Annotated in this window: 100 protein-coding genes, 2 tRNA genes, 3 rRNA genes and 2 riboswitches; of the genes, 7 read left to right on the top strand and 98 right to left on the bottom strand. The window is 45.1% G+C overall.

Annotation, left to right across the window (positions count from 1 at the left end; genetic code table 11):
- Positions 1 to 192: 192 nt before the first annotated feature.
- From NYR53_RS34320 to NYR53_RS00285, 49 genes are all read right to left on the bottom strand, one after another.
- Positions 193 to 1,947, bottom strand: coding sequence for a flagellin N-terminal helical domain-containing protein (locus tag NYR53_RS34320; protein ID WP_290428980.1), 1,755 nt, complete (start codon positions 1,945 to 1,947; stop codon positions 193 to 195).
- A 231-nt stretch (positions 1,948 to 2,178) separates the two neighbouring features.
- Entirely contained in the window at positions 2,179 to 2,406 is a 228-nt protein-coding gene (gene csrA / locus NYR53_RS00520; RefSeq protein ID WP_261303478.1) for a carbon storage regulator CsrA, read from the bottom strand.
- A gap of 4 nt (positions 2,407 to 2,410) precedes the next feature.
- Positions 2,411 to 2,866, bottom strand: a complete 456-nt coding sequence (fliW, locus tag NYR53_RS00515; protein ID WP_261303477.1) for a flagellar assembly protein FliW — start codon at positions 2,864 to 2,866, stop codon at positions 2,411 to 2,413.
- A gap of 85 nt (positions 2,867 to 2,951) precedes the next feature.
- Positions 2,952 to 3,521, bottom strand: coding sequence for a DUF6470 family protein (locus NYR53_RS00510; RefSeq protein ID WP_261303476.1), 570 nt, complete (start codon positions 3,519 to 3,521; stop codon positions 2,952 to 2,954).
- Positions 3,522 to 3,542: 21 nt separating this feature from the next.
- Positions 3,543 to 4,439 carry a flagellar hook-associated protein FlgL gene (flgL, locus tag NYR53_RS00505; RefSeq protein WP_261303475.1) on the bottom strand — a complete coding sequence of 299 codons (897 nt, stop codon included), beginning with the start codon at positions 4,437 to 4,439 and terminating at the stop codon, positions 3,543 to 3,545.
- A gap of 46 nt (positions 4,440 to 4,485) precedes the next feature.
- Positions 4,486 to 5,940 carry a flagellar hook-associated protein FlgK gene (gene flgK / locus NYR53_RS00500; RefSeq protein WP_261303474.1) on the bottom strand — a complete coding sequence of 485 codons (1,455 nt, stop codon included), beginning with the start codon at positions 5,938 to 5,940 and terminating at the stop codon, positions 4,486 to 4,488.
- 24 nt (positions 5,941 to 5,964) lie between these two features.
- Positions 5,965 to 6,465, bottom strand: coding sequence for a flagellar protein FlgN (locus NYR53_RS00495; RefSeq protein ID WP_261303473.1), 501 nt, complete (start codon positions 6,463 to 6,465; stop codon positions 5,965 to 5,967).
- 36 nt (positions 6,466 to 6,501) lie between these two features.
- Positions 6,502 to 6,774, bottom strand: a complete 273-nt coding sequence (gene flgM / locus NYR53_RS00490) for a flagellar biosynthesis anti-sigma factor FlgM (RefSeq protein ID WP_173189769.1) — start codon at positions 6,772 to 6,774, stop codon at positions 6,502 to 6,504.
- A gap of 112 nt (positions 6,775 to 6,886) precedes the next feature.
- Positions 6,887 to 7,309: a TIGR03826 family flagellar region protein gene (locus NYR53_RS00485; RefSeq protein WP_261303472.1), complete on the bottom strand. Its 423-nt coding sequence runs from the start codon at positions 7,307 to 7,309 to the stop codon at positions 6,887 to 6,889.
- 108 nt (positions 7,310 to 7,417) lie between these two features.
- Positions 7,418 to 7,918 (bottom strand): ComF family protein, encoded by a 501-nt coding sequence (locus NYR53_RS00480; RefSeq protein WP_261303471.1) that lies wholly within the window; start codon positions 7,916 to 7,918, stop codon positions 7,418 to 7,420.
- A gap of 282 nt (positions 7,919 to 8,200) precedes the next feature.
- Positions 8,201 to 10,150, bottom strand: a complete 1,950-nt coding sequence (locus tag NYR53_RS00475) for an ATP-dependent helicase ComFA (RefSeq protein WP_261303470.1) — start codon at positions 10,148 to 10,150, stop codon at positions 8,201 to 8,203.
- A 47-nt stretch (positions 10,151 to 10,197) separates the two neighbouring features.
- Positions 10,198 to 10,593 (bottom strand): hypothetical protein, encoded by a 396-nt coding sequence (locus NYR53_RS00470; protein ID WP_261303469.1) that lies wholly within the window; start codon positions 10,591 to 10,593, stop codon positions 10,198 to 10,200.
- Positions 10,594 to 10,661: 68 nt separating this feature from the next.
- Positions 10,662 to 11,387, bottom strand: coding sequence for a response regulator (locus NYR53_RS00465; protein ID WP_029194926.1), 726 nt, complete (start codon positions 11,385 to 11,387; stop codon positions 10,662 to 10,664).
- A complete protein-coding gene (locus NYR53_RS00460) occupies positions 11,365 to 12,552 on the bottom strand; it encodes a sensor histidine kinase (protein ID WP_261303468.1) in 1,188 nt (395 codons plus the stop codon). The genes NYR53_RS00465 and NYR53_RS00460 overlap by 23 nt, the downstream gene beginning before the upstream one ends.
- A 95-nt stretch (positions 12,553 to 12,647) precedes the next feature.
- The gene (locus NYR53_RS00455; RefSeq protein WP_261303467.1) at positions 12,648 to 15,251 is read right to left on the bottom strand and encodes a stalk domain-containing protein; all 2,604 of its coding nucleotides are present in this window, start codon (positions 15,249 to 15,251) and stop codon (positions 12,648 to 12,650) included.
- A 196-nt stretch (positions 15,252 to 15,447) separates the two neighbouring features.
- The gene (locus tag NYR53_RS00450; RefSeq protein WP_261303466.1) at positions 15,448 to 15,687 is read right to left on the bottom strand and encodes a hypothetical protein; all 240 of its coding nucleotides are present in this window, start codon (positions 15,685 to 15,687) and stop codon (positions 15,448 to 15,450) included.
- Between the two features lie 190 nt (positions 15,688 to 15,877).
- Positions 15,878 to 17,083, bottom strand: coding sequence for a methionine adenosyltransferase (gene metK, locus NYR53_RS00445; protein ID WP_261303465.1), 1,206 nt, complete (start codon positions 17,081 to 17,083; stop codon positions 15,878 to 15,880).
- Positions 17,084 to 17,423: 340 nt separating this feature from the next.
- Positions 17,424 to 17,696: an alpha/beta-type small acid-soluble spore protein gene (locus NYR53_RS00440; protein WP_261303464.1), complete on the bottom strand. Its 273-nt coding sequence runs from the start codon at positions 17,694 to 17,696 to the stop codon at positions 17,424 to 17,426.
- A gap of 206 nt (positions 17,697 to 17,902) precedes the next feature.
- Positions 17,903 to 18,448 carry a hypothetical protein gene (locus NYR53_RS00435; protein ID WP_261306226.1) on the bottom strand — a complete coding sequence of 182 codons (546 nt, stop codon included), beginning with the start codon at positions 18,446 to 18,448 and terminating at the stop codon, positions 17,903 to 17,905.
- Between the two features lie 72 nt (positions 18,449 to 18,520).
- Positions 18,521 to 21,670 (bottom strand): S-layer homology domain-containing protein, encoded by a 3,150-nt coding sequence (locus tag NYR53_RS00430; RefSeq protein ID WP_261303463.1) that lies wholly within the window; start codon positions 21,668 to 21,670, stop codon positions 18,521 to 18,523.
- 342 nt (positions 21,671 to 22,012) lie between these two features.
- A complete protein-coding gene (locus tag NYR53_RS00425; protein WP_261303462.1) occupies positions 22,013 to 24,982 on the bottom strand; it encodes an S-layer homology domain-containing protein in 2,970 nt (989 codons plus the stop codon).
- A 282-nt stretch (positions 24,983 to 25,264) separates the two neighbouring features.
- On the bottom strand, positions 25,265 to 28,234 hold the full coding sequence (locus NYR53_RS00420; protein ID WP_261303461.1) for an S-layer homology domain-containing protein: 2,970 nt from the start codon (positions 28,232 to 28,234) through the stop codon (positions 25,265 to 25,267).
- A gap of 394 nt (positions 28,235 to 28,628) precedes the next feature.
- On the bottom strand, positions 28,629 to 32,522 hold the full coding sequence (locus tag NYR53_RS00415; RefSeq protein ID WP_261303460.1) for an S-layer homology domain-containing protein: 3,894 nt from the start codon (positions 32,520 to 32,522) through the stop codon (positions 28,629 to 28,631).
- A 277-nt stretch (positions 32,523 to 32,799) separates the two neighbouring features.
- On the bottom strand, positions 32,800 to 33,909 hold the full coding sequence (locus NYR53_RS00410) for a glycosyltransferase family 4 protein (protein WP_261303459.1): 1,110 nt from the start codon (positions 33,907 to 33,909) through the stop codon (positions 32,800 to 32,802).
- A gap of 132 nt (positions 33,910 to 34,041) precedes the next feature.
- Entirely contained in the window at positions 34,042 to 34,830 is a 789-nt protein-coding gene (locus NYR53_RS00405) for a WecB/TagA/CpsF family glycosyltransferase (RefSeq protein WP_261303458.1), read from the bottom strand.
- Positions 34,831 to 34,883: 53 nt separating this feature from the next.
- On the bottom strand, positions 34,884 to 36,014 hold the full coding sequence (gene csaB / locus NYR53_RS00400) for a polysaccharide pyruvyl transferase CsaB (protein WP_261303457.1): 1,131 nt from the start codon (positions 36,012 to 36,014) through the stop codon (positions 34,884 to 34,886).
- Positions 35,990 to 38,050, bottom strand: coding sequence for a DUF5693 family protein (locus NYR53_RS00395; protein ID WP_437180117.1), 2,061 nt, complete (start codon positions 38,048 to 38,050; stop codon positions 35,990 to 35,992). Before NYR53_RS00395 ends, csaB begins: the two co-directional genes overlap by 25 nt.
- 174 nt (positions 38,051 to 38,224) lie before the next feature.
- The gene (locus NYR53_RS00390; RefSeq protein ID WP_437180155.1) at positions 38,225 to 39,928 is read right to left on the bottom strand and encodes a phospho-sugar mutase; all 1,704 of its coding nucleotides are present in this window, start codon (positions 39,926 to 39,928) and stop codon (positions 38,225 to 38,227) included.
- A gap of 24 nt (positions 39,929 to 39,952) precedes the next feature.
- On the bottom strand, positions 39,953 to 40,381 hold the full coding sequence (gene fabZ, locus NYR53_RS00385; protein ID WP_029195635.1) for a 3-hydroxyacyl-ACP dehydratase FabZ: 429 nt from the start codon (positions 40,379 to 40,381) through the stop codon (positions 39,953 to 39,955).
- A 164-nt stretch (positions 40,382 to 40,545) separates the two neighbouring features.
- Positions 40,546 to 41,064 carry a CDP-alcohol phosphatidyltransferase family protein gene (locus NYR53_RS00380; protein WP_047682276.1) on the bottom strand — a complete coding sequence of 173 codons (519 nt, stop codon included), beginning with the start codon at positions 41,062 to 41,064 and terminating at the stop codon, positions 40,546 to 40,548.
- A 102-nt stretch (positions 41,065 to 41,166) separates the two neighbouring features.
- Positions 41,167 to 41,385 carry a DNA-directed RNA polymerase subunit beta gene (locus NYR53_RS00375; protein ID WP_261303454.1) on the bottom strand — a complete coding sequence of 73 codons (219 nt, stop codon included), beginning with the start codon at positions 41,383 to 41,385 and terminating at the stop codon, positions 41,167 to 41,169.
- A gap of 26 nt (positions 41,386 to 41,411) precedes the next feature.
- Positions 41,412 to 42,278: a flagellar hook-basal body protein gene (locus NYR53_RS00370; RefSeq protein ID WP_261303453.1), complete on the bottom strand. Its 867-nt coding sequence runs from the start codon at positions 42,276 to 42,278 to the stop codon at positions 41,412 to 41,414.
- Positions 42,279 to 42,302: 24 nt separating this feature from the next.
- Positions 42,303 to 43,196 carry a flagellar hook-basal body protein gene (locus NYR53_RS00365; RefSeq protein ID WP_261303452.1) on the bottom strand — a complete coding sequence of 298 codons (894 nt, stop codon included), beginning with the start codon at positions 43,194 to 43,196 and terminating at the stop codon, positions 42,303 to 42,305.
- A gap of 28 nt (positions 43,197 to 43,224) precedes the next feature.
- Positions 43,225 to 44,223, bottom strand: coding sequence for a rod shape-determining protein (locus NYR53_RS00360; protein ID WP_261303451.1), 999 nt, complete (start codon positions 44,221 to 44,223; stop codon positions 43,225 to 43,227).
- 167 nt (positions 44,224 to 44,390) lie between these two features.
- Positions 44,391 to 44,681 carry a sporulation transcriptional regulator SpoIIID gene (gene spoIIID, locus NYR53_RS00355; protein ID WP_047682268.1) on the bottom strand — a complete coding sequence of 97 codons (291 nt, stop codon included), beginning with the start codon at positions 44,679 to 44,681 and terminating at the stop codon, positions 44,391 to 44,393.
- Between the two features lie 270 nt (positions 44,682 to 44,951).
- Entirely contained in the window at positions 44,952 to 45,689 is a 738-nt protein-coding gene (locus NYR53_RS00350; RefSeq protein WP_261303450.1) for a M23 family metallopeptidase, read from the bottom strand.
- Between the two features lie 82 nt (positions 45,690 to 45,771).
- A complete protein-coding gene (spoIID, locus tag NYR53_RS00345) occupies positions 45,772 to 46,824 on the bottom strand; it encodes a stage II sporulation protein D (RefSeq protein WP_261303449.1) in 1,053 nt (350 codons plus the stop codon).
- Between the two features lie 299 nt (positions 46,825 to 47,123).
- The gene (gene murA, locus NYR53_RS00340) at positions 47,124 to 48,443 is read right to left on the bottom strand and encodes a UDP-N-acetylglucosamine 1-carboxyvinyltransferase (RefSeq protein WP_261306225.1); all 1,320 of its coding nucleotides are present in this window, start codon (positions 48,441 to 48,443) and stop codon (positions 47,124 to 47,126) included.
- 198 nt (positions 48,444 to 48,641) lie between these two features.
- On the bottom strand, positions 48,642 to 48,902 hold the full coding sequence (locus NYR53_RS00335; RefSeq protein WP_244280137.1) for a DUF1146 family protein: 261 nt from the start codon (positions 48,900 to 48,902) through the stop codon (positions 48,642 to 48,644).
- Between the two features lie 20 nt (positions 48,903 to 48,922).
- Positions 48,923 to 51,448, bottom strand: a complete 2,526-nt coding sequence (locus NYR53_RS00330; protein ID WP_261303448.1) for a S8 family peptidase — start codon at positions 51,446 to 51,448, stop codon at positions 48,923 to 48,925.
- Between the two features lie 670 nt (positions 51,449 to 52,118).
- Complete coding sequence (locus tag NYR53_RS00325) at positions 52,119 to 53,630, bottom strand: NADH-quinone oxidoreductase subunit N (protein ID WP_261303447.1); 1,512 nt, start codon at positions 53,628 to 53,630, stop codon at positions 52,119 to 52,121.
- A 4-nt stretch (positions 53,631 to 53,634) separates the two neighbouring features.
- Positions 53,635 to 55,257: a complex I subunit 4 family protein gene (locus NYR53_RS00320; RefSeq protein ID WP_261303446.1), complete on the bottom strand. Its 1,623-nt coding sequence runs from the start codon at positions 55,255 to 55,257 to the stop codon at positions 53,635 to 53,637.
- Positions 55,247 to 57,166, bottom strand: a complete 1,920-nt coding sequence (gene nuoL, locus NYR53_RS00315; RefSeq protein ID WP_261303445.1) for an NADH-quinone oxidoreductase subunit L — start codon at positions 57,164 to 57,166, stop codon at positions 55,247 to 55,249. Before nuoL ends, NYR53_RS00320 begins: the two co-directional genes overlap by 11 nt.
- Before the next feature lie 15 nt (positions 57,167 to 57,181).
- Positions 57,182 to 57,493 (bottom strand): NADH-quinone oxidoreductase subunit NuoK, encoded by a 312-nt coding sequence (nuoK, locus tag NYR53_RS00310; protein ID WP_029195649.1) that lies wholly within the window; start codon positions 57,491 to 57,493, stop codon positions 57,182 to 57,184.
- 2 nt (positions 57,494 to 57,495) lie between these two features.
- Positions 57,496 to 58,026 carry an NADH-quinone oxidoreductase subunit J gene (locus tag NYR53_RS00305; protein WP_261303444.1) on the bottom strand — a complete coding sequence of 177 codons (531 nt, stop codon included), beginning with the start codon at positions 58,024 to 58,026 and terminating at the stop codon, positions 57,496 to 57,498.
- Positions 58,019 to 58,471 (bottom strand): NADH-quinone oxidoreductase subunit NuoI, encoded by a 453-nt coding sequence (gene nuoI, locus NYR53_RS00300; RefSeq protein WP_261303443.1) that lies wholly within the window; start codon positions 58,469 to 58,471, stop codon positions 58,019 to 58,021. Before nuoI ends, NYR53_RS00305 begins: the two co-directional genes overlap by 8 nt.
- Positions 58,472 to 58,981: 510 nt before the next feature.
- Entirely contained in the window at positions 58,982 to 59,986 is a 1,005-nt protein-coding gene (gene nuoH, locus NYR53_RS00295) for an NADH-quinone oxidoreductase subunit NuoH (RefSeq protein WP_261303442.1), read from the bottom strand.
- The gene (locus NYR53_RS00290; protein ID WP_056832145.1) at positions 59,986 to 61,086 is read right to left on the bottom strand and encodes an NADH-quinone oxidoreductase subunit D; all 1,101 of its coding nucleotides are present in this window, start codon (positions 61,084 to 61,086) and stop codon (positions 59,986 to 59,988) included. The genes nuoH and NYR53_RS00290 overlap by 1 nt, the downstream gene beginning before the upstream one ends.
- 3 nt (positions 61,087 to 61,089) lie before the next feature.
- Positions 61,090 to 61,452 carry an NADH-quinone oxidoreductase subunit C gene (locus NYR53_RS00285; RefSeq protein ID WP_261306224.1) on the bottom strand — a complete coding sequence of 121 codons (363 nt, stop codon included), beginning with the start codon at positions 61,450 to 61,452 and terminating at the stop codon, positions 61,090 to 61,092.
- Between the two features lie 208 nt (positions 61,453 to 61,660).
- On the opposite strand from NYR53_RS00285, the gene NYR53_RS00280 reads away from it, so the two are divergent.
- Positions 61,661 to 62,170 carry a hypothetical protein gene (locus tag NYR53_RS00280; RefSeq protein WP_261306623.1) on the top strand — a complete coding sequence of 170 codons (510 nt, stop codon included), beginning with the start codon at positions 61,661 to 61,663 and terminating at the stop codon, positions 62,168 to 62,170.
- On the opposite strand, the gene NYR53_RS00275 is transcribed toward NYR53_RS00280, so the two are convergent.
- From NYR53_RS00275 to NYR53_RS00150, 26 genes are all read right to left on the bottom strand, one after another.
- A complete protein-coding gene (locus tag NYR53_RS00275) occupies positions 62,094 to 62,612 on the bottom strand; it encodes a NuoB/complex I 20 kDa subunit family protein (RefSeq protein WP_029195655.1) in 519 nt (172 codons plus the stop codon). The two genes, NYR53_RS00280 and NYR53_RS00275, sit on opposite strands and share 77 nt — an antisense overlap.
- Positions 62,597 to 62,962 carry an NADH-quinone oxidoreductase subunit A gene (locus tag NYR53_RS00270; protein ID WP_056832327.1) on the bottom strand — a complete coding sequence of 122 codons (366 nt, stop codon included), beginning with the start codon at positions 62,960 to 62,962 and terminating at the stop codon, positions 62,597 to 62,599. Before NYR53_RS00270 ends, NYR53_RS00275 begins: the two co-directional genes overlap by 16 nt.
- A 232-nt stretch (positions 62,963 to 63,194) precedes the next feature.
- Complete coding sequence (locus NYR53_RS00265; RefSeq protein WP_261303441.1) at positions 63,195 to 63,599, bottom strand: F0F1 ATP synthase subunit epsilon; 405 nt, start codon at positions 63,597 to 63,599, stop codon at positions 63,195 to 63,197.
- Positions 63,600 to 63,714: 115 nt separating this feature from the next.
- Positions 63,715 to 65,112, bottom strand: coding sequence for a F0F1 ATP synthase subunit beta (gene atpD / locus NYR53_RS00260; RefSeq protein ID WP_261303440.1), 1,398 nt, complete (start codon positions 65,110 to 65,112; stop codon positions 63,715 to 63,717).
- A 164-nt stretch (positions 65,113 to 65,276) separates the two neighbouring features.
- A complete protein-coding gene (gene atpG, locus NYR53_RS00255) occupies positions 65,277 to 66,134 on the bottom strand; it encodes an ATP synthase F1 subunit gamma (protein WP_261303439.1) in 858 nt (285 codons plus the stop codon).
- Between the two features lie 129 nt (positions 66,135 to 66,263).
- A complete protein-coding gene (gene atpA / locus NYR53_RS00250; protein WP_261303438.1) occupies positions 66,264 to 67,778 on the bottom strand; it encodes a F0F1 ATP synthase subunit alpha in 1,515 nt (504 codons plus the stop codon).
- Between the two features lie 32 nt (positions 67,779 to 67,810).
- Positions 67,811 to 68,344: a F0F1 ATP synthase subunit delta gene (locus NYR53_RS00245; protein ID WP_261303437.1), complete on the bottom strand. Its 534-nt coding sequence runs from the start codon at positions 68,342 to 68,344 to the stop codon at positions 67,811 to 67,813.
- Entirely contained in the window at positions 68,341 to 68,826 is a 486-nt protein-coding gene (atpF, locus tag NYR53_RS00240) for a F0F1 ATP synthase subunit B (protein WP_261303436.1), read from the bottom strand. The genes NYR53_RS00245 and atpF overlap by 4 nt, the downstream gene beginning before the upstream one ends.
- Positions 68,827 to 68,904: 78 nt before the next feature.
- A complete protein-coding gene (gene atpE / locus NYR53_RS00235; protein WP_028556930.1) occupies positions 68,905 to 69,129 on the bottom strand; it encodes a F0F1 ATP synthase subunit C in 225 nt (74 codons plus the stop codon).
- 79 nt (positions 69,130 to 69,208) lie between these two features.
- A complete protein-coding gene (gene atpB / locus NYR53_RS00230) occupies positions 69,209 to 69,907 on the bottom strand; it encodes a F0F1 ATP synthase subunit A (protein ID WP_057303758.1) in 699 nt (232 codons plus the stop codon).
- 33 nt (positions 69,908 to 69,940) lie between these two features.
- A complete protein-coding gene (locus NYR53_RS00225; protein ID WP_261303435.1) occupies positions 69,941 to 70,321 on the bottom strand; it encodes an ATP synthase subunit I in 381 nt (126 codons plus the stop codon).
- Entirely contained in the window at positions 70,321 to 70,542 is a 222-nt protein-coding gene (locus NYR53_RS00220; protein WP_261303434.1) for an AtpZ/AtpI family protein, read from the bottom strand. Before NYR53_RS00220 ends, NYR53_RS00225 begins: the two co-directional genes overlap by 1 nt.
- Before the next feature lie 222 nt (positions 70,543 to 70,764).
- Complete coding sequence (gene wecB / locus NYR53_RS00215; RefSeq protein ID WP_261303433.1) at positions 70,765 to 71,901, bottom strand: non-hydrolyzing UDP-N-acetylglucosamine 2-epimerase; 1,137 nt, start codon at positions 71,899 to 71,901, stop codon at positions 70,765 to 70,767.
- Between the two features lie 25 nt (positions 71,902 to 71,926).
- Positions 71,927 to 72,556: a uracil phosphoribosyltransferase gene (gene upp, locus NYR53_RS00210; protein ID WP_029195667.1), complete on the bottom strand. Its 630-nt coding sequence runs from the start codon at positions 72,554 to 72,556 to the stop codon at positions 71,927 to 71,929.
- Between the two features lie 197 nt (positions 72,557 to 72,753).
- Positions 72,754 to 74,577, bottom strand: coding sequence for an ABC transporter substrate-binding protein (locus NYR53_RS00205; RefSeq protein ID WP_261303432.1), 1,824 nt, complete (start codon positions 74,575 to 74,577; stop codon positions 72,754 to 72,756).
- A gap of 139 nt (positions 74,578 to 74,716) precedes the next feature.
- Positions 74,717 to 75,967 carry a serine hydroxymethyltransferase gene (glyA, locus tag NYR53_RS00200; RefSeq protein ID WP_261303431.1) on the bottom strand — a complete coding sequence of 417 codons (1,251 nt, stop codon included), beginning with the start codon at positions 75,965 to 75,967 and terminating at the stop codon, positions 74,717 to 74,719.
- A gap of 59 nt (positions 75,968 to 76,026) precedes the next feature.
- Complete coding sequence (locus NYR53_RS00195) at positions 76,027 to 76,632, bottom strand: TIGR01440 family protein (protein ID WP_261306223.1); 606 nt, start codon at positions 76,630 to 76,632, stop codon at positions 76,027 to 76,029.
- A 15-nt stretch (positions 76,633 to 76,647) separates the two neighbouring features.
- Positions 76,648 to 77,106 carry a ribose 5-phosphate isomerase B gene (gene rpiB, locus NYR53_RS00190; protein ID WP_261303430.1) on the bottom strand — a complete coding sequence of 153 codons (459 nt, stop codon included), beginning with the start codon at positions 77,104 to 77,106 and terminating at the stop codon, positions 76,648 to 76,650.
- A 103-nt stretch (positions 77,107 to 77,209) separates the two neighbouring features.
- Positions 77,210 to 77,290: riboswitch (ZMP/ZTP riboswitch) on the bottom strand.
- 76 nt (positions 77,291 to 77,366) lie between these two features.
- Positions 77,367 to 77,960 (bottom strand): low molecular weight protein arginine phosphatase, encoded by a 594-nt coding sequence (locus NYR53_RS00185; RefSeq protein WP_261303429.1) that lies wholly within the window; start codon positions 77,958 to 77,960, stop codon positions 77,367 to 77,369.
- A 61-nt stretch (positions 77,961 to 78,021) separates the two neighbouring features.
- Positions 78,022 to 78,582 (bottom strand): manganese efflux pump MntP, encoded by a 561-nt coding sequence (locus NYR53_RS00180; RefSeq protein ID WP_261303428.1) that lies wholly within the window; start codon positions 78,580 to 78,582, stop codon positions 78,022 to 78,024.
- A 64-nt stretch (positions 78,583 to 78,646) separates the two neighbouring features.
- Positions 78,647 to 79,720 carry an L-threonylcarbamoyladenylate synthase gene (locus NYR53_RS00175; RefSeq protein ID WP_261306222.1) on the bottom strand — a complete coding sequence of 358 codons (1,074 nt, stop codon included), beginning with the start codon at positions 79,718 to 79,720 and terminating at the stop codon, positions 78,647 to 78,649.
- 56 nt (positions 79,721 to 79,776) lie between these two features.
- Positions 79,777 to 80,535 (bottom strand): stage II sporulation protein R, encoded by a 759-nt coding sequence (gene spoIIR / locus NYR53_RS00170; RefSeq protein WP_261303427.1) that lies wholly within the window; start codon positions 80,533 to 80,535, stop codon positions 79,777 to 79,779.
- Between the two features lie 501 nt (positions 80,536 to 81,036).
- Positions 81,037 to 81,921, bottom strand: coding sequence for a peptide chain release factor N(5)-glutamine methyltransferase (gene prmC / locus NYR53_RS00165; RefSeq protein ID WP_261303426.1), 885 nt, complete (start codon positions 81,919 to 81,921; stop codon positions 81,037 to 81,039).
- Complete coding sequence (prfA, locus tag NYR53_RS00160) at positions 81,921 to 82,997, bottom strand: peptide chain release factor 1 (protein ID WP_261303425.1); 1,077 nt, start codon at positions 82,995 to 82,997, stop codon at positions 81,921 to 81,923. Before prfA ends, prmC begins: the two co-directional genes overlap by 1 nt.
- 34 nt (positions 82,998 to 83,031) lie before the next feature.
- A complete protein-coding gene (ychF, locus tag NYR53_RS00155) occupies positions 83,032 to 84,132 on the bottom strand; it encodes a redox-regulated ATPase YchF (protein WP_261303424.1) in 1,101 nt (366 codons plus the stop codon).
- 78 nt (positions 84,133 to 84,210) lie between these two features.
- Positions 84,211 to 84,945, bottom strand: a complete 735-nt coding sequence (locus NYR53_RS00150) for a PilZ domain-containing protein (protein WP_261303423.1) — start codon at positions 84,943 to 84,945, stop codon at positions 84,211 to 84,213.
- 102 nt (positions 84,946 to 85,047) lie between these two features.
- A riboswitch (cyclic di-GMP riboswitch) is annotated at positions 85,048 to 85,135 on the bottom strand.
- 279 nt (positions 85,136 to 85,414) lie between these two features.
- Between NYR53_RS00150 and tadA the strand changes: the two genes are divergently transcribed.
- A complete protein-coding gene (gene tadA, locus NYR53_RS00145) occupies positions 85,415 to 85,852 on the top strand; it encodes a tRNA adenosine(34) deaminase TadA (protein WP_376769427.1) in 438 nt (145 codons plus the stop codon).
- 12 nt (positions 85,853 to 85,864) lie between these two features.
- Here tadA and NYR53_RS00140 read toward each other — a convergent pair whose 3' ends face one another.
- A complete protein-coding gene (locus NYR53_RS00140; RefSeq protein ID WP_261303421.1) occupies positions 85,865 to 86,410 on the bottom strand; it encodes a DUF1697 domain-containing protein in 546 nt (181 codons plus the stop codon).
- Between the two features lie 136 nt (positions 86,411 to 86,546).
- Between NYR53_RS00140 and NYR53_RS00135 the strand changes: the two genes are divergently transcribed.
- Positions 86,547 to 86,620, top strand: a tRNA-Arg gene (locus NYR53_RS00135).
- A 59-nt stretch (positions 86,621 to 86,679) separates the two neighbouring features.
- Here NYR53_RS00135 and NYR53_RS00130 read toward each other — a convergent pair.
- Positions 86,680 to 87,522, bottom strand: coding sequence for a stalk domain-containing protein (locus NYR53_RS00130; protein WP_261303420.1), 843 nt, complete (start codon positions 87,520 to 87,522; stop codon positions 86,680 to 86,682).
- Positions 87,523 to 87,729: 207 nt separating this feature from the next.
- Here NYR53_RS00130 and NYR53_RS00125 point away from each other — a divergent pair, with 207 nt between their 5' ends.
- The 4 genes from NYR53_RS00125 (at position 87,730) to NYR53_RS00110 (ending at position 91,272) form a co-directional block, all read left to right on the top strand.
- Entirely contained in the window at positions 87,730 to 88,938 is a 1,209-nt protein-coding gene (locus tag NYR53_RS00125) for an MFS transporter (protein ID WP_261303419.1), read from the top strand.
- A gap of 63 nt (positions 88,939 to 89,001) precedes the next feature.
- Positions 89,002 to 89,601, top strand: a complete 600-nt coding sequence (locus tag NYR53_RS00120; RefSeq protein ID WP_261303418.1) for an RNA polymerase sigma factor — start codon at positions 89,002 to 89,004, stop codon at positions 89,599 to 89,601.
- The gene (locus tag NYR53_RS00115; RefSeq protein WP_261303417.1) at positions 89,598 to 90,044 is read left to right on the top strand and encodes a hypothetical protein; all 447 of its coding nucleotides are present in this window, start codon (positions 89,598 to 89,600) and stop codon (positions 90,042 to 90,044) included. The genes NYR53_RS00120 and NYR53_RS00115 overlap by 4 nt, the downstream gene beginning before the upstream one ends.
- Positions 90,045 to 90,066: 22 nt before the next feature.
- Positions 90,067 to 91,272, top strand: a complete 1,206-nt coding sequence (locus NYR53_RS00110) for a hypothetical protein (protein ID WP_261303416.1) — start codon at positions 90,067 to 90,069, stop codon at positions 91,270 to 91,272.
- A gap of 266 nt (positions 91,273 to 91,538) precedes the next feature.
- Here NYR53_RS00110 and NYR53_RS00105 read toward each other — a convergent pair whose 3' ends face one another.
- The 21 genes from NYR53_RS00105 to dnaA form a co-directional block, all read right to left on the bottom strand.
- Positions 91,539 to 91,706 (bottom strand): small acid-soluble spore protein P, encoded by a 168-nt coding sequence (locus tag NYR53_RS00105; protein ID WP_261303415.1) that lies wholly within the window; start codon positions 91,704 to 91,706, stop codon positions 91,539 to 91,541.
- Entirely contained in the window at positions 91,707 to 91,868 is a 162-nt protein-coding gene (locus tag NYR53_RS00100; protein WP_261303414.1) for a hypothetical protein, read from the bottom strand. It lies immediately after the preceding gene.
- 22 nt (positions 91,869 to 91,890) lie between these two features.
- A complete protein-coding gene (locus tag NYR53_RS00095; protein WP_261303413.1) occupies positions 91,891 to 92,238 on the bottom strand; it encodes a hypothetical protein in 348 nt (115 codons plus the stop codon).
- A gap of 128 nt (positions 92,239 to 92,366) precedes the next feature.
- A tRNA-Ser gene (locus NYR53_RS00090) sits at positions 92,367 to 92,451 on the bottom strand.
- An 83-nt stretch (positions 92,452 to 92,534) separates the two neighbouring features.
- Entirely contained in the window at positions 92,535 to 93,815 is a 1,281-nt protein-coding gene (serS, locus tag NYR53_RS00085; protein WP_261303412.1) for a serine--tRNA ligase, read from the bottom strand.
- A gap of 94 nt (positions 93,816 to 93,909) precedes the next feature.
- On the bottom strand, positions 93,910 to 94,488 hold the full coding sequence (pdxT, locus tag NYR53_RS00080; RefSeq protein ID WP_261303411.1) for a pyridoxal 5'-phosphate synthase glutaminase subunit PdxT: 579 nt from the start codon (positions 94,486 to 94,488) through the stop codon (positions 93,910 to 93,912).
- A complete protein-coding gene (pdxS, locus tag NYR53_RS00075; protein WP_261303410.1) occupies positions 94,488 to 95,369 on the bottom strand; it encodes a pyridoxal 5'-phosphate synthase lyase subunit PdxS in 882 nt (293 codons plus the stop codon). The genes pdxT and pdxS overlap by 1 nt, the downstream gene beginning before the upstream one ends.
- A 121-nt stretch (positions 95,370 to 95,490) precedes the next feature.
- Positions 95,491 to 96,846: a D-alanyl-D-alanine carboxypeptidase family protein gene (locus tag NYR53_RS00070; RefSeq protein WP_261303409.1), complete on the bottom strand. Its 1,356-nt coding sequence runs from the start codon at positions 96,844 to 96,846 to the stop codon at positions 95,491 to 95,493.
- A gap of 155 nt (positions 96,847 to 97,001) precedes the next feature.
- Positions 97,002 to 98,459 (bottom strand): IMP dehydrogenase, encoded by a 1,458-nt coding sequence (guaB, locus tag NYR53_RS00065; protein ID WP_261303408.1) that lies wholly within the window; start codon positions 98,457 to 98,459, stop codon positions 97,002 to 97,004.
- Positions 98,460 to 98,623: 164 nt separating this feature from the next.
- The gene (locus tag NYR53_RS00060; protein ID WP_261303407.1) at positions 98,624 to 99,826 is read right to left on the bottom strand and encodes a putative glycoside hydrolase; all 1,203 of its coding nucleotides are present in this window, start codon (positions 99,824 to 99,826) and stop codon (positions 98,624 to 98,626) included.
- A gap of 104 nt (positions 99,827 to 99,930) precedes the next feature.
- Positions 99,931 to 100,047, bottom strand: a 5S ribosomal RNA gene (rrf, locus tag NYR53_RS00055).
- A gap of 72 nt (positions 100,048 to 100,119) precedes the next feature.
- A 23S ribosomal RNA gene (locus NYR53_RS00050) occupies positions 100,120 to 103,037 on the bottom strand.
- A 196-nt stretch (positions 103,038 to 103,233) separates the two neighbouring features.
- A 16S ribosomal RNA gene (locus NYR53_RS00045) occupies positions 103,234 to 104,775 on the bottom strand.
- Together the 16S, 23S and 5S rRNA genes form the textbook arrangement of a ribosomal RNA operon.
- Positions 104,776 to 105,273: 498 nt before the next feature.
- A complete protein-coding gene (locus NYR53_RS00040) occupies positions 105,274 to 106,341 on the bottom strand; it encodes an HD-GYP domain-containing protein (RefSeq protein ID WP_261306618.1) in 1,068 nt (355 codons plus the stop codon).
- An 81-nt stretch (positions 106,342 to 106,422) separates the two neighbouring features.
- Entirely contained in the window at positions 106,423 to 108,912 is a 2,490-nt protein-coding gene (gene gyrA, locus NYR53_RS00035) for a DNA gyrase subunit A (RefSeq protein WP_261303406.1), read from the bottom strand.
- Between the two features lie 46 nt (positions 108,913 to 108,958).
- On the bottom strand, positions 108,959 to 110,875 hold the full coding sequence (gene gyrB / locus NYR53_RS00030) for a DNA topoisomerase (ATP-hydrolyzing) subunit B (RefSeq protein ID WP_261303405.1): 1,917 nt from the start codon (positions 110,873 to 110,875) through the stop codon (positions 108,959 to 108,961).
- Between the two features lie 152 nt (positions 110,876 to 111,027).
- Positions 111,028 to 111,276, bottom strand: coding sequence for an extracellular matrix regulator RemB (remB, locus tag NYR53_RS00025; RefSeq protein ID WP_047683999.1), 249 nt, complete (start codon positions 111,274 to 111,276; stop codon positions 111,028 to 111,030).
- Positions 111,277 to 111,281: 5 nt separating this feature from the next.
- Entirely contained in the window at positions 111,282 to 112,400 is a 1,119-nt protein-coding gene (gene recF / locus NYR53_RS00020; protein WP_261303404.1) for a DNA replication/repair protein RecF, read from the bottom strand.
- 28 nt (positions 112,401 to 112,428) lie between these two features.
- On the bottom strand, positions 112,429 to 112,644 hold the full coding sequence (yaaA, locus tag NYR53_RS00015; RefSeq protein WP_029196165.1) for a S4 domain-containing protein YaaA: 216 nt from the start codon (positions 112,642 to 112,644) through the stop codon (positions 112,429 to 112,431).
- A gap of 12 nt (positions 112,645 to 112,656) precedes the next feature.
- Positions 112,657 to 113,799, bottom strand: a complete 1,143-nt coding sequence (gene dnaN, locus NYR53_RS00010; protein WP_261303403.1) for a DNA polymerase III subunit beta — start codon at positions 113,797 to 113,799, stop codon at positions 112,657 to 112,659.
- A 179-nt stretch (positions 113,800 to 113,978) separates the two neighbouring features.
- Positions 113,979 to 115,343, bottom strand: coding sequence for a chromosomal replication initiator protein DnaA (gene dnaA, locus NYR53_RS00005; RefSeq protein WP_261303402.1), 1,365 nt, complete (start codon positions 115,341 to 115,343; stop codon positions 113,979 to 113,981).

Raw genomic sequence — 115,343 nt, 5'->3', positions numbered from 1 at the left:
TTTGGGTCCTCCATCTTTTAGTTACACTTAATACTAATGTTATCGGCAGATTAACATCACATTATTAGCAAATGCAGTAATATATCATTGGAAATTACTACATATTAATACCTTGTCTGCAGTAATACGACTTATTTCAACAAAAAAAGGTCTGGCCTATGGCCAAACCCTTTTCGAGAAAACTTATTGATATTAACGTAGCAATTGAAGTACGCCTTGTGGTTGTTGGTTAGCTTGAGCAAGCATGGATTGTGCTGCTTGGGAAAGGATGTTGTTTTTAGTGAAGGTCATCATTTCTTTCGCCATATCAACATCACGAATACGGGACTCAGCACCAGTTAGGTTCTCAGAAGCAGTATTCAAGTTGTTGATTGTGTGCTCCAAACGATTTTGTACAGCACCAAGGTTTGCACGTTGTGTTGAAACGGCTGAGAGTGCAGTATCAAGATTAGTTATAGCTGCAGATGCTCCTGCTTGAGTGGATACATCAATACCAGCAATACCTAGAGCTGCAGTACGCATATCTTTAATTCCGAAAGTAAGGTTTTGACCTCTGTTAGCACCGATTTGGAAAGTCAAGCCGCCAGCGCCGCCTGCTTCTGTTTGTGCTTGTGTTAAACCAAGCCCATTAATTGTGTTATGACCAGTAATTTCAGAGAAATTAATAGGACCCGACTGTGATGAAATCACAATTCTACCGTCAGAAGTAGTAGAAGAAGTAACCGCTTGGATATATCGTGGGTCTGCTGCATTAAGACCAGCCCCCGAATTGTATCCGGAAATTGCTGCGTTAATCGCATTAGCAAGTATGGTAGCTCCAGAAGCCAAGGAAGTCGTTCCACCAGAAATTACTCCAGAAAGAACACCAGCATTAAACGTAGTATTCATTGTAACGCCATTAATTGCGAATGTGATTTGATCTGTTGTAGCAACTTGAGGACCACTATATGTAGCAGTACCAATCGAAGTTGCCCCTGACATAAATCCAGATGCACCACCAACTTGGAAGACAGTACCCGTCGCGCCACTACCACCAAAGAATACTTCACCTACAGATGTTGCATTACCGAACTGCATGGAGATATTGGAGGAAGTTCCTTTTGTAGCACTTGCAATATCCAGGTTACCATTAGTTGTATCTGTATAAATATTAACATGACCAACATTTGCTCCATTTGAACCCGCAGAAGCGTTATACGCATCGATTGCTGCATTCAAACCTTTAGTTAAAATTGAAGTTACACTTGCCACTTGCGATGCCCCAACAGTAGAACCAGTAGTGATTCCTTGGAGAGCTGCAATATCAGTTTGCGATAGTACACTACCCCAATCAACTGAAATGTTGTGGCCATCGATATTGAATACATCGGCTTTAGCGCCAGAAGCTTGAGTGTAAGTAGCTTTGTCACCAGAAATAGTAGTGGTACCTGATAGTTGCACAAGGCCACTGAAAATTGCACCAGACAAAGTAGCTACAACTGCACTTGTTGTCGAGTTTGCAGCAACGGTACCAGTTGCACTAGATTGCAAGCTACCATTCAACAATTTCTTCGTATTGAACTCTGTTGTGTTACCAATACGATCGATCTCTGATTTCAACTGACTAACTTCGCTTTGGATCGCTTTACGATCATCATCTGTGTTCGTACCATTCGCAGATTGGTCAGCCAATTCGCGCATACGTTGTAGAATGTCGTGAGTTTCGTTAAGTGCACCCTCTGCTGTTTGAATCAAGGAGATACCATCTTGCGCATTTTTGGAAGCCATGTCAAGACCGCGGATTTGCGCTCTCATTTTTTCGGAGATTGCAAGACCTGCTGCATCATCACCAGCACGGTTAATACGGAAACCGGAAGATAATTTCTCTAAGGATTTGCCTGTTGCTGCGCTGTTGCGCGCAAGGGAGTTGTCTGTGTTCAATGCTGCAATGTTATGCTGAATTCTCATGTGTTTCTTCCTCCTTGAATTGGGTAGTGCCACATCCATGTGGCTCTGCTATAGAAACTAGGTCGGCCGCCCTATATCTCTTAGCTTCTAGTATATATATCGACATATATGTTAGAAAGTTTATAGCAATTTGATATTTTTTATTATACAAATAAAAAGCCCCCTTAAAGACCCGTCAAATGTTCCAGCAAGGAGCATTTGACAGGTCTTTAAGGGGTAATTGAGTGTCCATTATTTCTTCTTAAACCATTGTCCCAAATCATCTAAGTTAATAGAGCTCTGGAGTGCTTCTTTATTTGACTGCTGAATAGCTAAGTATATTTCTTTTCTGTACACTTCAACACTCTTCGGGGCATTTATTCCGATCCGAATGGACTCACCTTCAATGCTTAATATCGTAAGCTCCACTTGATCTCCAATCATAATGGACTCACCTTTTTTGCGAGACAAGACAAGCATATGCTTACACCTCCGTTGGTGCTAATTGTGGCATTGAATCGTCGATTAGCTTATGTTTAGTTTGATATGGGCTCTTATGTAAAATAATTTGCTTAGCTAGTTTCTCTGTAGCATTAAGAACAATAGGAGCAAGTAAATTGACCGTTGCATCAGTAACGGATTCACGAATGGAGACCATACACCAAACAGAGACGTCTTCTTCCTTCTGTATCCTCATCTCTTCCTTGGTAACTTCGGTTAAATCAATCCCATAATCAGAATAAAATAAGAACGGATTCGCTATAATGAAGGAAATATCCGGAGCTTCTAATGATTGCAGGAATGAAAATGGAATCTCCAGGTTGGGTTGAAGTAAAGCATAGGTTGTGAGTTCTTCAAATCCAGGAAGCCCCTGAATGAAGGTTATTTTCTTCTCATCATCTATTTCAATTTCTCCAAATTGTCTTGTATTTATAAGCATTTAAATCCCTCCGTTATGATTCATATTTTAAAAAAGCGTACCATACACCTTCGATCCTCAGGGTGCGGGTACGCTAATTTTTATTTCAAACTTTCATATCTATTTGAGGTGGAATAATCTCTACTTTAGGCCACTGCAGCATAGAAATATTAACTTTCCCAGGATGATAAGTAACTTCAGGCTTATTAGGATGCGTATTAATGTTAACATGCCCGTCAGTAACGTTAATTTCTACTTTATGAGGTATATAATCAATCTTCACATTAAGACTTGATGCTTCACCATAATAATCAAACTCATGGAACGCGTATGCTTCTTCTTGACCGATATCAGCGATCGGATTACCACCTAGATGAATAGCGGCAAGGCGATTACCTTCTTCAACCTTTTTTCCAATACCTTGCAAGGCAACCTGCGATGATTGCGTATAAATACGCGTCATTGCCTCCAAGATCCCACCACTTCCAAGCGCATCCCAGGCTTTGCTTTGATCAATAATTAACTCACCTCGTGGAGAATGTATATCCACCTGAGGAGGAGTCGTATTGACTTCATACGTCGCATTTGGTTGTACCATCTCCTGAGAAGCATTGATGGTTTCAATACCGATTTGACCATATTGCTGCCGAATTTGTATTTGCGGAATTGATGGCATTAGTACAATTCCTCCAAAAGCTTATTTTAGAAAATCCAACAGACTTGGTCGAATTATTTTGGAGCCAGTAGAAAGAGAGGCTTCATATACATTCTCATCTGTCTTAAGTTGAGTAATAACTTTCGCCATGTCCGCATCTTCTGTCTTAGAGAGAAGACTGGTGATATTCACTCCGGTATCCTTCAAGCGATTCGTTGTAAGATCTATTCGATTCTGTTTAGCTCCAATATCAGCCCGCTTTTCTAGGAATATGTCAGTTCGGGAGTCTAATAGGCCAATTGAATCAGAGACACCTTGATAGTTTCCTGAACTAAGGTTATCCATGATTTTCTTTATTACTGCAAAAGCATTGTCAGGTGAAGCAGGGGACCCGAATACCGCATCACCAGTAATGTTCACTGCTAGCTTTGATCCTACACCTACTTCGAATTGAATATCTCCAGTATCGGTAAAGTCTTTATCTGCAGTTGCATCTGTATATGGTCTAGCATCTGTAGTTTGACCATTAAACACATATTTACCATTAAATTGACTATTTCCAATTTGAACAAGTTGCCCGTACAATTGCTTCATTTCACTATTGATAGCATCAAGTGCCTCTGGAGGATTCGTACCATTGGCTCCTTGTACCGCGAGTTCCCTCACACGGTGAATGACGTCCCCTGCTTGGTTCAGAATGGTATCCGAGTAATCTAACCAAGAGGAAGCCGAATCAGCATTCTTTTGATACTGTTCATTACTTGAGATTTCGCTTCGATACCTCATGGAGAAGCTTATACCCACTGGATCATCGGATGGTTTATTAATTTGTCGACCGGTTGCCAACTGATTTTGAAGATTATCAAGTCGTTTTAGATTACTATTTAGATTGGTGAGTAACTGTGTGTTCATCATTCCTTGCGTAACTCTTTGAGGCAATACAATAACCACCTTTCATCCTAGTTTCGTTAGAATTCAACTACTTTTATCTACCCACGAGTCCCATACTATTAATAACTTTATCTAATGTTTCATCAAATGTCGTTAACACACGGGCAGCAGCATTATAGGATTGTTGAAACTTTATCATATTCGCCATCTCTTCATCCATGGAGACTCCACTTACCGATTGGCGCCGCGAATCAACTTGATCAACCAATGCTTTCTGATTATCCGCTTGTCTTGTAGCTTCCTGCGTTTGAACACCCAACTGTCCGACAACGGCTCGGAAGAAGTCATCGAAAGTTCCTGTAGCAAGAACCGTTTTCCCCGTGTTGGCAGGATCAAAATTAATGGTTGAATTCCGAACACCCGCTAACTGTAAAGCGATGTCATTATTGCCTTGAACCACTCTTACATTGCCACTTGCATCTGTATACGTTCGACCCGACGCCGCAATTTTTTGCACATCATTCACAATATTCTGATTCACGGTAATTGAGGAACTATCCAACGCCGTTGCACCCGATTTCATAACGAAGAAATCTTGTCCATTCTTAACTGGGTATTCCATCGTATAACCCGATTTATGAATGGTATTCACTTGTGTAGCTAAAGCTTGCACCATGGAATCCATTTGATCTTGATATCCTGAAATTCTTTTGTCTCTTGAAATTAACAGTCCGTAAATTTCTCCGCTAGTTAGGTCACCAGAAGTTAAAGAAGCAGCGACAGAAGCAGGATCAAGTGTCGAAGTGACATTTTTACCCTCTACTAAATTCGTACTTCCCATGCTGATCGTATAGCCACTGGAGTCTTCTTTCACCGAAATATTCACTGTCTTTGAGATATTATCAACTAAGAGATCACGCTGATCTCTCAGGTCATTAGCATTGTTACCCAATCCTTCAATCCTGAAAATCTCATCATTTAAATTTGCGATTTGGGCAAGTGACGAGTTGGTTTGCGTTAATTTAACCCTAATGCTATCAGTGATATCACCTGATAAATCTTTCAGCTTTTGAGAAGTTTGATTAAAGGCCTCTGTTAATCCTAAGGCTCTCTCTTTCACCACTGCGCGTGCTGTGAGGTTATCGGGCTCCTTGCTAAGGTCTTGCCAGGAATCCCAAAAGTTCTGAATTACTTGACGGATACCGTTATCTGAAGGCTCATTAATAATTTTTTCTAGTTTTTCTAATGTATCTTGTTGTACGCTCCACTCGCCTAAAGATTTATTCTCGTTATGATACTGATCATCTAGGAAACCTTCTCTTAAGCGCTTAACTTGGTCAAACTCAACCCCTTGACCCATCTGACCGGGAATTGTTGATCGCGTTAAACTGAGGGCCTCTAAAGGAGCAGCAGCAACCATATTTATGGTTTGGCGGGAATATCCCGCAGTATTTGAGTTTGCTACGTTATGTCCTGTCACTTGCAATGCAGCTTGTTGAGTGAATAAGCTTCTCTTAGCAATTTCTATCCCCGTAAAAGTTGATCTCATGTCTGTCTTCCTCTCCTCTGTTAATCAGGCTTTTGTATCGAATAATCCTGTTCTTGCTGTTGACCGCGCTGATTGCACAGGGTGTGAGTACGTATAGTCATCATCAGGACTTCCTAAGTACAAGTCTAATGAATAATCAATAAAGGCAAGTGATTGTTCTATCAATTGCTGGTTCCTTACATTCAGCTTTTTCAATTGCACTACAGTTGTAAGCAGTTTATGTTGAGCTTCCATAAGAGCTTGCTTATCCTCGACTTTGAAAATAATCTTAACCAAATCTCCGATGGTTATTTTAGGATTTGGGTTATAGCCTCTGGAGATCAAATACCCTCCGATGAACTGAATTCGCTGTTGTTCTGTTTCCGAAATAGCTCTCACAAGCTTCTTTTCTTTATTCACAATGATATTCAACCGATCAATTTCATTATCAACCAGAATCTGCGTCTTCACTTCAGCAAGCTCGAGCAATGCTTCGTGCGTTTCCTGAAGTTTATCCATCAATTCCAACAAAGGCTGAATAGTCATTCTCGTCACCTGCTTCTATGTGTTATCGCAATACATTTACTTCAAGTAAGGAAGTATCTTCTCTGCTAATTTACCGGCATCCACACGATAAGTTCCAGAGGCAACCGATGACTTCAATTCTTCGATACGAAGAGTCTGCTCTTCCGTACGAGCACTTCCTAGTGAACCTAGCAGTTCTTTGGCTTCAGCCGAAATCTCAACTTGATCTTTAGGCTTATTTTTCTTACTTGTAGCCTGAGCGAAATTAGCGTCTCCGGTTTTCTTGTAAGAATTAACAGCGCTGATTCGCTGATTCTCATTTATTTTCATGAAATAACACTCCTATTTCTTTGACCTATAAAATAAAATGCCGATAATCGTTAGTACTATTATCGGCATGAAACATATGAAACTTTATACTTACATCGATCTATTTCTAAAATTACCGTTTATCTTTTAGACGATCCTGAATATTAAAAGTAACTTTATTCTCCTGCCTCACACGTTCTTGACTTCGACGCTCATCCTCAGCATTGTTCCTTACATCCTTAACAAGCTTCAATCGGCACGATTCACAAATCGTATTCTCACGAATTAAAGTTCCGCATACTTCACAAGGATAGGACATATTTGGCGCATGTATAATAGAGATTCGGCCATCACGGATAAATTTGGTGATTTGTTTAACCGCTACCCCTGTTGCTTCACTTAAATCAGTTATGGTGGTACCTCTGTTTTCACGCAGGTATTTCAAGCATTTCTCATACTGCTGCTCCAGATCCTTCACACAATTCGGGCAAACCTCGTTAAAGCCCTTTACGAATATTTTCCCACAGCGCGGACAATTAGCTACATTCATGCCCATTGTATAGCCCCTCCTATAATTCCCAATTACCCAATTATTAATTCCAGTTTACAGCAATTCGACAGCGTTTGCACAATAATATTTTTGACAGATGTGGTACAATTCCTGCTACCGCGCCCATGTTAGTCCGAATACTTCAGCAGATATGTAATCCCTGAGAACCTTGGCACACTGATTCATAGTGCTTCCAGTCGTATAAACATCATCCACGATATAGATAATGTACGAAGCATTCGGGGATTTCCCTAAATAATCCTGAATTGAATCATTTACCTCAAAAACATGCTCCAAATCGTCCAGCCGTTCACTCCTTTTCTTGAAGCTTTGTTTATCAGTATGCTTGGAACGCTTAAGAAGGGGTATGACGGGAATCCCTATTTTTTGACCTAGTTCAACAGCCATCTGCCCCGCTTGATTAAAACCACGTTCCAGCATTCTGCGCTCGCTCACAGGTACGAAAGTGATAAGCTCCTTTACAGAATCGGATTCTGCAGATAAAGTGTCTCTATCCTTATATAATAGTTGATACGAATGGACAAGCATTTGTCCCAAGACCGTCTTCAAACGCTCATCTCCACGATACTTATAACGCGCCAATAATTCCTTCATTGTTTCATCATATCTAACTGCGCTGCGACTTCTTATAAAATAAGAGTGCGGCCTCCGTTGACAGTCCGGGCAAAATTCCCCTCGTCCACAAGTTGGACAAATCGCTTCTCGAATCCACGGAATTCGTATGTAACACGAATGACAAAGTCCTAATTCATCAACATGGAGAGTGCTATTCTGTTTGCAAAGTAAACACTCTCTTTTCAGCGGGCTAAGCAGCGAAGACACCGAACCCATCACTTTTCTAATCAAAATCCTCATATCCAATTGCATATAACTCATTCATTTCCCCCTTAATAAATAGCCCTGTTTGCGAGCGATGCGATTCATCTGTTTAATTTGTCGAATAGCCTCCTTTTGAGATTGCGTGATTTCTTTTGCTGCAAAATAGACCTTTCCTGCCGGATCGTCCTTAGACCTCCCTGCACGACCAGCCATCTGAACAAGTGCCGCTTCATCGAACAACTGCGAATCGGCATCCATGATGAACACATCAGACTTTGGCACCGTGACTCCTCGCTCCAAAATCGTTGTTGTGACCAGCACACGGATCTCTCTGTTTCGAAAAAGCTGGACCTTTTCGGTTCGATTAAGGTCCTTTGATGAAGTTCCCTCTACGCACACAATGGCTCCATTCATGCCAGAGCTTAGTTTAGCCCTTAGAAAATTAACCATTGGCTCAACGAACTGAATGTTGGGAACAAAAACAAACACCTGCGCACCTCGTTCCACCGAGGTCACCAATTTAGCAAATACTGACCTTGGCATTGTTTGTGACTGGACCAATTTCCTCAGAGGTGGGACCGAAACCAACTGAGGGACCGGCAATGGGTGCCTATGAAAGCGTACTGGCACTCTAACATGCGGTAATCGCCCCCTCTTTGCAGCGAGCCTTACAGCTCTCGGCGGTGTGGCTGAAAGCAAAATATTCGTTCCACTCGGCTTACAGACTTTAGCTGCCGCAAAAGTAAGCATGGGATTGTTATGATAGGGAAAAGCATCAATCTCATCGATAATGACAAGGTCAAAGGCCTCATGAAAGCGCAGCAGCTGATGCGTTGTCGCGACTGTGATCTGTCCCTGCTCCCAGCGCTGCTCACTTCCACCATACAGCGTAACCACGCTGTAATCGGCAAATGCGCGACCTATCCGCGGTTGCAGCTCCAGCACGACGTCTTTGCGTGGTGTTGCGATAAGTACACGCCCTCCTCTCGCAACAGTGTGATGGATAAACGGAAAGATCATCTCCGTCTTTCCCGCGCCAGTGACCGCCCAGATTAGAAGCCTCCGAGGCATCCGATCGTTCCTTTCTGCTCGTGCTTTTACTCTTGCTCGTGCTCCCGGCCAGACCTCTGCCATCTCCCCGCACATATAGCGTAGTCCCTCCAGAGACGCCCTCTCTTGTGCATCACTCAACCCCCACGGCTCCAAATAGATACGAAAATGCTCAAATGGAGCACTTCCCTCATGGTCACTCTGTCCCCAATGAGACTCCGCCACGCCCTTCCCAACCGACTCTATCTCCTCCGACCGCCCAAGAACAAGCAAAGAACAAAACCGCGACCTCCCCATGGTCAAGCATTCTTCACAATAAGGACATACTTGTCCGCAATGTAGGCAATCCGACCAAAACATGCGCTCCTCACCACTGCCGCAACGCTTGCAGCGATAAGTCAGCATTTTCCGAAATCCTCTGCGCCAATCTCTGCGTTCCGTGATCCCCAGCCCATTCCCCACTTCTAAGTCACCGTTGAGATGACCCAATTGCAAGTAAGATAACCAAGCATCCTCAGAGTGGAGATCTATCCCAGCAGCCTCCAACAGCTGTTGAAATTCCTCAATAAGCAGCGACCTCCCGCTGCAAACTTCAACAATCTTGGCGTATACCGTGGCATTCAACGGTATTCTCGGAAACATTCCTTGCCTCCACATTTCATAGCGAATCATTTTCATATCCAAATCTTTACCGTTCGGTATCTCACATTCTTTTGCTATAATACGAAAACGTTGCAGCATTCTCCCGTCATCCGTCCCGAACTCGAATGAACGCTCCCCCCGAAGCCTCTCAAGCATCCGCACACCCTGCCCTAACGAAATAAAAGGTTCGAACATTACGAGGCCGGCGTCGGCTGCGTATTGCTCGAACCAATATTGGATGTCCGTTTGCGAGTGAATCGTTAATCGCCACTCCCATTCTTTCCCCAAACTTACTGCGTAAAGTTGAACCTTCATTCCCCACCGTACTCTCTTTGTAATCTAAGTACTTGAAACCGTTGCCTTCAACCGACATGGATCTTCACAAGATCCTCCCTGCTGCTTAGATGAACGACCGTCACGGGTTCATTATCGTGTTGACGTAAATAGTGGTCAACCGCATCATAATCCGTCTGATATCGCAGCTCTAATGCATGGCTATGGGATAAGCGCTCAATGATTTTCCTCGTATCGTCGGACGACCCTTCATCGAAAACCGTTGCCTTCACTTCATTGCCCTTAAAACGCGAGAAAAAAAACAAAGAGCGAATATACCATTCAATTTGGTTTTGATTATTTTTGGTGACGAGCAGCACATTAGCTGTTTTCTTGCTTCTACCTCTGCGGGTTCCAAGCAATAAATGGAGCACAGCAATGCTGATTCCGTAGCAACCTAAGATCCAAAGCAATCCAATCCACATAGCGGGTCCCTCCCTTACCTGCAGTGTATGCTGCGAAGTTAAGGGGGGTTCCTCTCGTAAAATGGAGATTACAACGTTACCCAACCATTTTTGATTGCTATAATAACCGCTTGTGTACGATCATCAACTTCCATTTTCTGGAGAATGCTGCTGACGTGATTTTTTACTGTTTTTTCACTGATATAGAGGAACTCTCCGATCAGCTTATTGCTCTTACCTTCCGCCATAAGACGAAGAACTTCTGCTTCACGCTTAGTTAGCGGACTATTTGCATTATGTATGTATTTTAGACCTGAGTCTTTGACGCCTTGACCGGAACCAACTACACCCACATCATCCAAATAGGTCATACGTCTGAGCTGATTGATCAGCTTGCCAGTAACCTTCGGGTGAATATAAGCATGACCAGCCACAACAGAACGAATCGCATTAATAAGCGACTCCGCTTCCATATCCTTCAGCAAATAACCTGAAGCCCCTTTGCGAAGAGTTTCGAACACATAGCTCTCATCATCATGAATGGATAAAATGATTACTTTGATGTCCGGAAAAATAAGTTTAAGGCGTTCAGTCGCCACAACGCCATTCTCGAGCGGCATATTAATATCCATGAGAACAATATCCGGCGTGATTTGATTGCACAGCTCAATAACCTGGATACCATCACCGCATTCACCGATGACTTCCATATCATCTTCCATATTAATAATTCGTTTAACACCTTCGCGAAACAGCTGATGATCGTCCGCAATGACAATATGCACATTGCGTTTATGACTCGCCGTGTTGTCCATTCTGTTTTTCCTCCTTGTTCTCTCCAACGCCGCCGATAGGGATTAGCATCGTAATTTTTGTACCTGAATCTTTTTCGGACTCTAGAACCATCGTGCCTTCCAGCAGCTCAACACGCTCTCGCATGCCCAGCAAGCCGAAATTATTCCCCTTGGCTATTTTTTGCTCTGTCTGCGGCACATCAAAACCGATCCCGTTATCTACCACGTAGATTTGCACTTGATCCGGCTCCAGTGTGAGCTCAACAGAAAGGAAAGTAGCTTTTGCATGCTTGTTTACATTAGATAAAGCTTCCTGCACAAGTCGGAAAATAGCAATTTCAAGCCCAGACGGAATGCGAGTCTCTTTGCCCACGAGATTAAACTGTGTGCGAATTTTATACTTTTCTTCGAAATCCTGTACATATTTACGCAGTGTCGGGACGATTCCTAGATCATCAAGCGCCATCGGACGAAGGTTGAAGATGATCTTACGAACTTCTTCAAGCCCTCCTCTGACTTGGCCCTTCAAATCTACTAATTCTTCCTTCACCGCGGGAATATCCTCTTTCACAAGCATACGCTGAGCAATTTCAGTTCGAAGCACAACATTCGCCAAGGTTTGAGCCATACCATCGTGAATTTCACGCGCAATTCGCTTCCGCTCTTCCTCTTGGGCCAAAATGATTTTCAAACCGAGTAATTGCCTGTTCTTAGCGGATTCGAGTATACGAGTCACCTGATTGAGGTCGCCCGATAAATATTCCAGTACCACATTCATTTGCGATACGATTGTTTCTGCTCGCTCCACCTGCTTGTCCACATTCTTCGTGCGTACCTGTAAATCATTGCGGCGAGTCTTTAGATTATTTTCTTTTTCCCTAGCAATTGTCAGCTGTAATTGAAAAGCAATCGCGGCTTCATAAGCAATCTTGATATCTTCCTCACGGTACTTATTGAAATCACGACTGACCTCTGTGAGTCGAATACGAGAACGCTTGTAATCTTTCTCCAAATTGTCAACCAGCTCGATGGTAACACTCGTTTCGTATTTAATCTCTTCGAGCTCGCGAGTAAGTGACTCTTTTTCTAATCGAGAAGCTTCAGCGATTTCAAACATTTGATACTTGCTGCTCTCCATGACGTTAATTGCGTTTTTAATGACACGATCTATAGCGTCTGGCTGCAAATGAAACGAGCTCCTTTTATAAAACAATATTAGAAATTAGTCTACCCCATATTGTATCATAGTTCTACCCATTTGCCGTGTACTTCTAGCACTATTTATTCGATCGTTATCCCATAATTTTTGGGTTCCCAGCCTACTTTAAAGCCTAATTTCTCTGAAATGAGCCGCAAAGGCACCATCGTCACATTATTCATAATTTTAGGAGACACTTCAGCCGTCACACGATCCCCGTTTACAAGCAAATCAGCGTTATCAATCCATAGGTCTATGAGCTTATCGCCTCGTACGACAGTTACCTTCCGCTCCTTGTCATCCCACTTCACATTGCCGCCTAATGCTTCTGTTACGAAACGAATCGGAACCAACGTATTATCATTCACAATCGTCGGAGCCTGCTCCAACGTATAGGATTTATCATTCAATGTCGCTTGTTTTTTATACACATTCAGTTTCACCGTGTTTTTCGGCAGAGCGGCTAGCTGTCCTTCGTAAATGAAAGAGATATCATCGATATTAATTTTCCCTTTGAGTGCTCTTTCATCCTGCCCATTTGCGGGATTAGCGACATATACACTCTTGATCTTGATCGGGAATTTGAGGTCGGACACATCAGCCGTTACTTTGCGCCAGCCTGTCCAGTTCATATTTTCAGTGAAACTCACGTAATTCAGCTTACCATCTGCATCAATGATTTCTGCACGCACCCAGTTAAAGCTTCCGTCACCAAGTACTTTGGCTGTAATAAATTCCGGTTCTCCTTCAATCGGAGCACCATTCATCCCATTGAATCTAGCATAAGCTGCTTTCGTACCTGTTCCTTTTGTAAAATCATACGAAATTTCCAGACTCTTATTGCCGCTAATTGGCACAATATTAACAGCTGAAACAACCTCAGCCGGGTACTTATCGCCTGTTGTCATAACGGCAAATTTATCTAGATCATACCAACCCTTTTCCTGGCCAACAGGCAGGGTAACCATCGTGCTGTAACCATCATATCTCGCGATAACCTGAGCAGCCTGAGAGCCTGAAGCGCTATCTACATGAAGAATACCGTCTTTCAGAGTCCCTTTAACCCCACTTAGCTCCCAAGTCGCTGATGCCGCAGGCAATTCACGTGTTGCGCCACTCCTAGTTGTTACGGATATAGGCAGCTTGAAATCCCCACCTTCTGTAACTGAAAAGGATCCTGAGTTAAATTTCATAGAAGTAATCTGATCTCTTCCGACGACTTCGACGTCCATGGATGCTGAACCTTTGCCTGATTTGGCAATGATTTGCGTCTTACCTGGCAATGTCGGTGTAAACACATTATCTTTGAACGCTCCATTCGTCGTGGAACTACTCCACTGTGGAACAATACCATCTACGGAAATCGGATTATAATAGTCATCATAAGCTTTAAATTGATAAGTGCTGGATTCATTCATGAATAAAATATTTTGACCTTTTAAAATAAGTCCCTTTAACTCACCCTTCGGTGCCGTCGAATACACACCCACACCATTTACAACGGAGCGTTGATTGCCATTCTCTGTTTTGTTAACTAGCTTCGGATCAAAATCTCCGAGTGGTCTTGAAACCATCTGCGTCGATCCCCCGCCATCCAGGACCATCCCTCTCCAAACGCCTGCACTAATCATAAACTGCTGAAGCTCAGGAAGTGTCATCCCTGCACTGCCTGCACTACGATCCGAAGTAATGATATAAGCAGTCTTCATATCTTTGGAATAGCCTATTGCCGTTCGGGAACGTGGGCTGTAGCCACTGAAATCTCCAATATTACGTGTAAAATAACTCGGCTTCGCCTCATCCACAAGCAGTGTGCTGCCGCCAATGAGCATTTTGAAATTCTTCCAATCATACGTCTTAGACGCATCATGCGGGACCATATCATATTTGGTAGTGATCTTATCTCCGACTTTGAGGTGATTTACGATAAACTCCCTAGCTAGGCCTGAGCCTCTGAGGATATAGCCATCTGCTGGAGCTACCATTTTAATATTCGTATCTACCGCAATTTCCTTGACTACATCATTCTGTATGAGTGCTTCTGTCGGAACATGCGTTCCATCAACAGCACGCTGCGTTAATGCCCAAGCATTCGTATAGAGGAAAAGACCGTCTGCGATCATCGCGACATCGTTATCGTCCCAATAATACGTTTTGTTCACACCGCCGAGGTCAAAAGAAGTCCCGTCCTTCGCCGTCACCTTGCCTTGAAAATCAAAAATATCAATAATCGGTTGATTACTCTTCGTAATCGCAAAAGAATAAAGTCCAGATATTTTCGCCGGGGTCGCCATCACCTGACCATTCGTAATTTGCGCGCCTTCCGGAACACCTTCCGCTTGTGTATTGAAGAAATCCCCATTCACACCTGCCACTGCACCAGTATCCTTCACCATCCCCAGAACACTCTGGTTCTTTGTGAACTGATTCTTCGTTCCAGCCATTGCGTCTATCTTCACGTTCGGATTCGTCAAATCAACCTCTACCACATTGGCGTTCACCGAAACGTCCTTATTGCTTCTAGTTGTCGTCCAAATGTAATTCTTCATAATTGCACCAGATGTAATCGTCTCCTGCGAACTAAGTGTCAACGTCGGCCCTGCCGCGTTTACTGTAGTCCCCGCAACCAATTGCCATACCAATGCGCAAGCCAGCGCACCCATTCCTACTTGCTTCTGTACCGTCATGTTGCTTTTCCACACTCCTCTTTCAGTCTAAGACTAGTATCTATCTTTTCGGATATCTATTAGACTCTTAAACTATGGAAAAAGTTACGATCTGAGAGAAGTTGTATTTATACGTCAAAAATATGACGAAGAACATCAATAAAAAAGAGAGCACGACCCTACTCGGATCTGCTCTCTGCTTGAGATGCATAATATTTTATTTAGACCATTTAAGCTTAGCTTCTTGCTCAATCGACCTAGCGGATAATAGTTCAATAATCGTATGCTGCTGCTCTTGAATAAGCTCCATCCTTTTCACCGTTTCATTGGTTTCCAATACAGCTTGCTTAATTTGAGCTTGTTCCAATTCTAATCTGTCTAATCTCTCGATCACCGGTGATAATTCAGCCCTAAGTAACTCGGATAGTGCCTCTTTCAAATCATTATCCAACATCATCACTTCCGATCCATTTACTTAATTCTGTCTCACGATTATACCATAATAATTGACCCTCATACATCTTCCGGCTACATATATATTATACCATAAAGTAGAAATAAGAACAAACATATGTTCTTATTTCATTGCGATTTCTAGTTATCACAAAATGCAAAAAAGTCGCCCAATAAGGACGACTTCATTAATTTTAAACCAATGCTTGTGTTTTCAAAGACTCAGCCTTATCCGTGCGCTCCCAAGGAACATCCAGATCATTACGGCCAAAGTGACCATAAGCAGCTGTTTGACGGTAGATTGGACGACGCAGATCAAGCTCTTTAATGATGCCCGCAGGACGTAGGTCAAAGTTATTGTGGATCAACTCAACGAGCTTCTCTTCACTAACTTTACCTGTACCAAAAGTATCCACAGCAATGGACACTGGACGAGCTACACCAATTGCGTATGCTAGTTGAACTTCACATTTTTCAGCAAGTCCAGCTGCTACGATGTTTTTCGCAACATAACGCGCTGCATATGCACCGGAACGGTCAACTTTCGTTGGATCCTTACCAGAGAATGCGCCGCCGCCGTGACGAGCGTAACCACCATACGTATCAACGATGATTTTACGACCAGTCAACCCAGCATCCCCTTGAGGTCCACCAATAACGAAACGTCCAGTAGGGTTAATGAAATAGTTTGTATTCTCATCCAACAAGTGTGCTGGAACGATTGGGTTAATGACATGTTCTTTAATATCTTTTTGAATTTGCTCCAAAGTTACTTCTTCACCATGCTGTGTGGATACAACAATCGCATCAACACGAACTGGTTTATCATCTACGTACTCAACCGTTACTTGTGTTTTACCGTCAGGACGCAGGTATGGAAGAGTTCCATTTTTGCGAACTTCTGTTAAACGACGAGCCAATTGGTGAGAAATCGAGATTGGAAGAGGCATAAGCTCAGGCGTCTCGTTAACCGCGAATCCGAACATCAGACCTTGGTCACCAGCACCGATTGCTTCAATTTCCTCATCAGACATCGAACCTTCTCTTGCTTCAAGGGCTCTGTTAACACCTTGTGCAATATCAGGGGATTGTTCATTCAAAGAAACGAGAACCGCACAAGTTTGGGAATCAAAACCATACTTAGCACGCGTGTAACCAATTTCCTTAATTGTTTGTCTAGCGATCGCTTGAATATCCACATATTCAGAGCTTGAAGTAATCTCACCGATTACCAAAACTAAACCAGTTGCTACAGATACCTCACATGCTACACGAGCATTCGGATCATTGGCAAGAAATGCATCCAATACCGAGTCAGAAATTTGGTCACAAATTTTATCCGGATGACCTTCTGTTACGGATTCGGATGTAAATAAACGACGTCCACGTACTTGCGCCATATCATTCATCCTCCTAATATCATTTAGTATGTTTGAAAAGCTTCTACACGATGCCTCTATATGAAAAAAAAGTGGGCCCGGCTTTAGCGGCAGCTTTTCACGCCAAACGGAATCCCTCTTTTGCGCTCAAGCGCTAACAAGATCCTTGAATTCCGCAATGGTAAAAATAAGAATCAAACAGTAAACCATGAATAAAGACAACAAAAAAATGAACCTTTCCCGATTGGAAAAGGTTAAATTAATATTGACCTTCAATTAGTTATCTTACGTCATTTGTCGTCTAGTGTCAATGCAGAATACCGTGAAGAAATTATGAATAATTACCCAAAATCCAAGCTATCTACAAAGAAAATAGTGCTTCTTCTGCTCTCTGAATCAGTCTTTTAGTAATCGTTCCTCCTACTGCTCCAGCATCTCTAGACGAGATATGTCCCCAGTAGTCTTCTTTCATTGAAGAGGAAGGAATCGAACCCAATTCCGTCGCAAACTCCGTATCCGCATGAAGCGATATTTGTTTACCGACAGGTAGACCTAATTCGGCAGCAATCTCATATTTTAAAATATCCAATGCCTTCTTCGATTCAGGAACTACTTTATTATTGTTTCTAGCCATAACAAACGCCTCCTTAGAGAGTTTTTGTTGTGATAACGACACTTCATAAGCAATCGCCGATGATGTGAGTACACCACTAGTATGGCTAGATTCCCGAAGTCGAACCGCATAAGAACTTGTCAGTTTGGGTAAAATTATGGAGAAGACTTTTATTGAGTGATGACCAAATGAACCATCATTTTAGCTTTAAAATTCGTAAAATAACTTTATTGAGCAGCCTTACTTCCGTCAGCATTTAACAATAAATAGCTTCCTCGTACCATGACAAAGATGTCCGCCGTATTCTTCGGCGATGGCTTAATACCGCGGCCTTCGGCCGGGAAGATCAAAAGATGATTCAGCGCGACTTCTGTCCCCGCTGCTAGATCTTTGCCTCCCGTTACATCCGGGATGCCATTTTCATCGTTGCTCACGGCGAGTACCCTGCCTGTTCGCACGATAAACTCAGCGCCAGCACCTGCGTAAAGCGTTTGTCCATTTTGCAATTGGACAACCTTCATTGTCGCTGGCGTGGAAGTGCCCGTGCCTCCGTTGCTCCCGCTAGGCTGGCCTGCGCCAGCATTGGCCGCGATCGCGGAGGCGACAATCTCCTTCACCTTTGCTTCGCTTAAGGTGTTCTGGTCGAAGTAGCTCTTTGTGATCACTGGGTCGGTGGACGAGCCGGGGGTTGGGGCTTCGGCTTGTGATGTTGGATAAATAACTATCATTAATAAAATGACAGAAATACCCATTTTATAAATACTTATTTTCATCACCAATATCTACTCCTAACAAAATAAGATAAAAAAAGAAGGCCCCTCGGGCCTCCCTTTACTAAGACTTAATTAAGGAGTTACTTTTACTAGCGTGGAAGTAGATACACCTGATGGTGCGATTGCCTTGATTACAAATTCAGTTACTCCAGCATCAATTGAAACTGTACCAGCACTAATATTAACTTTCGCACCAGTTGTTCCATGAACATCAGAGATTACATATTGAACACCAAGTAATGATTTGTATCTTTCGATGTAATCAACAACATCGAATGTGTACTCTACACCGTAGTTATCAACAACTTTAATTCCGTTCATAAGTGTTGTTGTAGCGTACGTAGTTGAAGTAGCAAGTGAAACTGTTTTATTTGCATCGGCTGTGATTTTAGATACTGTAACTGCATCTGCTTTAACATTGATTGGCAAAGTAACATCTTGCTGCTCGCCATTAGCTTTGTTAAATACAACAGTTACGTTTGTTGTACCAGCTTTATTACCAATAATCCATGCATCTCCAGCATCGTACACAGCTTTTGCAACAGATCCGTTTGCTGTTGAAGCACTAACAATGCGAGATCCTGGAATAACAACTGTATCTCCTGATTTATCTTTAGCAGTTACAGAGATTTTTTGAGCAAGTTTGCTGTGTTTTGCCCAAACACCAGAAAGTGTTGTAGTAGCAGCAGTGTCTGCAGCAGCTGTTAACTCTTTATCATCAGCTGGAACCAGTGCACTATCAAGTGATGCATAAGTATCTTTCAAGGCATTAGCACTGTAAGTCAGATCAGTAGCAGCAATAACTTCCAATGTAGTTTCAACTGATTTAATTACCGGGCTACCAGTTTTTGTGTTGTCGATCAATTCAGCAACTAATTTACCTTTACCACCAATAGAAGCTCCAGTTAAGTAAAGCTCTTTTTTGTTGATATCGCCAAAAGTCGTAGCATTGAAAGTGTAAGTTACTCCACCATCAGCAGTATGAGTAGCAATCGTAGTAGTATTGTTGTTTGTAAATGTTGCATAAGTAGCACCAGATACTGTCAATTTCAATGTGAAATTAGCAGCAGTATATTTAGCACCAGTTACAGTAGAAATGGAATCCAATGCTTCACCGTGTTGGTCTTTAACATACCACTTAATTGTTGATTTACCACCAATGATACCTTTTGCTGCAGGAGCAGAACCATCAATTACGATTGTTTCTGGTTTACGAGCATCTTGTACTGTAAAGCTTTGTTGTACATTTTGTTGAATGTTAGCATTGAAGATACCGAAGTTTACAAATACTACACCTTTGCTGCCAGAAGTGATAGAATTCAACTGAATTTGACCTTTATGTTCTCCAGATTGAACAATAGCATCATTGCCATTGTTTCCTGTTGCATAAGATGCACCAGAAATGGAAACTGAGAACCTACCAGCTTTTGCATTGTCAGCAATGTCTTGGGCGGACAATTTGTTGCCTTGTGCATCGTAAGCTACGATAGGGATATATTTGTTAGTGTCACCTTCAGCAAGAACACCTGAGAAAGATCCGAATTCAACTTTAGTTGCAACAGTTGAAGATTGTGTTTTGATAGCAACAGTTGCGCTAGCAGAACCAACGTAAACAGTAGCAGTATAATCTGCATCTTTATCAACGTTTTTAGCAAGTTTGAATTTCAGCTTGTCATAAGTAGAAGCTGTTTTATCAAGTACTAATGAATCAAATGTGTAAGGAGTAATTACAGCATCTGCTTTCAAACGGTTAGCAAAGTCTGTAGTGTAAAGAGTGTTGTCTGAAATTACATCGCCGTATTGGTCATAACGAGTAAGCGCTACTTCGGCAACGTCGCCATCTTTAGTAAGGGCTGTTTTAGTAGCAGGGTATTTTGCTGTACCTAGCTCAATTTTTGTTACATAAGGCTCAGTTCCAATTTTAAACGTTTTTTGAACAGATACAGAAGAGTTAGTTAAGAAGATATTTACCGGGATAACGTCAATTTCTGATTGATAATCAGCAGCTGGTGTAGTTCCTGGTTTGTTTTTAGTGTCAAGAGTTAACTCAAGAAGACCTGTATCGTCATTTCTCTTAACGTTTGCATTTGCACCTGCAACATATGCAGTGTAGTTGCTACCAGTCAAAGAAGCATTCTCACCATATTGGTTTTCTGCTTTAACTTTAACAGTAACGCTGATGGATTTTGCAATTTTGTCACTTGCGTTAACGAAGCTAAGTTTAGTCACTTTTTCGTTTTCAGCTGTGAAAGTTGCAGTTGTTTTGTCAACGCCTGCTGCATCAAGACCAGAAAGAGTTGCCGTGTAAGTACCTTCGCTGATTTTAACGTCAGTCAAAGTCAATACTGCGGATTTCTTGTCATCGGACCACTTTGCAGTAGTTGCGATGGATTGTGTACCTTTTGTCAAAGCTACAACTGCTTTAGTTGTATCAACTGGTTTGTTGAAGGAAACTGTTACTGTTTGAACGCCAGTTGCTTTAGCTTCGGAAAGGGATACTTTACCTGGGGATACGTATTGAGCTTTCGCTTCATAAGCACCTGTCAGAAGAAGATCACGAGTTGCGTTAGCTTGACCGCCAAATTTGCCGTCAGCGCCAGCAGGAAGAAGTTTCAATTCAAGAGCCAATGCTACATAGCCTTGTGCCCAACCAGAAACTGTTGTATCAGTACCTGTTTTTGCTTTTGCATCAGCATCTTTACCCAGTACGCGAACCAAGAAAGTAGCAAGTTGTTCTTTAGTCACTTTACCAGCTGGGTTGTAAGTACCTTCGCCGTAACCATCAGTGATTCCAGCTGCTTTAAGAGCTTCAATGTAAGGAAGCGCGTAACCGTTAGCTGCATCATCGGATTTCACATCAGAGAAACTTGAAGTTTTCAAATCTTTCTTAACTTCAATACCAGTGATCAAAGCTGCAACTTTTGCGAATTGAGCACGGTTCATTTCGTCTTTAAGACCAAATGTAGTGTCGCTCACTCCATCAAAAATACCTGCGCTGATCAATGCATCGAATTTTGCTTTAGTAGCTGCGTCAAGATCTTTAAGATCTGTGAAATCAGCGGATGTTTTACCGAATGCTACGGAAGAAAACATGGATAATGCCATTGCTGTAGAAAGAATTACGGATAAACTTTTTTTCATAACCTTTTTTTCTCCTCCTTGAATATCTTTGGTTTTATTTTTTAGGTTGAATCTAACAATATTTGAGCTCGATTTACTCATTGTTTGGTTCACCCCCTTTCCAGAGTTAGAGCATAATATAACTAAGTTCGCGTGCAGCTCTAGTGGCTGCATTGGAAACTAGTAAACTTAAAGTAGGAAAATAGACACCCACACCAATTTACATTATACAATGGTCGATTAGCGTCGTAAAGAATTATTTTAGAAACTTTAGCATTTACTTGTAGCTGAAGTAAAAACTTCTTATTCATTTGTTTTCAAAGTATTAAACGCATAGAAAATAAAAAAGTTGCGCTATTCAATGAAAAAGTTTTAATTTTAAAAAATAGCATTATTAAAAGACAAAAAAGACCCCGGAGGGTCTCTTTCACATTCATTAGCTTATTAAGGTTGAACTACAACCAATGTTGTTGCTGTTTTACCACCGGAGATTGTTTTCAGTACAAATTCAGTTACATTAGCGCCAACTGTAAGTGTACCATCAGCGTTTACCACCACTGTGTTTGCTGCTCCGCTTGCTTGGATATCAGATACAATATATTGTGCACCCAAGAATCCATTGTATTTGTTGATCTCTGCTGCTGTTTCGTACTCTACGCCATAGTTGTCTGTAATTACTACATTAGCAAGGTCAATTACATCAGCAGTTGGGGTAGAAAGATCATACGTTGCGTTTGCATCAGCTACTATTTTAGCAGTTGCTACAAGATCTGCTTTTGAATTTACTTCTAGTGTTGCATATTTGTTCATACCATCAAATGTGTTGTAAACAACAGTTACTGTTGCTTTACCTGCTTTGTTACCGATCACTTTGGCTGCGTTGCCTTCTTGAATAACGTTTACGATGTTGTTATCAGAAGAGCTAACGCTTGAGATACGGTTGCCAGGGATGGCAACTATTTCACCGGATTTGTTTGTCGCTGTGATTTTGATCTCTTTTGCAAGTTTGCTGTCAAAAGCATTGTTAGTTGTGCCTGTCAATACTTTGTCTGCACCTGGAGTCAGATCATTGTCACGTGCTGCAAATACACTATCAATCGCTGTTACTGAGTAAGTTAGATCTGTATCTGCTGTCACTTCAAGCTCATTCTCAACCTTTTTAAGTGTTGCTGTTCCTTTTACTAGTTCAGCTGTTACTTTTGCTTTACCAGCAGCTGTCGCTACAAATTTCAATTCTTTTTCGTTAAAGCCAGTTAGGTCGTTACCATCATACGTTGTTACTTCACCAACTGTTGTTCCGCCTGTTAAGCCGGAGAATGTTGCGTATGCGGATCCTGTCACAGTTACTTTCAATTTGTAATCCGCTGCATTTGCTGCTGCGGAATCATCTAACTTAGCGCCGTATTGGTCTTGTACATACCATTTCACGGTTGTTTCGCCACCAACTAATGCTTTGTTTGCAGATACTGCACTCTTCACGGCGATAGTTTCAGGTACGCGTACATCTTGTACTGTGAAGCTTTTTTGTACGCTATTTTGAACATTTGCACTGAAAATTCCTAGATTTACGAACACAACACCTTTAGAAGTAGCTGTTACGTTGTCAATTTTAATTTGGCCTTTGTGCTCGCCGCTTGTTACGATAGCTGCATTACCGTTTCTAGCTGTGTCGTAATCTGCTCCTGAAATGGAAATCGAGAATCTGTCTGCTTTTGCATTGTCGACGATGTCTTGTGCAGTCAATTGTTTGCCATCTGCATCATAAGCCACGATTGGAAGGTAAGTCGCGCCGTCACCTTGTGCAATAACGCCATTAAATGTACCAAATTCAACTTTGTTTGCAACTTTTGCTGATTTAACGGATACTGTTGCTGTTGCTGAAGAGGATCCAACGTATACAGTTACTGTATAGTCTCCACCTTTATCAGTGTTTTTAGCCAGTTCAAGTTTCACTGTGTCGTAAGACTGCACAGTTTCAGCTTTCAATTTCAATGTATCATTGCTAAATGGCGTAATAATAGCATCAAACTTCGTACGATCTGTTGTAAGAGCTCCCTCAGCGATTACGTCACCGTATTGGTCATAACGCGTAATTCCAAACTCAGCAACATCACCTTGTTCAGTAAGAGATGTTTTGTTGGCTGGGTATTTAACTGTTCCCAGTTCAATTTTACTTACATAAGATTCAACACCAATTTTGAACGTTTTTTGAACAGATACAGATGTGTTCGTTAGGAAGATGTTCACCGGAAGAACGTCGATCTCGGATTGCGTTTGATCGCCACTTACACCATTTTTGTAAATTGTGTTCAATGTTAATTCAAGCAGGCCAGTATCTTCGTTTCTTTTCAACGATTCATTTCTTCCACTTACGTATGCTGTATATTCGCTACCGTTTAGGCTAGCATTTTCACCGTATTGGTTTTCTGCTTTAACTTTCACAGTTACCTTAGCAGATTTCGCAATTTTATCACTTGCATTTACAAAGCTAAGTTTGGTTACTTTTTCATTTTCAGCTGTAAATGTTGCTGTTGTTTTATCAACGCCAGCTGCATCTAAACCAGAAAGTGTTGCTGTGTAGCTACCTTCGCTTACTTTCACATCAGTCAATGTCAGTACAGCGGATTTTTTATCATCAGCAAATTTGACAGTAGTTGCGATATCAGCAGTACCTTTTGTCAAAGCAACGGTTGCTTTTGCTGTATCTACGGGTTTGTTGAAGCTTACTGTTACTTGTTGTACGCCAGTTGCTTTCGCGCCTGTTACAGATACTTTACCAGCTGGTACGTATTGTTGTTTCGCTTCGTATGCGCCAGTCACTAGAAGATCACGAGTTGCGTTAGCCATACCGCCGAATGTACCGTCTGTTCCGTTGGATAGAAGTTTCAATTCAAGTGCCAAAGCAACATAACCTTGTGCCCAACCGGAAACCGTTGTGTCTGTACCCGTTTTACCTTTTGCAGCTGCATCTTGTCCAAGAACACGAACCAAGAAAGTAGCCAGTTGTTCTTTGGTTACTTTACCAGCCGGGTTGTATTGACCATCAGCATAACCATCAGTGACGCCAGCTGTTTTCAAAGCTTCGATGTAAGGAAGTGCATAACCATTTGCTGCATCGGTTACACTAACGTCAGTGAATGTCGATGTTTTCAAGTCTTTGTTTACTTCAAGACCCATGATCAATGCCGCTACTTTCGCGAATTGTGCACGGTTCATTTCGTCTTTAAGACCGAAAGTTGTTTCTGTCACGCCGTCAAAAATACCAGCAGTGATCATCGCATCGAATTTCACTTTTGTTGCTGCATCCAGGTCTTTCAGGTCTGTGAAGTCTGCAGATGTTTTACCAAATGCGACGGACGAGAACATGGAAAGAGCCATAGCGGATGTAAGAACTACGGATAGTGTTTTCTTCATAAAGGTTTGTTTCCTCCTAATATTATGAAAGTTTTTTTGTTATAAAAACTTATAACCAACGGGACGACTGTTGAATCTCGGCATGATTCTATGTAGCTTCGCGTCTATCACCTTGGCTACATGGATTAGTATACGTGAGTATATGCATAATTTCATTGATAAGTATTTTCCAGTAACGATAGATAGTTGTTTCTATTTATATTTACGAACTCTCCAAATTTACAAAAATAAAACTTCACACAATAGCCTAAGCAATTGTGTGAAGTCAATTATTGAAGCTTATTAAGGTTGAACTACAACCAATGTTGTTGCTGTTTTACCACCGGAGATTGTTTTCAGTACAAATTCAGTTACATTAGCGCCAACTGTAAGTGTACCATCAGCGTTTACCACCACTGTGTTTGCTGCTCCGCTTGCTTGGATATCAGATACAATATATTGTGCACCCAAGAATCCATTGTATTTGTTGATCTCTGCTGCTGTTTCGTACTCTACGCCATAGTTGTCTGTAATTACTACATTAGCAAGGTCAATTACATCAGCAGTTGGGGTAGAAAGATCATACGTTGCGTTTGCATCAGCTACTATTTTAGCAGTTGCTACAAGATCTGCTTTTGAATTTACTTCTAGTGTTGCATATTTGTTCATACCATCAAATGTGTTGTAAACAACAGTTACTGTTGCTTTACCTGCTTTGTTACCGATCACTTTGGCTGCGTTGCCTTCTTGAATAACGTTTACGATGTTGTTATCAGAAGAGCTAACGCTTGAGATACGGTTGCCAGGGATGGCAACTATTTCACCGGATTTGTTTGTCGCTGTGATTTTGATCTCTTTTGCAAGTTTGCTGTCAAAAGCATTGTTAGTTGTGCCTGTCAATACTTTGTCTGCACCTGGAGTCAGATCATTGTCACGTGCTGCAAATACACTATCAATCGCTGTTACTGAGTAAGTTAGATCTGTATCTGCTGTCACTTCAAGCTCATTCTCAACCTTTTTAAGTGTTGCTGTTCCTTTTACTAGTTCAGCTGTTACTTTTGCTTTACCAGCAGCTGTCGCTACAAATTTCAATTCTTTTTCGTTAAAGCCAGTTAGGTCGTTACCATCATACGTTGTTACTTCACCAACTGTTGTTCCGCCTGTTAAGCCGGAGAATGTTGCGTATGCGGATCCTGTCACAGTTACTTTCAATTTGTAATCCGCTGCATTTGCTGCTGCGGAATCATCTAACTTAGCGCCGTATTGGTCTTGTACATACCATTTCACGGTTGTTTCGCCACCAACTAATGCTTTGTTTGCAGATACTGCACTCTTCACGGCGATAGTTTCAGGTACGCGTACATCTTGTACTGTGAAGCTTTTTTGTACGCTATTTTGAACATTTGCACTGAAAATTCCTAGATTTACGAACACAACACCTTTAGAAGTAGCTGTTACGTTGTCAATTTTAATTTGGCCTTTGTGCTCGCCGCTTGTTACGATAGCTGCATTACCGTTTCTAGCTGTGTCGTAATCTGCTCCTGAAATGGAAATCGAGAATCTGTCTGCTTTTGCATTGTCGACGATGTCTTGTGCAGTCAATTGTTTGCCATCTGCATCATAAGCCACGATTGGAAGGTAAGTCGCGCCGTCACCTTGTGCAATAACGCCATTAAATGTACCAAATTCAACTTTGTTTGCAACTTTTGCTGATTTAACGGATACTGTTGCTGTTGCTGAAGAGGATCCAACGTATACAGTTACTGTATAGTCTCCACCTTTATCAGTGTTTTTAGCCAGTTCAAGTTTCACTGTGTCGTAAGACTGCACAGTTTCAGCTTTCAATTTCAATGTATCATTGCTAAATGGCGTAATAATAGCATCAAACTTCGTACGATCTGTTGTAAGAGCTCCCTCAGCGATTACGTCACCGTATTGGTCATAACGCGTAATTCCAAACTCAGCAACATCACCTTGTTCAGTAAGAGATGTTTTGTTGGCTGGGTATTTAACTGTTCCCAGTTCAATTTTACTTACATAAGATTCAACACCAATTTTGAACGTTTTTTGAACAGATACAGATGTGTTCGTTAGGAAGATGTTCACCGGAAGAACGTCGATCTCGGATTGCGTTTGATCGCCACTTACACCATTTTTGTAAATTGTGTTCAATGTTAATTCAAGCAGGCCAGTATCTTCGTTTCTTTTCAACGATTCATTTCTTCCACTTACGTATGCTGTATATTCGCTACCGTTTAGGCTAGCATTTTCACCGTATTGGTTTTCTGCTTTAACTTTCACAGTTACCTTAGCAGATTTCGCAATTTTATCACTTGCATTTACAAAGCTAAGTTTGGTTACTTTTTCATTTTCAGCTGTAAATGTTGCTGTTGTTTTATCAACGCCAGCTGCATCTAAACCAGAAAGTGTTGCTGTGTAGCTACCTTCGCTTACTTTCACATCAGTCAATGTCAGTACAGCGGATTTTTTATCATCAGCAAATTTAACAGTAGTTGCGATGTTAGCAGTACCTTTTGTTAAAGCAACGGTTGCTTTTGCTGTATCCACGGGCTTGTTAAAGCTCACTGTTACTTGTTGAACGCCAGTTGCTTTTGCTTCTGTTACAGACACTTTACCAGCTGGTACGTATTGTTGTTTCGCTTCGTATGCGCCAGTCACTAGAAGATCACGAGTTGCGTTAGCCATACCGCCGAATGTACCGTCTGTTCCGTTGGATAGAAGTTTCAATTCAAGTGCCAAAGCAACATAACCTTGTGCCCAACCGGAAACCGTTGTGTCTGTACCCGTTTTACCTTTTGCAGCTGCATCTTGTCCAAGAACACGAACCAAGAAAGTAGCCAGTTGTTCTTTGGTTACTTTACCAGCCGGGTTGTATTGACCATCAGCATAACCATCAGTGACGCCAGCTGTTTTCAAAGCTTCGATGTAAGGAAGTGCATAACCATTTGCTGCATCGGTTACACTAACGTCAGTGAATGTCGATGTTTTCAAGTCTTTGTTTACTTCAAGACCCATGATCAATGCCGCTACTTTCGCGAATTGTGCACGGTTCATTTCGTCTTTAAGACCGAAAGTTGTTTCTGTCACGCCGTCAAAAATACCAGCAGTGATCATTGCATCGAACTTTGCTTTTGTAGCTGCATCCAGGTCTTTCAAGTCCGTAAAGTCAGCAGACGTTTTAGCGAATGCTAGGGATGAGAACATGGAAAGAGCCATAGCGGATGTAAGAACTACGGATAGTGTTTTCTTCATAAAGGTTTGTTTCCTCCTAATATTATGAAAGTTTTTTTGTTATAAAAACTTATAACCAACGGGGCGACTTATGAATCATGACATGACTCTATGTAGCTTCGCGTCTATCACCTTGGCTACATGGATTAGTATACGTGAGTGTATGCATAATTTCATTGATAAGTATTTTCCAATTATATCGATCGACTTCGTGAAGACCCCATCACCTCTAACACTCATTTTGCCTACTTGATAAACTTACATTTTAATTGTGAAGTAAATAAGTAGAGAAGCTGAATGCTAGCTAAAAATTAGCTTAAAAGGACCTGAACTGTTTGTCCTTAATTGCCATTGCCACAGCAAAACAAAAAGACTGCATCCGATAAATCGGACACAGTCTTTCTTTCATTACTATTTATTTAGGAATCTTCTTTTGTTGTTTAAGCACTCGAATCACAATTGCCGCAGCTTGTGCTCTAGTTAAATTACCTTTTGGATCGAAGCTAAATGTAGGTTTCTTTTGCCCTTCTACAAGGGCGTTCTCGATACCATCGATAAAACCAGCTTTCATGACAGCCTCTACAGAAGGTTGTGCATAAACGCCAATATTACCCGCATCTGTAAATTCTTTTTTCAATGTCAGCAAACTTTTTGCAGGGTCTGAATTAACTTTCATATTGGCCGCTCGTTCGATCATGACAGCAGCGTCTTCGCGACTAATAGAGTTACCTGGAGCGAACAGTCCTGCCGAGTTACCTCTGACGATACCCGCTCTGGCACCTGCCTCGATATGCATAAAGTCATACAAGCTGCTGCTGTTGGATAATCCTAATCCCCTTCTAACATCCGCGAATGTACCTTGGAAGTTAGGATCGGTTGGATCATTCGTGTGGTAAGAGGTATCTTCATTAATCAATGGGATATCAAAGATTTTTACTAATAGGGTAACGAATTCACCACGAGTAATTGCATCATTGGGCAAAAATTGTCCAGCAGACTTATTGTTCATAATACCTTTGGAATAAAGGATATCTAAGTAGTCTCGCGCCCAATCATGTAGGGTAACATCGTTAAAGCTGTTATCCATGTACATGACTTGGAAGTATCCGAAGGTATCTACAGGAACTTCAATTGTGTGAGCTTTAGGATCTACAACGCCTCCGATGTTTTTCCAACCAACAAACTGGTTACCAGTTCCACTAGGATCAAGGAAAGTTCCGAATTGATAAACAGATAAGTATTTCCATGAGTCATTGCGAATTTCATCATCATATTTCATCGTTAGTGTCCCACGTTGAGTAGGAACAACCAAACTTTTAATGTTACGTGTATAGAATGCCGTTTCGCCTGGTCCTAGCAAGGTTGGAGATGGCAGGTTACCACTTCCTTGTAGTGCAGCTTTTAGAGAGTCTGGTGTACTCGCCGCGCTCATGTCTATCGTTCCTGCATCTACCCAGAAACGTTTACTTGCTGGTCTGAAGCGTCCAGTAGGCTCAATTAGGAATCTAGTTCCTGCAGGAGTTTCAGACGCCTTCTCTACACGGCCATCATCTTGGTTCGCGATGCCAAATACGATTTTACGATCGACTGTTATGAATTGTTCCGTCTGTGTTCGGTCGTTTCTCATCAGTTTCGTATCTTTAGGGAAGTTGAGTAGGAAGTCTCCATTAAAAATACTCATTTTCGAAGCAAGCGTAGTTTTATACTGCGCACCCTCAATTGGGGTATTAACATTGAAAAGAACAAGGGATCCAGTCGCTTTAGCTTTTCCACGATTAACCGTGAACGTTATTGCGTTCTTTCCAGCCTTAAGATTCGTAGCTTCATAACGGAAAATACCAGGAGCTGTTTGTGTAGCTTCACTTTTACCGAATAAAACGCTATCTGCACCATCAGCTTGAATGACAATTGTCTCCGAGTTGGTATTCACGTTTGCTTGGTCTACTTTATCAATATTCTTCACAAAGTTTGTCGGTTGAAGCAATACATAAGCAACCGGTTGTTTCGTGATGGTAATCATTTTGCTAGTGGTACGACCAGATGCATTGGTAGCGACCAATTCGAAAATATAATCACCGTACGCATCCATATTAAGCACGCTGCTTAAATTGAAAGTCGTTGTTGAGCGTTTATTATCTAGAGGATCAATTACTGCACTTATTGGATTCAAAGAAAGTGGGCCAGCCGGAAGGGTTGAACCTACAGGAGGCTTTCTTAAGTAAAGTATAGCCTGCGTGTTTAAAGTCGCATTTAGCACCGTACCTGTAAGTTGTATCTTATTAGATGTTGTCTGATAAACTCCCGGCAAAGTACCTACCGTATAAGGCGTTACAGCAACATCTGGTATCATACTCTCAACTAAAGGCGCATAATCACTGAGAACGAATACTTCATAGTTCGTTTGTGTGACAAGCACTTTCGGTTGAGCAGGGTTGGGCTTTAAATATAAAGAGAAGCGGATTGCTTTTTTACCGTCAGAGTCGAATAGCCCACTGAATGTGGTACCGGAACCCCCGGTCACAGCATTTAAGTTAGCTTCATTAATGATGAACTCTCCAGTGGTCGAATCAATTACGGAAGCAGCACCATTCGTTAACGGTACATTGTTATCATTTATCGATAATTCTACTAGCGGATAGTTGGCTGCCGGCAAATTAACGATTTTACCAGCAATACAAGGCGCGCCAACTGCTCCGCAAGTAAACTGAGCTTTGCTTGTTGCCACTTTGCCGTTGTACAAGTTAGTTACGATGACATATGGTGCACTTGAAATATTCAAGTTATAGACTTTTTTACCGGCAGGGTTTGAAGTTACAGGAGCACCACCCGATGGTGTAACCGTTAAGGTTGTTGGTCCATCTGGGATGTCATGTAAGGAAACCGTTGCTTTTCTTAATGCACCCGCTACCACAGTAGGGTATGAACCATTCCCTGCAAATCCAGGAATGGATACATCCACTGAAGTAGTCAAAGCATTCGTATAAATATCAATTGCAGCAGGGAAATCATTGATTTGATTAGACCCCTGCTCGGTCAAGACAATTTGAGATCCCGATAAATCTTGCGCAACATGATCTAAATAAGGCAAGGTTGGGTTGGTAAAATTAAACGTATATCTGGTAGGCTGTGTAGCAGCCCCAAGTGAACTTGAAAGTGTGACATCAATTTCTTGAGCAGTCGTTGTAGCACTTAAAGGTAAAGTAGCGCTAATATGATGCGTTTCGTATTTCGTTCCCACTGTAGATGAGGTAGCCGGGCTTGTTATAAGTGCAGGTGAACCCCCACCCCACAGTGTTCCCGTCACATTACTGATAGTTTTAGAAGCAAAATTATAACGAAAGCCTGCTCCGCTGCCTACTACTGTTATGTCTGCATATACGTAGTCTGTAACACCTGGTGTGATGTTCCCGATACTATTTTTAATGTCAGTGGTAAAAATAACGTCTTTGGAGGTGCTACTGGATAAAGTCGGTACATCAACGAGTGGATAAAAAGGCTGCGCTGTGGCTTCCTTCATGGAGATGCTACCATTATAACCAAAGCCTAAGCCATTATCGTACTTGAACGTTCTAGTTGTTGTGTAATAGTTAGTCGGATTCTTCGCAATGAACTGGATTTTGTTGTCCCCAGGATTAAGAACGATATCGGAGACCCGACCAGTGTTCGTAAGAAAAGTAAATATGCCGCCAGCGAAGTTTGACGCTTCGAACGTAGTCCCATTCACAATAGCATCCACTTTCAGTGCATTATTGGCAGAACCCGTGATCGTCGCATTTGAAAATGGACCTTGGGATGGCAGCATCGCGCCGTCAGCAAAGGCATCATCATTAAACATTAAACCCGTAATATTTGAAACAGGCGTAAAATAAGCCCAACCTGGTATGGAATCTACATTGGATGTACTGTTGAACTTAACAGTAAACCGATTAAGTCCTTCGGTTAATTGGACATTTTCAAAAGTAATCTGGTTCGTGCTATTTGCTACTCTTGTTGGACGATTTGTTTTATTTGTAGAGGACAGTCCCGTATTAACATTATAAATTTCATAGTAAATATCCGATATTTGTTCTTCAGCAATACCACCGATATCTACGCTAACTGTAATCGGGTTTGCAGTAAACCGTTGAACAGAAGAATCCTTAAAAGCATTAGCAGGCAAATCAGATGGGTTAGGTGGTGTATGTACATATAAATTAGTGATATTCAAAACCGGCGCAGCTGAAGCTGTCATTGGGGGCAGCAGAGCGAGTAGCATAGTGATTAATAAGCTTATGCTAATCCACTTATTTCTTAATTGCTTGGTTTTCAAAACTAGTTCCTCCTTATGTAATTTAATCTAAATGTTGTTAGTTTCTCCATGGTAAAGTATTATCTTCAATTTACTTGCTGAATTTCGACAATCCCTCCCATATTCTTCTATCATTCTACATGATTAGACGCGGCAAATAGCCAAAAGTTCTTGTACTCTACTTATCGGTCAAAACAAAGGAAATGTTTAGAGAAAGAAAAAAAATCATAAAATGCAAAAAAAATCCAACCGCTTGGTTGGATTCTGAAGTATTGATAATTTGATTACAAATTTTTGCTTATTTGCCCATTCGATCGCTCTGAACCTGCTTACCTACAAGCCTTTGAAGGAAGTTCAGTACCGGTTTCCGGCTCTTACTGATGATACCAATAGCTTCTGCTCCGACTAGCATTACTAGGAAGAGAGCCACGATGATCATGATAAGACCCCAAGTGGAATCTTGGGAGATGAAGACTGAGCATACCACCGCGCTGCCGCCGAAGATGGAGGCAATTCCGTAGATGATCAGTACGCTTGTACGATGACTGAACCCAAGCTGCAGCAAACAGTGGTGCAGATGGCTTTTATCTGGTGCAGAGATTGGTAATTTATTAACGTAGCGACGCATGATCGCAAAGAAGGTATCGGATAATGGCACGCCTAGAATCATAATAGGAATTAAAAGTGAAACAACAGCTGCTTGCTTAAAGCCGAGAATCGATAGCGTTGCTAGGGCAAAGCCTAGGAACAAGGCACCGGAGTCGCCCATGAAGATTTTGGCTGGATGGAAGTTGTAAAACATGAAGCCTATGATACTACCTAGTAGAATCACACACAGTAAAATTACAGTCACATTGCCCATCATAAGAGCTAGTATAAGAATCGTAGTCGTAGCAATACCCGATACGCCTGCTGACAAGCCGTCTAAGCCGTCAATCAAGTTAATCGCATTGGAAACACCGACGATCCATAATATCGTAATCGGAATACTTAACCAGCCAATTGGCAGGTTGGTCGTTCCGAAAGGAATGTTAACGAGGTCGATCTTAAGACCAAAGGCGACAACGATGCAAGCGGCAATCAGTTGCCCGAGCAGCTTCCATTTGGGAGAAAGTTGAAAACGATCATCCAAGGCACCCGTGACGACAATCACAAAGCCTCCGATTAGCAACCCAAATGCGGCATTGGAGTTAACGGCATCAAGTGCTGGAGAGACGACAAAATAAGCTCCGACGAATGCAAGGAATATCGCTAATCCTCCGAGACGCGGCATTATTCGGGTATGTACCTTGCGATGGTTAGGGGCGTCAACGGCTCCAACCAAGAAGGCAAATTTTTTGACTAGGGGTGTCAGCAGCAGCGCCATTAAGCAAGCAGCGATAAACCCAATCGCATATAATCCATACATGTCTTCTTCACAGCTCCTCTTGTCTTGGGTGGCAAGTAATCCGCCGAAATGAATTATACTCCCATTTGCCCACAAATACTACTGCTAAATTCATCTGAAATGACCGTTTTCAGCCAATTTTCATAAATATTTTCATGGTTTGGTGACTTTCTCTTTGTCCCGCATCACTTTCAATGCGAATTTCGGGAGTAGAAGCATTCGTTTGTAGCGCCAAGGCTCCTGCACCAGACGGTAAAACCACTCAAGACGTAGTTTTTGAAATAAAACGGGTGCTCTTTTTAGCTTGCCCGAAAGAACATCAAAACTTCCCCCAACACCCATCATGACGGGAACACTGATTTGTTGTTTGTATTTTCCAATCCACGGTTCTTGATTAGCAGCAGATCTTCCTACGAGAAGAATATCCGGCGCGGCATCCACGATATCTTGAATCACTTCAGCATCCTGCTCGTCTTTAAAGTAGCCATCACGAACGCCAACCAGCTTTATCCTTGGATAGGTAGTACGAAGCTTCTCAGCTGCCGCTTGAATAACCTCATTCGAAGCTCCAAGTAAGTAAACTTTCCAGCTTTTCGATTCTCCGACTTTCATCAGCTCGTGGATCAAATCATAGCCTGGAACCCGCTCTACAACAGGCTCGCCTACATAATTAGCCGCCCAGACGACACCCGTTCCATCAGGAACGATGAGTTCAGCGCGCTGCATCATGCTCAGATAAGCAGGATCCTCTTGCGCGGCCATGACCATAATGGGATTGGCGGTAATGACCTGATGGGGTTGTCTCTGTTCAATAACGTTCGTAAGGTAAGCTACGGTTTGGTCCATGCTCATTTTGGAGATGGGCACTCCGTAGATGCGAACTTTGGGTACAGCATTCGCAGATGCGGCCTTAGATTGGATCGTTGTTGATGTTGAACTCATAGATATCTCTTCCTTTAATTGACGTTGGAAATCGGTTTTTGGTTGCTTTTATATTATTTCTTATTTTTATAAAAAGAAATGATGCGCTGCGCAGGAAGCTGAGCCTGCGCTTTGAGCTCTTCAATGGCGGCGCGGCTGGACGCCGCCCAAGCCTCTCGGCCGGCCAGCAGGCGCTGCGCCTCGGCCGCGAAGGCATCCGCATCGAAGCGAGCTGTCGATGCGGCGGCTTTCATGCCAAGCCTATGGAGGAACTGGTCGATCTTCGGATCGTACGAGATGCCTACCATAGGCACGAACTGCGAGGCTGCATAAATCAAAGAATGCAGCCTCATCCCGATCAGCAGGTCGCATGCCGCGACCTGCGCGAGCATATCCTGCGGATGGGTGACGCCTCGCACCATCTCCACCCGGGACCCGTGATCGCCGAGCCGGTCGATCACGAACTGCGACGCCACCTCGTCCGAGGGGAGGTGGAAGGGCAAGAACCGCAGCCGCACATCCGGATTAGCGGCTAGCAACAAGCCCAGGGACCGCGAGAGAGCTTCCAGCTCCGAGCGGTCCTCGTTCCAGAAGCGGACGGACACGCCGATCGTCCGCACAGCACCATCCGCCGCGAGATCCGCCGCGCCGCCACCAGCCCCGGTCCCGCGCAGCGGCAAGCCCATGACCGGGTCAGGCACTACCGTGATGCGCTCCCGCGGGAGCCGCATCTTCCCTAATAAGTCCGCGGACTCCGTATCGCGGACCGACACATACGCGCAGCGCTGGAACACGCTGCGAATCCAGCCATAAAACATCGGGCGGCTAACCGGACCGATGCCTTGCGAGTAAATAAAGGTGGGCTTGCCCAGCCACTGAGCTATTTTCAAGACAGCCAAGTAATAGGGGATTGTCTTCGAGCTTGTAGCATCCTGCAATAAACTGCCACCGCCGCTAATCAAACCATCGGCTTCTCGCAAAGCACGAATTAGCGAACCAGGCTTCATTCGATGATAGGCCTTCACCCCATACATCGCTGACGTTTTCTCAGGATTAGCAGAAAGAACGATAGGCTCTATCTGTACGCCTTGCTCTCGACCTTGCTCCTCTAAAGCGAACAAAATCGATTGCAGCACAGCTTCATCGCCGCTATTATCGAAGCCATAGTAGCCGGATAGCGCTATTTTGACAACTGTGGCACCCATCGCTTCCAACTCCTTGTGATTATTTCCCAAGCTGCAATCAGAACGAGGCCAATCAATGCGCCAAACACAAGTCCGTACGTTATACGGATCAGGGATATATGAAGTGGCGTATGCAAGTGCGCGAAAGTATCTACAATAGAAAGCTGCCCAATTACACCGATGAAGATCAAATAGACAGCATGTCTATAACGAACGGACAAATATGCGCCTAGCAAGAATAACGGATGTGCGAACAAAAATTCTTTGGTACGAGGGCGCACGCCCAATGTATTTTCCAAGAAGGAGCGGAATAATTTCTCCAAGGTAGAAGCCTGTCCTTCATTTCCTGTACGTGATAAGTAATAATAAACCGCGGCTAAAGCTACGCCAGCGACTACAATCCATAGCACACTAATAAAGGAAGAAAGGATACTGCGAACATTCGCAATTTTATCGCTGTACGTGTTATTTTCGCTAAAAAATAGTAAATATACGCCTGCGATCGCAATAGGAAGCAAATGCAGTACGCCAACGCCGCGGAACTGCTGCAGCACAAGTGAGTACGTAACATGATTGAGAAGTGCCACTTCGTAAACGACACCAATCAGCGAAATCGCAGATGTTTTGATCAGTGTCCATACGGCGTAAGCAAGACCTGACTTCCATTTCGCCGCGGCTCCTGAACGAACGGAACGAATGGCCAGCATGATCGCTATGCTCGGTGCACTAATAGCTGTACTTAAGGCAAGACCTTGCGCGTATAAATTAGCCGAAAGTGTATGCAGAACAATAAGTCCAAGAATACCTAAGACAAAGAGGAGCAGCATGGCTTCCGGTACGAAGAAGGATACCATCAGAACGATTAAACTAACACCGCCAAGCAGCATGAAGATGCGGGCGATTTTCTGCCATCCTGTCGTTTTTACGTCAAAGGGCTCTGCTGGTCCAAGCTTAAACCCGACTTCTTGGATGCGAGGGATAGCGCCGTCTTTTCCTTGCAAACTTTCGTAGTAAGCTGCTAACGGATCGACTAATTTTCCTTTATCCAAGCTTTTTACTGGCCTTGCATTCAAGAAAACCATGCGGATATTGCGATCTTTCACTGCCAGGACGAAACGATCCGCAACGCCTTGAATACGATCCTGCAGTTCTGCTTTTTTGAGCGGCTCTGTTAACTTTTCTCCGTCTTTCTCTGTGAACGAATGCAGGCGAACGACGTTATAATTCGTTTGCTTCGATAACGTGCTAAACCCTTTTTGCGGCTCTTTTAATAACTCAATAGCAGCAAGTCCAATGCCGTTCTTATTCAGAAGATCTGCCATTTTATTCAGGTTAACTTCCGTATTTTCTTCTGTGTAGCCCGGAACTTCATTGCCATCGACAATAATGCGCTTCACGCCGATATCATGGAGCTGTTTCAATAGACGATCCATTTCATTGGTTACAAAAGGTCTGCGATTCGATAGACGAACCACGATTTGGAACCCTTGATCCTTCAGCATTTGTAAGGTCATCGGGTCTGGGTCCATACCCTTGATCGATGCATCGTCCATGCTCATTTGGATCATGAGTCCGTTTCTATTTTTGAAACTCCACGGCTTCGTGCCAACCTTCAGATCCGCGAATGTTTTCTGTATTAAAGGCTCCAGCTTCTGCTGTGTGGCACTGTCTGCGAACAGCACGTAGGTGAAATTTTCGTTAGGATCACCCAAGGTCTGGGTAAGTGCGGCAGCGTCGCGAGAATTAAATACTTCGATGCGGCGGCTCTCTTCAAGCTCCGCTAGTGTACTCTCATACACCGCCATTGAGCCAATGCCCGCTGCTTTCATATTCTTCAGCTGCTCAGCGACAAAAGTCTGCGGATTCGTCTGAATATCCGAAATATCCAGCAAATCACGATAATCGAAAACAAACTCGACTTGATTGGCCGAAGTTTCCGTTTGATGACGCGTATAGGCTAGCGGCAGGGAGACTACCAAGCCAATGATGACGAGCCACCATAGGATTTTTTTAAGAGGTTTATTCCATGTTTGATACCGTTGTGCCAAGTTGTCCACTCCTTAGATCTTTCCGATAGAAAGCTTTCTTCATAAAAATGTACTTACATTGGAAAACCTCTTCAGGTCCTATCTCGGGTAATAGGCCAAATGAATGCGGATTTAATTTCCATCTATTCATTAGACGACCTATCCCTGACTTAGGTTCTGAAGAGGTTCAGTTTTCCTATTTCATTATCCGTCTACACGGTTAAGCACATATTGAATGATGCCATCCAGCTGTTTTGCGGCTGCTGGACCTGTAGATCCTTGTACCGCAAAATAAAATTTAATTTTCGGTTCCGTTCCTGAAGGACGCAAACAGAACCAAGAACCATCATCCAGAATAAATTTAAGCACATTTTCACGAGGAAGGCCATTTATGCCCTCTGCGTAATCTTCCACTTGGCTTACCAGAGTGCCGCTGATTTCCGTTGGCGGATTCGTTCTCCAAGCTTCCATGATGCGCCCGATTTGTTCCACGCCGTCTTTCCCTTTCAGCGTCCTTGATTCAAGCTTTTCCAAAAAGTAGCCAAAGGATTCGTACAGTTCCTGAAGGACTTCATATAAAGTCTTGCCTTGCTTCTTATAATAAGCTGCAGCTTCAGCTATCAGCATCGCTGCGATAACGGCATCCTTATCTCGGGCGTAGTCCCCGGCCAAGTAGCCATAGCTTTCCTCGTATCCGAATAAGAACGTATGCTCACCATTTTGTTCGAACTGGGACATTTTCTCCCCAATATATTTAAAGCCGGTTAACGTATTTAATGTAGGAATACCATAATGATTCGCGATAACTGCGCCCATTTCACTTGTAACGATCGTTTTGACGACAACGCCGTTCGCTGGTAATGTTCCACGCTCTTTCAAGCTTGATAATAAATAATTTACAATGATAGCACCAGACTGATTTCCAGACAAAACGACATACTCGCCGTTCGGATCCTTCACGACTGCACCCATGCGATCGGCATCCGGGTCAGTTCCGATGATGATATCGGCATCCCAATCTTTCGCTTGTGCAATTGCGAGTGTGAAAGCTTCCCGCTCCTCCGGATTCGGAGACTTAACGGTCGAGAACTGTGCATCCGGCAGCTCTTGCTCGGCTACAACACGTACTTGTCCAAAGCCAACTGCTTTCAGTACTTCGCGCACCGGCACATTGCCCGCTCCATGCAAAGGAGTGAAGATGATGCGGAAATCGCCTTCGATCTGCTTAATCACATCCGGATTTTGGCTAATCGCCGTTACTGCCTTGATGTACGCTTGATCGACCTCTTCACCTAACCAAGAAAGCAGCCCTTGCGCTTCCGCTTCTTGCTGGGATATTTTCTTGACCTTATCGAAGGAATTGATGCTCTGTACTTGCGCAATGACTTGCTCCGCAAACTCAGGAACGAGCTGTCCCCCGTCTGCTCCATATACTTTATACCCATTATATTCAGGTGGGTTGTGACTAGCTGTAACGACAACCCCTGCGGACGCGCCTAAGTATCTCACAGCAAACGATAGCTGTGGTGTTGCGTGCAGTGTTTTAAAAAGATAAGCCTTAATGCCATTCCCTGCGAACACGAGAGCAGATTCTAAAGCGAACTCCGGCGACATATGACGTGAATCATAAGCTAGAACAATGGAAGGACTTGCAGCGCCTGTCCCATTCACATATTGTGCCAAGCCTTGGCTTGCGCGTCCAACGGTATACACGTTGATTCGATTCGTTCCAGCGCCAATCACGCCGCGAAGTCCTCCTGTGCCAAATTCAAGATCTTTATAAAAGCGATCCTCAATTTCTCTCTCATCTTCCCGAATAGCACGCAGTTCTTTCTTCGTTTCGGCATCCACTGCTGGATCCTCTAACCATAATTGATACTCTGTTTGTACACGCGTCATAGTAGTCAGGTTCATCTCCTTTTTATCTATGGGTTATTTATTAGCAAGGGCGAACATAAGCTCGCCTTCGACTACCACTTTGTCGCCTACCTTAGCCACAGCTTGGCCTTTGACAATGGTTCCTTTTACACGTGTAATCGTCATTTCTAAAGTTAGTGTATCACCAGGTACGACCTGTTGTCGCCAGCGAATACCATCTGCACCCGCAAATAAACCAATTTTACCTTTATATTCAGGCATCGACAGAACAGCCACGGCACCTACTTGTGCCAAAGCTTCAACAATCAGCACACCGGGCATAACCGGATAGCCAGGAAAATGTCCTGCGAAGAACGGTTCATTGATCGTAACATTCTTTATACCTACAGCCCTAACACCTTCTTCAACCTCCAAAATACGGTCAACAAGCAGGAAGGGTGGGCGATGAGGAATGATCTCTTGAATCTGGTTGATATCTAGCATAACGGCTTTAAAACTCCTCTCAAAATACTTGTATAAAATACAAGGTAATCACTTACAATAGGGATGTCCCTTCATTAACTGCAGAAGTGAAGGTTCATATAGGGGAGCTTATGTACAGGTCTGTGTTACAGACTTATACATAGGCTCTTTTCACGTAATATACATTATTTCAATTTGGCCCCTCGATTTAATACAAGGAACTGAATAATATAAATGAAGGAAGTTAAGAATGAGACCCCGATTACAAACCATAAATAGGTAATGGCGAAGGTTAAATGAAAAACGATGAAGAGGATCGCAAAGTAGTACAGAACCGTCGTTAACTTTCCCATCACATTGGCGGGAACTGTTAATTTGCCCCTGAAATGAAAGAAGGCAGAGCCCATAATCATACCCAAATCACGAATGAACATCGCCGCAGCTGCCTGCCAAGGAATCAATCCCGAGATGAGCAGGGATAAGATCACTGCAATCATCATGCTCTTATCAGCGAGTGGGTCCAGCATAACACCAACGGGTGTGATAAGCCCGCGAGTTCTTGCAATATAGCCATCGAGGATATCCGTAAGTCCAGCTGCCAGTAAAATAAAAAAGGCAACTTGGATGTGGCCATTAAAAAAAATCACGAGGTACACAGGGATTAGAACAAACCTGCTGATGGTGAGCATGTTCGGTATATTCAAAGTACCCCTCCTGCGCGTTAGTATCCCATATCTGGTACATTTAGCCTTCATTCATTATACCGCTGCTTACACAAAAATAAAACTCCCATGCGGGAGTTAGAGTTAATTCGCAAATACCAGATCGTATAAATGCCGCCAAGTACTCATATGAAAGATTTCCCCCGCTGGCTGATGACCCAGCTTGGTGTAACCTACCCAAAGGCCGATGAAAACAGCCAACACGCATAGTACAGGAATACGAATGATTTTGAAAATAAGCCATACGATATGCAGCCATTTCGGCCTTGGTTTCTTCTTTGGTGGAGCAGGCTTGTCTGACATCGAGCCTTATCCCTCCCTTTCTAAGATCAGACGCGCAAATTATTAGCGATATTCATCATCTGATCCGAAGATGTAATAGCTCGGGAATTGAGTTGAAGCGCTCTTTGCACGATAACCAGATCTGTCATTTCATCCGAAAGCGTAACGTTAGATTGCTCCAGAAATCCCTGCATAAGACTAACGCGGTTAGCCGGATTATCAGCCAAGGGGTTCACATCTTGTAAGATATTCGCCTTCTCAGCAGCCGTTAATCCATTAGGAATCGCATAAAGGTTATCTCCAACGTCTTGGAGAAGCTGTGGACGTACAACGCGAACTAGCTTGATCTGTCCCAAATTAATGGGTGCTGCACTTGGATCCTGCTCACTGTATCCTTTGATCGTTCCGTTCGGTTCAACGACAGGTCGCAAACCTGCTGGCACACGAATCGGGTTGCCATCCACCCCAGTGACGAAGTGACCTTCTTTAGTTGCAAGCACAGTACCACCTGTCGCATCAGGACTTAAACTGAAAGCACCATTACGCGTCCAAGCAGGCTGGAACACCGGGTTGCCGTTCTCATCCGTCTTACTAACGGACACTTCAAACAATCCTTCACCTTGAATAGCAAAATCCGTCACATTCCCCGTAGACTGAATAGGTCCTTGGGACAAATTGGTCTGAATTTGTACCAGCTTCGAACCCCACCCTTGGTTAAAACCAAGCGGTGAGAACCGGCCTAGCTGACGGAATCCTTCTGGCTGCGACTTGACGTTAGTCAGGACGTCCTCGAAGGAAGCTTCCTTCTTCTTGAAACCGTTCGTATTCACATTCGCGATGTTATTGGAGAGAATATCCAGCTTTTGCTGTAAGCTATGCATGGATACCGATGAGTTAATCATAGAATTGTTCATGGTCCTGCCCCTTCGCCAGCTAGATTAGACGCGCCCAACTTCATTCGCGGCTTTTTCCATACTTTTATCATAAGATTGAATCACTTTTTGGTTTGCTTCATATGCGCGAAGCGCTGACATCATATCGACCATCGATTGCGCGGAATCAACATTAGAACGTTCTATGAAGCCTTGACGAACCTGTACTTGATCACCTGCAGCAACCTGCGTTACAGTCGCTTCGTCGCCTGGGTTAATGCGAAGCAGCCCGTTACCTTCACGCAGCAATAGATTCGGATTCTCTGCACGCGAGAGCATCAATCCTACGGGTTGGCCAGTCGGCCCCAGCAGTGGAAGACCATTCCCATCAAGGAACTCGCCCTTGTCTGTCACTTTGAAGGAGTGAATCGGTTGACCCGCTCCATCAATCAACAACAGAGGTTGTCCATCTCGGCCTAGCACTTGGTTCCCGTTGGCATTAACCAGCTGGCCTGCAGTATCAACGGTGAACTTCCCGTTCAAGGAGTACCGCTGCTCCCCCGCGGCGTTCAGCACTGTAAACAGGGCCTGCGGCTGAAACGTTCGTTCTCCATCCGCACTCACAAACTTACCTGATGCATCAAAGTTCATACCGGGTACTTGTATTTTCGAAACAAGGGCAAAATCAAAGGGGTTTTGCGTTTCCTGCAAATCACCCTGTGCATGAATGGAGATGCTCTCCTCGGAGAATACACCTAAACTCATCTTCCCAATGGGAGCTGTCGAGGCACCTTGTCCACCGCGAATCGTCGATATCAGCATCTCCGGGAACGATCGAGACAAAGCATTGCCTTGCTTAAAACCCGGGGAATTAATGTTGGCAATATTATTCGTAATGGTATCGTGTCTGCGCTGCTCGGAGATCATGCCTGCCGCCGCGGTATACAGTCCTCTTAACATCTCTTCACCTCATGGGTAGTATGTCTACTTAAAATTTACGTTTGGATACCTTATCTAAGTTATCGAGCATAATGCCTGTTCCTTTAACGACACAGGACATCGGATCTTCCGCAATTAATACAGGTACTTTCAGCTCGTCTGCTAACAGTTGATCGAGCCCGTGCAGCAAAGCTCCGCCACCTGTCAAAATAACACCGCGGTCAATAATGTCTGCCGAAAGCTCTGGAGGTGTTCGCTCCAATACACTTTTGGCCGCCGTCACGATGGAGGAAACCGGATCCCACAGCGCTTCTTGTACTTCACTGGAGTGAATCGTGATCGTTAGTGGCAAACCGGATACCATATCTCTACCGCGAATATCCATCTCTTGATCTCTACCGTGTGGATATACCGTTCCGATTTTCAGCTTGATATCTTCGCTCGTCCGTTCACCAATCAGCAGCTTGTACTTATTTTTGATATATTTCGTGATCGCAATATCGAACTTGTCGCCTGCAATCTTAATGGAGGAGGAGGTGACGATGTCACCCATGGATAACACGGCCACATCCGTCGTTCCTCCGCCGATATCTACGACCATATTGCCGCTAGGCTGGAAGATGTCCATACCGGCACCAATGGCTGCTGCCTTCGGTTCTTCTTCCATGAATACCTCTCGGGCACCGCTGCGCTCAGCTGCTTCGCGGATCGCCTTCTGCTCAACCGAGGTGATGTTGGTAGGGGCGCAGATCAGTATTCTCGGATGAGAATACCAGTTCTTGCCCCCTACTTTCGCGATAAAATGCTTCAACATCATTTCCGTAATATCAAAGTCCGCAATAACGCCATCTTTCAATGGGCGAATCGCGATAATGTTGCCTGGCGTTCTACCCACCATGCGGAAAGCTTCTTCTCCTACAGCCAGCACGCGTTTCGTATCGCTTTCAATCGCAACAACGGAAGGCTCATCGAGCACGACGCCGCGTCCTTTTACATGAATAAGCACATTCGCCGTGCCGAGATCTATTCCAATATCCTTGCTTAACATTTCTAGTTAATCCTCCCTAAACCTACCGTCCATCCCGTGAAGAATCGGCGCTCATGTATATCGTTCTAATTATAAGCTAAATTCGCTAGAAATGCATTAATTCCTCTTTTTGTGTGAAAATTCGACACGGGAAGTATAAAGGAAACCTATCGGGATGAAGGGTACTTTTAGGACTTAACCGTGACCAGGTTTTCGGAAAGCTTCGGATTTCGAGTTTTTCGATACTTAATTTTCGTCGCTTCTCCTCCTCTTAGGTGCCTGATGGATTTGTGATACTCCAGAATGTGCTTCACCTGATTGGCCAGGTCCGGGTTGATTTCCGGTAGTCTTTCCGTCAAATCCTTGTGCACCGTGCTTTTGGAAACGCCGAATTCCTTCGCAATGGTGCGAACCGTATTCTTGGTCTCGACGATACAGGTACCAATCTTAATGGTTCGCTCTTTGATGTAATCGTGCACTCCCCTCGCCTCCCTACTCGAGATAGTTTGGTAAAGTATATGAGGGGCATGACTAGATATTCTACGTAGCCAAGCCTGACAAGCCCATTTCCCATATTTATTTTCAAAATAATCAAGAATAATCCATTCTGATGTCCTTCGGACAAGCATTTTTGGCAAAGTTGATGTGAAGCAAAGTAAAAAACGAATCCATATATCCATGCAAAAAAGCAGCAGGATATACCCGCTGCCTTTATTTTATGTAGGCTGCCGCCTATGCATCGAAACGAATTACTGCTTAGCGTTCAAAAGCGTTTCTGGATTAACCGCTGCATTATCACTAACTTGGCGGACTTCAAAGTGCAGATGCACGCCATCCTCTTTCTCGAACTCGTTGCGTCCTGCTTTGGCGATGATGTCGCCTTTTTTCACTTCAGCGCCTTTGGCTACTTTCACCTCGGACAAACTTTGGTAAATACTGATTAAACCGTTGCTGTGTGTGATTTCAACGAGATTGCCAACCACCGGATTCTGCTCAACCGCAGTCACCTTGCCACTCAGAGCAGCTAATACATCGAATGCAGCGCCATCTTTGGCTTTCAAGTCAATAGCAGTATGCGGCGTCAATTGATCGTTATATTGAATCATTGCCGTCTGCTTCACTTCTTTTGTTGCATTCGTGTCATAGAAGGGGATGGAGACTTCGACCATTGTTCTGTCTTTAACAGGCCACTGAATCGTTTCGGTTTGTGCGTTGACCGCGACCGCCCCGTCCGGTGCTTTGGTCGTGTCTGTCGCTTTGTCGCTGCTGCTAACCTTAATGCCCAGATCTGCTTCGCTGACTGTCTTCTTCCCGGCGTCCTGGTACACCCACATTAAGGTTAAGATAATTGCTGCTGCTGCCATATACGTTGCTGGGAATACCCACTTCTTAGCAAGCAACCTCTTCCATGTGGATGTCGTACTTTGTGCTCCTTGTGCAGTTTTAGGAGCTTCTTCTTTTTGAAAACCTTTGTTTTGATCATTCATGGTTATCACCTCATCAACCATTCTTGACACATTTAAAGGTTTTATACTTGAAGAAAGATATTTTTATAGAAACGTTAATGGATTACGATTTTTGGATAAAAGGTGTCGCTTTTTCGATAGAAATGCCTGTGTAATAGTAGGTTACGATTTGCTCCGCGGTTTTACCTTCCTTCGCCATACCATTAGCGCCCCATTGACTTAGGCCAACACCATGGCCATATCCGTAGGTGGTTATCGTAATTTTGGAGCCTGACCATGTCCATGTGAATTGAGAGGATGCTAGTCCTAGCTTCTCTCGTACTTCACGACCTGAGAATATTTTACCGCCAATAGATATGGTTTTAATCCGATGACCAGCCGACCATGCTAGTACTTTCATGTTTTTGGTGCTTGTACCTGTTGTTGCTATACTCGTAACGCCTAGCTTCTGAAGCATACTCTTGTAACTGAGATCTACGGTTTCTTGATAGCGAGAAGATAGCTTAATATCCCAAGGGCTTGGCACACTGCGCAGATAAGGACTCTTGAACGGCCAGTAATCTTCCGAGTTCTCTGTATATCCATTACTTGTCGAGAAAAAGGTGGCGTTGATAGGTTTGTGCTCATAAGTGAGGATAAGATCTTTGGTTTCATTCACGGCTCTATCGATTTTGGCCATATTCGTCTCATAACGCTTGTCCCATCTGTCTCTGAGCTCTTGTTCCGTGATATAAGCTTGATGCGCAGTTGTGTCTGTCACAAGTGCATCGTTAACTGGCATATTGCTGTAATCCTTCTCTAGCACTCTACGCACGACATAAGTCCTAGCCGCCATAGCCTGCGCTTTGAGCGCCTCCAGTTCGAATTCAACCGGCATTTCGGCGGCGAGCACACCTTTCACATACTGTTCCAGCGGTACCGTCTCAATTGTCGCTTTCTTGGTCAAATAAACGGGAATCATTAGGCCTTGTTCAGTGATCGTTTCCGCGAACTGTCCGTCTTTCGCAATTTGGATGGGAGGTGCCGCGCTGCCATGCGGAATCTTCTTAACTAGCAATCCTGGAACGAAAATAGTCACACACAACATGGAAGATAAGCAAACAGCCATCCAAAGGATGACCCTGTGGTTAATCACGCGTTTCTTCTTGAACATCATCTAAGCAGCCTCCATAAGCGCGTTTACTAGCAGGTAGTTGATATGACTTAGCTTATGAGAGGGATTGCTAGAATAGAACAATGGGCTATCTTGCAAAATGCATGAGATTGTGGATGCTAGAGCATACAGGTAATCTCACTTGTTTCTTGTAACTGTTCAGTCCTTGGTTTTCGAAAACTTATAGAATGCTATTTATGTTAATGTTGATGGGCATCCGTTAAATGGGCAAACTCTCTCGCCTATTCTCTGCCTGCTCAAAAAAAAGAGCCATTGGAGTTACCCCCAATGGCTCTTCAATCCTATGCAAGCGTCGGCTGGATGTTGAAAAAACCCAACTCCGCAGCTTCCTGCTCCACTTCTTGCGGCACCGATCTTTGAATATCGGCACCTAGCTCACGCAGTACGTCCGTAATATCGACATACCCGCGATCAATATGGTGAACGCCTGTAATCTCGGTTTCACCTTCTGCAGCTAGCGCCGCTAAAATAAGGGCCGCCCCTGCCCGCAGGTCTGTTGCGCATACCTTCGCACCCTGCAGTTTGGCATTGCCGCTCACGATAGCTGTACGGCCATCGACTTTGATATGAGCATTCATGTTCGAGAACTCCTCCACATGCATGAAGCGATTCTCGAACACAGTCTCGGTCACGAGGCTCGTGCCGTCCGCCACCATGAGCAGCGCCATCATTTGCGACTGCATATCGGTTGGGAAGCCCGGATACGGCAGCGTCTTCACATCAACTGCACGAAGCGGCCCCGAAGCGCAGACACGAATACCGTTCTCATCTTCTTCGATGATAACGCCCATTTCTTGCATTTTAGAAATAACAGGTCGGAGATGGTCCCCAATAGCACCCTCCATATACAGTTCACTACCCGTAATAGCTGCGGCAATCATATATGTACCCGCTTCTACGCGATCCGGAATAACCGTATGTACAACCCCACGCAGTTTCTCTACGCCTTCTATACGAATAACACCTGTTCCTGCCCCGCGAATCGTCGCGCCCATCGCATTCAGGTAATTCGCCAAATCGACAATTTCCGGCTCTTTAGCCGCATTCTCAATGATGGTCGTACCCTCAGCGAGCGTAGCTGCCATCATGATGTTCTCGGTTGCGCCAACACTAGCTACATCGAGATAAATTTTGGCACCCTTCAGGCGCCCTTTCACTTTAGCTTCGATATACCCTTGACCCAGTTCAATATCGGCACCCATCGCTTCAAAGCCTTTGAGATGCTGATCAATTGGCCTTGTGCCAATCGCACAGCCGCCCGGCAGCGAAATTCTCGCTTGACCAAGCCTTGCTAACAAAGGACCCATCACGAGGAAAGAGGCTCTCATTTTACGGACTAGATCATAAGATGCTTCACATGTGTTAATGTTGTGAGCACGAACACGAATAACCTGACGGTTATATTCCACTTCAATACCTAAGCTTTGCAATACTTTATTAATGACTAGTACATCGTCAAGGGGAGGCGCATCATGGATGACGCTTTCACCTTCCGAACCCAGAATGGAAGCTGCAATAATCGGTAGAACCGCATTCTTTGCTCCGTTGATTTTCACATTGCCAGCTAACTTTCGGCCACCGCGGACGATAATTTTGCTCATCATGGTCCCTCCGCGCACTTATTTTAAATTACAAGGTTTTGCACATTTCCTAAGTTTATCATCTCAACCCATACAGTTACAACTGTGTTCTTTTGGTATTCCAACTGACCTACATAGAGTTCGGAGAAGGTTTCATTTTTCGATCCGTTCTATTATCCATTGTTGACAACAAAGTTGTTCATTATTCGAAAAATATGATTAAAACATCTTACCGAAGCCCATGGAAAGGCCTAAATATTGAATAAAAAAACTCGCAACTAAGTGTCCGAGGGCTATAGAAAGCAAAATTTGCAGCATAATCGCTTGAGCAGCCTTAGGCCTTTTGAGCAGGACATCGAAGCGGAACGCTTGCAGCGCCCACCACGATAGGCCAATACACATGATGTAGACAGCAATATCCACCATATTCATCATCGAAGCATATTTCGCCGCTTCATTCCATTTACCTGTATCTGCCATAAGTCACTCCTCTTCGGTTTTTACCGATTGATTACTTTAGCGAGCAATGTTACGAATTCAGCTCGTGTTGCTTGCTCATCAGGCCGGAAGGTACCGTCCGAATAGCCGCTTATCCAACCATCCGCCGACATTTGTTTCAGGATCCCCACACCCCAATACGTATCATTCACATCGCTAAAAGGTGAGTTGCCCCGTCGTTTCCCAGTCATATTCATACTTCGGGCAAGCATCTGTGTCATCTCCATACGTGTAAGCGTACGGTCAGGCCCAAATGTTCCATCCGGGTAACCGTCAACAATATTCGCTTGAACCGCTTTGGCTACATAATCGTAAGCCCAATGCGAAGCATCCATATCGCTGAACCGCAGCTCTTGGCGCTTAGACAGCTTCAAAGCTCGCGTCAATACCGTTGCTGCCTCCGCACGTGTAATGGGCTGATTTGGAGCAAAACGGTAGTTTCCGTAACCGCTAATCACACCTTGCTCTGTAAGCTTACTAATGGCATCCTTTGCCCAATGCCCATCAATATCGACAAATCCGCTCACCAGCGTGTAACTGCCTACTTTTAGCCTATACATTTGACTCATAAACCACTGGTTCGCTTGAAGCTTGATATAATAGGTGCCTGCAGGTAGTGTTTTCTCAATAAAAAATTGATCCGAACCATAATCATTTCGATAAAAGCCTTGTTCCTTCAAAGAACTATCATATAGCGTTGCATATAAAATGCGTGATGTCGGTATGTTCGTTAAACGCACTTGGGCGAGACCGTCTTTGCTCATACGGAATTCGAACCAATCCACATCATCAATTTTACTAAATACACCCTCATACACGGAATTCATCGCTGCAAAAGTAGCTTGATACGATTTATCATTCGGTTCATTCGGATCGATCAGCTTCGGGGTGTACTCAATATCTAACGTGTACTCCCCCGTAATGGGCTCGGAGTAGTCCTTCACATTACTGACACGAATGTAATATTGACCAGGGAGCAGATCCATTAGAGAGCTGACCTCGGTACCTCCATCTCCGGCTTGGTCGATCGTAATCGACTTTTCCCCTTCCTTTTGAAAAAGGATCATCGGATCAATGCGCCCCGTATCTACGGATAGCCTGATTCGCATTGTACCTGATTGTTCTAAGGAAATTGCAAACCAATCCATATCTCCTTTTTGATGAAAAGTACCTCGGATCGTTTGACTCCGATCAGGTAAAGCGAATGCTTTATACTGCTTATCATTATCCTCAAATGGATCCTTATAAATAGCAAAATCCGTTCGCATCGCGTAATTTAACGCCGTCTTGCGGGTACGATCCACCGTCTGCAGCTGTACGTACGTACGCCCTTTGGTCACAGGGACCGTGAAAGGCTGACTTCCGTCCGTTGAACTATTCGCGATAAACGTTTCTCCGGAATCAAAACGCACTCGGATACCCGAGCTATCTGCGTTATTCAGCCATAATTTAATAAACCCATCATAAGCCGCATCAATGGCATACCAATCTTGGTCTTGTGCTGAGCTAAGTTCAGCTTTAAAAGCTGTATGAATCGACAATACGGCAGCCTGATTCGTAGTGTCGTTAGGCTCAAAACGATCCTCTTTGTAGGGCTTCGTCAGTGCTAAATCCACTCTTAACAAACCATAGCCCGTTTTGGGATCCCATCCCGTCAACTCCAGGTCTTCAGCTGTCTGCTCGAGCTGCGCACGAACTTGATACACATTCATACTCGGGTATTTGCCCCATACCAAAGCTGCAGCTGCGGCAACCTGGGGCGCAGACATGGAGCTTCCATCTTGATACTGATAGCCGCCGCCAAGTGCTGTTGTGTATACATCCCAAGGCGCCACAAGATCCAGCTCTGGACCAAAGTTCGATCGAGCGTCAGCATGCTTTTCCGAATTAACGCCCCCTACAGCTAGAACTGTTGGATAGGCCGCAGGGTATTTCACACTTGAACTCTCATTGCCAACAGCGGCAACAAGTAGTACATTGCGCTCCTCTGCATACTGCACAATGCCTTCCATATACTCGGAATATTTGTTCAACCCTAGGGAAAGCACGACTATTTTCGCACCATGATCCACGGCGTACTTAATGCCTTCGCCAAGCTTGGCTTCGCCGCCTGTACCGTCAGCCTCCAACGCTTTGATTGGCATAATCTTGGCATTAGGGGCTATACCAGCAATCCCTTTATCGTTATTGAACGTGGCCGCAATGATACCTGCTACGTTTGTTCCATGTCCATTATCATCTTGAGGCTTTTTCGAAGGCTGAAGCAAGTTCACACCATCGACCAAACTGCCTACTAAATCAGGATGTGCAAGATCAACGCCCGTATCGACGACCGCTACGACAATCGGCGTCCGGGAATCTCCTGCCGCAGCCCATGCTTGATCGCTGTGGATCATGTCCAGATAGGTTTGTTTCACCCTCATAGGATCTGTCGACACCGGGTAGGCTGCTTCTGCTTTAGTTATCCCTGTAAGTCCCACAACAAGCATCATGAGTACAATGAGCCAAAGGTGTCGAGTACATTTCATGAAATCACAAGTCCTTTTTGTTGGATGATCTTTTTTCCTTCTCTATCTATACCACATTACCCGTCTTCTCGATACATATAACGGTTTTTCGTCGCAAAAAGTTCAGAACTTGAGCAAAATATTTTTTTGTATGTATTCATGTGATGGCAGACAATCATTCTCCTGTATATTGTACATCGAAATGACAAGCCGTGAAGCGTTTGGAATAATTTGCTGCAAAAGCGTTCAAACCAAAATAAGAAAAACCTCAGGCTGTGTCTTTGGTCTTTCGTATAAACACCTATTTTTGTTCATAAGGAGAAATGGATGTTGGGTATAAAAGGACTACTTACTGTTCGTTCTAGGAGAACTTTTATTCAAAGGCCTAAAATAACTGCGAAATTGCAGGTATTTTGCTAAAATCGTTTCAGAAGTGGAAAAGCCTGCTAATATGCAGGAATTTTTAGCTTTTCCATCCTGAAATTAATAAAAGTTCGAAAAGCCTGCACAATCGCAGGAATTTACGAATATGAGCTATTTAAAGAAAAAAAGCATGCACAATTGCAGGTTTACCAAACCCACAGTCACGCCTGCTCGTTAAAGTTCGCTCCAGCCCAAAACACTTATTCTTTCTTAAATGTTAAAAAAGCCTTCCCCCACATCATAAGCGGGGAAAGGCTTTTTTATAAAATTACATAATCAGAAAATCCTTCGTCAAGGTGAAAATGGCTTCGATGCCTTTCAGCACAAGGTGTGGGACAACGCCCAACGCCACGCTGATGAGTGCACATAACCAAACCGTTATCCCTAACGGAATCGACACCTTAATCTCGGCAGGCTCGTAATCGCTGCGCATAAACATTTGGCGTACGATACCGAAATAGTAGTAAAAGGATACCACGCTGGTAGCGATCATCAGCGACCCTAGCCAATAATGCTGGGTTTGCATCGTGCCTAGGATAATGTACAGCTTCCCGAAAAACCCGCCAGACAAAGGAATACCGGCCAATGAAAGCACGATGAGCACCATGGCCACGGCTGTTATTGGGGCCCTGTAATAGAGACCAGCAAAACCTTTCCCCTCGGTATGGCCTTCAGCCTGCTCGATGATCATCAGTACAGCGAAAGCTCCGATATTCATAAACAAGTACGCGATCAGATAGAAAATAAATTCAGAGAAGTTCGCGTAATGGGTACCGGAAAAGTAAGTTCCGATCGGAACGAGTAAGTAACCTGCATTAGCAATTCCTGAGTAGGCCAAAAGCCTCTTCATATTTGTTTGCTTCAGTGCAATGAAATTACCAGTGACCATCGCAATGGCCGCCATGACCGATATGGCAAGGAACACATCCGATTGAAAGCTGCTGTTCTCGAAGTTGCTAAATCCAAACAACACGTAGAATACGCGGAAAAGGATGGCGAAGCCGGCGCCTTTGGACACAACAGCTAAAAATGCCGTCACTGGCGTCGGTGCGCCTTGATACACATCCGGTGCCCAGCTGTGGAACGGGGCAGCGGCGATTTTGAAGCCGAAGCCGGTGAGCAGCATGAAGAATGCTACATAAAGCAGCGGTTCGTAAGCCGTTACGAGCGTTGGAAGAGCAGCGCCAATTTGCGACAAATTGCTGGAACCAACCATCCCGTATAGGAAGGACATGCCATACAAGATAATCGCGGATGAAATGCCGCCCATGACCAAATACTTGAAGGCACCCTCGTTGGATTTGTTATCTTTCTTCTTCATAGCTACGAGCAAGTAAGAAGTAATACTTAGCAGCTCCAACCCAACGTACAGCGTGATTAAATCCCCTGAGGATGACATAATCATCGCACCTAGCGCGGCGGGCAAGTAGAAGTAGTAATACTCTCCGACGTGTGGAATTGCGTCTTCTTTGACGAAGCTAATGCTCATCAATACGATGAAGCCCGTTCCTGTTAAAGTAAACAACTTGAGCAGATTCGAGAAATCATCCACTCTGTAGCTATTATTGAGCAGCCCAATAGCCTCATCTGGGTTCAACTGCAGAACAACGAATATCGCAGAAATAGCGATGCCAACCAACGTCAGCCATCCAATGATCGAGCGGTTAAGCCTGTTGGGGAGGACCAAATCCAAGAGAGATAGGATAATCGCGGTGACAACCAGCGAAAGCTCAGGGAGCAGATGCACTAAATCAGCGACATGGAGTCTTATCTGTTCCACCGGTCTAACCTCCTATCTTCCCGGCTACGCTGTGGATCAATTGATCCAAGCTGCCTATCGTTTGCTGTAGCGGCTGACTCAGCACGCTTGGGTATACACCGAGCAAGAGAATGAACGCTACCAATGCAATCATCGGCACCGCCTCGATTAATCTAGCATCGCGCATGCCTTGCAGCTGTAGGTTCGGCTGTTTGGCGCCGAACGTGATGTTCAGAACCCCGCGCAACACATAAACCGCGGTGAAAATGATCCCGAGTGTACCGACGATCGCGTACACACGGTGCGTTTCGAAGAGTCCGAGAAACGCGAGGAACTCACTGATGAAGCCGGATAAGCCCGGCAATCCGAGCGATGCCATACCAGCGACCAGCAGAATACCGCTGATGAACGGCACTGAGCTGGCGAGACCGCCTAACTGATCGAGCTGCGTCGTTTGGGTCCGCTCGTAGATGCTGCCTACGAGCAAGAACATCAGGGCCGAGATGAGGCCGTGTGAGATCAGTTGGAACACGGCGCCCTGCAGGCCCGATACGTTGAACGCGGCGAGACCGAGCAGGACGATGCCCATGTGGCTAATACTCGAGTAGGCCAGCACGAGCTTGAAGTCTTTTTGTACCATGGCGAGAATCGCGCCGTACACGATGTTGATGACGCCGAGGAGCGCCAGCATCCAGGCCCACTGCTTGGCTTCCCCCGGGAAGAACAGAATGCCGAATCGGATGAGGCCGTAGGCTCCCATTTTCAGCAAAATTCCGGAGTGAATCATAACAACAGCAGGCGGAGCCTCTGTATGTACTTTGAGCATCCATGTATGGAACGGGAAGATCGGCAGCTTAATGCCGAAGGCGACCAGCAGCATAATGAACACGGTCCACTTCATGGTCGGACTAAGGAAGAACGGCGTTCCTTCTTGATTCACATAGGCCGCAGGATCCTGCAGCAAATTATGTGCAATCGTATGAATGTCACCACTGTAGTAAATGACAGCCTCTGTCTGCGAAGGCACCTGGTTGAATCCAGCCGTGCTGACGAGAATTAAGAACGCGATCAACATAATCGCCGAGCCAAGTCCATTGTAAAGCAGGAAGCGGTTGGCCGCTTGCTCCCGGTTCATATACCCCCAAATACCAATCAAGAAGAACATCGGTACGAGCGTAATTTCGAAGAACAAGAAGAACAAGAACAGATCCTGTGACAGGAAGACACCGAACATACCGGTTTCCAGCAGCAAGAACAGAATAAAGTACGTTTTCCAGCGTTTCTTGATATACACCGAAGCTAAAGCAGCCATTGATGAGATCAGTGCGGTTAAAAACACGAGCGGCAAGGAAATGCCGTCAACCGCCAACGAGTACTTAAACTCGAAGAAATATGAAGTAATTTGCTGAATGCCCTCATGGTTAAGCGGAACTTTGATCCAGTCCAGCTGTTCTTTATACTGAATCGGATCACCCTGATAGTTATAATCGACATACAACCACGCCGCCAAAATAAGCGGGATCAGTGTCGTAACAATACCAATTGTTTTAATCAATCGGCCTTGATCACCACGGATGAAGAGCAAGACCAGAACGCCAAGCAAAGGCGAGAAGGCAATCATACTTAGGATGGGTAGACTAGCCAGCATGGATGAACCTCCTTCCTGCGATGGCGAGTACCAGAATCAGCATCCCCAAAATCATGATGACACCATAGGTTTGTAGTTGACCATTTTGGAGACGCGAGCCTAAACGCCCTAGTCCGACCACCGTAAAGGCGACCAAACGCACAATACCGTCAACGATATACACATCAAACAGTTCGAGGATCCAACCTAAACCGCGAAGCGGTTTTACAATGACACCGTCATAAATTTCATCAATAAAATATTTACGATTCAACAGCGTATACAGCCACGGCATTTTACTGGAAACCACATCGCGCGGAACTGTACGTTTGAGGTAGATCAAGTAACCGAGACCAATTCCAAGCACACCAGCCAGTGTGGACAAAATAATAACAGTCCAATTAGCTTTTTCATCATGATCATGCCCTGTCAGCCACTGACTGAGCCATTCGTTAAACGGCGTATTCACGAAGCCCGCAACAACAGCAAGCACAGCAAGAATAATCAATGGTGTGGTCATCGAGGCCGGAGACTCATGGGGTTCATGAGCGGTATGCGCTGCGTGACCATGATCATTTGCTGTCTCTGCTTTGCCTCTAGGTGATCCCATGAACACGAGGAAGAACAGACGCGACATATAGAACGCTGTGAAGAAGGCAGCAATAACACCGACCCAGAACAAGAGTTGGTTATGCTCGTAGGCTTCCGTCAAGATCATATCCTTCGACCAGAACCCAGCGAAAGGGAAAATACCTGACAGGGCCAGCGTGCCTATCGCAAAAGTCCATGTCGTGATTTTCATTTTGCGGGATAAGCCGCCCATTTCGTTAATGTCTTGCGTATGTACCGCGTGAATTACACTGCCTGCGCCCAAGAAGAGCAGCGCTTTGAAGAAGGCGTGCGTGAACAGATGGAACATGCCTGACGTATAGGAAACACCAATCCCCAGTGCCATCATCATATAACCGAGTTGACTCACCGTTGAGTAGGCGAGAATGCGTTTGATATCGTTCTGAGCAATACCAATCGTGGCCGCAAAGATTGCCGTAAAACCACCTACATAAGCTACGACAAGCAAAGCATCCGGTGAAGCGTGGAAAATATCAAAAGTTCGCGAAACGAGATACACCCCAGCGGCAACCATCGTTGCTGCGTGGATCAGCGCACTTATCGGCGTTGGCCCTTCCATGGCATCTGGCAGCCACGTATGCAGCGGGAATTGACCCGACTTACCCATCGCCCCAATGAAGATCAGAATAGCTATCCATGTGATGATCGTTGGATCGATTTTGCCCGTTGTAAAAGCATTATGAATAGATGTGAAATCAAGCGCATGCCCTGGCATGTACCAGAACAGCAGCAGAATGGCAATAAATAGGCCCACATCCCCAATACGGGTAACGATGAATGCCTTTTTCGCAGCAGCCTTCGCCTCTGGCTTGAAATACCAGAATCCGACGAGCAGGAAGGAACATACCCCTACAAGCTCCCAGAAGATGTAAAGCTCCAGCATATTTTCTGAGATGACAAGGCCAAGCATGGAGAAGGAGAACAAAGCGATATAGCCAAAAAACACATGAATTCGCTCGTCGCCTTTCATATAGCCTTTGGAATAAATATTCACCAGCAAAGACACCAGTGTGACAATCACGAGCATCAAGGCGTTCAGATTGTTAACCTCAAAGCCCATATTCAGCGTGAAATCGCCCACTTGCAGCCAATGCAGCTTATTCCACGTGTAATCCTCCACTTTACCGCCAATTCGTTCAACGAAAATCAGCAAAGCCACGATAAATGATGCCAGCATCGCGAAAATGCTGATGTAAATACCTAAATCTTTTAATTGACGTCCCATAGCCGTAAGTGCTAGAAAAGCAAGCAGCGGAAACAACGGAATGAGCCAGGCGTACTGTGAATAGTCCGATACCATATCCTTGTTAGCCTCCTAGCGCTTCATAGAATCCAAATCCGTAACTTCTACTGTCCCTTTGTTTCTGTAAATGGTAATTAGAATCGCGATCCCGACAGCCGCCTCAGCAGCTGCTATGGTGATGTTGAATAGCGAGAAAATCTGCCCGGTAAGAGCCGGATGGTCACCAAGCTTCGAGAAGGCAATCAAATTCAAGTTCACCGCATTCAGCATAAGCTCAATCGAAAGCAGGACGATAACCCCGTTCTTCTTCGTTAACGCACCATATAACCCGATACAGAACAGGATTGCCGCCAGCGTGAGATAGGGAGTAATAATATTGCCCACAGCTAATCCTCCTCTCTCTTCGCGACCACGATGGCACCGATGAAAGCTACCGTCAGCAGCACCGACATGATTTCGAAAGGAATAACGTGCTCATTATAGAGCAGTTTTCCGATTTCTAGTGTGTTATCCTTGCCGGCATCCAGGGTACCCGAAGCGACGAAAGTCGTTTTTTGGATGGCATAAAATAACACCCCGAACAATCCCAAAGCACCAATAATCGCTAGGCCTTCATGCCAAGGACGCTTAGGCTCCTCTTCTTCCCCTTGTCTGTGCCTCGTCATCATAATGCCGAAAATCATCAGAATCGAGATGGCACCTGCGTAGATCAACACTTGCACGAAAGCTACAAACTCAGCCTCAAGAATGACATACAGCCCAGCCAAACTAATAAATGTAAGGGCAACGGCAACGACCATATGAACGACTTTGGTAAAAGAAATCATGAAGATGGCTCCGCCAATGGCAAGTAGAGCGAAGACGAAGAAAGCCCAGCTTGAACCGTTGGATAAGAAATCACCAATTCCGTTAAACATCTTTCTTGGCCCCCCCTTTTGGCAAGGCTGAGTTGTTTTCTTGACGGATATTTTGCGTGTTCTCGCTTAACCACTGCATATTTTTGAACAGATCGTCACGACTGTAGCTACTCAGCTCAAAATTGTTCGTCATAACGATTGCTTCTGTCGGACACACCTCGGTGCAGAGATCGCATAGAATACAAATCTCGAAGTTAATATCGTACGTATCGATAACCTTACCCTTTTTCTCTGGGTCGGGATTCGCTTTACCTGTTAGGGTAATACACTCCGTCGGACAAACACGTGCACATTGATTACACACAATGCATTTCTCTGGATCAAAATATTGAATACCGCGAAAGCGGTCCGGCATTTTAATCGGGACGTCAGGGTATGCGTACGTTATTTTTTTCTGTGTCATACTTTTAAACGTTACGCCTAAACCTTTCATTATGCCCTTCATTCGTTTCCCTCCTTAGAGTTTCCGTAGGAAACTTGCATCGTAAGCATTAACTGAGTTTTGCTTTAGCAAAACTGACTTCGAAGGCACTGGCTAGAGTTTTCCGTGGGAAAACTTGACTCGTATGGTAATCTTAGAGTTTTGCTTTAGCAAAACTGGTTTCGAAGGCATTAACTTAGTTTTTCCGTGGCAAAACTGGCTTCGTAAGCATACCTGTGAGCAAAAACTAGCTTTTAACGGTGTGATGCGGACAATATCCAGAAATCCTTGTCGCGAGAGGAACGTCGATGCGTTATTTGTCCCTTTTCTCCGATAAAAAGCACTTCTGCGGAACGTCGTTCCGCTATTCACTTGAAATGAATGCTTTTTCCCTTGTTTCGGTCTAAATAGCGCATCATAGTTCCCTTTCGGGAACGAAAACAAGCATTTTGCCAGAAATAACGTACTCAGGTTCCGCTTGATCCCCACAGAAGCCAATTCTGCATGTTTTCAGCTTATGAAGTGAAGCTATTCCTACATTATGGTCATTACGATCGCCGTAATCAGCATATTAACCAGTGCCAGTGGAAGCAGCACTTTCCAGCCGAATCCCATGAGTTGATCCACCCGTACCCGAGGCAGCGTCGCGCGCAGCCAGAACAGGAAGAACACAACCGTAGAGAATTTCAGCAGGAACCAGATAATACCTGGAATAAAATCAAGGAATGGGAACGGCGAGTGCCATCCACCCAGGAAAATCAAGCTCGTAAGGGAAGCAATGACGAACACATAAACATACTCCGATAGCATGAAAAAAGCGAAGCGGAAACCACTGTATTCCACATGGTAACCAGCAACAAGCTCAGACTCGGCTTCCGGCAGGTCAAACGGTGTTCGATTAAGCTCCGAGACCCCAGCTATAACGAAAATGATAAAGCCTAGGATCTGAGGAATGAAATTCCAATGCCAGAAACCGCCTGTTTGATGATCAACGATTGTATGTAGATTTAAACTACCTGTCATCATGATGACACCGATAACGGAGATGACGAGCGGTACCTCATAACTAATCATTTGAGCCGCGGAACGCATCCCGCCAAGCAGCGCATATTTGTTATTAGATGCCCATCCGCCGAGGATAATGCCAATCGTAGAAATCCCCGTTAAGGCTACATAAAATAGCAGTCCGACATTCAAATTCGCATTAAACATCCGATCCGAAAATGGAATCGTCGCAATGATCGTGAACGAAGGGATAAACGTAATCACAGGCGCCAGAATGAAAAGCTCACGCTCTGCTTTTTTAGGAATCGTATCTTCTTTGATTAGAAGCTTGAAGACGTCCGCAACACTTTGCAAAAGCCCAAAAGGCCCCGTTCGGTTCGGTCCGATCCGCATCTGCATCCAACCGATAACCTTGCGCTCGAAGTAGATCGCATAGGTTACGAAACCTAGGACCAACATCAGCATAACGATGCCCCAGAACAGGAAAACGAAGAAGTTCGTCCACGTTAGACTCTCCTCCAATAAATTCACCATTAGGCATCCACCTCCCCAACGACAATATCGATGCCGCCTAGAATCGTAATCAAGTTGGTCATCGACTCACCGACCAGCAGCTTGGGCAATATTTGCAGATTCACGAAGGAAGGTCTGCGGAATTTCAGACGGAAAGGCTCTTGTTTGCCTCGGGAAATAATATAGCAGCCAATTTCCCCGCGCGGAGACTCAATAGCCGAATACACTTCGCCTTCTGGAGGACGAATGACTCTAGGCACCTTGCCCATCGTTTCGCCTTGCTCAGGAAACTGTTCCACGGCTTGCTCCAGGATACGAAGCGATTGCTTAACTTCCTCCATACGAAGCAAGTAACGATCATAGCAGTCACCGCCGCTGCGCACAGGCACGTCGAACTGAAAGCGGCTGTACAGGCTGTACGGCTGCGTTTTACGTATATCCCAGTCAACACCCGTACATCTTAAGTTAGCGCCGCTAAGGCCATACGCAATGGCTGTCTCTGCATCATACTTGCCTACACCCTTGATACGGGACAAGAAGATTTCATTCCCCGTTACCAAAGTGTGATACTCTTCCAGTTTTCCGTACATATAAGGAATAAATTTCTTAACTTTATCGATCCATCCATCAGGAGCGTCCCATTTCACTCCGCCTACACGCATGTAGTTGTAAGTTAGACGAGCGCCGCATAATTCGTTAAATAGATCGATAATAATTTCCCGATCGCGGAAAGCGTATAAGAACGGGCTCATCGCACCAATGTCCAGCAAATAGGTACCCCACCACACCATGTGAGAGGCGATACGTTGAAGCTCCATTACGATTAAGCGAAGGAACTCCGCACGCTCTGGTACTTCAAGCTGCATCATTTTCTCTACGGCATTCACTAGCACGTAGTTGGTCGTCATCGCCGATACGTAATCCATACGGTCCGTGTATGGAATAATTTGTGTATAGCTAAGGTTCTCAGCTAGCTTCTCTGTTCCTCTATGTAGATAGCCCATCACGGGTATTGCTTCTTTAATAACTTCCCCATCCAGCTTGACGATCACGCGGAAAACCCCGTGCGTACTAGGATGCTGAGGACCAACGTTCAACAGGAGTTCTTCTGTCCGTAACACGAGCTACACCTCCGGGTCAAGCGGTTCGTAATCTTTGCGCAGTGGATGGCCGACCCAATCGTCAGGCATCATGATTCTTACTAGGTTAGGGTGACCTGGGAAATCAATACCCAATAGGTCATACACTTCCCTCTCATTCCAATTCGCGGTAGCCCATACTGGAGCCACAGAAGGAATGCTTGGCTGTTCTCGATCTGTTTTCACTTTCACACAATACTCATTCTTATGTGTGAGTGAAAGCAGATGATACGCCACCTCTAGGTGCGTCTCTTGGTCCACGCCCGAGAGATTGCGCAAGTAATCACAGCGCAGTTCTTCGTGATCCCTGAGCGTCACCGCGGCCTCCGGCCAGCGGGAGCTGTGGATGACAACGTAAGGACGATGCGCGTCCCTTTCGTTGATGAACGCATCGACGACGGCGTCTTCGCCAACGTCGGCTTTCAGGATGTGGACCAGCCGATCAAGTAGCGGCTGGTTCGGTGAAGGCTCCTTCGGCGCTTCAGGCTCCGCCGACTCGGGCTTCGCCGCGCGCGCGCTGGCTCGCGCAGTACGTGCTTCTGCGGCGGCCTGGGCTTTGGCCGCCTTCTCTTCGTCCCCAGCGTCCGCAGAAGCTGGGGCTTCGGCTCCAGCCGACGCAGGCTCGCCCGTCGGCTCAGCAGCCGCCCGCGCAGCGAGGCGGGCGGCTCTCGCCGCAGCGCACTCCGCTGCCGCGTCACTGCTCTTCGCTGCGCCCGCGTCGCCGCTGCTTGCAGCTCGCTCCGCAAGCTCAGCCGCTGGCGCGTCGCTCGGCTCGCTCGTCGTCTGCGCAGCCGGGTCAGCGGCTTGTATCTCCGCCGCGCGATCTACCGCAGCCTGCACATCCGCGCTAAGCGGCGTCTTACTAGCACGCGCCTCTGGCGTAAGCTCGCCCACTTCTGCAATCGCCTCTTCTAACGGCGATTCTTTCACTTTCTTATCATCAGCAGGAGGTGTCTGGTCTACTTTACCCTCCGGCTTCTTCTCATCACTCATCGATTGGTCACCTGCTTCCCAGTCTTCGCTTCATAGCGAATCTTCTCTTGAAGCTTGTTTATCCCATAAATGAGTGCTGCCGGGTTCGGTGGACAACCTGGAATATAAACATCAACCGGAACAATTTGGTCAACTCCCTTAACAACGGAGTACGACTTCACATAAGGTCCACCTGCTGTAGCACAAGACCCCATCGCAATAACCCATTTCGGTTCAGGCATTTGTTCGTAAAGACGGCGCAGCAAAGGAGCCATTTTCTTCGTTACGGTCCCCGCCACAATCATAACATCAGATTGTCTAGGAGACGTACGGAAGATGACTCCGAAACGGTCTAAATCATAATGAGATCCGCCAGTACCCATCATTTCGATGGCACAACAGGCCAGACCAAACGTTAACGGCCAAAGCGAATTACTGCGAGCCCAAGCTTTCACTTGCTCCAGTGTCGTCATAAAGACATTGCGGTTTAACTCTTCCCGTTCTTCGGGAGATATCGACTCTAGACTGAAGTCCATTGCAGCACCTTCTTCTTCCAAGCGTATATTAATCCAATGGCAAGCAAGGCTACAAAAATACACATTTCCACTAAAGCAAAAAGTCCAAGTTGATTAAAAGCAACAGCCCACGGATACAGGAACACGGTTTCCACATCAAAGATGACAAACATCAAAGCAAATAAATAATAACGAATGTTAAACCGGATTTGTCCCTCACCTACAGGCTCATTACCACTCTCATACGTCGTATACTTCTCATCGACGGGTTTACTCGGTCTTAACCATTTGCCAGCCGTTAGCGCTACAATAGGGAGAATAATACCCAACCCTAGAAAAATCGCTACGATTACATAGTTATTTGTATACATCATGTGAATGTAACCGCCTCCATTCGTATTTGCTTTTCTTATGCGTGCTACTAGTTTTGGTAATATTCACCTACAATATTATAACAAAAAGCCTTTTGGGCGTCGATGACTAATTCCAAACCCCACTTTTCATTCCTAGTGAGTAGATTTTCCATAATTATCTTTTATTAATCTTCCCATTCGAAAAAAAAGCGGAGGAACCAAAGTTCCCCCGCTTTTCGTTAAACATCTATTATTTCCCGGACACACTGATACGATTTAATGCTCTTTGAAGAGCGGCTTCAGCACGTTTGAAATCAACGTTATCTTGCTTCGTTTCAGCAAGACGTTTCTCCGCACGTTCTTTCGCTGCTTTCGCACGATCGATATCAATTTGTTCTGGTAGCTCGGCGCTTTCCGCCAGTATAACCACCTTATCCTTGCGCACTTCCATGAAACCGCCGTTAACCGCGATGATTTCGTCTTTAGAGCCCTGTTTCTTCACAGTAATAGGCGCGATTTTCAATGGAGTGACCAACGGAATGTGATTCGGCAGAATTCCAAGCTCCCCTTCGACACCCTTCACGCTAACCATGTTCACTTGTTCAGCGTACACTTTGCGCTCGGGAGTAACAATTTCCAGTAGGAATGTACTCACTTGGATTCTCCTTCCTAAACTATACCGTAGGTAAACTATCTTCGTAGCATTGCCTTAGCGTTCAGCCAAGCAAAACAGGCTTCGTCAGCATGATCTGCATGGGGTAAGAACCAACTTACAGCGTTTTAGCTTTCTCGATAGCATCCTCGATCGTACCCACGTTATGGAATGCAACTTCAGGAAGATTGTCGTGCTTGCCTTCAAGAACTTCTTTGAAGCTTCGCACGGTATCCTTCATTGGTACATACAAGCCTGGGAATCCGTTGAACGGCTCAGCAACGTGAAGCGGCTGAGACAAGAACAGACGAAGACGACGCGCACGAGTAACGACCAATTTGTCCTCATCAGACAACTCATCCATACCCAAGATCGCGATGATATCCAGAAGCTCTTTGTAACGTTGAAGAATTTGTTTAACGCCTTGTGCTACTTTATAGTGCTCTTCACCAACGATTTCTGGTGTCAAAACACGGGAAGATGATGCAAGTGGATCTACCGCTGGGAAGATACCTGCTGCCGCGATACTACGCTCCAAGTTCGTTGTTGCGTCCAAGTGAGCGAAAGCCGTTGCCGGAGCCGGATCCGTATAGTCATCGGCAGGAACGTAAATCGCTTGAATGGAAGTAACGGAACCTTTTTTCGTGGACGTAATACGCTCTTGCAGTTGACCCATCTCTGTTGCCAGAGTTGGTTGGTAACCTACCGCTGAAGGCATACGACCCAGCAATGCGGAAACCTCGGAACCTGCTTGCGTGAAACGGAAAATGTTATCGATGAAAAGAAGAACGTCTCTTCCTTCCTCATCACGGAAGTACTCAGCCATAGTCAAGCCGGACAATGCAACGCGAAGACGCGCGCCTGGAGGCTCGTTCATTTGACCGAATACCATCGCTGTTTTCGCGATAACGCCGGAGTCTTTCATCTCGTGGTAAAGGTCATTACCTTCACGAGTACGCTCACCAACGCCTGCGAAAACGGAGATACCGCCGTGCTCTTGCGCAATGTTGTGAATCAGCTCTTGCATCGTTACCGTTTTACCTACGCCGGCACCGCCGAAGAGACCAATTTTACCACCTTTTGCGTAAGGAGCCATAAGGTCAATAACTTTAATTCCTGTTTCAAGAATCTCTGCTTTTGTCGACAAGTTGTCGAAAGCTGGAGCTTCTTTGTGGATCGGGCTAGTTAAAGTACGGTCAACCGTTTCGATACCATCGATCGGATCACCCAATACGTTAAATACACGTCCCAGTGTTGCTGCACCTACGGGTACAGTAATCGCTGCGCCAGTGTCTGTAGCAACGGCACCACGTACAAGTCCATCTGTTGAGGACATTGCTACGCAACGTACGAGGTTGTCACCAAGGTGAACAGCCGCTTCAACCGTCATGGAGGACGTTTGTCCACCTTCGGTTTTTTCAATTTTGATTGCATTCAGAATTTCAGGGAGTTGTCCGCGTTCGAACTCAATGTCGACGACAGGCCCTGTAATATTCACAACGCGCCCTTTGCTCATGGTTTCCCTCCTAAGTAAAGCTTGTGTCTCCATCGAGACCGTTTATGAGATAAACCTCTATCGAGGTCTCTTCGAAGATGTTCGACCGCGTTAAGCGGATGGTTTATTCGCCAATAAGAATTTTTTTTCGACTCGTCGAAAACTTGTAAATTCTTATGTGGACGTTATGCGTTCGCGTTCGCTCCAGCGACGATTTCCGAAATTTCTTGCGTAATCGAAGCTTGACGCGCACGGTTGTACGCTAATGTGTAGCTGTTGATCATCTTCGTTGCATTCTTCGTTGCTGAGTTCATCGCTGTCATTCTCGCGCCAAACTCACTTGCTTTACCTTCCAATACAGCACTGTAAATAAGCGTCTCAGCATATTTAGGGAGCAGTACTTCCAGTACGCCTTCCGGTGACGGCTCATACTCATAGCTAGCTGCAGCCACGCCGGATACATCTTCCATCGGAAGCAGACGAATCATGGTTGGAATTTGAGTAATCGCATTTTGGAACTTATTATAAATCAAGAACAATTGGTCGTATTTGCCATTTACGAAATTAGCAACCGCTGCTGCTGCAACTGGCTTAATATCCGCAAATTTTGGCGTATCCGGTACACCGGTTACTTCTTCAACAATCGGAATATTTCGTTTCGAGAAGAAATTGCTTCCTTTACGTCCGATTACGAAGATCGAGTACTCCGCTGTTGATTTATGGTTCTCACGAATTTCAGTCATCGCTTTACGCAACACGTTAGCGTTGTAACCTCCAGCTAGACCACGATCGGAAGTAATGACCAAATAGGCCGTTTTCTTCACTTCACGTGATTGTAACATCGGGTGCTTTACGCCTTTGGTGCCAGCTGCGATGCTTGCAACCACTTCCTTCAATTTCTCGGAGTACGGACGTGCCGCTTCCGCTGATTGCTGCGCTCTACGAAGGTTCGCTGCTGCAACCATTTCCATTGCCCTGGTGATTTGCTTCGTGCTTTGAGTGGATTTGATTTGGCGCTTAATCTCGCGCATTCCTTTTGCCATACCTGCTCACCTCTCTTTTGAGGCTTTGGAAGCCTTCATTCGGAAGCCTGAATACGGGCGAAAGCCTGCAATCAGGCGCAACTTGGAGTAGCTGAGCTTCTTTCATCAAGAAGCTCAAGCCCCCATGCCTTATTCAGAAACTGCGAAGCTCTTTTTGAAAGTACCGATAGCTTCAACCAGCGCTTTGTCGTTATCCGCAGTAATATCTTTGGTATCACGAATGCTGTTCAAAATTTCCGGACGATTGGATTCCAAGTAAGCCAAGAATTGCGCTTCAAAACGAGTTACGTCTTGTACTGGAATGTCATCTACATGGCCTTTAACGACCGTGTACAGGGAGCAAACTTGTTTCTCCAGGGAAAGCGGCTGATGCACGCCTTGCTTCAAGATTTCCAGTGTGCGAACCCCGCGATCAAGACGGGCTTTTGTTGCTCTATCAAGGTCAGATCCGAATGCTGCGAAGGCTGCAAGCTCACGGTATTGAGCCAAGTCTACACGCAGTGTACCGGCAACTTTTTTCATCGCTTTCGTTTGAGCGGAGCCCCCTACACGGGATACAGAGTTACCAACGTTTACCGCTGGACGCTGACCGGAGTAGAACAGGTCGGACTCAAGGAAGATTTGACCGTCCGTAATGGAAATTACGTTCGTTGGAATGTATGCGGAGATATCGCCCGCTTGTGTCTCGATGAATGGAAGTGCAGTAATCGAACCGCCGCCAAGCTCATCGTTCAATTTCGCAGCGCGCTCCAGCAAACGGGAGTGCAAGTAGAATACGTCACCTGGATAAGCTTCACGACCTGGTGGACGACGAAGCAAGAGGGACAACTCACGGTATGCGGCAGCTTGTTTGGACAAGTCATCATATACGATAAGAACGTGCTCGCCTTTGTACATAAAGTACTCAGCCATAGCACAACCGGAGTATGGTGCTAACCATAGCATCGGTGAAGGCTCGGAAGCGGAAGCTGTTACAACGATTGTATAGTCAAGCGCGCCAGCAGCACGAAGGGTTTCAACAACACCTACAACTGTGGATTGTTTTTGACCGATAGCAACGTAGATACATTTCACGCCATTGCCTTTTTGGTTGATGATCGCATCGATCGCAATAGCTGTTTTACCAGTTTGACGGTCACCAATGATCAACTCACGTTGTCCACGACCTACCGGTACCATTGCGTCAATCGCTTTGATCCCTGTTTGCATAGGCTCATGAACGGATTTACGCGCCATAACCCCTGGTGCCATGTTTTCTACAGGACGGAAAGCTGTTGTATTGATAGGACCTCTGCCATCAACTGGTTGACCAAGTGCGTTTACTACACGGCCCAGAAGTTCTTCACCTACAGGAACCTCCATGATACGTCCAGTACGTTTAACTTGGTCGCCTTCACGGATATCTTTGTAAGGTCCAAGAATAACGATACCTACGTTGCTTTCCTCAAGGTTAAAGGCATAGCCAAGAACGCCACTTGGGAACTCAAGCAGCTCGCCTGCCATAACGTTTTCCAAGCCGTGAGCACGAGCAATACCGTCACCTACTTGAATGACTGTACCTACATCAACTACTTGGATATCGGATTTATAGTTTTCAATCTGTTGTTTAATCAATGAGCTGATTTCTTCAGGTTTGATACTCAACGAACTTCACCCCTATTCTTACAGTGCTTATATTAAACTAACGCTTTGGCCAAACGATCAAGTTTGCCTGCCAAGCTTCCATCATATAAACGATCACCGATACGCACTTGAATGCCGCCGAGCAGCTTAGGCTCAACCACAGACGAAACACGGATCGTTTTACCTGTTACTTTACTGAAATGTGAAGCAATCTCAGCTTGCTGTGCATCCGAAAGTACGGATGCCGAGTATACCGTCGCACTCGCTTGACCGAGCGCTTCATTCGCAACTTTAGCATAGTCACTCGCCAAAGCGGAAAGAATCGACTGTCTACCTTTATCAATCAAGACAAGCAGCGTGTTCCACACCGGTTCGGAAACTTTGCCTTCGAAAATCTGCTTCAGCAGGTCCGTTTTAGCGGAATTCCCGATGTTCGGATGGTTCAGGAACTTCTGCAAGTCTGCATTGTCCCTAATCGCACTAGCTACAGATTTAAGCTCAGCTTCAACTTGGGAAATGATATTCTTTTCCTTCGCTACTTCGAACAGAGCTTTGGCATAACGCTTCGCTACGACGATGTCACTCATACGTTGCCTCCTACCTCTTTGAGGTAATGCTCAACAAGTTCTTCTTGTGACTTTTCGTCGATTTGTTTCTCAATAATTTTGGATGCGATCAGAACGGACATCGCGCCTACTTGGCTGCGAAGAGCGGCAACCGCTTTGTTCTTCTCATTTTCGATATCTTTCAGCGCTTCGTCTTTCAGACGAATTGCTTCTGCACTAGCAGCATGAATAATATCATCAGCTTGCTTGGAACCCGTATGCTTCGCTTGCTCAATGATGTCATAAGCTTCCTTACGAGTTTGTTGCAGCGCTTGCTTTTGTTCCTCTAACAGTTGATCAGCTTGCTTGCGGCTCGCTTCAGCTGTTTGAATTTGATCTTTAACCAATTGTCTGCGTTTCTCCATCATGCCGAACAGAGGACCGAACGCAAATTTAGAAAGCAACAAATATAAAATTAAGAACGCGATTAGTTGAATCCAAAATGTGGACCATTCAATATGCAAGTAACGTCACTCCCTTCTGATAACATGGGCAAAACGAAGGCGTGGTGGCGACTGTAGCCATCCCCGCCGAACGGTTTCTTAAGCTTTTCCCATAAAGATGAACGCAAGAACCAATGCAACGACCGGCATTGCCTCTACTAGACCTACCCCGATAAACATTGTTGTTTGAAGCGTACCACGAAGTTCTGGTTGACGAGAAATACCTTCCAAAGCGCGACCTACGATCAAACCGTTACCAATACCTGCACCTAGTGCTCCCAAACCAAATACGATACCTGCTGCTACTAATGCTATTGCTCCCATTGATAAAATCCTCCCTTAAACTCTTAAGTTTGTTGTTTTTTTATAAGTGACTCGAGACTTCCCGAGGTAAGTCTTACTCTTAATGCTCTTCTTCGTGAATCAGCGTTTGTGAGATGTAAACCATTGTTAGCATCGTGAATACGAAGGCTTGAATCGCACCTACGAACACACTGAAGCCCTGCCATACAAAGAGAGGCGCAATTCCAAACCATCCTGCTCCGATGATGACAGATATCATAATTTCACCTGCATAAATGTTACCGTAAAGACGGAAAGCGAGCGTAAGCGGCTTTGATACAACTTCAATCAAATGAAGGATCAACATTGCCCCTTTGTACTCAAAGTAATGTGCGAAATAGTGTTTCGTGTTACGCGTTATTCCTAAGTAGTGACTTAATACAATAACGATAACGGTTAGTGCTCCTGTTACTGCGATATCAGCTGTTGGCGATTTCCACCATGACACGTGATCTTCTGTCACAATCGAGAAAGGGAGACCAAGCATGTTGCCGATAAAGATATACATAATGAGCGTAAGACCTAATGCGATAAAACCTTTACCGTGTTTGGATCCAATCGTGCTTCCGATGATGCCTTCTACAAACTCAATCGTCCATTCCATGAAGTTTTGCAATTTCGAAGGATTCGTTACGGATGCTCGGCTGGCCCCTGCGATTGCAAGGATAAGCACGATAAGTGTGGTAATTCCGATCATCATGAGTGCAGATGCGTCGAAATGAATACCTAACCACTCAAACTCTGGTACGTGATGTTCCATGTTTTCCATTTTCACCCCTTTCATCGAATGGAATTACTTCTTTGACTTCCTAATAGAAAGAATACCCAGTACGAGTGTTGCCAATTGAGCAAAAAAGTATCCAACAATTGTCGTCGTTAATGCGACTTGCTCGGGATACCGAACGGCAACCAGTCCTACAAAGCCAGCGATTGCTGCTCTTGTCAGAAAACCAAGGGTCACCTTGCGCCCTTTCTGCTCTATCGCAGCTGCTGCCAACTTGTTGATTTTCCAGGCTAGGAACCTTGCATTGATCATGCTCGCAACAGCTCCAAGCATAAGACCGGCAATGTAAACCCGGTAATCGACAAAAAGCGCCCATGCAGCCAAACAAAAGGATAAGAAGAAAAGAAACACATTTTGAACCGTTTTCAGAGTGGCTGAAAAGTCATCCATCATAGCCCTCCGTAATGCTTTATCATGAAGTAAATGCTAATGATTCCGGTTACAAGCCCTAGCAAGAACCCGCCTAACAACCAGAGCTGTCCCCCTAGTGTGTGACTCAACCAATCGCCGAAGAAATACCCGGCTGCTAAACATACTACGAGGTCGATACCAATTGCACTAGTTAGGGCTACTGCCCGCCACGGATTATCATTGGGATTTGGCCGTTTCATCGCATCCTCCTGAGAGTTTTCCGCATGGAAAACCCGCTTCGTAGACATAGTACTACGAATCCTCATTCATTGTATCGAAGCCATGCAAGGTTTGTCAATTGACGGAACTTCATTTGTGACTTCTCACAAAATCCCTCAGAGCCTTGTGGCTCTAGGGTTTGCGAGTTTCCAAACCAAACAGTCGAACTGTACGCTGTAGCGTTTGTCATGATTTTGTCACGGTTAGAATGCTTCCGGTCGCTCAGAGGTCTTGCCGAAGTGATGAAGTATCGCTTGCACGATACGTTCGGAAGCTTTTCCGTCCCCATAAGGGTTGGCGGCTTGACTCATTTTGTTGTATAAATCTGGATCCGTTAGAAGCGCGCGAGCACGCTCATAGACCACTTCCTCATCCGTTCCAACGAGTTCAAGCGTACCTGCCTGGATACCTTCTGGACGTTCTGTCGTATCGCGCAGAACTAGGACCGGCACACCGAAAGACGGCGCTTCTTCTTGAAGACCACCAGAGTCTGTCAGGATCATATGAGCGTGCGGATAGAAGTTGTGGAACTCGAAAACGTCAAATGGGTCTACCAGCTTGATGCGTGGATGATTGCCCAGGATCTCATGTGCAGGTTCCTTGACCGCAGGACTTGGATGCACGGGATACACGATCGCAATATCTTCGAACTCATCGGCAATACGTTTCACAGCACGGAAGATTTGACGGTGAGGCTCACCTTGCGCTTCACGGCGATGCGCTGTCATCAAGATCAGCTTGCGGCCCGCTGCCCATTCCAAGACAGGGTGTTCGAATTTCTCTTGTACCGTGTATTTAAACACATCCGTAACCGTATTCCCCGTCACATAAATCTGCGATTCAGATTTATTTTCTTTGCGCAGATTGTCGGCGGATTGCTGCGTTGGCGCAAAGTGTAGATCCGCTAGCACACCCGTTAATTGGCGGTTCATTTCCTCCGGGTAAGGGGACATTTTGTTCCACGTACGAAGACCGGCCTCGACATGTCCCACTTGAATTTGCTGCATGAATGCCGCATAACTTGCAAGGAATGTTGTCAACGTATCGCCGTGCACGAGAATCAGGTCAGGCTTCGCTTCTTGGAAGACAGGCTCCAAACCTTGCAGAACACGCATCGTAATCTCATTCAGCGTTTGACGGTCTTTCATGACGTTCAAGTCGAAATCAGGTGTAATTTTGAAAATATCGAGCACCTGATCGAGCATTTGTCGATGCTGAGCTGTCACACAGACAAGGGACTCGATATGCTCAGGATGCTTCTCCAGCTCCAAAATAAGTGGAGCCATCTTAATCGCTTCGGGTCTTGTTCCGAAGATCGTAATAACTTTTAAACGTTTCATCGGTTTCTTCTCCCTTTAGAGCCAATTATTTAGTGCCGAACAGACGATCCCCTGCGTCACCAAGTCCCGGTACGATATAGCCATGATCGTTCAGGTAGTCGTCAACGGCAGCTACGTAAATATCAACATCCGGGTGCTCTTGTTGAACCGCTTTGATCCCTTCTGGTGCTGCAATTAAGCACATCAGCTTCATTTGCGTACAGCCTCTGCGTTTCAGCACTTCAATCGCCATATTCGCAGATCCGCCTGTGGCCAGCATCGGGTCAATAACAATTAACTCCCGCTCCAGGACATCCGTCGGCAGCTTCACATAATACTCGACAGGTTGAAGCGTGTCAGGATCACGGTACAGGCCAACATGTCCAACTTTTGCAGCCGGAATCAGCTTAAGTATCCCATCCACCATCCCCAAACCTGCGCGCAGAATCGGAATGAGTCCCAGCATTCTGCCAGAAATAATACGGCAATCTGCTGTAGTCACCGGCGTTTTCACCTGTACATGCTCAAGCGGAATATCTCTTGTAATCTCATAGGCCATTAAAGTCGCAACCTCGTCTACGAGATCTCGAAAATCCTTCGTTTTCGTATTCTCATCCCGAATATAAGTTAGCTTATGTTGAATTAGCGGATGATCACAAATAAATAACTTCCCCATAATTTCCTCCTAAAAAGCTGCGTTTTATATGTATTTCACAACAAAATATCGTCATGGTACGACAAACCTCGTCCATTATATCATATGTTATCCAACTTATCCTCTGTAAAACCAAAGCTTCCGTGAATATCCATTTTGTAAGAAAAAAACCACTGGGATTATTCACCCTAGCGGCTTTGGTATAACATGATATCAGCTCAATCCACGATTTCGGGGCAGTACCAGATGCTCTTGAAATCGAACCAACCGAGCGTATTGAAAGAAATACCTTGAAGATGCGGGCTATACACTAATTGTTGAGTCGTATGAAGAAGAAATAAGACCGATTGGTTTTGCGATAATAATCCTTGCATAGAGCGGATCCGTTGCAAACGTACCTGACTGTCAGGCTCAGCTTCGATGGAGGCAATGGTTTCATCGAACATTTTGCGCTGCTCATCCGTCGCGTATACGCGCAGCGCCAAGTTGCCAATCTTGTACATCTCAATCAGACAACGGGCCTCGTCGTCATCTGCGACAACCCCGCCGACAATGATATCTGCACATTGCATCCGTTCCACCTTGGACATTTCCTCATAAGAATATTCCTGCAGAGCAACCTGAATTCCGATTTCGAGGCAGCGAGCATGAACCCATTCAGCTAAGTTACGGTTTTTTTGAGTAAAAATCATCCTAACCGACTGACCATCATACCCGCCTTGCTTTAGCAATTCTCTAGCTCGTTCAGGTTGGTAATCTTCTGGCTGCTCGGCCGGTGAATCGGTTGGCAAGAAATCCGCGGCAGGTATTGCATTGTATAACCCCAGTTCCTTAATCATGCCGCTGCGGTTAAGAACTAGCTGCAGCGCTTGACGAAAATGGCTATGCTGCTGAGGCCCTTCCTTTCGTAAATTAAAGACCAGCATGCTGGAACCCAGCATCATGATTTCTTTCTTGCACCAATGCGCCGGTGCCGGCTGTTTAGAATGACTGAGCTTGCCCATTTGGAAGTTCAGCTGCTGCCACCTTCGCTCGCTCACCATTTCCGGGACGCAAAGCAGTTCGATACGATCCAGGTGAGCCGACTCCCGGTAATAATTCTCGAACGCTTCGAAGGTTACGCCTCCTTCATCATACCTCGTAATCCGGAACGGACCCGTCCCAACGGGCAGCATGCCTGGATCGCTCACTTTCTGAGCACTGTACACATCAGCCGGTACGATCGCAGCTTGGTAGCAACTTACGTAATGAGGAAGCATATAATTCGGCGCATCCAGCTCAACTCTAACGGTTAGCCGATCCACTGCGCGGATTTCTCTAACCGATTCCAGCAGCCATCTACTTGGTGAAGCTTCCGTGCCGAGCGTACGCACCCGATTTAGCGAAAAGACCGCATCTGCCGATGTCATCTCACGACCATGATGGAATCGCACCCGCTTACGTAAATAAAACGTCCAGACCGTTGCATTTTCGTTACATTCCCAATCATGCGCTAAACCTGGCTCTAGGCAGCCGCTTTCAGGATTAAAATAGAGGAGCGTATCGAAAGCCTGCTTTACTAAATGGAGATCGCCTGAGAAGAGCACATCCACAGGGTCTAGGGTCAAAACTCTCATCTGCATCGGCAATCGAAGGGTTTCAGGATCGCCGGACTCAAGAGTCCCTTTATACCCAAAGTAACTTCCTAACCAGGCTAAGAATCGATCCATGACTCCCGAATCCAATCCTTCTATTTGAAACAAACTCATCGCGCTGTTTAAATTTCCCTGTTCAACATGCATTTTCGCTTCCGTAAACAAAAGATCTTCGACGGAAGCCAGAAACCGGATCGTAGAACGATTGCCGCGTCCGCGACCCGGTGTCCAGGAAATCCATGCCATCTCAGTCATCTTGCGAATCAATATTTTCACATTGCGTTCCGTACAATACAGGTAACCGGCTATTTCTTCAACGGACACGGGCACATCCATATCGGTTTGTTGAAAATTGTGGACCCGCATGATCGTTGTTTTCAACTGCACATACTGTAAAACAAGCTGCATGAATGCAACCTCCTTTTACACGAATTACCAAGAAGTATAGGTCTGCCACCATCCTTTCGTCAACAGCCCCTGGACGGATAAAAGGGTAAAAAAAAAACCGACTCCAGAGAGCCGGCCTGAACCTATTTTGGTACAAGAATTAATAAGTTAACCCTGGGTAGAGCGGAAACTGAGCTGTCAGGTCTTTCACTAAACCGCGCGCTTTCTCAAGAACAGCTTCGTCTTTCGGGTTTTTCAAGGTAAGTCCAATCACTTTCGCGATTGTTTTCATCGCTTCTTCATTCATTCCACGGGATGTTACTGCCGGTGTACCTAGACGGATACCACTAGTAATGAACGGACTTGTTGGGTCAAAAGGAATCGCGTTTTTGTTTGCTGTAATACCGATTTCGTCTAGAACATGTTCAGCGTCTTTACCTGAAATGTTCAAGTTGCGCAAATCGATCAGCATCAAGTGGTTATCTGTACCACCGGAAACAAGGTTAATACCTTCAGCTGTTAAAGCAGTCGCCAATGCTTGCGCATTGTTGATTACGTTTTGTCCGTATGTTTTGAAATCTGGTTGCAGAGCTTCACCGAAGGAAACAGCTTTTGCTGCAATCGTATGCATCAAAGGACCACCTTGGGTACCAGGGAAAACCGCTTTATCGATCGCTGCTGCCCAAGATTTGCGCGTAAGAATCATACCGCCGCGAGGACCGCGAAGTGTTTTGTGCGTTGTAGTCGTTACGAAATGTGCGTGCGGCACTGGGTTCGGATGCAAACCAGCAGCAACAAGACCCGCGATATGAGCCATATCGACGAAGAACAACGCGCCCACATCATTAGCGATGGAAGCCAATGCTTCGAAATCGATCGTGCGCGGGTAAGCACTTGCGCCAGCTACGAGCATGCGAGGCTTGTGTTTGAATGCAGCTTTACGAACATCGTCGTAATCAATGCGGAAATCTTTTTCGCTTACGCCGTAAGCTACGAAGTTGTACAGAATACCGGATGCATTCACAGGGCTACCGTGCGTTAAGTGACCACCGTGTGCCAGGTTCATACCCAGAACCGTATCTCCAGGGTTTAGAGCTGCCAGGTAAACAGCCATGTTGGCTTGTGCACCGGAATGCGGTTGAACGTTCGCGTGCTCAGCACCGAAAAGCTCTTTTGCACGATCGCGAGCGATATCTTCTACGATGTCTACGTGCTCGCAGCCGCCATAGTATCTTTTGCCTGGGTAGCCTTCTGCATATTTGTTCGTTAGCACCGTACCCATAGCTTCAAGAACAGCTTGGCTTACGATGTTTTCGGATGCAATAAGTTCAATTTTGTCACGTTGACGGGCAAGCTCAAGGTTCATGGCTGCTACAATTTTAGGATCTTGTTTGCTCAAAAAGTTTGTCATATTAAATTCCTCCTACAGGATAGTCTTATTTGTTAAGTCTTTATTCATTGAGGTAATGACTAGCAATCCGCATCAGGTGCGGCTGTTTGATAGAGTTGTTCCGCTTCATCAAGTAGGTATACAGCTCTTGTACCGCCAATCAGCTTAGGCCGAGTAAAAGCCATCGTTACATAGGCATGGCCAATGTACGTTACTTGCGGTCTTGCTGGCACAGCAACAGGGCGCAGATGCATCCCGATGAGCGTGCTGCCAATATCGATTCCGGCATGTGCCTGAATCGTCTCTACAACGACCGGCTTCGCGAAATGCCGGTACGCATAGGAGGCCATCGAGCCTCCGGCCCTTGGCACCGGAATGACAGAGACAGGCTCAAGCTGAGGTGAATGCGATAGCAGCTCTTCCTCAATTACGATCGCACGGTTCAAATGCTCGCAGCATTGAAAGGCTAAGTGCAGCCCGAACTCGATGCTTATTCGCTGCGCCGTTTCAAAAATCGGCTTAGCCGCATCCAGCGTACCCGATGTACCGATCCGATGCCCGAGAATTTCACTCGTACTCGTTCCGATAATCAGAATTTGACCTGATCGTAGATTGCCGACTTTGACCAATTCCCGAAGATTCGTTTCCAAAGCCTCGGCAACATTAGAAAGAATGGAATCTGTCATCATGATCCCTCGTTCCTATGGGTGCAGTGTGAAACGGTCTTCGATACTTTGCACTTTGTTAATGCGATTCTGGTGACGAACACCTTGGGAAAACTCGGTTTCGAGCCAGATTTTCACGATTTCCTCTGCAACACCTGGTCCAATAACTCGTTCACCTAGGGCAAGCACGTTCGTATCATTGTGCTCACGCGTCGCTTTTGCTGAAAAAAGATCATGCACAAGTGCACAGCGGATGCCCGGAACCTTATTCGCGGCAATCGACATCCCGATACCCGTTCCGCAAATCAGAATACCTTTGTCAGCTTCACCTGAAACTACTTGCTCGCAAACTTGAAGCGCGTAGTCGGGATAATCGACCGAATCTGCACAGCTGCAGCCATAATCGATGACTTGGTGACCTAATGACTCAATAAAAGGAATGATAACATCTTTCAAACGATAGCCTGCATGATCAGCACCTAAAGCAATTTTCATGAATAGAACGCTCCTTTGCTTGTTCGAATTCGACCATCCTATTATATCCCAAAGCTCACCAGAAAACGAAAAAAAGAGCGGACACGCTAGAAAACGCGCGTTGCTCTTTTGCCCAGGCGACCGGCCGTATAGCTCAATGCTCCACTGTGGTTACTCCCACTCGTCGCCAGTTACATTGAGTCTTGATTGGTACCTTTATTTTATCGCATTCTACCCCATGTGTAAAGATATATCCTCAATTCGTATATCTAGAACCTGAGTTATTTGGAGTCTTCATTTCGTGCACGTATTTTCTGAACCAACTTATCTAAACTCCTGCTGATCTCCTCAGCCGTTTGTCGGTAAATCTCTATGGGTCCTCCGAACGGGTCCGAAATATCAAAGTCAGGAATTGCATGTTCAAGCTTGTAAATACGGCTTCTTTCTTCTATAGACACTGCTTGGGAAAGAGCCTGTTTGAGCTGAAGCTCCGTAACGAGCTGCTCCCTTTCCTCAATCGCTTGTAAAATATGAGCATCATCCTCGACGTACTCTTTGAGCGTAAAAGTTTTCTCAATCGCTCCCGGAAACCGCTGTATGACAGTACGCTTATGACCCATCGTCATCGTCAAAATGAGATCAGCCCAATTCACTTCAGACTCTTGGATCGCCAAAGAATGAATGGGCTCCTTGAAGCCCGCTTCCTGTAAAAGCGATTCACTATTTCGGGAGATTGGACCGCCCGTCACCGCGGATACCCCTGCTGAGCGAACCTCCGCCGCAAGCCCTTCTTGGTGCACCCTGATACGCAGCAAACCTTCTGCTAATGGACTGCGGCACGTATTTCCTGTACAGACAAATAGAATTCGCAACATGATTCCCTCCTCCTTAACATAAGCATAAGCTAAGACGAAAATTGTCTTTACCCCTATTGTATCATAGTAAAAACTTGATCCCAAACGTGAGCAAAATAAGCCCGCCAAACGCCTCGCCATACTCACCTACCCAACCGCTGACCCGCCTGCCAACTAACAAACCGGCGATGGAAAGCAAGCCCCCAAACAGACCAAATATCAGCACCGTCAGCACAATATCTGTAGCAAACATACCTAGGGATACACCAACAGAGAATGAATCGATACTGACACTAAGAGAGAAGATCGTCAGGCCCCATACGGACCTATGATCAAAAGATGTCGCTTGTTCTCCACGAATCGAACTATATACCATATGCGAACCCAGCAGAATGAGTAAACATCCCCCAGCCGCTGTAGCGACATTTCCGAGCAGCAATGAAACATATTGCCCCATAAACATACCCATCAAAGGCATGAGAACGTGAAATAGTCCAATCACCATGCTAATTTTCATAATATCAATCAAACGAATACCCTTCATCCCTATGCCAATCCCTAAGGAAAAAGCATCTAGGCCCAAAGCAATCGCCATAATAATAATTGTTACCAGCTGCCCAAATTCCACCCCAGATGCGAGCATAGCGCTATCCCCCTTGTCCACGTTTCTCTCTCAAGATATGCGGACAAACAGGGAATCATGCTAGCTAAACACGTACAAGCCGATGACCGGCTGCTTTACGAAGTCGATTCATAATCGCAAGGCCAATCCCCGTTTCTGGACAACCCTCTGCAGTAATATATTGAATGCCTTTTTGATCAAATTGCCTTAATGCAGCATAAAGATCATGAGCAATTGTTTCCGGTTGCGATAACGAGCCGCAGGCAATAACCAAGTCAGCATGGTAACGTGAAGCTCTTTCTTCAAAAGTAAGAATACCCGTTGACTCGCCTCGTGTTTTGGCAGCATCAATATCGTTTTGAATCCATTCAGCAACCGCTTCAGTATCTTCACCTTGAACGATATGCATAAATCCTTTTGGTGCGTAATGTGTATACTTCATCCCTGGAGCACGCGGAGTATCGGAATCCTGTACCTCTTCCCGCTCAGGCTCATGAATTCGAGTAGCAGGCAGCGCTGATTGCAGCTGCTCCGCCGTAACACCGCCAGGACGCAAAATGTATAGCTCACCGCCTACAAGTTCGATCACCGTCGACTCAACACCAACTCCAGTTGCACCACCATTTACGATCCCGCCAATCCGACCATCTAAATCATCTCTGACATGAGAGGCGAGTGTTGGACTAGGTCTGCCTGAACTATTGGCACTCGGTGCTGCAATGGGAAGCCCCGCTTCACGAAGAAGCTGCAAAGCCACGGGATGATCCGGAATACGCACACCGACAGTCTTAAGACCAGCGGTTACTAACGGCGAAATGCCACCTGTTTTCACAGGCAGCACAATCGTAAGAGGACCAGGCCAGAAAACCTCCATAAGCTGGCGATGCTCCGCCGTAACACAATCCGGAATAATTAAACTTGAAAGCTGTTCGACATCCGCAATGTGGACAATGAGCGGGTTATCCGAAGGCCGACCTTTCGCTGAGAAAATCCCTTCAACCGCTGCCGTATTCGTAGCATCTGCTCCAAGTCCATACACCGTCTCTGTTGGAAAGGCGACTGTTTCACCATTTCGGAGAAGCCAGGCAGCTTCAGCCAAAGCCCCACTTATCTCGGTCCCTATCCCCTGATCCACTTTCCAGTATTTTGTCACGATTATCTATCATCCTAACTTCACATGAAATTCTGATCCTAAATGGGAATGAGTGGCCTTTCTTAGCTGAACCACGATACGATCTTTTTCACCATTTCCCAGATAAAAAACTTAACTTGCGGCTGCTTAGCATCAACAGAATCCGTTTTTTCTACCAATTGTGCAGCTTTACTGTCTTTAACGACAGGTTTAGACTTATCGGGTTTAACTGTTGAAGCAGCTTTGCTGTCTTTCGTTGCAGGTGTAGGAGAGGATTGCACCTTCCCATCACCCTCCGTTTTCGCTACAACAGCAGCCGCTGCTACCGCTTCTCCGGATACGGAATCCACGAAACATAATGGCGGAAACAACACACACCACCAGTTCTGACCTTCCCCCGTTCCAATCGTCACACGCAGCGCTTCATATTCTCCCGCTGGGTATACTTCATTTCCGTACATTTTTGTTGGAAAAGGGACTTTACCGAGCTCAACTGTATGTGAATAGCTATAGCCACGTGCTTCAATCATTTGTCCCACAAGAACATCAAATTCGGACAAATGGGCTCTAACCACAGCTCTAGCGTCATCGAGCGTTTGCGGTCCAACGACCCACTCCTGCATACGAGCAATAATAGCATCACGAATCTCGCGTTTCAACGCTTGATCCTGCGGCGAATCGGAGTTTGCTAGAATACGTAAGCGAATAGATTCTTCCGGTATCGTAGGCGAAATAACCGCCGCATTCGTACGATTCGATTCCCAACAAGTTATCATAACAATAAGTGCAAAAGCTACTAATAATAAAGATTTATAAGAATGACGATTAGATCTCTTCACCATGAGGAAAAGCCCCTTTCCCTTCGCTTCTACTAGCCAGTATGGGCAATAAGAGGAGGAGCTAAACCTAGTAATCTATTTAAATTTCTGAAAAATGATAGAGTTGGGTGGGGTGAGATTGTTGGGTGTCGGAAGAGGTGGCGTTCAGGCTAAAGAGGATGGGTTTAGCGGTGAAAATGCTCTTACTAGAACCGATTACCTCGGAAATAGTCTGGTGACTCAATACCTCCGAAACAACCACGGTAGCTTGGATGTATGAGTGAAAAACATCGCTAAAGTGACTCTACTGCTCATAAAAGCAGCTTTAGCGATGGAAAACACTCTTATCAGACCCCTATTACCTCTGAAACAACCTGGTAGCTTGTCTGTAAGAGTGATAAACATCGTTAAAGTGACTCTTCTGCTCTTATAAGCAGCATTAGCGATGGAAAACACTCTTATCAGACCCCAACACCTCAGTACCGTCAAATATATCGCGTTCTTTCCCAACGCTACGAACTCCCTCTAGTCTCGCGAACGGATCGCGATCACGTGGCGATCAATACCCTGGAGATCCGGCACGAATCGGATCTCGTCCCAGTCCGCGGCGGCGCGCAGCATCCCCGCCACAGCCTCCGCCTGCCGTATGCCCACCTCGAACCCGACCACGGTCGGGATTCGCGGCAGCTGCGGCAGCTGCGAGATCATCCGGTGGTACAGGTCGAGTCCCTCGACACCGCCGAACAAAGCTGTGTGCGGCTCAAACAGCCGCACCTCCGGCATCAGCGCCGGCAGGTCGCCATCAGGGATATACGGTGGGTTAGACACCAGTATATCCGGCGCGATCCGGCGCGCAATAAAGGGCTCGAGAAGGTCCCCCTCGAGCCACTCCACCCGCGCAGCCACGCCGTGGCGCTGCGCATTCACTCGAGCCATCTCCAGCGCTGCCGCGGAGATGTCGCTGGCTATCACGCGCCACGCTGGGCGCGCGTGCGCCACCGTCACCGGGATCGCTCCGCTCCCGGTGCCCACATCCGCAAGCAGCGGAGCGCCTTGCGGGAACAGACGCGAGCCCTCGTGGAGCAAAGCTTCCACGAGCAGTTCCGTCTCCGGCCGAGGAATCAGCACGGCCGGGCTAACCGCAAAAGGAAGGCCGAAGAAATCCTGCTCGCCGGTAATATACTGCACCGGCTCACCCGCGGCCTTCCGCTCCACTAGCTGGCGCCACGTCTCCACCAGCTCCACAGGAAACTGTTCCGAGAAACGGAACAGCAGTTCCGTCCGACTGCAGTTGAGCAAGTGCTGCAGCAGCAGTTCCGCACAGGAAGCAGCCTCGGACACACCGAGCTTCCCTAAAAAAGAAGAAGCCTCAACAAAGGCTTCTCTTATACTCTTAGCAGCAATTGGCATCACATTGCCTGCTCTGCATTATCCAAAGCATCGGACTGCGCTGCAATCGTGAGCGCCGAAACGATCTCTGCCATGTCACCATTTAGCACAGTTTCTAAGCGATGCAAAGTCAAGCCAATACGGTGATCGGTAATCCGACTTTGCGGGAAGTTATACGTACGAATCCGCTCGGAACGGTCACCTGTACCCACCTTGCTTTTACGCTCGCCTGCATACTTCGCTTCCTCTTCCTCACGCATTTTATCCGAAATCCGTGCACGTAGTACTCGAAGCGCTTGCTCCTTGTTAGAGTTCTGTGATTTGCCATCCTGACAAGTCGCTACGATCCCTGTAGGCACGTGCGTTACACGCACAGCGGATTTCGTCGTATTAACCGACTGACCGCCCGCTCCACTGGAACAGAACGTATCTACGCGAATATCCGCATCATGAATGACAATCTCTACATCTTCCGCTTCCGGCATTACCACTACCGTCGACGTTGAGGTATGGATACGTCCGCCTGATTCCGTTACCGGAATTCGTTGTACACGGTGCGCCCCACTCTCATACTTCAACTTACTATAAGCGCCTTTACCCGTAATCATGAAAATGATCTCTTTAAACCCGCCCAAATCGTTCACAGAAGCATCGAGAATCTCCGTTCTCCATCCTTGCGCGTCCGCATAGCGCGTATACATCCGATACAAATCGCCCGCGAACAAAGCAGCCTCATCTCCGCCTGCCGCACCGCGAATTTCGACGATTACGTTCTTATCATCATTAGGGTCTTTAGGCATCATGAGCATTCTAAGTTGTTCTTCCAACTTGGCGGATTGCTCGCTAAGCTCTTCAATCTCCATTTTGACCATTTCACGCATTTCGTCGTCCAGCTTTTCGTTCTGCATCACTTTGGCATCGGCCAGCTGTTCGCTCACACTTTTATATTCGTTATAAGCATCATAAGCTTCTTGAAGATCAGATTGCTCTTTCGAGTATTCTCTAAGCTTCTTCGTATCACTCGTTACATCCGGGTCACACAACAGTTCACTTAATTTTTCATAGCGGTCCACAATGGACTGAAGTCGATCCAACATATAGGATCACTCCTTTCTTTACTTTTTTGATGAATTACACATTAAATCTGAAATGCATGACGTCCCCGTCATTTACCACATACTCTTTACCTTCGAGACGCACTTGGCCTTTTTCTTTCGCACCATTCATCGACCCTGCAGCTGCTAAATCATTATAAGAGACGACTTCAGCACGGATAAATCCACGTTCGAAATCGGTATGAATAACACCAGCCGCTTGAGGAGCTTTCGTTCCCTTGCGAATTGTCCATGCTCTTACTTCTTGCACCCCAGCTGTGAAATACGTGTACAAGCCAAGTTTTCTATAAGCTGCTTTAATCAATCTATTCAAGCCGGACTCTTGAAGTCCCAACTCTTCGAGGAACATCGCTTTTTCTTCGTCTTCCAGCTCGGCGATTTCGGATTCAACCTTCGCACTGATCGACACCACTTCGTTGTTTTCGCCCTCAGCAAACTCCTTCACAATTTTCACAAAAGGATTTTCATCTGCTGTTGCTACTTCATCTTCACTCACATTTGCCGCATAAAGCACCGGTTTCATGGTCAATAAATGAAGGTCGCGCACGAGAAGCTTCTCATCATCGCTGAGATCCAGGCTGCGTGCCGGTTTATCTGCATAAAGCGCTTCTTTAATACGCTCCAAACACTCCACTTCAGCCAAAACCTTCTTGTCGCCGCCCTTGAGGTTTTTGCGCGAACGTTCGATCTTCTTTTCTACCGACTCAATATCGGCCAAAATTAATTCAAGATTAATCGTTTCGATATCGCCGATCGGATCCACTTTACCGGAAACGTGGGTAATATTATCATCTTCAAAACAACGAACAACATGCACAATGGCATCCACTTCACGAATGTGTGCCAAAAATTTATTTCCAAGCCCTTCGCCTTTGCTCGCGCCTTTTACCAAACCCGCAATATCAACGAACTCAAAGGCTGTCGGGACAATGCTCTTAGGCACAACAATCTCTACCAGCTTCTGCAATCTCTCGTCTGGTACTTCAACTACCCCAACATTCGGATCGATCGTACAAAACGGATAATTCGCAGATTCTGCCCCCGCCTGTGTAATTGCATTAAACAATGTCGATTTTCCTACGTTCGGTAGACCGACGATACCTGCTTTCAAAGCCATTGTAGTTACAACTCCTTAATTTTCGAAAATCATCCTTCTTATTATATAGCACTTGGAACGCAAAAAAAAGCCTGAAGGCTATTGATTCGCCGCAGACTTTTTTTCTGTCGCTTTTTTAAATTGCGCTTCCCGCTTCTGTACGAAGTAAGTTTCGATCTGATTCGTAAGGATGAAACCCCTTAAAGCATTGGTTTTTTCAGTTGGAATGTCGATATAGCTAGCCCCATAATAGAAACCATTTTCAACCTTTTCTTTTCTTACAATTTCCATCGAACAGGGTATCGTAAAACCCAAATCCAGCTCGACTTCAAGTTGTGAATGCTTTTGAACGATTTTATCAATCATAGCATTATCATTTATGGTAAAACCTAAGCCGTTGATGGATATATTTTTGATTGAAATGCCAAGCGGGTTCTCAAATTGATGTTTATTCCTTTTATTCATATCCTGAAGCCCGAATAAGCGACCTGTATGGGTCACATCCACACGTGGGAATTCCCGTTTTTCTGCGAATTTTTTCCGATTTTCAGGTGGATTAATGACGATGACGGAGCCGAATTCTTTGGCAACAACGGTTGTATTCATCACAAACAAGCCGGATTTGGTATATACCGTCATTTTCGCTTTATCGCCAAGTTGAAAGACATCGTATTCCGGCAATTCAACCTCAATAATGTCTCCGAGTGCATAAGTTAGCACGCCAGTGGCTACGAAATCGTCTTTTCCCAACATTGCCTTACTATCGATTAGTACGTCAGCGTCATATCCCTCCTTGCTTCCGTAATATTTCATGACGTTATATCCGTTGGCCATTATAAGTAACACCTCTCCCTTTACCCAAGTTATTCCCTATATAAAAAGAAACTGCCCCTAATGTAGGAGCAGCCTATTACCTTAATCAATAAAGCATCGATTTTCGGTAACCAGGCTGCCGTAGTTCCATTGGAACCGTAGACCCTCAGCTTTGCGTCCTTGCTTTTCAACAAGTTTGCCATTTTCGAACCTTGCTATCTTATTTCTACCTATCACGTTCTATATGGTCTAAAAGACCTACTAATATCTATCATTATACCTAGCCCAGTTGCTATTATCAATAAAATTCCTTGCATAGCTATTCTATTTGTTGTATGTAATGTAGAAAGATTAAATATCCACAGCTTTTTCAGTTATCCACAAAGCTATCCACAGGTTGTTAACAACGGAATGAATGTTCGATTGTTATGCACATGTGGATAAAAATATAATAGCGAGGTGTCCCCCTGTGGATGAACATATCCCCTGGATGAAAGAAGCGATTCAAGAGGCTCTCAAAGCCGAAGCCATCCGAGAAGTACCGATTGGTGCAGTCGTTGTCCATCAAGGTCAAATCATTGGCCGCGGCTACAATTTGCGTGAAACAACCCTCGATCCTCTCGCTCATGCTGAGATGATCGCCATCAAACAAGCGAGCGAACATCTTGGGGCCTGGCGGCTTTTGGACTGCCAGCTCTACGTCACCCTTGAGCCTTGCCCGATGTGTGCGGGCGCGATTGTGCAATCGCGGATTCCGCAGGTCATCTACGGCACCATTGATCCGAAGGCCGGCTGTGCCGGAACGCTTATGAATTTGCTGCAAGAGGACCGGTTCAATCACCGTGTCGATGTCATTAGCGGCGTCTTGCAAGAAGAGTGTTCGACGATGCTGACCCAATTTTTCCGTAAATTACGCGGCAAAGCTTAAAAATTCCTGCATCTAAATCAGCATCGCCGCTGCCAACTCAGCCAGTTTATTCATCGTATTCCAATTGCGTGTAGTCGCCGTATCCCCAAGCTTCTGGATATTGCTCGCAAGTTTTGAATCCAGAACACTTTGACGAAATAGAAAATAAATCTCTCCCCCGTGAATCTGAAATTCATCCTTGTCGCTTTTTCCATTGGATAGGATATCAGCGGTTTGTTGCGGGGGCATTTCCGTTAGAACAGAAATTTGGATGCTTTCACCTTCTAACAGAGCATCTGCATCGTATGGACAACTCCCTAGGATCAGCTCTAACTCCTCAACTGTGCGCAAAATTACCTTAGGCGATACACCAACGGCTTTGCTGATTTCCTGCTCGATACGCTGGCGCAGCGGTTCCACCGCCTCCTCCTCGGACATGAACAAGACATTGCCGCTTTGCAAATACGTTTGCACCTTAGCAAGTCCCGCCGCTTCCAGCGTCTTCTTCAAATCCGCCATCTTGATTTTGTTCTTTCCTCCTACGTTAATACCACGCAGAAAAACAATGTAAACTTTCATATCGGCATCCTCTTCCTTTGATCTGATATGTCCCTATCCTATTCTGTACTAAAATGTACCTCTCTTGTCGCGAAGAACTTCGACCACCCAAAAGGTTGCACCACGAAAGCCTTCGTGCTATCATAATTCTTGCTAAGCGCCCGTAGCTCAGCAGGATAGAGCAACAGTTTCCTAAACTGTAGGTCGTACGTTCGAATCGTATCGGGCGCGTAACCTTTCACAATGATAACGCCAGGTATCGGTTAATAACCGCTAACCTGGCGTTTTGATTATTGTTCCGGACAATGATTAATTTTTAAAGCTACATTCATACTTTCTTTAAATTTGTTGATATATTGCTCAAACGCTTTGGGATCTGAACTCCCGTTTCCGTTATATGACTCTGCTGCATCCTGCATCTGTTTTGCGTAATTGGTCATAATTTCTCGACAAATAGGTCCTGAAACCGGCGCTGTAGAAGCTGGAGCTTGTGTAGGGACCACTGGTGGAATATTCGGAGTCGACATGTCTGTCGTCTCATTTACCTGCTGGTATCTCCACTTTTTTATATAATCGAACTCTGGTGTTTTGTTCTTCAGAAATTCCTCTGCATCCGTTCGGTTTATTGCAATGAAACCCATTACTTTATTATTAAGCAATTTACTGACAATTAGCATATCCGCGGGTGAATTGGCAACCAGGCTAGATAGAAAGATGATATTATCGTTATCTTTGTTTGAATCATTAGATACGATTAGATCTATTTTCATATATAGACCATATTCATTGGAAATAAGTTGAACATTCTTAGCACTATGCTCTTTGGCTTTCTCGTTAAATGAATGAATATTTGAGGCGAAATCTTTCATTGGATTAGGGATAGCAAGGTCAACGTTATATTTCTCAGAATCCCACGCAACAGAGGCACCGGTTTGTTTCAATAAATAAAGTGGGACTAGGGTACGACCGTCACGTATAGTAGCTGGCACATCTTCTACTTGAAGCTCTTTCGCTCCGAACAAAACGTTAACGATTGGATCACCATTATACTCACCGTGAATACTTGACGCACTGACTACTCCTGTAAAGCAAAGAAACAAAATCATGGTTACAATTATTTTCTTTTTTCTCATAATATTAAGTCCTCTTTTCAAAATATAACGTAATCTCAGGCTTGATAAGTCATTTCGACGTTTGGTAAGGAATCCCTACCTTAGATATTCAAACGCTAACAAACATCCAATCATAGCCTAGCCGCAATCGATGTTCTATAATAAAACGATAGATTTCTTAGTCCTCATTTCAATCCAGAACCTAATCCGAAAGGAGCTCCCTCTTCGATGACGAGCATCAAAGCTTCATCCTCCTATCGCATTCCGCTCTTCTGTATAGTCACCTTGCTGTTCTGGATGTCAATGTATACGAGCGTTCCCATTATGGCTCCTTACGTAGAATTCCTGGGCGGGAACCACCAGTTGGCCGGATGGATTGTCGGTATGTACGGGATCTCCCAAATGCTGTTGCGAATTCCCGTAGGTATCATGTCAGACCGATTTCATAAGAGGAAGTTATTTATTACCTTTGGCCTGCTGTTCACGGCTCTAACAGGGTTAGGACTATGGATCACGCATGATTTCACATGGATCCTTATTCTCCGAGCACTGGCAGGCGCAGCCGCAGCAACCTGGGTTGATTTTACCGTATTATTTACGAGTTACTATAAGCATGAAGATTCAACAAAAGCGATCGGTACGATCTCCTTCTTCAACTCACTTGGGCAGGTTCTAGGTATTCTTGGGGCAGGATGGGCGGCAGATTCCTTCGGCTGGGAGGCCGTCTTCATTTTGGGAGCTGTGCTAGGCTTGATGGGGATGATTGGATCCCTTTTCCTTATAGAAAAAGTCGAGCTCGATGCGCCTAAAATTACGATGCGCGGTATTGGTGACGTTGCGACTGACCGTACGCTGCTGTTCGTATCCTTACTCGCCATCTTGTCGCAAGTTCTCATATTCGCAACTGTTTTCGGATTTACACCTGTTTATGCAACCCAGCTTGGAGCTGATAAATTCTCCTTATCGATGCTTTCCTTATTTGCCAACGTACCGGTAGCGCTAGCTTCCTTATTTGGCGGGCGGCGTTGGGCCGTTCGGTACGGGGAGAAGCGTATGGTTGTAGGGGGCTTTATTCTTATGGGGATATTCACATTTACGATTCCTTTTACACATCACCTTTGGGTGCTGATGATTACTCAGGCTTTTGCCGGCTTTGGTCGCGGACTTTCATTTACCTTGCTCATGGGGATGAGTATCAAGCATATGCCTGCGGATAAGCGGGCGACGGCAATGGGGTTTTTCCAAGCCATTTATGGACTGGGCATGTTCATTGGCCCCGTTCTTATGGGTATTATCGGCGATTGGTTCTCTCTGAATCAGGGATTTATTGTGTTGGGTGTACTTGGCATTTTGAGCGCACTTCTGTCTCATTGGTTCGTACGAAGTACGCCTTCTAAGCATCAAGCCAAACCTAGCAGTTCTACTGCGGCACTTTAAAATAGGGAACGGATCTTGAAGATTCGTTCTTTTTCTTTTTGAAATCGTGCAGGGGTATCGGTGGTGGCCTTCGTCTATTCATGCGGAGAGGAGGAGAAGCATATTCAGGAACAAGCACTCGTAAAGCGCATATTGAATGGCGATGAGGCCGCATTCCGTGAGCTTGTAACAACATATCGTCAGTATTTGTACCAAACGATCTTTGCCATTGTACGCCATGCTAAGGATGCCGAAGATTTATCACAAGATGTTTGGACCCGGATCTATTTCTCCCTCCCTCAGTATCAAATGAAGGGTCTGAAAACCTGGATGACTCGCATCGCGGTGAACCGGGCTATCGATTTCAAGCGATCGGCCAGCAGGCGTAAGGAAGAAGTGACGGCTGAAATGGAAGAACCCGTCCAATCCTCTGACACTTATCCTTACACTGAACATGGTGTGGAACATGAAGTGATGTTGAATGAGACGACTGAGCTCGTGCGTAAGAAGCTTCATCAAATCCCTGCCAACTATCATGAAGTATTAACGGCCTACTATATTCATCATCAGTCATATCAAGATATTGCCAATGCCCATGGGGTAACGGTCAAAACAGTAGAATCCAAGCTATATAGAGCCAAGCAGTGGCTGCGCAACAATTGGAAGGAGGAGGAATTCTTGTGAACCATTATAATGAACAAGCTTGGAAGTTATATGTGGAAGAGCGTCTGTCACCCGATAAAATAAGTGAGATGGAGCTTCATCTGTATCAGTGTGATGAATGCCTGACGATATATATGACATGTTTGGAACAAATGGAAACTAACCTTCCGATCTTGGAAAAGGATACGCAAGAGTATGTGGATGCCATCATTGCACGTACGACTGGAACTAAGCGCTTTTGGTACCACTCAACCATGCTGCATTATGGTATTGCGGCAGCGGCTACACTTATCCTGGTGGCTACCGGCTTCTTTCACGGAATTTCGCAAGAATTGGGCGCTGTAGGTTCTTTTAAACCTGCTAACTCTATAAATACCTCTTCCTCCCTACAACCAGATAAACCGATATCGGACCAATTGTTAAATAAAACACTGACGTGGTTAGACACGTTACAAAATAAATAAACACAAGGAGGTTACACCATAAATGCCGAACAAAAGCAGCCTAGTCGCCTTCCTGCTGTCCTTCCTACCAGGAGCAGGTCATCTATATATGAACCGTTTATTCCGTGGGTTTCTATACGGTTGTGGGTTCTTTGGATCGCTATTCCTCATTTTCATGGGAGTCACTGGTTTTCACGCTCCGAGTGATTTCCTAATTGTTCTTGCCCTGATGGCCGCTTTGATATGGGGTGTGAATATGCTGGATATGGTTATCTTCCTGCTTCGCTCACAGCCTTACCGCTTGCCTGGCTCTTATGGGTCTGAACAGCAAGATCAGGCTTCCTGGGACGCCAATCCTTATTCCACTCAAATGGCTGGTCAACAGGAAAAAACGAAAATTATGCTGCTCTCCTTCATCCCTGGACTGGGACATTATCAGCTTGGGTTGATGCATAGAGGACTTACCGCGATGGTCTCCTTCTTTGGCGTTGCGATATTAGTATTTTTCGTCACCATCATGACGCATAATGAAGGCTTCGTCGCCTTTCTGTTGGCTTTGCCAGTTATATGGTTCTATACGATGTTTGATGCTCTGAAACAACAGGGGAATAAACAAGCGGGGTTAGAGCTCATAGATCACAGTATTTTTGAAGACTTCCATCTTAGGGATGAGTACGGACGCAAAAACCGGACATTGGCAACGATTATCGCCATTTTTCCAGGTGCAGCTCATTTGTACCTCTCTATGACGAAACGCGGCGTCCAGCTCATGGCGATCTTCCTTTTTTCTATTTATATATTGGATGTACTCCGATTGTCTCTGTTTTTATTTTTGATCCCGATTCTCTGGTTTTTTAGCTTTTTTGATGCTTTGCAGAGTATTACAAAATACGAAAATGGTACCCTGATTGACAAGCCGATCATCGAAAATTGGACGGCTTATTCACGACCCATTGGCATGGTTTTGATCTTTCTTGGCAGCTACTATGTCTTAAAAGACGTTGTTGTTCAATTTATGTATCAAATTCTACCTAGTGTAGGGAATTACATGTATTTAATTACGAATTTTAGCCAAACCCTTATAGTAGCCCTGCTGCTGATCGGTGGCGGTGTACGTTTATTAATGAACCGTAAACACCACGTTTCAACGTTTTCGACGTTTACTGATGAAGCTCATTCATCAACGCATCAATCGAATCCGCCAATGCCTCATCAATATCTAGAAATCGACGAAAAAAAGAACCCCTAAGGGTTCTTTTTTGTCGGTGTTGATGGTTTCTTTAAAACGTGTTACACGTAAACCTTAGGAAAATCTGCTTATAAAACACGGTAAGTGTCTTTGGCACATCCCCTCCAGCCTGATTATAACAGGTAGAAAAGTCCTCTATGCAACGGTTGTTTCCCTTTCGCTAAACGCTCCAACGGAACCACACCTCTCTGCTCACCGACAAGATATAGTATGTCCGGCTCTTCGGTTTTTAAACATTTTGTAAAGACTTTTTTCTAAACGAATATTTAATGCCCGTGTCCTTGGCCTTCCCCATGAGTACCACTAGAGTGATTCCGATTCTTCACTTTCTTGGAGCCTGATAAAGGCTTTGGACTGTTATTGCGATCACTATTTTTAACATCGCCGTTTTCCACCAGACTATCCCCTGCGGAATAAGATTTCTGTTTGGACATTTAGTGGTTCCCCCTATTCTTGTCGTGGTTTAATGCATCTTGATGTCTATGATCATTGACCTGCTGCTGCACTTGCTGAGCTTGATGGCTGTTAACAGGGCTAGATTCAAAATCTTTGGCTACATTCTGCAAATTTTTATCAACCGCTCTTTGTTTGGTCATTAGTGAACTCCTCCTTCGCCCTTTAGGCGTGTGTTACTCTCTGCAAGGCTTGTGCGCATTCATGGATATGTCGAATGTAATCATCCACCAGAGTCTGTACAATACCGCTTGTCTCATCGATATGTGTAGTGCCCTGCTGCACATCAGTAAGTTCAACCTTTACCTCTCTGTCGTCCACGTAGGTAACTTTAAAATCGATTGTATAGCCCGTATGTCCCGCCGCCATAATATGAACCCTCAGTGCCTGAGGATCGGCCTCATCAGCCCATACACGCGCCTGATCGGTTGGCTGCAGCGTTGTCGGGAGTACCGTCATCCACTCATTTACCAATTCAGCTTGATTAATCGTTAGCTTGTCAGCTTTGCTCATAGGTAACACCTCCACATGTATAAAATGCGGAGGCCACCTGTCTTTTATCCATGTAAAAAAACAACAAAAAAAGCCACACGATTCGATATGAATCGCATGACTTCTTAGTTGGGGTATTACCATGGTTACGGAGAGGGTGGGATTCGAACCCACGGAGGCTTGCACCTCGGCGGTTTTCAAGACCGCTGCCTTAAACCACTCGACCACCTCTCCACGATAGGTGTCTCCTAGTGGGGAGACAACCTTGTGCAGTGACAAAAAGCATTGTATCACAGATACTATAGGAGAAGCAAGTGCTATTTTTTTGTGATTACTTTGACATTGTTCATGTAAGGAATGAGAACCTCGGGAACCTGAATCGAACCGTCAGCTTGCTGATAATTTTCGAGAATCGCAGCCACTGTACGACCAAGCGCAAGACCTGAACCATTCAGCGTATGTACAAATTCCGGCTTCGCCTTCGCATCTCTGCGGAAGCGAATATTCGCTCTGCGAGCTTGGAAGTCTTCGAAGTTGCTGCAGCTTGAAATCTCACGGTATGCGCCGCTGTTAGGCAGCCATACTTCCAGGTCATACGTCTTCGCCGACGTGAAGCCAATATCCCCTGTGCAGAGTGATAGCACACGGTAAGGCAGCTTCAGAAGCTGTAGAACGCGTTCAGCATGCCCTGTAAGCTTCTCTAGCTCGTCATAGGAGTCTTCGGGCTTAACGAGCTTAACAAGCTCAATTTTGTTGAATTGGTGCTGTCTGATTAAGCCGCGTGTATCTCTACCTGCAGATCCAGCTTCTGAACGGAAACATGCACTGAACGCAACGAAATTAACAGGAAGCTGCTCGTTCGTGAGAATATCTTCCCGGTGATAATTCGTAACTGGTACTTCCGCTGTCGGAATCAGGAAATAATCCGAATTCTCAATTTTAAATACATCTTCCTCAAACTTCGGAAGCTGTCCTGTTCCCGTCAAACTTTCACGGTTAACGATATAAGGAGGCAGCATCTCTTCATAACCATGCTCATCACTGTGCAGGTCCATCATGAAGTTAATCAATGCACGCTCCAGCCTTGCGCCAAGCCCTTTGTAGAATACGAAACGCGAACCCGTTACCTTCGCCGCAGCTTCGAAATCCAGAATGCCCAGCTCTTGCGCTACTTCCCAGTGCGGCTTCACTTCGTAGTCGAACTGTGGAATCTCGCCTACCCGGCGCAGTTCCACATTCTCTTCTTCTGTGCGGCCCACAGGAACGCTTGCATGGGGCATATTCGGGATGGAAAGTAAGATCTGCTGTAAGGACTCGTCCAGTAAGCGAATCTCGTCATCGAGCTCTTTAATGCGGTCTCCGACGACTTTCATTTCTTGGATCAGCTCATCCGCATTCTCGCCGGATCTTTTGCGCCCAGCAACCTCTTGGGATACCGTATTTCGGCGGTTTTTGAGCTGCTCGGTTTCTTGTAAGAGCTCTCTGCGCTTCAAATCTAATTCCGTGAAGCCGTTCAACTCTTCAATTTGTTTACCGCGGTTTTGCATTGCAGCTTGCACAGCTGCCAAATCACTTCGAAGTAACTTTACATCAAACAAGGAGATTCCTCCGTTAGCGCAAAATGGTTGGAATATGGAAGCAAGCACCTTTACCGGCGATAATCCGGTGATATCAAGGTGCTTGTACCATCAATTATGCTTGTCTTTGCTTTACCATGTCTAAGAAATAGCTGTGCAGACGGAAGTCGTCTGTCAGCTCTGGGTGGAACGACGCGGCAAGAAGGTGCCCTTGCTGCGCTGCAACGATCTGACCGTCATACGTAGCCAGTACATCTACCCCCGGTCCCACCTTCTCGATGAGTGGGGCCCGAATAAAGACCGCGCGAACGTTCTCGTCGATGCCTTTAATCGGCAAGTCCGTCTCAAAGCTTTCGCGCTGACGACCGAACGCGTTGCGAGCCACCGTAATATCCATCAGCTCAAGGTGAGCTTCCGGCTGTCCGGTGATCTCTTTCGCGATGACAATCAACCCCGCGCAGGTGCCGAAAATCGGCTTGCCCGCGGCGGAAAATTCCTGAAGCGCATCAATGAAACCATAGGTGCGCATTAACTTGCCTATTGTCGTACTCTCTCCGCCAGGTAAAATAATCCCATCAAGATCAGCTAGCTGCTCAGTTCGTTTGACAACGACGCCTTCGGCGCCAGCTTTCTCAATCCCACGAATATGTTCTGCTACCGCGCCTTGCAGCGCGAGAACTCCGATCTTCGTCATTACCAGCCGCGCTCCTGCATACGCTCGGAAGCTTGCAGCTTGGAAATTTCGATTCCCTTCATAGGGGCACCTAGGTTTTTGGAGATTTCTGCAATCAATTTATAGTCTGTGTAGTGAGTTACGGCTTCAACAATTGCTTTCGCGAATTTCTCAGGATTGTCTGATTTGAAAATACCTGACCCAACAAATACACCGTCAGAACCAAGGTGCATCATTAGCGCTGCGTCTGCAGGTGTGGAAACACCGCCAGCTGCGAAGTTAACAACAGGCAATTTACCTGTTTCGTGAACTTGTAGAAGCAACTCATAAGGAGCGCCTAGTGTTTTCGCTTCAAACATCAATTCATCCTTGGACATTCCTTGGATTTTGCGAATTTGACCTTGAATTGTACGCATGTGACGCACAGCTTCAACGATGTTACCAGTTCCTGGCTCACCTTTGGTACGAAGCATGGAAGCACCTTCACCGATACGACGCAAAGCTTCACCAAGATCGCGGCAACCACATACAAAAGGAACCGTGAAATCACGTTTGTTGATGTGGAATACCTCATCCGCAGGTGTAAGTACTTCACTCTCATCGATATAGTCAACGCCTAGGGATTCAAGAACTTTCGCTTCAACGAAGTGTCCAATTCTTGCTTTCGCCATGACTGGAATGGATACGACTTTCATCACATCTTCAACAATTGAAGGGTCCGCCATACGGGATACGCCGCCAGCCGCACGAATGTCAGCGGGTACGCGCTCAAGCGCCATAATAGCGGATGCGCCAGCTGCTTCTGCAATTTTAGCTTGCTCAGCGTTCATAACGTCCATGATGACGCCGCCTTTTTGCATTTCGGCCATACCAGTTTTAACGCGGGAAGTTCCTGTTTCCATTCTTTATTTCCTCCTATAGCTTGTATGCCAATTTCATGCAGTTTCCTACACGATTCGATAGTAAATCTTCTAAACAATTATTTTACATGAAGGAGGGTTAATATACAACCCATTTTCTGGTCTAGGAGCCGCCTTTAATCCCTTTAAACATATCGCTGAAGAAGTTTTTGAAGGAGCGGAACAAGAGACGAATCCAGCTGCCTTTTTGTACATCATCATTGGCGATTAGATCAACCGTTTTTTCTTGTCCATTGTAGCTTACCTTCACTTTGCCTAGCGTGTCGCCCTTCGCAATAGGTGCTACGAGCTTGCTCTCTTCAAGCGGCTCTGCCGTAAGTTTAAAGTCTGTATCCTTTGCACCTTTTCTTGTCACGAACGTCATACCCGTTTTGGTTACGAGAGGCACTTGAGTTTGAACGCCTTTCTTAATGTTTACGATTTTCAAAGAATCTATTTCTTGCTTCGCATTCAGGAACGGTTTAATTTCGAAATTATTGAATCCGTAATCGAGCAGCTTTCTCGTTTCGTTGAAACGCTCCGGTTCTGTTTTGGTGCCCATGACTACAGTGATAAGACGCATTCCGTTTCGTTCAGCAGTCCCTGTAAAACAGTATCCTGCATCATCCGTAGAACCTGTTTTCAAACCGTCTAGTCCTTGATACGCATACTTTTTTAAATTGACATTGCTCTGATTTCCTTCTAACATCCAGTTCCAATTGATCATTGGCGTTTTATCCGTAGCTCTTAGCTTTAATGACGGAATTTTCGTAAATTCAAGAATTTCTTTATGATCTTTTAGGATGTTGTAGGCAAGAATGCCGGCATCTCGCGCAGTCATTTTGGTCTCACCCTCAATAGATGCAGGCGGATTTTTGAGATCAGCACGTGAAAGTCCAGTTGCACTAATAAAGTGAGCTTTGTCTGACATCCCAAGTTGCTTCGCTTTTTCATTCATCATTTTTGCAAAATTTTCTTCCGTACCGCCGATTAATTCAGCAAAAGCAACGGAGGCGTCATTCGCGGAGTAGATGGACATCGCATTAAACATATCTTTGAAAGTCAGTGTTTCATTTTCAGCGATCAGTTGTCCAGAACCAATCACGTCCGCAGCATTTTTGCTTGCTGTCACTTGCGAATCCCATTTGAATTTACCTTCTTTAATACTCTCCATCGCCAGATACTCGGTCATCATTTTCGCCATACTGGCTGGCGGGAAAGCTTCATCCGCATTTAATTCATAGAGCACAGCTCCTGTGCTTGCTTCCATAATAATCGCAGATTTAGCTGCCGGTTTAGGTTCATTGAGTGCTGGCGTTGGGGCTGTTGAGGCCGCTGGGGCTACTGGTGCAGTCGTGGCTGCTGGTGCTTTGGTATCCGCGGCATATGTTGGTTGTATATGTAAAAGTAAGGATTGAGCAATTAAACTAACACCTAACACCAAAGCAACCTTTTTCTTAGTAAAACTTAAAAATCTCACAATTTCACTCTCCCTAGTGATGTAATAACACGTTATATTGTACCACACCCCATTAGACAAAAAAAAGAAGACGTAGGTTCATTTCCCACGCCTCCAAATTCATCCATATTATGACAATATATAGGGATCTTTTAGCGGAGCTAAAAGTCTCTCATCTACAACGAGTAATTAGGTGCTTCTTTGGTAATTTGAATATCATGCGGATGACTTTCTTTTAAACCTGCACCCGTAATTCGAATAAACTGGGTATCATGAATAAGTTCTTGAATATTGCGAGCACCACAGTACCCCATACCTGAACGAAGACCGCCTACTAGTTGATACACGGTATCCGCCATAGGCCCTTTATACGCTACACGACCCTCGATACCCTCAGGAACAAGCTTGCTCTCGTTCTCTTGGAAATAACGGTCCTTGCTGCCTTCCTTCATCGCCCCTAAAGAGCCCATACCCCGATACACCTTAAATTTACGCCCTTGGAAAATTTCTGATTCACCAGGACTCTCATCCGTTCCAGCAAAAAGACTACCGATCATTACCGCACTAGCCCCAGCCGCGATCGCTTTGACAACATCACCGGAGTACTTGATTCCGCCATCTGCGATAATAGGGACTCCAAACTCTGCTGCAGCTTGCGCACAATCATAGATAGCTGTAATTTGAGGAACACCAATCCCTGCAATAACCCTTGTTGTACAAATGGATCCAGGCCCAATACCAACCTTCACCATGGATGCTCCAGCCTTAATGAGGTCACGTGTACCGTCACCAGTGGCTACGTTTCCTGCGATGATAGGCAGCTCTGGATATTGTGCTCTAAGCTTTTTCACAGTTTCTGCAATATTAATATGATGACCATGCGCAGAATCTACGACAATCACGTCAATGCCTGCTTTAACAAGTGCTGCAGCTCTCTCCAGAACATCCTTAGCAACACCTACAGCTGCGCCTACGAGTAAGCGACCCTGTGCATCCTTAGCGGAGTTAGGGAACTGAATGGCCTTCTCTATATCCTTAATCGTAATTAAACCTTTAAGCTCAAAATTTTCATCAACCAAAGGAAGCTTCTCAATTTTATGCTTTTGAAGTATGCCCTCCGCTTGCTGAAGCGTGGTCCCTACAGGTGCCGTAACCAGATCTTCCTGCGTCATTACTTCTTTGATTTTGATGGAATAATCATGTACAAAACGCAAGTCGCGATTCGTTAAAATCCCCACCAGCTTGTTCGCTTCATTCACAATCGGCACACCAGATATGCGGTATTTCGCCATCAACTCTTCTGCGTCATAAACATGATGCTCCGGTGTAAGTGAGAAAGGATTGGTGATAACGCCACTCTCTGATCTCTTAACACGGTCAACATGCTCTGCTTGAAGCTCAATGGTCATATTCTTATGGATAATCCCGATACCGCCTTCTCGTGCCATTGCAATCGCAAGCGCTGATTCCGTAACAGTATCCATTGCAGAGCTAATAAACGGGATATTTAATTTCACATGAGGCGCGAGCACGGTTGAAACGTCGATCTCCTTACCGAACACTTCTGACTTTCTCGGCACCAACAATACATCATCAAACGTTAAGCCTTCCTTGCCAAACTTGTCTTCCCTCACAACACGTATTCCTCCTTAGAGCTCTCTATGAAAGAAAGCTTTGTTCGAATGAATCTTCTCATTCGTTTTGTTATATGATTGCAATCTTAACAAAAGCCTATTTTTCGTGTCAAGGGAAAGGACGCGTCTACCGGATAACCCTCTGCCCGAATAAGTCAATTCCGTTAACGATACGAATACGTGCTGCTCGAATTCCATAACAAAAATTGTTCCACACCTTGCTCCTTAGCTGCTTTAATTTGCTCTTTGACATCGATAGTCCCATATTTTTTATGAGGTTTCACCCAAGTAGCTGTAAAATCTTGATACCATGGTCTAATTTCTGCAATATGGCTATCCGACTTTGCTAAAAGCTGGTTCTTCCCATTTGCATCGCTGATCGCTTTACGAATAACAGCATAGGGCTGTAGATCGGGATTCTTAATCCCATATACCCCACTAGAATAATGAGAGGGATACAACATAGGTGAAATATAATGAACTTGCTTACTGATCATCGACCAATCTTGTCCAATACCCATATCATTATCAGACGAAGTTGTTAATCCAAAGACATCGGCAGATAAATAGGCTAGTCCACCCATTTGTTCTTTGGCTTTTTTGAGGAAATTCTCGATTACCTGCGCTTTCGTCCAATGATTAGGGTTTTCAAACTTGACCTCCTGATCCACTTTCTTGCCATTCTCAGGAAATCTCACATAGTCAAACTGAATTTCATCAAAACCTAATAAAGCTGCTTCCTTTGCAACTTGAATATTATAATCCCAAACTTGTTCCTTGTAGGGATCCACCCAAGCCGTTCCTTTACTATCCCTCCACACGTTACCCGTATGATTCGTCATTGCATAATTACTCTTCTTTATGCTTAAATAAGGATCTTTAAACACAACGACTCGCGCAATCGAATATATGTGCTTTTCCTTTAACCTTAGAAGCATGGCTTTCAGATCACGAATAATAACATGGCTATTAGCCCCTATCTCATTCACCAAAGGAATGGTCGATGGATATGTAACTTGTCCCGAATCGTTCTTAATATCGATAACCATCGCATTTAGATCGGTTTGATCCACTAGGTCGATCAGCTGCTCAAATTTATTGCCTACAGCTGACCAAGCAGATACGTAAATTCCTTTTACAACCTGCTTCTCAGGTCTTTGAGGCGTGTTCTTACCCTCATCTAAAGATAGTTGCTTCGCTTCTTTAATTGAGATAGGCAATGTCTTCCCTAAATTGTTTAAAGCACCTAACGGGTCTGTAGCATCCTTGATTGAATCCATCTTAGCTGAGCAGCCACTTACCATCTGTATCACTAAGAAACCAAGAAACAAAACACGCAAACTTCTCCTGTAGATCAATGCACCCATACCAATCCCTCCTCATAGGGCTAGTATGGTTTAATATGTCGTATTGTACTGATGTAAAAAAAGAGTCTTTCTGGAATTTCTTCCAAAAAGACTCTTTTGCATGTGCTTGGCAACGTTCTACTCTCCCAGAACCCTGCGGTTCAAGTACCATCGACGCTGGAGGGCTTAACGGTCGTGTTCGAGATGGGAACGCGTGGGTCCCCTCCGCCATCATCACCAAACAGTCAAAGCGTGGTTTGCGCCTTGAAAACTAGATACGAAACTTGCGTAAAGGTTTGAATTTCTTAGGTTTATTGGTTAAGCCCTCGACCGATTAGTATTCGTCAGCTGCATGCATTGCTGCACTTCCACCTCGAACCTATCAACCTCGTCGTCTACAAGGGGTCTTACATACTGGGAAATCTCATCTTGAGGGGGGCTTCGCGCTTAGATGCTTTCAGCGCTTATCCCCTCCGTACATAGCTACCCAGCGATGCCTCTGGCGAGACAACTGGTACACCAGCGGTACGTCCATCCCGGTCCTCTCGTACTAAGGACAGCTCCTCTCAAATTTCCTACGCCCGCGACAGATAGGGACCGAACTGTCTCACGACGTTCTGAACCCAGCTCGCGTACCGCTTTAATGGGCGAACAGCCCAACCCTTGGGACCTACTTCAGCCCCAGGATGCGATGAGCCGACATCGAGGTGCCAAACCTCCCCGTCGATGTGGACTCTTGGGGGAGATAAGCCTGTTATCCCCAGGGTAGCTTTTATCCGTTGAGCGATGGCCCTTCCATTCGGTACCACCGGATCACTAAGTCCGACTTTCGTCCCTGCTCGACTTGTAGGTCTCGCAGTCAAGCTCCCTTATGCCTTTGCACTCTGCGAATGATTTCCAACCATTCTGAGGGAACCTTTAAACGCCTCCGTTACATTTTAGGAGGCGACCGCCCCAGTCAAACTGCCCACCTGACACTGTCCCCATACCGGATTACGGTACCAGGTTAGAACTCCGATACGATCAGGGTGGTATCCCAACGGCGCCTCCACCCAAGCTGGCGCTCAGGCTTCAAAGGCTCCCACCTATCCTGTACAGATCGTACCAAAGTCCAATATCAAGCTGCAGTAAAGCTCCATGGGGTCTTTCCGTCTTGTCGCGGGTAACCTGCATCTTCACAGGTATTAAAATTTCACCGGATCTCTCGTTGAGACAGCGCCCAAGTCGTTACGCCATTCGTGCGGGTCAGAATTTACCTGACAAGGAATTTCGCTACCTTAGGACCGTTATAGTTACGGCCGCCGTTTACTGGGGCTTCAATTCATAGCTTCGGGTTTAACCCCTAACCACTCCTCTTAACCTTCCAGCACCGGGCAGGCGTCAGCCCGTATACTTCGCCTTGCGGCTTCGCACAGACCTGTGTTTTTGCTAAACAGTCGCTTGGGCCTTTTCACTGCGGCCCCCTCGGGCTATTCACCCTACCGAGGCACCCCTTCTCCCGAAGTTACGGGGTCATTTTGCCGAGTTCCTTAACGAGAGTTCTTCCGCGCGCCTTAGAATTCTCTTCTCACCCACCTGTGTCGGTTTGCGGTACGGGCACCTTCGCCTGGCTAGAAGCTTTTCTTGGCAGTGTGAACTCATGACCTTCGGTACTTAAAGTTTCCCTCCCCATCACAGCCCAGCCTTACGGTTAGCGGATTTGCCTACTAACCAGCCTCACTGCTTGGACGAGCATCCATCAGCTCGCGTCACTATCCTTCTGCGTCACTCCATCGCTCATAACGGCTACGGTGGTACAGGAATTTCCACCTGTTGTCCATCGACTACGCCTTTCGGCCTCGCCTTAGGTCCCGACTTACCCTGAGCGGACGAGCCTTCCTCAGGAACCCTTAGGTTTTCGGCGGATCAGATTCTCACTGATCTTTTCGTTACTTATACCGGCATTCTCACTTGTATGCGCTCCACCTGTCCTTACGGTCAGAATTCAACGTACATACAACGCTCCCCTACCCATGCACATACGTGCAAGCCATAGCTTCGGTGGCGTGTTTAGCCCCGTTACATTTTCGGCGCAGAGTCACTCGACCAGTGAGCTATTACGCACTCTTTCAATGGTGGCTGCTTCTAAGCCAACATCCTGGTTGTCTGTGCAACTCCACATCCTTTCCCACTTAACACACACTTGGGGACCTTAGCTGATGGTCTGGGCTGTTTCCCTTTTGACAATGGATCTTAGCACTCACTGTCTGACTCCCGGATTTAAGTTTGTGGCATTCAGAGTTTGACTGGACTTGGTAACCCTTGGCGGGCCCCGCACCCAATCAGTGCTTTACCTCCACAACTCCACATCCGAGGCTAGCCCTAAAGCTATTTCGGGGAGAACCAGCTATCTCCGAGTTCGATTGGAATTTCTCCGCTACCCCCACCTCATCCCCGCATTTTTCAACATGCGTGGGTTCGGGCCTCCAGTGAGTGTTACCTCACCTTCACCCTGGACAGGGGTAGATCACACGGTTTCGGGTCTACGTCCACGTACTCAAGCGCCCTATTCAGACTCGCTTTCGCTGCGGCTCCGCCTTTTCAGCTTAACCTCGCACGGGAACGTAACTCGCCGGTTCATTCTACAAAAGGCACGCCATCACCCATATAGAGGGCTCTGACTTCTTGTAAGCACACGGTTTCAGGTTCTTTTTCACTCCGCTTCCGCGGTGCTTTTCACCTTTCCCTCACGGTACTGCTTCACTATCGGTCACTAGGGAGTATTTAGCCTTGGCAGATGGTCCTGCCGGATTCCGACGGGGTTTCACGTGACCCGCCGTACTCAGGATACCTCTAGGGGTTTCGTTCGATTTAAGCTACAGGGCTTTTACCTTCTATGCCGGACCTTTCCAGATCTCTTCGCCTACCGAACTAACCCCATATCGAGGTCCTACAACCCCAAGGAGCAAGCTCCTTGGTTTGGGCTATTCCGCTTTCGCTCGCCGCTACTGACGGAATCACTTTTGTTTTCTTTTCCTCCAGGTACTTAGATGTTTCAGTTCCCTGGGTATGCCTCTACTATTGCTATGTATTCACAATAGAGTAACTGCGCATTACCACAGCTGGGTTCCCCCATTCGGACATCCCCGGATCAAAGCCTGCTTACGGCTCCCCGAGGCATTTCGTCGTTCGCCACGTCCTTCTTCGGCTCCTAGTGCCTAGGCATCCTCCGTGTGCTCTTTCTAGCTTAACCTAGAAAAAAACATTTGAAAATTTCGCAAGATCCGTAGATCATGCTACCTAAGTTCTTACTTTACGTTTTGTTTCGTTATCTAGTTTTCAAGGAACAAGTAGTTGAAGGTAAATTCATCCTTCAAAACTGAACACGAGTGAGTAAACGTTTTGTGCTTTCGCACTTGACTGGGTCTATCAGACCCGAGTCTCCATAGAAAGGAGGTGATCCAGCCGCACCTTCCGATACGGCTACCTTGTTACGACTTCACCCCAATCATCTACCCCACCTTCGGCGGCTGGCTCCCTTGCGGGTTACCCCACCGACTTCGGGTGTTGTAAACTCTCGTGGTGTGACGGGCGGTGTGTACAAGACCCGGGAACGTATTCACCGCGGCATGCTGATCCGCGATTACTAGCAATTCCGACTTCATGCAGGCGAGTTGCAGCCTGCAATCCGAACTGAGATCGGCTTATAAGGATTCGCTCCACCTCGCGGCTTCGCTTCCCGTTGTACCGACCATTGTAGTACGTGTGTAGCCCAGGTCATAAGGGGCATGATGATTTGACGTCATCCCCACCTTCCTCCGGTTTGTCACCGGCAGTCATCTTAGAGTGCCCACCCAAAGTGCTGGCAACTAAGATCAAGGGTTGCGCTCGTTGCGGGACTTAACCCAACATCTCACGACACGAGCTGACGACAACCATGCACCACCTGTCTCCTCTGTCCCGAAGGCCTACGATATCTCTACCGTATTCAGAGGGATGTCAAGACCTGGTAAGGTTCTTCGCGTTGCTTCGAATTAAACCACATACTCCACTGCTTGTGCGGGTCCCCGTCAATTCCTTTGAGTTTCACTCTTGCGAGCGTACTCCCCAGGCGGCATACTTACTGTGTTAACTTCGGCACCGAGGAATCGAATCCCCAACACCTAGTATGCATCGTTTACGGCGTGGACTACCAGGGTATCTAATCCTGTTTGCTCCCCACGCTTTCGCGCCTCAGCGTCAGTTATAGGCCAGAAAGTCGCCTTCGCCACTGGTGTTCCTCCACATCTCTACGCATTTCACCGCTACACGTGGAATTCCACTTTCCTCTCCTACACTCAAGTCAACCAGTTTTGGATGCGAACCGGGGTTGAGCCCCGGGCTTAAACACCCAACTTAATTGACCGCCTGCGCGCGCTTTACGCCCAATAATTCCGGACAACGCTTGCCCCCTACGTATTACCGCGGCTGCTGGCACGTAGTTAGCCGGGGCTTTCTTCTCCTATACCGTCACACAAAAGGCAGTTACTCCTCTTGCTGTTCGTCTAGGGCAACAGAGCTTTACGATCCGAAAACCTTCATCACTCACGCGGCGTTGCTCCGTCAGACTTGCGTCCATTGCGGAAGATTCCCTACTGCTGCCTCCCGTAGGAGTCTGGGCCGTGTCTCAGTCCCAGTGTGGCCGTTCACCCTCTCAGGTCGGCTACGCATCGTCGCCTTGGTGAGCCGTTACCTCACCAACTAGCTAATGCGCCGCAGGCCCATCTATAAGCCACAGATTGCTCCGTGTTTCATAATTCTCTCATGCGAGAAAACCAATTATCCGGTCTTAGCTATCGTTTCCGATAGTTATCCCGATCTTATAGGCAGGTTACCTACGTGTTACTCACCCGTCCGCCGCTAACTTATCCCGAAGGATAAATCCGCTCGACTTGCATGTATTAGGCACGCCGCCAGCGTTCGTCCTGAGCCAGGATCAAACTCTCCATAATAGAAAATCTATTTGAAAGCTTAATTGCTCATTTGCGTTGCTAGCGAGATTTTGCAATCTCTTTTTTGAACGATTTCTCGTTCGTGCTTACTCACTCGTTGTTCAGTTTTCAAAGATCAATTTCTTTCATTTTAATCCTTCGACCCTCAAAGGCGACTTGATTAATATACCACATCAGCCTATTCGATTGCAAGAACTTTTTTTATTTTCTTTCGTTCTTTCGTTCGACCGCCGAAGCGACAAGGAGTAATATAACAAATCTAAAAGCAGAATGCAAGCTTTTCTTTTCCACAATAGAAAGTATAAATTTCGATATTCCGAAACACGCTTTCTATTTGCCGATAAAACCTAATATAGGGATCTTTGCTTGGAGACCAAAGTCTCTCCTCTTTAAACGCGGTCGCTCATCCTTGAATGGCCTCGAGAGAGGTTTTCTCATCATTTCTTAATAATAAAGAAAAACCCCCTACACAGGGGGCAACATTACTCTCTATGACTTTTAAATATGACCAATAACATCTTGAATGAATAGACTTCTTTCTAATGTTAAATTTACAATCGTTCCATTAACGTTAATCCAAGGTCTAGTAGGATGAGAGCGATCGGAGAAAATAATTTCACCTACACGGTTATCACTTAGTTTTACGATTGTTCCATTGCTGATTTGAGTGGACTTGTTCATAAATACTTGAACCAGGGTTGGATCTACTTTACCGAATGATTCTGTAAAGAGCTGCTCTAATACAACATACGGCGATAAAGCCGTTTTATAATACCGTTCATTGGTCATGGCGTTATAAATATCAGCAATCGCTACTATTTTGGCATACATGTGAATCTTATCACCTTTAACTCCTAAAGGATAACCAGATCCATCCTCACGTTCATGATGCTGAATAGCTGTTAATTTAACACCTTCGTTGATACCGGAAATATTTTTAAGAATCTGATACCCGATTAACGTGTGCTGTTTAATCTCGTCCATTTCGGATGCTGTTAGAGCACTCTTCTTTTCAAGAATAGCAGGATCAACTTTGGCAATACCAATGTCATGTAAAAGACCGGCTAAGGCAATTTGCATCAAATCTTTCTGAGGAAGACCATGCCATCTAGCTAATGAATAAGCAGTTAAGCTGACCTGAATACTTTTGTGATAGATATAATCTTGCAAAATGCGATTCTTCGGTGTGAAGGTAAGTACTTTATAGGCATCAATATGTTGAATGAGAGCTTCAAGACCGTTTCGTAGATCTAAGATGGGAAGCGGTTGTCCACCATTAGCGAGATAAAAGACTCGTTTAAGCAGTTTCAACATATTCTGATATTCCAAATAAAAAGGATGAACGGTTGCAACTTCATTCTGTTTTGTTTCTTCACTCGTGGCTTCGGGTTCAATACCATTCTTAGATTCAATAAAGACAGATGAAATGAGAAATGCTTTTAGAATCTCAACGTCTCTTTCATTAATGACTTTTCCTTTGTTGAAAAGTACATTACCCAATTTCGTTATTACATTATCGCCTAATCTTTCACCATATTTTAATTGAGAAACGGCTACTGTCGGCACAATCATTCACTCACCTTAATTTTTCGTATACTTCTTATTGTAAAGTAAAAGGGATGGGTTTGTAAGCCCCATCCCGACATTTTATTCTTCTGTATCCGTTACTTCTGTTTCTTCCCAATCGCCGTCTTCCTCATTCTCGCTTTGCTCTTCATTTTTCTGAACGCGAGCTAAGGTTCCAACTTCATCGTCTTCACGAATATTGATTAAGCGTACACCCTGCGTGTTACGACCCATCATCGAAATCCCGTCCATACTTGTACGAATAACAGTACCCGACGCTGTAATAATCATAAGATCCTCATCATTTTGCACCACTTTAAGACCGACAATAGGGCCGTTCTTATCTGTGACGTTCAAGGTCTTAATCCCTTTACCGCCGCGTGTCTGGATCCGATATTCAGAAACAGGCGTTCTCTTACCAAAACCTTTGGTCGTTACAATGAGTACACTATTATCTTCATGGACTACGTCCATATCAATAACCGTATCTTCAGGATCCAGGTGTATACCTTTAACCCCAGTAGCAGACCTACCCATGGAACGAACATCTTGTTCAGGGAAATGGATGGACATGCCGAGCTTGGTTCCCATAATAATACCTTGGTTGCCGTCAGTCAGTTTAACACCAATGAGATCATCATCTTCCCGTAAATTAATAGCGATTAATCCACCTTTACGAATATTTGAATAATCATCGATCGGAGTCTTCTTCACAACACCTTGCTTCGTTGCAAAGAATAGGTATTGCTCGGTTTCAAAGCTTTCTACCGGAATCACCGCGTTAATCGTCTCACCTTGCTCGATCTGGATTAAGTTAATGATTGGTGTTCCACGAGCCGTCCGGCTCAGATCCGGAATCTCATAAGCTTTCAGACGGTACACTTTTCCTTTATTCGTAAAGAACATCAGATAGTGATGCGTATTCGTCACGAACAAATGTTCGACGAAGTCATCGTCCTTGGTATCCATTCCGACAATGCCACGTCCACCACGCTTCTGGTTCCGATACGTCGTAACCGGAAGACGCTTAATGTAACCCGTATGCGTAATCGTGATAACGACATCTTCACGCGGGATGAGGTCTTCATCTTCGATGCTTTCCTCACCAACCGTAATTTCGGAACGTCGCTCATCGCCGAATTTCTCTTTAATTTCATTCAATTCTTCGCTAATGATCGCTAGAATCAGCTTCTCATCGGCAAGAATTGCTTTAAGCTCAGCGATTTTCTTCATAAGTTCAGCATACTCAGCTTCGATCTTCTCACGTTCTAAGCCTGTTAAACGCTGTAGACGCATATCGAGAATAGCTTGAGCTTGATCGAGACTCAAATTAAACGTAGTCATGAGCCCTTCTCTAGCTTCTTCCGTTGTACGGGAAGCACGAATCAAGGCAATAACTTGGTCCAAATGATCAAGTGCGATGCGCAAGCCTTCCAAAATGTGAGCGCGCGCTTCCGCTTTGCGTAAATCATACTCTGTTCTACGGCGAATAACCTCTTGCTGATGCTTGAGATAATAGTGCAGCATCTCGCGAAGATTTAGAACTCTTGGTTCGCCGTTGACGAGTGCAAGCATAATAATACCAAAGTTCGATTGCATGGCCGTATGTTTGAACAAGTTATTCAGAACAACATGCGGATTAACGTCACGACGAAGCTCGATAACAACTCGCATACCATTACGGTCGGATTCATCTCGAAGGTCCGTGATACCATCAATCTTTTTCTCACGAACAAGTTCCGCAATTTTCTCAACTAATCTAGCTTTATTTACTTGATATGGCAGCTCATTAACAATGATTCTAGCTTTATTATTGTTTTCTTCAATAACTGTTCTAGCACGCATTGTAACAGAACCTCTGCCTGTTTGATAGGCTGAACGAATCCCTTCACGGCCTAAAATAAAGCCAGCTGTAGGGAAATCCGGTCCTTTAATCACTTGCATCAATTCAAGCGGTGTTACATCCGGATTTGCTATCATCATTTGGATACCTTCGATTACCTCACGAAGGTTATGCGGCGGAATATTGGTAGCCATTCCTACCGCAATCCCCGAACTCCCGTTTACGAGCAAGTTCGGAAAACGTGAAGGGAGAACAACTGGTTCCTGTTCTTCACCATCATAGTTAGGAGCATAGTCAATGGTCTCTTTGTTGATATCACGCAGGAGTTCCATCGCGATCTTCGACAAGCGAGCTTCGGTATAACGCATGGCCGCTGCCATATCCCCGTCGATCGATCCAAAGTTACCATGACCATCGACCAGCATATAACGAAGTGAGAAATCTTGCGCCATACGAACCATCGTCTCATAAACGGCTGAATCTCCGTGAGGATGGTACTTACCGATAACTTCACCGACGATTCTCGCTGATTTCTTATATGGTTTATCTGGAGACATCCCTAGCTCAGACATCGCGAATAAGATCCGTCGATGAACAGGCTTCAGACCGTCTCTTACATCTGGCAGTGCACGACTGACAATGATACTCATCGCATAGTCTAAGAAAGATGTACGCATTTCGGTAGAAATGTCAATTTCTTTGACTTGCGAATGTAATTCTTCGCTCATGAATGTTCCTCCTGAAAGCTTACATCGTTAGCAACGTCTAGGACGTTTAGATATCTAAATTTTTCACGTACTTCGCATGTTCCTCGATGAAATCTCTTCTAGGTTCTACGTTATCACCCATCAATGAATCAAAGAGCGTATCTGCTTCTATCGCATCTTCGATTGTCACTTGCAATAAGGTACGGCTTTCCGGATCCATCGTTGTTTCCCATAATTGTTCCGGATTCATTTCACCAAGTCCTTTATAACGCTGCACATTGACTTTGGCGCCTTCACCGAACTCCTGCATGATGGTTTCTCTTTGCCTTTCGTTATACGCATAGCGAATGGTTTTATTTCTCTCGAGCTTGAAGAGTGGAGGCTGTGCAATATACACATAACCGGATTCGATTAATTTTTTCATGTACCTGTAGAAGAAAGTAAGCAGAAGCGTACGAATGTGTGCTCCGTCAACGTCGGCATCAGTCATAATAATAATTTTGTGATAACGTGCTTTAGCGATATCGAAATCGTCACTGATCCCTGTACCAAAAGCTGTAATCATCGCACGAATTTCCGTATTGGATAGAATACGATCCAATCTAGCTTTCTCTACATTCAAAATTTTACCGCGAAGTGGAAGAATCGCTTGGAAGTGACGATCACGTCCTTGCTTAGCGGATCCGCCTGCAGAGTCACCTTCTACGATGTAAATCTCACTAATAGAAGCATCCTTGGATGAACAATCTGCTAGTTTACCTGGCAGCGCGCTTACTTCCAATGCGCTTTTACGACGAGTTAATTCTCTCGCTTTACGCGCAGCTTCCCTGGCTCTTGCCGCTTGAATCCCTTTTTCAAGAATCTTCTTCGCAATAGCAGGGTTTTCTTCCATAAATGTTTGCAGCTTCTCAGCAAATAAAGACTCTACAATACCACGGACTTCACTATTTCCTAGTTTGGTCTTCGTTTGACCCTCAAATTGAGGCTCAGGTATTTTCACGGAAATAATGGCAGCAAGACCCTCGCGCACATCATCCCCCGATAGGTTGGAGTCACTATCTTTCAACGAATTACTTTTGCGGGCATAGTCATTCAAGATCCGTGTTAGTGCACTTTTAAAACCGGACTCGTGAGTACCACCCTCATGTGTATTGATGTTATTCGCGAAGGAGTAAATATTTTCCGTATAGCTGTCGTTGTATTGAAGGGCAATCTCGATGGAGATATTATCCTTGGAACCTTCCACATAGATTGGCACCTCATTGACGACTTCACGGTTACGGTTCAAATGCTGAACGAAGGAAATGATTCCTCCTTCATACCTATGTGTATTGATCGTATCCGTACGTTCATCAATTAAATTAATCTCAATTCCTTTATTCAAGAAAGCGAGCTCGCGAATTCTGGATTGAAGAGTATCATAGTCATACTCTGTCGTTTCCTTGAAGATCTCCGGATCCGGCTGGAACGTAACCGTGGTGCCCGTTTCTTCGGTTTCACCTACGACTTTCACATCATATTGCGGCGTTCCGCGGCGGTATTCTTGTTGATGAATTTGGCCTTTATTCTTTACTTGCACAGTTAAGTGCTCAGACAGCGCATTAACCACGGAAATACCTACACCGTGCAGACCACCTGATACTTTGTAACCGGAATCCTCGCCACCGAATTTACCACCTGCGTGGAGCACGGTAAGTACAACTTCAAGTGTTGGTCTTTTCAGCTTGGCATTTTCCCCAACTGGAATTCCGCGCCCATTATCAATAACAGTAACACTATTATTTTTATGGACAATGACATCAATCTTTGTACAAAAGCCGGCCAAAGCTTCATCGATACTGTTATCGACAACTTCCCATACGAGATGATGAAGTCCACGGGCACTGGTTGAACCAATATACATACCCGGCCTTTTACGAACGGCCTCTAACCCTTCCAGAACCTGAATCTGACTGTCATCGTACGCATTTTGATTCACAGACATGTTAATCTTCACCTGCTTTTTTATAGTGAGAGAAAACCTCTATCGAAGTCATTCGAAAATAATCGACCACGCCTAGAGGACCGTATATTTGCCCTTAAGAAAGTGCTTTCGGATTGCCGAAATCTTATACTTTCTTAAGTGGGGAGAAAAGGTTAATTCGTTAACAATTGATGCGCTCTTTTCTTGAGCGTGGTAGAGGAAATTGGAGAATAATACACTTTACTCTTCGTAACAACGAGTGATTTGCAATCTTCTTCACCGATTTGCTCTGTTTTTTTATCTTTTAAAGCTTGCTGTATGAATTGTTTCGATATTTTGGAAGATTTCTCTATCGAGATATCGAAAATAGCAATCAGTTCGGATGCTCTAATAATTTTCTCTCCACCCAAATGAATAAACATGCTCCTCAGCTCCTGCCGCTTACATTTCCTTTCAAAACATGAAACACGGAAGCATGATCCAGTTGATCCAAATGGACACTCTCTAGACCTGTTGTTGTAATAAAAGTTTGGACTTTCTGCTGAAACGTACGGATCAGTTGTGTCTGCCTATACTCATCAAGCTCGGATAACACATCATCCAACAATAATAGGGGATACTCGCCAACTTCCTCATGAATGAGCTCTATTTCCGCAAGCTTAAGAGATAACGCTGTTGTTCGCTGTTGACCCTGTGATCCATACGTTTGGACTTCTTTGTCGTTGATGTAAAAAAGAAGATCGTCACGATGAGGGCCCACTAGCGTAACGCCTCTTCGGAATTCCTGATCTCTAACCAATGATAACTTTATCATAAATTGGTCTAATAAAACAGATTCATCTTCAAACGGTGTCATGTCAAAGGAAGGGGAATAGCGAATAAGAAGCTCCTCACTATCATTCGTAATCCCTCTATGGATCGTTTCCGCCCATTGTTGCAGCTTCTTAATAAAGCTTTGACGTTTTTTCATAATTTTAACACCATACTGTGCTAATTGTTCATTCCAAATGTCTAACATCGCGTCTGGCGTGGTTTTCCCCGGGAAAGATTGCTTTAAATAATTGTTCCGCTGCACCAATATTTTCTGATATTGCGATAAATCATGCAGATAGGAGGGTTGTACTTGGCCAATCTCCATATCGAGGAAACGCCTTCTAATACCAGGAGTTCCTTTGACGATCTCTAAGTCTTCCGGAGCAAACATGACCACATTCAAAGCACCGATAAAGTTACTAAGCTTCTTTTGTTCGAGGCCATTGATTTTCGCTTTTTTACCTTTGGTCGAAATGGAGAGATCCAGCTTACAGCTGCCGTATCGCTTCTGAATTTCTGCATGCAGCTGCGTTTGATCACCGTTCCAGCCAATTAATTCTTTATCCTGATGGGTGCGATGTGATTTCGTCATGGCCATTACATAGATTGATTCCAACAAATTAGTTTTGCCTTGGGCGTTAGGCCCTACGAATATATTCACATTGCTATCCGTTGTTAGCTCAATCTGGTCATAATTTCTGTAATGACTGAGTACGAGTCTGTTCAAAAACATGGGTGGCCATCCTCCTGGGTTAATCCGATCAGGAGCTAACGACTTCGAATTGTCCGAAACCCTCCACGGTTACCACATCTTGCGGCACGAGTTTCCGGCCTCTACGATTTTCAGCTTGTCCGTTCACTTCAATTTTTGTATCCACAACAAAAAATTTAGCTTGTCCACCTGTGGATATACAGTCCGATAATTTCAAAAACTGTCCAAGTGTAATATAAGCCGTATTTATGGGGATCTGTTTCATATAACGCACTCCTTAATTCGTTGTTCGATACGGCAAAATAAGCTGCAGAATGCTTGTTGAATCTTGTGGCTTCATGATGATTGGCTGCATAGCTCCAGTAAATCCGATGTGAATGAACTCGGAATCAAGAACTTTAAGCGCATCGAGCATATATTTGGAGTTAAATGAGATTTTGAGTAACTCACCAGCAATATGCTGCAGGTTAATTTGCTCCGTTACTTTCCCAAGTTCGGAAGAACTTGAAGAAATCTCAATCGTCTGGTCTTCAAGCATGATCATTTTAACAATGTTCGTCTTATCTTCTCTGGAAAGTAAGTAAGCACGGTCGATGGCATCAGCCAATTCTTTGGTGGGTACGACCATTTCGGTTTGAAAAGACTGCGGAATCAGCTTTGATGTATCTGGGTAAGTTCCGTCTAGAATACGAGAATAGAACAAAATCGAATGAATTTTGAATAAAACCTGATTGTCGGAAATAACTATATCTATAAGGGAATTTTGATCAGGCAAAATTTTGCTTAATTCGTTCAGAGTTCGTCCTGATATAACAATGTTAGGAAGCTGATGGGCATTATCATTATCAACCGTTACTTCTCTGCTAGCAAGTCGATGACGATCACAAGCAATAAATTTTAGTTTATCACCTGATATGTTCCAGAGCACACCTGTAAGAATAGGCGTCGACTCATTCGTTGAAACGGCATAAGAAGTTTGTTTAATCATCGTTTTGAGCAAATCACTCGGCAAACGAAGCATTTTACTTTCTTCGATTTCGGGCAGAAGCGGATATTCATCGGGATCAAGCCCCATGATTTGAATTTCTGAAGAACCAGAACGAATAATCGTTTGAAAATTATTTCTAACATCAATTTCGATTAACTGTGCAGGTAGTTTACGAATAATTTCGACGAAGAATTTCGCTGGAAGAACGACACTACCGGCTTGAAATAATTCAATAATTTTAATTTTATCATTTTCACTAGGGGTAAAGCTTTGAATGGAAATATCCGTATCGCTTGCTGTAAGGGTTACACCGCTTAAGGTTGCATCTATTTTGATCCCTGTAAGGATAGGTATGGTTGTTCGAGAGGATATGGCTTTGGAAACGTGACCAATGGATTCTATTAAATGGTCTTTTAGGATTGTTAATTTCATGATTTCACTCCTGTGGTTCTTTTTTTCGTTGCGTTAGCATAATCATTATATAATAACATTTTTTATTAGTAATAGCAGTAGGGGCTCTGGATATGTGGATATGTGGATGATTCTTATATAAATCAAGCCTATCCACATGTGAATAGATTGTGCATAGGCTTAACCAAAATGAAATGTTATCAAGAGGGGTTCTTAATACGCTCCGTCAGATTATGAACGATCTTGTAAAGATCCTGATCTACTTTTAATTGTTCTGATATTTTATCATGGGCATGGATAACCGTTGTATGGTCACGGCCACCAAAATTATCTCCGATTTTCGGCAAAGAGAAGTCCGTCAGCTCTCGTGCCAGGTACATCGCGACCTGTCTAGGGAATGCGACGGCTTTTGTTCGTTTACGAGCCTTGAAATCCTCTAGCTTCAAACCATAGAATTCTCCAACACGCTGCTGAATATCCTGTATCGTAATGACTCGTGGTCGATTCGACGGAATGATATCCTTCAATGCTTCGGCTGTTAGATGCACGCTAATGTCCTGATTAATAAGGGACGAGTAAGCAACTACTCGAATCAAAGCACCTTCAAGCTCTCGAATATTCGTATCGATTTGGTTCGCGATATAGATCATCGCTTCATTTGGAATCTCCAGATTCTCTGCTTTTGCTTTCTTACGGAGAATGGCAATGCGCGTTTCTAAATCTGGGGGTTGAATGTCTGTAATTAATCCCCACTCAAATCTAGAGCGTAACCGATCTTCCAGGGTTGGAATTTCTTTGGGCGGCCGGTCACTAGAGATAATAATTTGTTTGCCTTCTTCATGTAACGCATTAAACGTATGGAAAAACTCCTCTTGTGTACCTTCTTTACCAGCGAGGAATTGAATATCATCAATCAACAATACATCGATCGTTCTATATTTATTACGAAATCCTTCGCCGCGGTTATCACGGACCGCATTAATAAATTCATTCGTGAACTTCTCTGACGAAATATATAAAACACGTGCCCCTGGGTTATGTTCTAACACATAGTGGCCGATAGCATGCATCAAATGGGTCTTTCCTAAACCAACTCCTCCATAAAGAAAGAGGGGATTATAAGCTTTAGCTGGCGCTTCGGCAACAGCCAGGGATGCAGCATGAGCGAATCGATTGCCGGATCCGATAACGAACGTATCAAAGGTATACCTAGCGTTCATCATATTGGTGAAATTTTCTTCCCCTGTAACAATCGCAGGACCTTTAGGCGGGAGAACAGTTGGTTGGACGGCTGTAGACTGAGATTTCTGTTCTTCCGTTTCAATGATGAATTTCACAGAAACCTGTTTCCCTGTAAAGTCATATATGGTTCCTTCAATTAGCTTGGTATAGCGGCTTTCGAGCCATTCCTGAGCAAAATTGTTGGGCGCACAAATAACGACAGTTGAATCATTAAATACTGTCGCTTTCGTTGATTTAAGCCAAGTGTCGAAGCTTGGTTTACTGAGTTTAGTTTGAATAATCGTTAAAATTTGCTGCCATAAGTCCGTAGAATGGCCTTCCAC

Source organism: Paenibacillus andongensis, assembly GCF_025369935.1.
Taxonomy (GTDB): Bacteria; Bacillota; Bacilli; order Paenibacillales; family NBRC-103111; genus Paenibacillus_E; species Paenibacillus_E andongensis.
Note: the sequence above shows the minus strand (reverse complement) of the source record. Positions and strands in the feature narration are given on the sequence as shown.

Bases quoted from the DNA above. Each gene is read 5' to 3' on its own strand.
- csaB (WP_261303457.1), bottom strand. From the start codon at position 36,014: ATGGGTGCCACAGTTGTCAAAATAGCGCTATCCGGCTACTATGGCTTC.
- nuoI (WP_261303443.1), bottom strand. From the start codon at position 58,471: ATGAAGGGCATAATGAAAGGTTTAGGCGTAACGTTTAAAAGTATGACA.
- NYR53_RS00435 (WP_261306226.1), bottom strand. From the start codon at position 18,448: ATGAAAATAAGTATTTATAAAATGGGTATTTCTGTCATTTTATTAATG.
- NYR53_RS00495 (WP_261303473.1), bottom strand. From the start codon at position 6,465: ATGACTATTCAGCCTTTGTTGGAATTGATGGATAAACTTCAGGAAACG.
- tadA (WP_376769427.1), top strand. From the start codon at position 85,415: ATGAAAGAAGCGATTCAAGAGGCTCTCAAAGCCGAAGCCATCCGAGAA.
- nuoL (WP_261303445.1), bottom strand. From the start codon at position 57,166: ATGGTATCGGACTATTCACAGTACGCCTGGCTCATTCCGTTGTTTCCG.
- NYR53_RS00480 (WP_261303471.1), bottom strand. From the start codon at position 7,918: ATGAAGGAATTATTGGCGCGTTATAAGTATCGTGGAGATGAGCGTTTG.
- NYR53_RS00405 (WP_261303458.1), bottom strand. From the start codon at position 34,830: ATGAGTTCAACATCAACAACGATCCAATCTAAGGCCGCATCTGCGAAT.
- NYR53_RS00095 (WP_261303413.1), bottom strand. From the start codon at position 92,238: ATGAGCAAAGCTGACAAGCTAACGATTAATCAAGCTGAATTGGTAAAT.
- murA (WP_261306225.1), bottom strand. From the start codon at position 48,443: ATGAGCAAAATTATCGTCCGCGGTGGCCGAAAGTTAGCTGGCAATGTG.
- prmC (WP_261303426.1), bottom strand. From the start codon at position 81,921: ATGCCAATTGCTGCTAAGAGTATAAGAGAAGCCTTTGTTGAGGCTTCT.
- NYR53_RS00335 (WP_244280137.1), bottom strand. From the start codon at position 48,902: ATGGCAGATACAGGTAAATGGAATGAAGCGGCGAAATATGCTTCGATG.
- yaaA (WP_029196165.1), bottom strand. From the start codon at position 112,644: ATGAAACAGATCCCCATAAATACGGCTTATATTACACTTGGACAGTTT.
- spoIID (WP_261303449.1), bottom strand. From the start codon at position 46,824: ATGATGTTCAAGAAGAAACGCGTGATTAACCACAGGGTCATCCTTTGG.
- NYR53_RS00440 (WP_261303464.1), bottom strand. From the start codon at position 17,696: ATGGCTAGAAACAATAATAAAGTAGTTCCTGAATCGAAGAAGGCATTG.
- NYR53_RS00110 (WP_261303416.1), top strand. From the start codon at position 90,067: ATGCCGAACAAAAGCAGCCTAGTCGCCTTCCTGCTGTCCTTCCTACCA.
- NYR53_RS00125 (WP_261303419.1), top strand. From the start codon at position 87,730: ATGACGAGCATCAAAGCTTCATCCTCCTATCGCATTCCGCTCTTCTGT.
- csrA (WP_261303478.1), bottom strand. From the start codon at position 2,406: ATGCTTGTCTTGTCTCGCAAAAAAGGTGAGTCCATTATGATTGGAGAT.
- flgM (WP_173189769.1), bottom strand. From the start codon at position 6,774: ATGAAAATAAATGAGAATCAGCGAATCAGCGCTGTTAATTCTTACAAG.
- NYR53_RS00420 (WP_261303461.1), bottom strand. From the start codon at position 28,234: ATGAAGAAAACACTATCCGTAGTTCTTACATCCGCTATGGCTCTTTCC.
- NYR53_RS00060 (WP_261303407.1), bottom strand. From the start codon at position 99,826: ATGGGTGCATTGATCTACAGGAGAAGTTTGCGTGTTTTGTTTCTTGGT.
- NYR53_RS00275 (WP_029195655.1), bottom strand. From the start codon at position 62,612: ATGGACTTCAGTCTAGAGTCGATATCTCCCGAAGAACGGGAAGAGTTA.
- gyrA (WP_261303406.1), bottom strand. From the start codon at position 108,912: ATGAGCGAAGAATTACATTCGCAAGTCAAAGAAATTGACATTTCTACC.
- dnaN (WP_261303403.1), bottom strand. From the start codon at position 113,799: ATGAAATTAACAATCCTAAAAGACCATTTAATAGAATCCATTGGTCAC.
- rpiB (WP_261303430.1), bottom strand. From the start codon at position 77,106: ATGAAAATTGCTTTAGGTGCTGATCATGCAGGCTATCGTTTGAAAGAT.
- NYR53_RS00105 (WP_261303415.1), bottom strand. From the start codon at position 91,706: ATGTCCAAACAGAAATCTTATTCCGCAGGGGATAGTCTGGTGGAAAAC.
- atpE (WP_028556930.1), bottom strand. From the start codon at position 69,129: ATGGGAGCAATAGCATTAGTAGCAGCAGGTATCGTATTTGGTTTGGGA.
- NYR53_RS00365 (WP_261303452.1), bottom strand. From the start codon at position 43,196: ATGTTAAGAGGACTGTATACCGCGGCGGCAGGCATGATCTCCGAGCAG.
- gyrB (WP_261303405.1), bottom strand. From the start codon at position 110,875: ATGTCTGTGAATCAAAATGCGTACGATGACAGTCAGATTCAGGTTCTG.
- atpB (WP_057303758.1), bottom strand. From the start codon at position 69,907: ATGGAACATCACGTACCAGAGTTTGAGTGGTTAGGTATTCATTTCGAC.
- NYR53_RS00320 (WP_261303446.1), bottom strand. From the start codon at position 55,257: ATGCTGGCTAGTCTACCCATCCTAAGTATGATTGCCTTCTCGCCTTTG.
- NYR53_RS00245 (WP_261303437.1), bottom strand. From the start codon at position 68,344: ATGAGTGACATCGTCGTAGCGAAGCGTTATGCCAAAGCTCTGTTCGAA.
- NYR53_RS00220 (WP_261303434.1), bottom strand. From the start codon at position 70,542: ATGAAACGGCCAAATCCCAATGATAATCCGTGGCGGGCAGTAGCCCTA.
- atpG (WP_261303439.1), bottom strand. From the start codon at position 66,134: ATGGCAAAAGGAATGCGCGAGATTAAGCGCCAAATCAAATCCACTCAA.
- fliW (WP_261303477.1), bottom strand. From the start codon at position 2,866: ATGCTTATAAATACAAGACAATTTGGAGAAATTGAAATAGATGATGAG.
- pdxS (WP_261303410.1), bottom strand. From the start codon at position 95,369: ATGGAAACAGGAACTTCCCGCGTTAAAACTGGTATGGCCGAAATGCAA.
- NYR53_RS00425 (WP_261303462.1), bottom strand. From the start codon at position 24,982: ATGAAGAAAACACTATCCGTAGTTCTTACATCCGCTATGGCTCTTTCC.
- NYR53_RS00475 (WP_261303470.1), bottom strand. From the start codon at position 10,150: ATGAAGGTTCAACTTTACGCAGTAAGTTTGGGGAAAGAATGGGAGTGG.
- NYR53_RS00470 (WP_261303469.1), bottom strand. From the start codon at position 10,593: ATGTGGATTGGATTGCTTTGGATCTTAGGTTGCTACGGAATCAGCATT.
- wecB (WP_261303433.1), bottom strand. From the start codon at position 71,901: ATGAAACGTTTAAAAGTTATTACGATCTTCGGAACAAGACCCGAAGCG.
- NYR53_RS00100 (WP_261303414.1), bottom strand. From the start codon at position 91,868: ATGACCAAACAAAGAGCGGTTGATAAAAATTTGCAGAATGTAGCCAAA.
- NYR53_RS00225 (WP_261303435.1), bottom strand. From the start codon at position 70,321: ATGGATGACTTTTCAGCCACTCTGAAAACGGTTCAAAATGTGTTTCTT.
- NYR53_RS00465 (WP_029194926.1), bottom strand. From the start codon at position 11,387: ATGGACAACACGGCGAGTCATAAACGCAATGTGCATATTGTCATTGCG.
- NYR53_RS00455 (WP_261303467.1), bottom strand. From the start codon at position 15,251: ATGACGGTACAGAAGCAAGTAGGAATGGGTGCGCTGGCTTGCGCATTG.
- nuoH (WP_261303442.1), bottom strand. From the start codon at position 59,986: ATGGTGAATTTATTGGAGGAGAGTCTAACGTGGACGAACTTCTTCGTT.
- upp (WP_029195667.1), bottom strand. From the start codon at position 72,556: ATGGGGAAGTTATTTATTTGTGATCATCCGCTAATTCAACATAAGCTA.
- NYR53_RS00370 (WP_261303453.1), bottom strand. From the start codon at position 42,278: ATGAACAATTCTATGATTAACTCATCGGTATCCATGCATAGCTTACAG.
- NYR53_RS00330 (WP_261303448.1), bottom strand. From the start codon at position 51,448: ATGAAATGTACTCGACACCTTTGGCTCATTGTACTCATGATGCTTGTT.
- NYR53_RS00205 (WP_261303432.1), bottom strand. From the start codon at position 74,577: ATGCAGCTTGTTTTACAGTATGTGCAGTTGAAAACAACGATCATGCGG.
- ychF (WP_261303424.1), bottom strand. From the start codon at position 84,132: ATGGCTTTGAAAGCAGGTATCGTCGGTCTACCGAACGTAGGAAAATCG.
- recF (WP_261303404.1), bottom strand. From the start codon at position 112,400: ATGTTTTTGAACAGACTCGTACTCAGTCATTACAGAAATTATGACCAG.
- fabZ (WP_029195635.1), bottom strand. From the start codon at position 40,381: ATGCTAGATATCAACCAGATTCAAGAGATCATTCCTCATCGCCCACCC.
- NYR53_RS00150 (WP_261303423.1), bottom strand. From the start codon at position 84,945: ATGGCCAACGGATATAACGTCATGAAATATTACGGAAGCAAGGAGGGA.
- NYR53_RS00195 (WP_261306223.1), bottom strand. From the start codon at position 76,632: ATGACAGATTCCATTCTTTCTAATGTTGCCGAGGCTTTGGAAACGAAT.
- pdxT (WP_261303411.1), bottom strand. From the start codon at position 94,488: ATGACGAAGATCGGAGTTCTCGCGCTGCAAGGCGCGGTAGCAGAACAT.
- NYR53_RS00375 (WP_261303454.1), bottom strand. From the start codon at position 41,385: ATGTCAGACAAGCCTGCTCCACCAAAGAAGAAACCAAGGCCGAAATGG.
- remB (WP_047683999.1), bottom strand. From the start codon at position 111,276: ATGTTTATTCATTTGGGTGGAGAGAAAATTATTAGAGCATCCGAACTG.
- glyA (WP_261303431.1), bottom strand. From the start codon at position 75,967: ATGACAAACTTTTTGAGCAAACAAGATCCTAAAATTGTAGCAGCCATG.
- spoIIR (WP_261303427.1), bottom strand. From the start codon at position 80,535: ATGGTGAAGAGATCTAATCGTCATTCTTATAAATCTTTATTATTAGTA.
- NYR53_RS34320 (WP_290428980.1), bottom strand. From the start codon at position 1,947: ATGAGAATTCAGCATAACATTGCAGCATTGAACACAGACAACTCCCTT.
- NYR53_RS00350 (WP_261303450.1), bottom strand. From the start codon at position 45,689: ATGAATGATCAAAACAAAGGTTTTCAAAAAGAAGAAGCTCCTAAAACT.
- NYR53_RS00180 (WP_261303428.1), bottom strand. From the start codon at position 78,582: ATGCTCGCATCTGGGGTGGAATTTGGGCAGCTGGTAACAATTATTATT.
- atpD (WP_261303440.1), bottom strand. From the start codon at position 65,112: ATGAGCAAAGGGCGCGTTGTGAATATTACAGGGCCTGTCGTCGACATT.
- NYR53_RS00450 (WP_261303466.1), bottom strand. From the start codon at position 15,687: ATGATGTTGGATAATGATTTGAAAGAGGCACTATCCGAGTTACTTAGG.
- NYR53_RS00130 (WP_261303420.1), bottom strand. From the start codon at position 87,522: ATGAGAAAAAAGAAAATAATTGTAACCATGATTTTGTTTCTTTGCTTT.
- NYR53_RS00360 (WP_261303451.1), bottom strand. From the start codon at position 44,223: ATGTTAAGCAAGGATATTGGAATAGATCTCGGCACGGCGAATGTGCTT.
- NYR53_RS00410 (WP_261303459.1), bottom strand. From the start codon at position 33,909: ATGTATGGATTATATGCGATTGGGTTTATCGCTGCTTGCTTAATGGCG.
- prfA (WP_261303425.1), bottom strand. From the start codon at position 82,997: ATGTTGGATCGACTTCAGTCCATTGTGGACCGCTATGAAAAATTAAGT.
- NYR53_RS00140 (WP_261303421.1), bottom strand. From the start codon at position 86,410: ATGAAAGTTTACATTGTTTTTCTGCGTGGTATTAACGTAGGAGGAAAG.
- NYR53_RS00185 (WP_261303429.1), bottom strand. From the start codon at position 77,960: ATGTTGCGAATTCTATTTGTCTGTACAGGAAATACGTGCCGCAGTCCA.
- NYR53_RS00270 (WP_056832327.1), bottom strand. From the start codon at position 62,962: ATGTATACAAATAACTATGTAATCGTAGCGATTTTTCTAGGGTTGGGT.
- NYR53_RS00305 (WP_261303444.1), bottom strand. From the start codon at position 58,026: ATGTTTAACGGAATTGGTGATTTCTTATCCAACGGTTCAAGCTGGGCT.
- metK (WP_261303465.1), bottom strand. From the start codon at position 17,083: ATGGCGCAAGTACGTGGACGTCGTTTATTTACATCCGAATCCGTAACA.
- NYR53_RS00430 (WP_261303463.1), bottom strand. From the start codon at position 21,670: ATGAGTAAATCGAGCTCAAATATTGTTAGATTCAACCTAAAAAATAAA.
- NYR53_RS00510 (WP_261303476.1), bottom strand. From the start codon at position 3,521: ATGCCATCAATTCCGCAAATACAAATTCGGCAGCAATATGGTCAAATC.
- NYR53_RS00485 (WP_261303472.1), bottom strand. From the start codon at position 7,309: ATGGGCATGAATGTAGCTAATTGTCCGCGCTGTGGGAAAATATTCGTA.
- flgK (WP_261303474.1), bottom strand. From the start codon at position 5,940: ATGAGATCAACTTTTACGGGGATAGAAATTGCTAAGAGAAGCTTATTC.